Genomic DNA, 115,343 nt, shown 5'->3' with positions numbered 1-115,343 from the left:
TAGACCTTGTAGATCGCAACGAAAGTGGCAAACAACAGCGTGGCGAAGATGACGAAGAATGGCCGGCTGATTTCCGACAGCCGGCTGACCGAAACGGATTCGTCCTTGGCCGTCACCTTGAAGGTCGGCTTCGTCGGGTTGAGCAGCACCGAGATGACCGCCGGCAACAGATGCACGGTCTGGGCATATTCGTAGAGCTCGGAAATCCACGGCCAGCGGAACGAACCATAGAGGTAGTTCTGCATCATCAGGTTCACCAGCATGTAGGCGAGCGTATAGCCCAGAAACTCACCGCCCGACGCCGTGAAGATCTCCAGGTCGAACAGCAGGTAGAACAGCGGCGCGAAGAGAAAGATCGTCCGGGCGAAGGGAAACAGCCAGAACAGCGTCGACGACATGTAACAGAGACGCTGCGGCAGGGAGAGACCACACTTGAACAACGGGAAGCGGAAGCGCAGGATCTGCATCATGCCCTGGGCCCAGCGGCTGCGCTGGCCGATGAAGCTGGCAAAGGTCGCCGGCTGCAGCCCGGCAATCAGCGGCTTGTCGACATAGACGCTGTTCCAGCCCTGGCTATGCAGCGCCAGCGCGGTCTCGCAATCCTCGGTGATGCTGATGCCGTTGAAGCCCTTGGTGGTATCGAGCGCCCGGCGGCTGAGCACGGCGGCCGATCCGCAGAAAAACGAGGCGTTCCACTTGTCGAGCCCGCGCTGGATGATGCCGTAGAACATTTCGTTTTCGCCGGGCATGGTCTCGAAGGTCTTGAGATTGCGCTCCAGCGGATCCGGGTTCATGAAGAAATGCGGGGTCTGCACAAGGAAGAGCTTCGGGTCCTCGTCGAAATAGCCGACCGTGCTCTCGAGGAAGTCATGCGCTGGCGCATGGTCGGCATCGAAGACGGCGATCAGTTCGCCGGTGGAATGCGCCATGCCGTTGTTGAGATTGCCGGCCTTTGCGGACTCGTTGCGTTCGCGTGTCAAGTAACGCACGCCCAGCGTCTCGCAAAGCGCCTGCAATTCGCGCATCCGCGTTTCCGCCCGCTCCGCCTCGATCGGGTTTGCCGAATTGCGTTTCTGCAGGGTCGACCCGTCGTCGAGCAGCCAGACCTCCACCTTGTCGCGCGGATAGTCCATCGCCTTTGCCGCCGCCAGCGTGTTCGACAGCAGGACGGCGTCCTCGTTATAGGTCGGGATGAAGACGTCGACGGTCGGAAAGCGCTTGCCGTCGATCTTCGGCAGCCGGCGCGAGCCGAGCGGCATGGCGACGATGAACAGGCTGAGCGCCAGCATCACGACGCTGTACATTTCCGCCATATAGAGCAGCAGGCCGGGGATGAAGTTCGCCGGCTGATTAAGCGGCGGCAGGGTCTCGGTGGTGCGCCAGTAGACATAGCGCAGCACGATCGATGTGCCGAAGGCAAGCGCCACCAGCCGCCACCGGCCACCGGCGTCCAGAAGCTTGATCACCGCCATGAAAATGACCACCGACAGACTGCAGACGAGCTGCGTCTGCAGATTGACCGGCAGAGCGATCACGCCGATCATCAAAATGGCAATCAACGCCCACAGGGTGATGCTACGAAACATTTGCATCCAGTTGTCCTTCGGGAGGGTCCGCAAGCCTCATGCCGCGGATCCGGTCCCTGCATTCCGTTCAGTTCCACGCCGGCCGTCCAGGACGGTCAATTACAGGCCGGCGTCTTTGCGTTGGCGCCCATGCAGGCCGGTGATGGCACGGTGACCGTCGCCTGCGGCGGCGTCTGACCGCCGGCATCCTCGCCGCCCGCGGAGGCGGCAGACGGGGCGCCCGCCGACCCGGGAAGAGGCACGCGCGGCCCGGTGATCACCGCCGCATCCGCCTTGGCAGCCGTCGCCCGAGGCTTCGGCGCGGAGACGACGCGGACGCGCACCGGCGCTGGCGTGCGGTGGCCGTAGGAGATCGCAACCGTCTTCGGCGCGTCGGGATAGACGGGCTTGCCGACCGCCCCGATCGACGTGTCCACCGCCGAGGGCAGGCCATAGGGATTCCAGATCTTGCCGCCGAAACTGCCGGTGATGGTAAAGCCGTACATCACGTTCAGCAGTTCGCGTTCGCTGGCATCGGTGTCGCAAAGCCGGGCGCGCACCTGGATCATGCCGAGATCGCGGCCGATGCCACCGGAGCGCGAGCGGATCTGCTGCCAGGCATAGATGCAGGTGTCGCCACCCCTGCTGCGGCCGGAGGCGTAGGAAAACGGCCCATAGGCATTCTGCAGGAAGGTCGATGCGCGCCTCATGGCCACGCCCGGAGCGGCTCTTGCCATTTCGCGCGACATGCCTGTCTCCGTGAACCGCTGGAAACCGAGCGTTGGCGCACCGTCGGGACCACCGCCGCCGACAAAACGCACCTTCAGGTAGTTGTCACCCGGGACGGACGAGGCCGTGGCAAGCGAAACCGTCTGATCCACGCCATTGCTGTATTGTCGCTCGACCACTCCAACCATGGCGGGTCCTCCAGGCGGCGGCATGATGAAAGCCTCCGTGTTTTCGACCAGTTCGGGTCCGTTCGAGTGACGGACGCCGGAAGTGCTCGTACACGCCGAGATAGCAAGGCAGAGCAGCAGGACGGATGCGTTTTTCAACACTGAGCGTGATGCTCCCGGCACGATGAAGGCCAAACACAGTTGAACAAAAAGGCGAATCAAAGCCGCAACGCAGAATGAGGGGCTCGATAGTGCATAGTTTATTAATTATGGTTAATAAATATTTAATGGCCCGAAATACACGCTGGGCATGAATGAAAAGTGTGTAAAAAAGGATCAGGGCAAACATCGGTTGCCTTACAACCCTCCGGTTGTCCACAGGGTTGGAGGCAGAAGCCGGGGCCACGGATCGGCGTGCGGGGAGCGGGCCTTCAGCGGAAGCCGGCGAACCAGGTCGTCAGCGCATCGCTCATCGGCAGGTCCAGATTGACCCCGCTGCCGGGCAAGGGCTCGAGAAACCATTTGGCATAGAGGCTGGCGATCTGCGGGCTGCCATAGAGGTTGCGCAAGGCGTCGTCCACCGCATCCTCGAAGGGTTGATCGTCGCGCCGGATCATGAAGCCGTAAGGCTCTGGCGCACTCACCATGTCGGTCGACAGGTCGTAAAGCGACGGCTCGGTCGAGCCAGCGATCATCGTCTTCAACAGCACGTCGTCCATCGGGAAGGCGGCCACACGGTCGGTCGTCACCATGTCGAAGGCCTCCTGCAGGCTGTCTGCTACGACGAGGCTGAGATTGAGCTTCATCGACCGGTTGACCTTGGCGATCTGCGACACGTTGGTGGAGCCGGCCAGGACGCTGACACTGCGCCCCTTCAGATCGGCAAGCGTGTGAAAATCGTTCTTGGCGAGCGCCACATAGCGGGTGCCGACGAAGAAATGGCTGAGCGCGAAATGGACGCTTTTCTGCCGCTCGGCGGTGGCCGTGCTGGCATTGCACTCGATATCCATCGCACCGTCGCGCAGGAGCTGAACGCGGTTGCTTGCCGTGCGCGCCACATATCGGACCGACAGATCCTGCAAACCCAGACGCGTCTTCAGGCTTTCGGCGATCCGGTTGCAGATGTCGATCGAATAACCGACGATCCGGCCATCGGGCAACTGGTAGGAGAATGGCGGGGTGTGATCGCTGTAGCCGATGCGGATCTCATGGGCCTGGCGGATCCGCTCCAGCGTGCCCATGCCGCCTGCCGCCGACACGCTGCCCGCAAGGCAAAGCCAGCCGGCAAATGCCGCCGAGAGGACGAGCATCGGAAGACGACGGAGAAATTCTGTATGTGTCGACATGTTCGACCGCCTATTCGGAGTATTCCTGCGGATTGGCGAAGGCGGCCGCTAGATCGGGCGTCTCGGGCAGGTTCAGATTGCGGCCATCGGGCGGGATCGGTGAGAGGAACCACTTGGCATAGATCGTGTGGATCTCGCCGCTGGTATAGATCTCCTTCAACGCGGCATTGACCGTGTCCTTGAACACCGGATCGTCCTTGCGCATCAGGATTCCGTAGGGTTCGACCGGGCCGAAGGCTTCGTTGGAGATGGTGAAGTCTTCCGGATGGTCCGAGGACGCCACGAGGTCGGCAAGCAGGATGCCGTCCATGACGAAGGCGGAGGCACGGTTTTCGGCCACCATGCCGAAACCCTCCGCATGGCTCTTGGCCAGCATGACCGAAAGGTTGAGGTTTTCCGCGAGGTTCTTGGCATTGAGCTGGCCGATATTGACCGTGCCCGTGGTCGACGAAACGCTCTTGCCGCTGAGACTGGCGATCGTGTCAAGGTTGTCGCTCTTGCGCGAGACGAAGCGGGTGGCGGTGGTGAAATCCGGGTAGGAGAACGCCACCTGCTCGCGCCGCTGCGCGGTATTCGTGGTGGTCGTGCATTCCAGGTCCACCTTGCCGCTCTTGACCAGCACGAAGCGCGTCGCGGCGGTCGAGGGGACCTCCACGACATCGATGTGATCGAGGCCGAGGCGTTCGCCGATCTTGTCGATGACGCGGCGGCAGAGGTCGGTGGTATAGCCGATCACGTGGCCGGCCCCATCGACATAGGAAAACGGCGAGGCATCCATGCGGTAGCCGATGGAGACGGTCCCGGTGCTGGCGATCTTGTCGAGCGTCGGACTGTCTTCGGCTGCACCGGCGACGGCTGCACCGGTCACCAGGCCGAGAAGCGATAGGGCGAGCCCGAAGGCCGGACGCGGTGCCGACCGGGCGACGGTGGTGATCAGGGCATTCCGATGTCTCATAATCATACCTCTCGCATGTCCCCTCGCCGCGACCCGGTCAGCCTGCCTTCGACAGGTGCCTGATCCCGGCATTGGCCGACAACGGCCTGGGTTTACCCAGATGATAGCCTTGCGCGAAATTACATCCGCACATCTTGAGCAGGTTCAACTGCACCTCGTCCTCGACGCCCTCGGCCACGGTCTTCAGGTTGAGGCTGGTGGCCGTGTGCACGATGCCAGCGATCAGAGCGCGACACTCATGACGGTTCTCGAGATCGTGCACGAAGCTGCGATCGATCTTCAGCTTGTTGACCGGCAGCATGGTGAGATAGCTGAGCGACGAATAGCCCGTGCCGAAATCGTCGACCGAGATCGACAGGCCGAGCTTGCGCATCGCCTTCAGCACGGCGATGACTTCGGCCGAGGAAATGCCGGCGGTTTCGGTAATCTCGATCTCGATCCGCTTCGGCTCGAGCCCGTGTCTTTCGAGCGACCGGCGCAGGACATCGACGATCTCCATGCTTTTCAGCTGCAGCGGCGAGACGTTGATCGCGACCGACAATGCAGGCTCCATGGTGGCTGCATCGCGGCAGGCGCGCTCGATCACCCATTTTCCAAGTTCGAGGATCTGGCCGCATTCTTCGGCAAGCGGAATGAAATGATCGGGCGGGATCATGCCGCGTTCGGGATGTTTCCAGCGCAAAAGCGCCTCGTAGCCCGTCTGCCTATCGTCGGTCAGGCTGAAGATCGGCTGGTAGTGAAGCTCGAACTGTCCGCCGCCGATCGCCCCTTCCAGGTCCTTCATCAGGGCATAGGGATTGGTGTCCGCCATCACCATGCCTTCGCGGTAGAGCCGGAACCGGCCCCTGCCGGCCGCCTTGGCCCCATAGAGTGCAACGTCGGCATGCTTCATCAATTCGCTGAGGTCGGCGCCATGCAGGGGGGCGCAGGCAACGCCGACACTTGCGCCGATATCGACCGAATTGCCGCCGATGGCAAAGGGCGCGGAGAGGCTCTCGACGATCAGGCCGGCCAGACGGCTGGCCTCGAGCATCGGGTTTCGCTTGACCGGCTGCAGAAGCGCGAATTCATCGCCGCCGAAACGGGCAAGCGTGTCATGGCTGTCGAGCACCAGCGACAGGCGGGCGGTGACGGCATTCAGCAGCTCGTCCCCGACGGCATGACCGAGCCGATCGTTGACCGCCTTGAAGCGATCGAGATCGATCAGCATGATGTTGAAGCGGGCGCCGGAAGCCTTCAGCTTGGCCTGCGCCTGTTCTAGTTTCAGGTTGAACAAGGCCCGGTTGGGCAGGCCGGTCAGCGAATCGTGATGTGCCAGATGCTCCATCTCGCGGGCCACCTGCCGGACTTCCCGCAGGTTTTCGCGCTCGACGACGGCTTCGCGAAGGGTCTCGATCGCCTGCGCCAGGTCGCCGATTTCGTCCCTGCGATGCTGGTAGGGCGTTACCCGGCCCGTATCATCTGCCGCAATCCGCTTGAGCATGCTGATCAGCACCGGAACCGGGCCGAAGAATTTGCGCATGCCGATGGTCACGATGAAGCCGATCACCATCAGAACGGCGGCCAGCACCAGCAACGACCGCGTGATGACCTGGTCCTTCTGCGAAAAGATCTCATCGGCGGTGCCGATACTGCTGACCAGCAGGCCAAGCAATCGCCCGGAGCCGGTTTTCACCGGCAGAGAGGCGATGAAATGCTGCTGATCGCCGATCTGCGCCAGTCCGACATAGAATTTCGACGACGGCATGTTGTCGGGAAAGACGATCCTGAGATGATCGTTGGTCCCGTTCGAGCTCGCGATGCTGACAATCCGCCTTTCCGTCGAACGGGCGTCATCTTCCGCCGGAGCGAACAGCCAGACCGGGTTCTTCGTCTGGTTGGCGGCAAGCGCCAGAACGTCTGCCGGATTGAAACCGGTCGCGAGCACGGAGTCATCGTCGCCGATCGGGCTTTCGCTGACGATTCCCGTCACCTGGCCGGTCTGGTCTGCGGTAATGGCAATATCGGTATAGATGCTGCGGATGGTGAAGCTGGCAACCTGGGCATTCAGCCGGGCCTGACGCATCCAGCTGTCGGTCAGACTGCGCTCGACAAGCGTCCAACCCGCCAGGGCCCCCAACCCGTAGGCGACGACGATCCCGCAAAACAGAAAGAGGGATATCTTGCCGTATATCGAGCGATACCACCGTAGTCCCGCATGAGCAGCACCGCGTGACATCGACCGCATTATTTCCCGTGCCAAGGCTGCCTCAGTCCAGATGAGTTCATTTCATTCAGAGGCAGTATTAGTTCGGGGAAATTAAGAATTCATGATTATTTGAAAATAATCAGTATACTATATTAATGTGGAACAACAGCGCTCTACAGAGCCTCGCCAGATCGCCCACGCGATCGGCTGCGAAGGGGATGGGGCGTGGACTTGCTGAGACACGGCGCATTCCGGCTTCATGCAGCTTCCAGATTACCGCAAGCCATGTCGTCAGGGCAAAGAGGGCAAGCGCGGCCAGATGAATTTGCCCATGCGAGGCACAAGGGTTGTGACGACTTGAAGGCCGTGCGCGCTGCCTGGGGGAACCGCAGCGCGCACGGGGTGGAGGCTGATCGCTTAGCGATGCGCTCCGTATTCGAGGGCCCGGAAGGCGACATCCGCCTCGTTGAGCTCCTCATCGTTCAGATCGGCCTGGTTGACATTGGCGACCGGTGCCTTTGCCTCTTCGCCGTCCACCTCCTTGTGCTGGACCAGCGGGCGATTGCCGCCGAGCCGGCGCACGAGCACATAGAAGACCGGGGTCATGAAGATGCCGAAGAAGGTGACGCCGATCATGCCCGAGAACACCGCGATGCCCATGGCCGAGCGCATTTCCGCACCGGCCCCGGTCGAGACCACCAGCGGCACGACGCCCATGATGAAGGCCATGGAGGTCATCAGGATCGGGCGCAGGCGAAGGCGGCTCGCCTCGATCGCCGCTTCGAATGGCGTGCGTCCTTCGAACTCGAGTTCGCGGGCGAATTCGACGATCAGGATCGCGTTCTTCGCCGACAGCCCCACCAGCACCACCAGACCGATCTGGGTGAAGATGTTGTTGTCACCGCCGGTCAGCCAGACGCCGGTCAATGCGGCCAGCACCCCCATCGGGACGATCATGATGATCGCAAACGGCAGCAACAGGCTTTCATACTGCGCGGCCAGCACGAGATAGACGAGCAGCAGCGCCAGCGGGAACATCAGCACGCCGGAGCTGCCGGCCAGGATCTGCTGATAGGTCAGATCCGTCCATTCATAGCCGATGCCGGCCGGAAGGGTCTCTTCGGCAAGCTTTTCGACGGCAGCCTGCGCCTGACCGGACGAGAAGCCCGGAGCCGGACCGCCATTGATGTCGGCCGACAGGAAGCCGTTATAGCGGTTGGTGCGCTCCGGCCCGGTTGTCGCATCGACCTTCAGCAGCGCCGAAAGCGGGATCATCTGGCCGCTGGTCGAACGGACCTTCAGCTGGCCGATATCGTCGGCCCGGGCACGAAACTTCGCATCCGCCTGGGCCCGCACACTGTAGGTGCGGCCAAACGCGTTGAAGTCGTTGACGTAAAGCGAGCCGAGATAGATCTGCAGCGTCTCGAAGACGTCGGTGACCGAGACCCCGAGCTGCTCGGCCTTGGTGCGGTCGAGATCGGCATAGAGCTGCGGCACGTTGATCTGGTAGCTCGTGTAGATGCCGGCCAGTTCCGGCGTCTGATATGCCTTGGCGAGGAAGGCCTTGGTCGCATCGTCGAGCGTCTTGTAGCCGAGGCCGGCCCTGTCCTCGAGCTGCAGCTTGAAACCGCCGGTCGTGCCGAGACCCTGCACGGGCGGCGGCGGGAACATCGCGATAAAGGCATCCTGGATCGCGCCGAACTTCTGGTTCAGCTGCATGGCGACCGCCCCGCCCGAAAGATCGGGCGTCTTGCGCTTGTCGAAGTCGTCGAGCACGGCAAAGACGATGCCGGCATTCGACGAATTGGTGAAGCCGTTGATCGACAGGCCGGGGAAGGCGATCGCGTGGGAAACGCCCGGCTGCTCCATCATGATGTCGCTCATCCGCTTGATCACGTCTTCGGTACGGTCGAGCGTGGCGCCGTCCGGCAACTGGGCGAAGCCGACAAGATACTGCTTGTCCTGGGCCGGCACGAAGCCGCCGGGCACCGCGTTGAACATCGCATAGGTCGCACCGGCCAGTGCCAGATAGATGACCATGACGATGCTCTTGCGCGACAGCAGTCCACCGACGCCGCGGCCATAGGCGTTCGAGCCCGCACCGAAGGCCCGGTTGAAGCCACGGAAGAACCAGCCGAAGACCGCATCCATGGCCCGTGTCAGCCAATCCTTCTTGGCACCATGGCCCTTGAGCAGAAGGGCTGCAAGCGCCGGCGACAAGGTCAGCGAGTTGATCGCCGAGATCACGGTGGAAATCGCGATGGTCAGCGCGAACTGCCGGTAGAACTGGCCCGAAAGGCCGGTGATGAAGGCCAGCGGCACGAACACCGCGACCAGCACCAGCGCGATCGCGATGATCGGGCCGGACACTTCCGACATGGCCTGATAGGTCGCCCTGCGCGGACTGAGTCCGTTCTCGATATTGCGCTCGACGTTTTCGACCACCACGATCGCGTCATCGACCACGATGCCGATCGCCAGCACCAGGCCGAACAGGCTGAGCGCGTTGATCGAGAAGCCGAAGACATACATCACCGCAAAGGTGCCGATGATCGATACGGGAACCGCGATCAGCGGAATGATCGAGGCGCGCCAGGTCTGCAGGAAGAGAATCACGACGATGACCACGAGCCCGATCGCTTCCAGCAGCGTATCGACGACCTTCTCGATTGACGAGCGGACGAATTTGGTGGTGTCGTAGACGATCTCGTATTTCACCCCGTCCGGCATCGCCAGCTGCAGCTCGTCCATGGTCTTGTTGACCTCGTCGGAGATGGCAATGGCATTCGAGCCGGGAGCCTGGAAGACGGGAATGGCGACGGCGGACTTGCCGTCCAGCAGCGAGCGCAGCGAATAGTCCGACGCACCGAGCTCGACGCGCGCGACATCGCGCAGACGCGTCACCTGGCCGTTGTCGCCGGATTTGACGATGATGTTGCCGAACTGCTCGGGCGTCTGCAGGCGGCCTTGTGCGTTGACGTTCAGCTGCATGTCGATGCCCGGAACACTCGGCGAGGCGCCGATCGTGCCGGCGGCTGCCTGGACGTTCTGCTGGCGAATGGCATTGGTGATGTCGCTGGCTGCCAGATTATGCTCGGCGGCCTTTTGCGGATCGATCCACACGCGCATGGAATAGTCGCCGGAGCCGAAGACCTGGACCTGGCCGACACCCTGGATGCGGGCGAGCTGATCCTTGATGTTGAGCACCGCGTAATTGCGCAGATACGTGGTGTCGTAGCGGTTGTCGGGCGACAGCAAGTTGACCACCATCATCAGGTCGGGCGAGCTCTTGACCGTGGTGACGCCGAGGCTTTTCACCTCCTCGGGCAGACGCGGTTCGGCCTGCGACACGCGGTTCTGCACCAGCTGCTGGGCCTGATCGGGGTCGGTGCCGAGCTTGAAGGTGACCGTCAGCGTCATCACGCCGTCGGAGGTCGCCTGGCTAGACATGTAGAGCATGCCTTCAACGCCGTTGATCTGCTCTTCGAGCGGTGTGGCGACGGTCTCGGCGATGACGCGCGGATTGGCGCCGGGATAGGTGGCGCGCACGACGATCGACGGCGGGACAACATCGGGATATTCCGAGATCGGCAGGGAGCGCATGCCGATCAGGCCGGCGACGACGATGAGGATCGACAACACGCCGGCAAAGACCGGCCGGTCGACGAAAAAGCGGGAAATATTCATTTCGAAACCCCTCTCCGGGAGATATTCGGGACGTAGGAAGCCTGCCCGGCGGTCACGGGGACATCCGGCTGGCAAGCTTCTCTGAATGGATGACCGCGGGCGTGGCGGGTCGCCCGCGGCAGATCTGGCGGGGACTTAGTTGACGGCCGCCACGCTGTCTTCCATCTGCGGCTGGACGACGACACCGGGGCGGATCCGCTGCAGGCCGTTGACCACGATGGTTTCGCCGTCGGACAGGCCGTCCTCGATGATCCGGCCGCCGTCGACGGATGCACCCAGCGTCACCGGGCGGTAGCTCACCTTGTTGTCCTTGTCGACGACGTAGACGAACTTCTTGTCCTGGTCGGTGCCGATTGCACGATCGCTGACGAGCATGTGGTTGACAGGCTTCGGCTGACCCATGCGGATGCGCACGAACTGGCCGGGGATCAGCCGCCCTTCGGGGTTGTCGAACACGGCGCGCACCCCGATGGTGCCGCTTGCGGCATCCACCTGGTTGTCGATCAGCTGCAGCTTGCCCTTGAGCGGCGTCCCTTCATCGGCGAGCGTGCCGATCTCGACCGGGATTTCCCCCAGAGCAGGCAGTTCGCCGGAGGCCGAGGGCAGCTGGGCGAGCGCCTGGCTGACCAGTTCCTCGCTGGCGCTGAAGCTCGCATAGATCGGATCGATCGAGACGAGCGTGGTCAAGGCGGGGGCCGCCGAACCGGCAGCCACGAGATTGCCGACGGTGATCTCGATGCGGCCGACGCGACCGGCGACCGGCGCCTTGACCTTGGTATAGCCAAGCTCCAGCTCGGCCGACTTCAGTCCGGCCTCGGCCGTGCGCAGATTGGCCTCGGCCTCGGCGAGCGCATTCTGGCGGGTATCGAGTTCGCTCTGCGAAATCGTGCGGTTTTCCGAGAGCCTGCGACCGCGCTCGAGTTCCGTGCGGGCAAGCCCCATCTTGGCTTCGGCAGACGCCACCTGGCCCTGCGCCTGACTTACGGCTGCCTCGTAAGGCGCCGGATCGATGGTAAACAGCAGGTCGCCGGCCTTTACCAGCGCACCTTCGCGAAAGTCCACGGACTGGATCGCACCGGCGACGCGCGAGCGGATCTGCACCCGGTCGATGGCTTCCAGACGACCGGAGAATTCTTCCCAGGTGGTGACGTCGTGGCTCTTGGCAACCGCAACCGTGACCGGCACCGCCTGCGGGGCGGCCTGCGCATCCGCAGCCGTTGCGGGTGCGCTCATCGGCAGTTCGAAAAACAGGGCGGCGGCGGAAATGGACGCAGCAAGGCCCAGGCCGGTGCCCACAAGGGCCCAGCGCTTCATACGCGTATTCATGGCTATCTCTCCTTATGCGCCTGGCGGGGCGCGCATAATCACTTGGTCTTCAATTCACACCGCTGCGTGCGGACATCCGTTACGAAATCGTTGAACTCCTTGCGGACCGGGTCCTTCCAGCAACCTTGCCGGCAGTCCTGCCCGCCGTAAATCGATGTCCAGCCCAAGCCTTCGGGCAGGATCTTGCAGTGGACGTTGACACCGGCCGCTTCCAGCTTCTTGGCATAGACCTGTGTCTCGTCGAGCAGCGGATCGTCCGCTGCGGATATGGTCAGCGCCGCGGCAACACCGTTCAGCCGCGAACACATGCTGGGCGCGGCATAGGGATGACAGACACCCGCGCTCAGATATTCACTCCAGCCGGCAGCCCAGTGCTCACGCATGCCGATACCGTCGGCCTTCTGCATCGACGGCTGCCCCATGAAGGGATCGAGCAGCGGCGACATCAGCACCTGGCCGTCGAGTTCGTCGGCCAGATAGTCGCGGGCCTTCAATGCGATGGCGGTCGCGACATTGCCACCCGATTCCTCACCGCCGACAAGCAGAAGCGATTTTCGATCGCCGAACCCCGCCCGCTTCTTGGCGAAGTAGGAGAACAGCGCAAACCCGACTTCCAGGGGCTTCGGGAAAGCGCAGCCCAGCGGCGAATTATAGTCCGGCACCACGACGATCGCCCCGGTACCGGCCAGACATTCGGCAACGGCACTGTCCTGAAGTCCCGTCTTCAGAAAGGCGCCGCCGTGGAAATAGAGCAGGACCGGCGGGCCCTTGCCGTATTCCTCACCCTGATAGATGCGGGCCGAAACCGGCCCGATGGCCAGCTTGTCCAGCGTCATGTCCTTGATCAGCACGGTCACGGTCTCAGGATCACTTCACCCAGAGGACCGGAAGAACCAGGCCGAAAAAGAACAGGACCGGGCCTGGAAGATAACGGGGTGCGCGCATGTCGATCAGTCTCCTTGCGGCGTGGACCCTAGAACCTCAACCATGGCTGAGGTAAAGCCCCGCGGCAAAAAAATAATTGGGCAAGGCAGCTTTGGCAGATCGTGCTGCCAATTTCTGTCAGCAAGCATTCGCTTTTCCGGAATGCCACGACGCCGTCTCTTGCATTTCTGTTGATAATCTATTGTTATTCGCAATCAGGAACAAGTTGGCTAATTACGATCACACTATTCCAAATTTCGAACAATGCTGCACTGCATACTGACAGGATCGGACCTATGGATCAGCTATCTGCCATGCGAGCCTTCTTGCGAGTCGTCGAGACCGGCAATTTCACCCGCGCCGCCGAAGCCCTTCGCATGCCCAAGGCCACCGTCACCAATCTCATCCAGGGGCTGGAAGCGCATTTGCAGACCAAGCTTCTCAACCGTACCACCCGCAGGGTCATGGTGACGACCGACGGCGCACTCTACTACGAGCGCGCCGCCCAGATTGTCTCCGAAGTGGACGAACTCGATGGCAGCCTCTCCAATGCCCAGAGCAGTCCCGCCGGACGTCTCAGGGTGGAAATGGCCGGCGCCTTTGCCGACTGGATCGTCATTCCCCGGCTGATCGACTTCTACAAGCGCTATCCAGACATCCGCATCGATCTCGGCGTCGGCGATCGGCCGGTCGACTATCTTGCCGAGAATGTCGACTGCGCCCTGCGTGGCGGGCCGCCGGCCAACCAGTCGCTGATCACCCGGCGGGTCGCCGACATGGGCATGATCGCCTGCGCGGCGCCCCGCTATCTCGAAAAATTCGGCACGCCGCAGCATCCCGCAGACCTCGAAAAAGGCCATTACTGCGTGCGCTACTTCATGGCGCAGACCGGGCGGACCATTCCCTTCGAGTTTCACCGCGACGGCGAAACGGTCGTCGTCGACAGCCGCTACATCGTCTCGGTCAATGATGCCCGCAGCTTCGTCACGGCGGCGACGACCGGCCTCGGTGTCGTGCTCCTGCCCCGCTTCATGGTGATCGACTCGCTGGAGCGCGGCGAACTGGTCGAGATCCTGCACGCGTGGGACGCCGAGCCGATCCCGCTCTATATTGTCTATCCGCCCAACCGCCATCTCAGCAACAAGGTGCGCGTCTTCGTCGACTGGCTGGTAAAATTGCTGGGCGAGACGAATATGGCATCGCGCTGACTGTTCGGTCTTCGGCTGCCCTGCTACAGCATTTCCAGGAAACGTGTGGTCGCGGTTTTCCGTCCGGACATGCGTAGGAACAAAAAGCCAGAGCCCGTCCGGTGAGAGCATGTTTACCGGACGGGCTCCAGGGAGCTTGGGAGCGCCGGAAGCCTGCCAGGAAACCTGCGACCCGTCCGTGCGTTATGGGCAGCCAAATAGGAGTGCCGGCAGTATGCCGCAAATTGCGAAGTCTTGGTCTTTCCGTCTTTCCCTGCTTCTGGTCCTGCCGCTCATTCTTGCCTCCACCGCCCTGGCCGCCAATGCGCCGAAGGCCGAGGGCCCGTCCGAAGCGCTGTTCCTCATCCAGGTCATCATCCTCGTCGTCGTCGGGCGGCTGCTTGGCGAGGCCATGGTGCGCATCGGCCAGCCGTCGATCATGGGACAGATCATCGGCGGGATCCTGCTCGGTCCATCGGTATTCGGCCTGATCTGGCCCGACATGCAGCTCAGCCTGTTCCCGACGGATGTCGCGCAAAAGAGCATGACCAATGCGGTCGGCCAGCTCGGCATCCTCTTCCTCCTGCTGCTGGCCGGCATGGAAACCGATCTCGGCCTCGCCATCCGCCTGCGCAGGGCTGCCGCCGGCGTCTCGCTTACCGGCATCGCCATTCCCTTCGCGCTCGGCTTCACGCTCGGCGAACTGATCCCGGCCGACTATATCCCCGACCCCGACAAGCGGCTCGTCACCGCGCTGTTTCTCGGCACGGCGCTTTCCATCTCCTCGGTCAAGATCGTGGCGTCGGTGGTGCGCGAGATGGACTTCATGCGGCGCAATATCGGCCAGTTGATCGTCGCTTCGGCGATCATCGACGACACCGTCGGCTGGGTGATCATCGCCGTCACCTTCAGCCTGGCTGAAAAGGGTGCCGTCGATCTGCCGACGCTCGCCAGAAGCGTCATCGGCACGCTCGCCTTCATGGCCTTCAGCTTCACCATCGGCCGGCGGATTGTCTTCGAGATCATCCGCTGGACCAATGACCGGTTCAAGAGCGACCTGCCGGTGCTGAGCGCCATCATCGCCATCATGGGTGGCATGGCAATCATCACCGACCTGATCGGCGTGCACACCGTCCTCGGCGCCTTCGTCGCCGGCATCCTGGTCGGCGAATCGCCGATCCTGACACGACAGATCGACATGCAGCTGCGGGCACTGACCACAGCCCTGTTCATGCCGGTATTCTTCGGCCTCACCGGCCTGCAGACCGATCTCAGCGTGCTCTCCGACATGCCGACGCTGATCTTTGCCGGCGTGGTGATCCTGATCGCCAGCCTCGGCAAGTTCGGTGGCGCCTTTGCCGCCGCCAAGATCGGCGGCTATTCCCGCGCCGAGGCGCTGGCACTCGGCTGCGGCATGAATGCCCGCGGCTCGACCGAGGTCATCGTCGCCACCATCGGCCTGTCGGTCGGCGTGCTCGACGAGCGACTGTTCTCGGTGATCGTCGCCATGGCGGTGATCACCACCATGGCCATGCCGCCGACCCTGCGCTGGGCCTTGAAGCGCCTGCCGATGCGCGAAGACGAGAAGAGCCGGCTCGAACGGGAAAAGTTCGAGGAGACGAGCTACATGTCGCGCTTCGAGCGCATCCTGCTGGCCGGCGACCGGTCCGAAAGCAGCGACCTCGCCGCCCGCATCGCCGGCCATTTCGCCGCCCTGCGCAAGATGCCGATCTCGGTCCTTGATGTCACCGGTAATCCCGAAGACGAGGAACAGGTCGAAAAATCCGATGAGCGCGCAGCCAAGATGGTCGAAGCGGTCAACCGCGCGGCGACCCGCGTGGTCGAGAACGCCGAGGGCGAAGCGGACGTCAAGGCCGCCGACATTCATGTCACGGTGCGCTCGAAGGAAGGCAAGCTGATCGACCTTCTCGGCGAGGATTCCGAAAAGGGCCACGACCTGCTGTTTGCCGGTGTCGAACCGACGGCCGCCAGAGGCGGCGGTTTCGACAAGCGGCTGACGGAAATGTCGACAGCCTTTGCCGGCACCACGGCGATCATCTCGTCGCGCGGCACCATGCCGAAGGACGGCAAGGCGCTGAAGATCCTGGTGCCGATCTCCGGCACGACACGCTCGACGCGGGCGGCCGAATTCGCCGCCGTCCTCGCCAAGGCGGCCAATTGCGAGATCGCGGCGCTCTACATCACCGAGCCGCAGGCGGCCCGCTCGCGCCCGAGGCTCAGTGACGTGACCGACGTCCACCGCGAGGCCTTCAAGAAGATCGACGAGATCGCCGGCTTCTACGAACTCGAGATCGAGAAGATCGTCCAGAGCAGCGGCAGCCCGGAACTTTCCATCCTCAAGCGGGCGCGCCTCAAGGGCTTCAACCTGATCGTCATGGGGGTCAGTCGCCGCGAAGGCGACCGCCTGTCCTATGGCACGATCGCCGATACCTTGCTGGAATCCTCGGATCGCTCGATCGTCTTCATCGAAACCGAGTAAGGGACCGGTTCAAAGCCCGGCGGCCACGGCCTTTGCCGCCGCCGCCGCGCGCGACCCGACCTTCAGGCTGCGCAGCAGCGCCGAGACATGGATGCGCACGGTATAGGGCGAGATTTCGAGGATTCTAGCGATTTCCTTGTTCGACTTTCCCTCGGCGATCAGCTTCAGCACGTCGATCTGGCGCGCGGTGAGTTGGGCCAGTTCCGGCCCGTCGCCACTGACCGCCGGCAGAAACTCGCCGCTCGATTCGGTCTTCAACACGAATTCGCCGTTGCGGATGGCCTCCAGTGCCGCGACGATCTCGGCCGGCGACACGGTCTTCGATATGAAGCCGTCCGCGCCTTTCAGCACGACATCCTCGATCACCTCCATGTCGTCCATCATCGAGACCACGACAATCTGGGCGTCCGGAAATTCGGCCCGAAGGCCGGTGATCGACACGGGGATTTCAAGGCCGGGAAACAAGAGATCGAGCACGAACATCCGTGGCGGCATGTCGCTTCTGGCAATCGCCAGGACGTCGTCCATGCAGGCGGCTTCGGTGACCGCCGCCGCCGGCGCAACGCGCTGCACCAGCCGGCGCAATCCATCCCGGAATACCGGGTGATCGTCCCCGACGACGATCCGCTCGTTTTCCATGCAAATCGTCTTTCCGTCGCAATGCGAGGCCAACGCAAGAACCGGCACCCGGGACCCGACCGCCTTGCCGGTCGAGAACGGGCACTAAAAGCGTACGCATTATCATGTTATAAGCATAGTACGGTATAGCACATCCGTACTATTTCGCCGCTCTTGCCGTCTGTGGTGCAAAGCCTCCGGCTGCTGCCTTTGGCATGACTGCGGATGAACGTTCGGCACGGGGACCAGGAATTTGATGGCAGCAGATCTCAGCGGGTTCTTCCGGACGCGGCCCTTCGCGCGGGAGACCGAGCCCACCGCCCGGCTCGGCGAACGCAGCCAGGCCTTGATCCGGCTGTTCGTCGCTGCCGCCAACATCGCCTATGTCAGCGTCATAACGTCCAGTTACGTCCCGGTCGGACCGATCGCCGCGCATCACGCCACGGCAATCCTGATCTATCTCTGCGTCTATATTCTGGTGGCACTTGGCATTCTCACGGCCGTGATCCGCAGACCCGGGATCAATCATGCCCGGCGCATCCTTTCGATGTGCCACGACTATTCCGGCATGTGCCTGGCGATGAGCCTCGGCGGCGAAGCCATGCTGCCGGTCTTTGCCTCGCTATTGTGGGTGACGGTCGGCAACGGCCTCAGATTCGGCCCCCGTTATCTGTTGATCGCCACCGTGATGGCCATCATCACGCTCTGCATCACCACGGTCTTCTCGCCCTATTGGCAATCCAATCCCTTCATGGTGCTGACGCTGATCGTCACCTCGCTGATCGTGCCTGTCTATATCGCCAGCCTGCTGCGCGAAAACCGGAGGGTGACCGAGGAGGCTATCGAGGCCAATATCGCCAAGTCGCGTTTCCTGGCGCAGGCCAGTCACGACCTGCGCCAGCCGATCCATGCCATCAGCCTCTTTACCGCCTGCCTCCGGGATGCCGGCCTGCAGGCCGAGGAGCGCCAGATGGTCGACAATATCGATCGATCGCTGCAGAGCGTCTCCCGCCTTTTCCGCTCGCTGCTCGACATTTCCACCTTGGACAGCGGCAAGGTGGTGCCGTTGCGCGAACCGATCGCCCTGTCCGATGTGTTCGACGAGGTCATCGCGCAGAATGCCCAGGCGGCCGAATGGGCGAATGTGACGCTCCATGCGGTGCCGTCGAAGCTGCATGTCTTCGCCGACCCGACACTGCTCGGCACCATGCTGCAGAACATCGTCTCCAACGCGCTGAAATATGCGCCGGGGCGGCCTGTCCTGATCGGCTGTCGGCGGCGCGGAGGCCGGATTGCCATCGAGGTCCACGACCGTGGCGACGGCATCACGGCCGAGCATCTGCCGCATCTGTTCGAGGAATTCTACCAGATCCGGGAACGCGGCGACAAGGATGTCGAGGGCGTCGGCCTCGGCCTGTCGATCGTGCGCCGGCTCGCACGCCTGATGGAACTCGACGTGTCGATCCGCTCGAAGCCCGGGCGCGGCACCAGCGTCGTCATCGACGATCTCGTCGTCGCCTCGCCCAGAATTCGTCGCAAGGACCCCGCCCGCAAGTCGCCGCTCGACCAGATGAAAGGCTTGCGCGTGCTGCTGGTCGAGGACGACGAGGACGTGCTTCTGGCAACCGCGAGCCTGCTGGAGAAATGGGGGTGCAAGGTCGAAGCTGCCACCGCCGTGCCGGAGGCGGTGCCGGACTGCGACATGCTGATCACGGATTTCGATCTCGGCGCCAAGACCACCGGCACCGATTGCATTCTGGAGGTGCGCGCCGCTCTTGGCGGCGACATTCCGGCGATCGTGATGACCGGCCATGATGAAAACCGGGTGCGGGTCGACCTCGACGACGAGACCATCCCGATCCTCGCCAAACCGGTGCGCCCATCCGAATTACGCTCGACGATCTTTGCCCAGCTGATCCGCACGTCACGCGCGTCGGAACTGCAGTCCGCAGCTCGGTAATTTCATTAAAAATTGAGTGATACCGGACACTTATCATCCAATTGCGACTGAGACCAATAGCACATCTGCACTAATGGATTTCATCGCTTGCGCATGCAAATGCGTAGATCGCCGCCGGCTGATCGCCATGCGGCTTTGATCAGGAAGCAGCAGGTCCGCAACGCCCCCGCAGCCGGTGCCCTGCCTGCATAGAGGGATGATAATGATTAGCAAAATTCTCGCCGGGCTCTCATGCCTGGTGCTTCTGGGTGGCCTGACGTCATGCCAGAGCGCGCAGGAATCGGCAACCAGCGCCCAGATGACATGTAGCGCCCAGGGCCTAAAGCCAGGCACCAGCCGGTATGAAAAATGTGTCGGCGCGACCTATCAGAGCAATCGCCAGCAGTCGCAACAGGCCGAAAACGCAGCCGTGGCTGGCGCCGCTGTCGGCGTTATCGGTGGTGCCGTGCTCGGCGCCAGCCTTGACCGCCATCACCACTATTACCGCCGCTGCGGCCCCTGGGGCTGCTATTACTGACATCCGATCTCAGCGCCACGCCGGCGTGGCGCTGAGAATGAATTAAAGGGCGGGCATTTTATCCGAAAGGCAAGCGCCGGAAGAGCACCACCCAAACGCCAAAGCCGTTGTGCGACGCCGCCCTTCGCGCTTCCTAGACGATTCCACCGCCTGCACCGGATACCGCCGGTCTCTCCCCGGCAACCTTCGCCCTATATCCGGAGGCGCGAAACGCGCTTACAGGGTCGATCGCCGCCCCTTTTTCCAGCCGCGCCATGGCCAGGATCGGCTCGACATCGGTGCGGAAGGCCTTTTTCAGGGTACCCGTCGCCATCAATGCGTCATTCTCTTCCTGATAGCCCTTGAGCTTGGCCCGGTCGACGAGAAGCGCGCTGGCATAGGCCCGCTGCACTTCCATGGCAGACACCATCAGGCTTTCGATCGGATCGGTCACATTGTGCGACTGGTCGAGCATATGGGCGGGATCGAAGCCTTCGGCCGCACGCATTTCGGCATCCACCAGCTCGTTGAAGACCAGGAACAGGCGGTAAGGATCGATCGAGCCCGTATCGAGATCGTCATCGCCATATTTGCTGTCGTTGAAATGGAAGCCGCCGAGCTTGCCGAACTGCACCAGGCGGGCAACGATCATCTCGATATTGACGTTCGGCGCGTGGTGGCCGAGATCGACCAGGCAGAAGGCCTTCGGCCCGAGCTCCTTTGCGATCATGTAATTCGTGCCCCAGTCCTGCACGACGGTCGAATAGAAGGCAGGCTCGTACATCTTGTGCTCGGAAAAGATCCGCCAGTCCTCCGGCAGCGCCTTGTAGACGTCTTTCATCGCGTCGAGATAGCGCTCGAACTGGCGGGTGAAATTCGTCTGGCCGGGAAAGTTCGAGCCATCGCCGATCCAGACCGTCAGCGCCTTCGAACCGATCGCCCGGCCGATCTCGATACATTCGATATTGTGCTCGACCGCCTGCTGCCGCGTCGCCGCATCGGCATTGGACAGCGAGCCGAACTTGTAGGAAAGCGGCTGATCCGCCTGGTCCTGGAAGGTATTGGAGTTCATCGCATCGAAGGATAGGCCCGTCTCTTCCGCCTTCCCCTTCAGATCGGCCGGGTCGGCCTTGTCCCAGGGAATATGCAGCGACACGCTTGGCGTCGCCCCGGTCAGGTCGTGGATGACGGCGCAATCGTCGAGCTTGTCGAAGATGTTGCGCGGCTCGCCGGGACCGGGAAACCGGGCAAAGCGGGTGCCGCCGGTGCCGACGCCCCAGGAGGGCACGGCAACGCCGTAGCCCGCCACCTTGTGCTTGATGGCCCCGATGTCGATGCCGCGGCGATGCAGGTGTTCGCCGAGCGCATCATAGTCGCGGCGCAGGCCAGCCTCGGCCGCATCATTGGCCTTGGCAATTGCGGATTGATCGATCATGTCTCCTCCCGACATCTGCCGTCAGCGCGGTCGCCCGCACCCACAGATGCATGCTCCTCGTTTCATCTCAGCGCGTAAAGGCCTGCACATTGCCGGCATCGACATTGATGATGTTGCCGGTCGATTTGGAGGACGCTTCGCAGGCGAAGAAATAGGTCGCCTCGGCGATGTCTTCCGGCAGGACCGAACGCTTCAGCAGCGAGCGCTGGCGATACATTTCCTCCAGTCCGTCCTTGTCGGTCTTGTAGGTCGAGGCGCGCTGGTCGAGCCATTCGCCGGACCAGATCTTCGACCCACGCAGCACCGCGTCCGGGTTGACGACATTGACGCGGATGCCGTGCGGCGCACCTTCGAGTGCCAGGCAGCGGGCGAGATGGATCTCCGAGGCCTTGGCGGTGCAATAGGCCGAAGCGCCGGGCGAGGCGGCAAGCCCGTTCTTCGAGGCGATGAACACGATCGAGCCGCCGAGATCCTGTGCCTTCAGCATGCGGAAAGCGGCCCGCGAGACGAGGAAATAGCCGGTCGACAGGATCGACATGTTGCGGTTCCAGAGTTCCAGCGTCGTGTCTTCGACGGGCGCCGAAGACGCGATGCCGGCATTGGACACGACGATGTCGACGCCGCCGAATTCGACGGCCATGTCGGCATAGGCCTCATCGACGGCATTTTCGTCGGTGACGTTCATCGAGACGGTGCGCACGACATCCTTGGAATACCGCCCGGCGAAATTGCTCATCGTCTTGTCCAGGGCCTCGGCGTCGATGTCGGCGAGGACGACGCAGGCCCCCTCGCCCAGAAGCCGCTCGGCGGTCGCCGAACCGATGCCGCCGGCACCGCCGGTGACGATCGCCACCCGGCCGGCAAGGCTTTTCGGCTTCGGCATGCGCTGGAGCTTCGCTTCCTCGAGCAACCAGTATTCAATGTCGAAGGCTTCCTGTTCCGGCAGGCCGCAATAGGTCGATACCGTCGACGCCCCCCGCATGACATTGATCGCGTTGGTATAGAATTCGCCGGAAATCCGGGCCGTCGCCTTGTCCTTGGCGAAGGTCAGCATGCCGACCCCCGGCACCAGATAGACCACCGCATTCGGATCGCGGATCGCGGGACTGTCGGCATGGCGGCAGCGTTCATAATAGGCCGTGTAGTCCTCGCGATATTGCGCGACACTGCCGACCAGACTGTCGAGCGTGGCGGCGAGATCAGGACTTGCCGGATTGAAATCGACCACCAGCGGGCGGATCTTGGTGCGCAGGAAATGGTCCGGGCAGGAGGTGCCGAGTGCCGCCAGCGCCTCCATGTCCTTAGCGCAGACGAATTGCAGCACCGCATCGCTGTCATCGAAATGACCGACCATGTGCACCTGCTTGGAGATCATGCCGCGAATCGCCGGCATCAGCGCCGCTGCCACCTTGCGCCGTTCGGCAGGACCGAGCGGCCGGTGCTTCTCACCGCCGAACACGGTCTTACCGGCAGTCTCCGTCTCGAACCAGGCGATGGCGCGGTTGATGATCTCGATCGTCGTGTCGTAGCATTGCTCGGCCGTGTCGGCCCAGGTGAACAGGCCGTGGCTTTCCAGCACCACGCCCTTGGCATCAGGGTTCTTCAGGCAGAAGTCCTCGAGCCACAGGCCCAATTCATAGCCCGGCCGCTTCCACGGCAGCCAGCCGATCGCGTCGCCGAAGATCTGTTTCGTCAGGTCGCGGCTGTTGTCCGAGGCGGCGATCGCGATGATCGCGTCCGGATGCATGTGGTCGACATGCTTCTTCGGCACATAGGCGTGCAGCGGCGTGTCGATCGAGGCTGCCCGTGGGTTGAGGTTGAAGGTGCAATGCGGCAGGTAGCCGACCATCTCGTCTTCGAATTCCACACCGCGATATATGCCCTTCAGCGCGTTCAGCTTGTCCATGTAGAGAGTGGAGAAACCGTCCATTTTGATCGTGCCGACATCGCCGCCCGAGCCCTTGACCCAGAGCACCTCGACCATCTGACCGGTCAGCGGATCCTTTTCCATCACCTTGGCCGAGGTATTGCCGCCGCCGTAATTGGTCACCCGCTTGTCGGAGCCCAGAATGTTGGACCGATAGAGCAGCAATTCCGGCTCACTCATGCCGGCGGCGCGGTCCTTGTCCCACAGGTTCGCAAGCCGCGAACCGGCATCGATGTTCAGCATGAACGCTCCTCCAAAGGCATTTCGTCAAATGGACGTTTCGCCATATCGTTGCGCTCACCGACACCAAAGTCAATCACAAACGATCATAAATAGTCATATTGCGCCGCACAATGATTATTTATGATCGTTTGTGATTGACAATGCCGGGTTTCGGTGAAAATCTCGGATCTGGGAGAACGGTCGAATGCACGAGAAGGAACGCCATCGAATCATCTTGTCCGCGGTGCAGGAAAAACCTGTGGTCACCGTGACGGAGATGGTGGAACTGACGGAATCGTCGGAAGCGACGATCCGCCGGGACATCGCGACCCTGCATGTGCAAAAGAAGCTGCGCCGCGTGCGTGGCGGCGCAGAATCGATCAATCCGCCGCAATTCGTCGGTCTGGCCGGCCGCCCGTTCAGCGTCAACCAGACGCTCAACATCGCTCAGAAGCGCGCAATTGCGCTCCGGGCCGTCGAGCTGTGCGAGGATGGCGATCCGATCATCATCAATGGTGGCACGACCACCTTTCAGATGGTCCACCCGCTGGCGACCAAGCGCTGCCAGGTGTTCACCAATTCCTTTCCGATCGCCGAGCACCTGCTGAAGAACTCGAAGAATACCATCATGCTTTCGGGCGGAGTGATCTATCGGGAGCAGAACATCATTCTCAGCCCCTTCGACAACGACGTGACGCGCAATTTCTACGCAAAGCGCATGTTCATGGGCGCGCAGGGCCTCAGCCATCTCGGCCTGATGGAGGCGGATCCGCTGCTCATCCAGGCCGAGCAGAAACTGATCGACCAGGCCGACGAACTCGTCGTACTGGCCGATTCCTCGAAATTCCGCAAACGCTCGAGCCTCATTCTCTGCCGGCTGGAGCGGATCGCAACCGTCATCACGGACAACGGAATTCGCGACGAAGAACGGCAGATGCTGGAGGCGGAGGGCATCGCCGTGATCATAGCGGATAAGGCAGCAGCAGAGCGAACGTCCTCAGTGGCTTGAGCGCCGGGGGGAGGACATCAACATCAAAGGGAGGAACTTCACCATGAAACTGTTCAAGGCATTGGCGCTGACCACAGCGCTCGCGGCCGCAATGATGACGACCCAGGCCATGACCACGGACGCCATGGCGGCCGAGCGGGTCGCGCTGGTCGTCAAGTCGCTCGGCAACGGCTTCTTCGACGCCGCCAACAAGGGTGCACAGGATGCCGCAAAGGAAATCGGTGACGTGGAGGTCATCTACACCGGACCGACCTCGGCCACCGCCGAAGGCCAGATCGAGATCGTCAATTCGCTGATTGCCCAGCAGGTCGACGCGATCGCGATTTCGGCCAATGACCCGGATGCGCTGGTGCCGGTGCTGAAAAAGGCGATGGACCGCGGCATCAAGGTGATCTCCTGGGATTCCGGCGTGGCGCCCGAGGGTCGCATGCTGCACCTCAACCCGTCGGATACCAATCTGATCGGTGAAACCATCATCAAGCTTGCCGCCGACCACCTGCCCGATGGCGGCGATGTCGCGATCCTCTCGGCCTCGTCGACGGCCAACAACCAGAATGCCTGGATCGATGCGGCCAAGAAGATCCTGCCGGAGAAATTCCCGAAGATCAATCTGGTCGCGACCGTCTATGGCGACGACGACTCGGTCAAGTCGACCAACGAGGCCAAGGGCCTGATCTCCAGCTATCCGAATCTGAAGGCGATCATCGCACCGACCACTGTCGGCGTGGTTGCAGCCGCCCAGGTGGTCACCGACCAGAACCTGATCGGCAAGATCAACGTCACCGGTCTGGCGCTTCCGTCCGAGTTCAAGCAGTTCATCGACAATGGCGCGTCGCAGGCGGTGGCGCTCTGGAACCCGATCGATCTCGGCTATTCCGCGGTCTATCTGAGCCATGACCTGATCGGCGGCGCGGAGGCCAAGCCCGGCGCCAAGCTGTCGATCGGCAAGGTCGGCGAAATCACCCTCGACGACACGAATGCGGCGGCGATGGCAGCCCCGTTCACCTTCGACAAGTCGAATATCGAAGAGTTCTCGAAGATCTACTGATCCCTACCGGGACCGACCGGCGGCGCCTTGCCGCCGGTCGATGACCGCGCAGCAGCCGTTGCGGCCGCAGCGCCGATGCGCGCCTTTCCCGGACGCGTCGCGTGAGGCCGAAACCCGAACAGACGAAGCGCCGATGCCCATGACCCAGCAATCCATGCCGCAAACCGCGAGACGACCCCAACCGGTACCGCCGGCCGAAACGGCAGCGCTGACGCCGCGGATCGCGCTTGCCGGCATCACCAAGACATTTCCGGGCGTGCGCGCGCTGAACGCAGTGGCGCTCGAACTTTATCCGGGCCAGGTGACGGCACTGATCGGCGAAAATGGCGCCGGCAAGTCGACACTGGTCAAGACCATGACCGGCATCTACCAGCCCGACGCGGGCGAAATCCGGATCGACGGCAAGCCTGTTCATCTCGCCTCGCCGCATTCCGCCTTCAAGCTCGGCATTACCGCGATCCACCAGGAAACCGTTCTGTTCGACGAGCTGAGCGTGGCCGAAAACATCTTTCTCGGCCATGCGCCGAAGACCCGGTTCAGGACGATCGACTGGAAGACCATGCGCGACAAGGCCCGCACGCTGCTGGCCGAAATCGGCGCCGGTCACATCGACGCGGATACCCGGCTGAAGGATCTGTCGATCGCCAACAAGCATCTGGTCGCCGTCGCCCGCGCCCTTTCGATCGACGCCAATGTCGTCATCATGGACGAGCCGACGGCCGCCCTGTCGCACAAGGAGATCGGCGACCTGTTCCAGCTGATCGAACTGTTGAAGAAAAACGGCAAGGCGATCCTGTTCATCAGCCACAAGTTCGACGAAATCTACCGCATCGCCGACCGCTATACCGTGTTCCGCGACGGCGAACTGGTGGCAAGCGGGCTGCTCAAGGACACCAGCCAGAACGAGATCGTCAAGATGATGGTCGGCCGTTCTGTCGACAAGGTCTTCCCCAAGCAGCAGGTCGCGCTCGGCGACACCGTTCTCACCGTCTCCGGCTATTGCCACCCGACCGAATTCGCCGATATCGGCTTCACCCTCAGAAAAGGCGAGATCCTCGGCTTCTACGGCCTGGTGGGTGCCGGCCGCAGCGAGTTGATGCAGGCGCTGATCGGCGTGACGAAGCCGTCGAAGGGTGCCGTCAGGATCGAGGACGAGATCGCCGTCATCCGCAGCCCGGCCGAGGCGATCGCCAAAGGCATCGTCTATGTGCCGGAGGAGCGCGGCAAGCAGGGCGTGGTGGTCGACCTGCCGATCGTGCAGAACATCTCGCTGCCCTCGCTCGACCGCACCTCACGGAAAGGCTTTCTGAAGCTGGCGGAGGAATTCGCGCTCGCCCGGGAATATGCAACCCGGCTCGATTTGCGCGCCGCCTCGCTCAGCCAGAATGCCGGCACGCTGTCGGGCGGCAACCAGCAAAAGGTGGTGATCGCCAAATGGCTGGCGACCAGGCCGCGCGTCATCATTCTTGACGAGCCGACCAAGGGCATCGACATCGGCTCGAAGGCCGCCGTGCACGCCTTCATGAGCGAACTTGCCGCAACCGGCCTTGCCGTCATCATGGTCTCCTCGGAGCTGCCTGAGGTCATGGGCATGAGCGACAGGATCGTCGTCATGCGCGAGGGACGGATCGCAAGCGTGCTCGAAAATGGCCCCGAGCTGAAGGCGGAAACGCTGGTGCGCGCCGCAGCCGGCATAGAGGAGGACGCGGCATGAAGGCGTTATTGCGCACCCGCGAATTCTGGCTCGGCATGATCGTGCTCGGCATGATCGTCGGCACGGCCATCCGGGCGCCCGGCTTTGCCAGCCCCGGCCATCTGGCCGACATCTTCAACGACACCGCGATCCTGATGATCCTGGCGCTCGGCCAGATGGCCGTCATCCTGACCCGCTCGATCGATCTCTCGATGGCCTCGAACCTGGCGCTGACCGGCATGATCGCAGCCCTGATCAACGCGGCCATGCCCGGCATCCCGATCCCGCTGCTGATGGTTTTCTGTGTTCTCTGCGGTCTCGTTCTGGGCGCCGTCAACGGCATCCTGATCTGGCGGCTCGGCATTCCGGCGATCGTCGTCACGCTCGGCACCCTCACCATCTATCGCGGCATCATCTTCCTGATCGCCGGCGGCCAGTGGGTCAATGCCGACGCGATGAGCCCGGCCTTCGTACAGTATACCCGCATCGAATTCCTCGGCCTGCCGCTGCTCTCCTGGTATGTGATCGTCATCGCCGCCGCGTTCTTCGTGGTGATGACCAGGACATCGCTCGGCCGGGCAATCTATGCGATCGGCGTCAACCCGACGGCCTCCGTCTATGCCGGCATCGATGTCGGACGCACCACCTTTCATGCCTTCCTGCTGTCAGGGGCGCTATCCGGTTTCTGCGGCTATCTCTGGGTGTCGCGCTATGTCATCGGCTCGGTCGAAGTCGCCAAGGGCTACGAACTGACCATTGTCGCGGCCTGCGTCATCGGTGGCATCTCGATTGCCGGTGGCGTCGGCACGGTCGCCGGCGCCCTGCTCGGGGCTGCCTTCCTCGGCGTCATCAACATGGCACTGCCTGTCATCAACATCTCGCCCTTCTGGCAGATGGCCATATCGGGGGCCGCGATCATTCTGGCCGTCGCGCTCAATGCCCGCGGCGAAAAGCGCGGCAACCGTCTCATTCTTCGCCAAACGGAGGCCGCGTCATGACAGACATGCCGCATGATACCAGGTTTATTCCCGACCGGCTGGACAGCCGGCTGCGGGGCACCCTCCTCTCCTGGCCGAGCCTGCTGCTTGTCGTCGCCATCGCCCTCTTCGTCATAAATTCCTTCGCGTCACCCTATTTCCTGTCGCCCTGGTCGCTGTCGGATGCCACCTTCAACTTCACCGAAAAGGCGCTGATCGCGCTGGCCATGGCGCTGCTGATCATCTCGGGCGAGATCGACCTGTCCGTTGCCTCGATCATCGCGCTCGCCTCGACGATGATGGGCCTTGCCCTCGAGATCGGTGTCGGCGTGCCCGGCCTGGTGGCGATCGGCATTGCGACCGGTCTTGTCTGCGGCGCCTTCAACGGCTTTCTCGTCACCGGTCTCGGCCTGCCGTCGATCGTGGTGACCATCGGCACGATGAGTTTCTTTCGCGGCATTTCCTACATCATCCTCGGCGACCAGGCGTTCAAGGGTTACCCGGCGGGCTTCGCCTTTTTCGGCCAGGGCTATGTCTGGTGGGTCGTCTCTTTCGAATTCGCCCTCTTTCTCGTCTTTGCCGTGCTCTATTACGTGCTGTTGCACGCCACGAATTTCGGCCGGCATATCTTCGTTATCGGCAATAATGCGCTGGCCGCCCGGTTTTCCGGCGTGCGCGTCGAGCGGGTGAAATTCCTGCTCTTCTGCCTGACGGGCGTGATGTCCGGCATCGCCTCGGTGCTGCTCACCTCCAGGCTTGCCTCGACCCGCCCGTCGATCGCCGTCGGCTGGGAGCTGGACGTCGTCACCATGGTGGTGCTCGGCGGTGTCGCCATCACCGGCGGTTCCGGCACCATCCAGGGCGTCTTCATCGCCGCCTTCATCATGGGCCTGGTCACCTTCGGCTTCGGCCTGCTGAACGTGCCGGGCATCGTCATGTCGGTCTTCATCGGTGCCCTGCTGATCTTCGTCATCGCCCTGCCGATCCTGTTTCGCAAGCTGAAGGGCCTGCGCGCATGACAGACACGGAGCTGGAAAGACACGCCTTCAAGATGCATCTCAATCCGGGCATGGCCGCGGAGTACAGGCGCCGTCATGATGCGATCTGGCCCGAACTTGTCGATCTGCTGCACCAGGCCGGGGTCTCCGATTATTCGATTTTCCTCGACGAGGAGACCCACACGCTGTTCGGCGTGCTGACGCGACGCCGCGACCACGCCATGGCCGCCCTGCCCGAGCATCCGGTGATGCAGAAATGGTGGGCGCATATGGCCGACATCATGGCGACCAACGCGCAAAACGAGCCGCTGTCGACAGACCTCCAATCCGTCTTCCACATGGCGTGACGCGGATGGCAAACCCTCGCCATGTGGCCGTCATCGACATCGGCAAGACCAATGCCAAAGTGGCGCTGGTCGATCTCGACGCGCACGCGGAAATTGCCGTCTGCCGCCGCGCAAATGCCGTGCTCCCTGGCCCGCCCTATCCGCATTACGATACCGACGGCCTCTGGCAGTTCATCCTCGACAGCCTCGGCGCCTTGCACCGCACAGCGGCGATCGACGCGATCACGGTCACGACACACGGCGCCTCGGCCGCCCTTCTCGACGCGGACGGCAAGCTCGCAGCTCCGGTGCTCGACTACGAGCATGACGGCCCCGACAGCCTTGCCGCCGACTATGACGCGCTTCGCCCGGACTTTGCCGAGACAGGCTCGCCGCGGCTCCCGATGGGGCTCAATCTGGCCGCACAGCTGTTCTGGCAATTCCGCAGCTTCCCCGAGATCAGCGATGCCACGAAAACGATCCTCACCTACCCGCAATACTGGGTGTTCAGGCTGACGGGCCGTGCCGTCAGCGAAGTGACCTCGCTCGGCTGCCATACCGATCTCTGGTGCCCGACGAAGAACCGCTATTCCTCGCTGGTCGAACGGCAGGGATGGAGCGCACTCATGGCACCCGTGGCGCGGGCCACCGACCGCATCGGCCCTGTCCTGCCCGAGATCGCCGAGACCTGCGGCCTGTCACCGGATGTCCCTGTCTTTTGCGGCATCCACGATTCCAACGCCTCGCTCTATGCGCATCTCGCCACCCGCCCGGCGCCGTTTTCCGTCGTCTCCACCGGCACATGGGTGATCTCGATGGCGATCGGCGGCAAAGCCGTGACGCTCGATCCGGCGCGGGACACGCTGATCAACGTCAACGCGCTCGGCGACCCCGTACCCTCGGCCCGCTTCATGGGCGGTCGCGAATTCGAGCTGATGACCAGGGGGCATACCGGAAGCTTCGACGCAGCCGATATCGAGGCGGTTCTGGCCCGCGACATCCAGCTGATGCCGGCGGTGGAGACACGCTCAGGCCCGTTCCAGGGCCGCCGCCACAGCTGGAGCGTCGATGAGGCGAGCCTGACGGACGGCGCGCGTTTCGCAGCACTCTCCTATTATCTGGCACTGATGACGGCGACCGGGCTCGACATCGTCGGCGCCGCAGGCGAGGTGCTGGTCGAAGGCCCGTTCGGCGACAACTGCGCTTTTCTCGACATGCTGGCCTCGGCCACCGGCCGGCCGGTGCGCGCCGTCTCCGGCACCGGCACCAGCATCGGCGCCGCCCTGCTGACGGTTGCCGCGCGGCAAGGCGAGATCGATCCGCATGCCCGCGCGCGGACCGGCAGCCCGGCCCTTGCAGCCTATGCCACGCGTTGGCGCAACCGGGTTAAGTCGACAACGCCTGCCCGGCCGGGCTGATCGACAACACCTGCCGGCAGATGTCTTTGCGTCAGTTCGGCGCCTTCAGTGCCTCGAGCGCGCTCTCCGGCGATTGCCCTGCAGCAAAGCCGAAAAAGCTGGACGCCGGCAACGGTCCGGCGGTCATCAGCGAGAAGTCGAAATTGGTCTTGCGGTCGGCGTCCAGCACATATTGCCGATGCACGCGCAGCAGATCCCGCTTGACCTTGCGGTAACGCTCAGACGTCAGCATGGCTTTCAACCGGATGAAGACGATCCGCGCCTGTGGCGCGTCTTCATGCCCGCACAGCGCCACCACGCGCGCGCGATAGAAATTGACCGCGTCGGTCAGGCATTGCACATCCAGCCAGGCGATGTCGCGGGCGCGGGCGATGGTCCCGACCCGGGCACGCAAGCACCTGGCCGAGCGCAGAAGGGCGCATTGCAGCACCGCACCGCCAAGCGTTGCAAAGACAACGCGCTTGCCGGCAAACAGCTCCGGCTCCCGTTCCAGCAACATGCCGATCACATGTACGGCAGCGCTTGAGCCCATGCTGTGCGAGGTGATCAGGTATTCGTCGGCCTCTTCTTCGAGGGCATTACGGGCAGCCACGGCACACGCATCGAGCCAGGCATTGACCGAGGCGTCGTCGCCCCGCGCCACGGCGACCGCCATCTCCCAGTCGGAAAACAGATGCAGCACGTGATAGGTGTCCGACCAGCGAATGAAGACCCGGCAAAACAGCAGATAGGCGGCGATGACTGCGAGCGGGATCTGCCAGAGGGCAAGCCCCAGCCAGAGCGGGTAGCTCGAAAGCGCAAGGCTCGCGACCAGCGCGAGCAGAACGACGACAAACGGGACGGCGAAAAACAAACCGAAACGCCAGGCATGGCGGAAATAGCCAAAGCCCGCCCCTTCGACCACCACCCTGAAAGCGGCAAGAAAACCACAAGCGAGACGCTTGACGAGCGGTCGTCCATTCAGCCGGGCGACGATGTCGTCGTGGTCGAAGACATGCAGGCGGGTCACTGTCTGCCATCCCTCGCCCGACGTGCGCACGGCGAACCGGCTGCCACCGCCCTCGCTCTCAAGCCCGGCGACCTCCGCGCGGAAACCCCAGAGCGTCGCCGTCTTTTCCACCGACCGGCGATAGCGCTCGCGATGCCTTGCCGCATCCAGCGGCTCGAAACCCGGAAAGTGCAGCACAACGCGTTTACCGACAGACGCCGGAATAAAGGTCCCGTCCAAATGGATTCTCTTTCGCTCGACCGGTCACCCGCGTACCGGCCCAGCCAAGATCAAGGCGGGCAAGGGCGGGTTTTCGGCGACCCATAGACCTTTTGTGACGGTTTAAAAAGCTGGCCGAGCGGAGAAATCGGTGGAGCTGCGTGCAGCGCCGCCGATGTCAGGTCGATCTCAGGGCAGCGGTACGTTCAACAGCCAGCCGAAGCCGAGCTTTGCAATCACCGCCACGCCGACGACGACGGCAAGCGCGATCCACCAGCGCTGGCCGCGCTCGGCGATCAGCACGGCCGCACCGGCGGCAAGGGCGAGCGCCGCGGGAAGGCCGATATAGGTCATCGCCAGGACAGCGACGGCAAAGATCGCCAAGAGCACGACGCCGCGGGGGCTGACGGTGTCGTTTGTCCTGTCCGTCCCGCGATAGACGTTGAACAGATAGAAGGCGGCGATCGCCAGACCGCCGACGGCCACCAGAATCGGCATGAATCCGGTGCCGACATCGCCGCGCGAATGGGTTGGCGGCAGGGACAATGCCAGCCACAGCATGGCTGCGTTGAAGGCCAGCAGCAGAACGCCGGCCGCCGTTTTTTCGAGTCTCATAGCCACCTCCCCACGGGATCAAAGAGGAGCGGGGTGCCGCGTGGCACCCCGCCCGGATCGTCAGTTCGCCAGGCCTGCATCCTTCAGGAACTGCGTCTGTCCCTCCAGCTGCTTCTTGGCCAGCGCCGTGAACTCGGCTTCCTTCAGGTCGGGGCTTTCCTGCTTCTGATTGGTCTGGAAGTCTTTCCATTCCTGCGACGCCGTGACCTTGTCGAGGGCCGCCTGGATGTCGTTGACGACGTCATCGGATGTGCCGCCCTTGACCGCTACGCCGCGCCAGACGGAATCGACGATGTCATAGCCCTGTTCCTTGAAGGTGGGGACGTCGGGGAAATAGTCCGAGCGCTTGTCGGTGGTGATGCCGAGCAGCTTGATGTCGCCATTCATCACCTGTTCCAGCCCGCTCGACGGCGTCATCATGGCCGCGTCGATATGATGCCCGAGAATGGCGAGCGGAACCTTGCCGGAGGCATCGTGCGGGATCCAGCCGCTCTCGAAGCCGCCCATCTTCATCAGCTGGTAGAGCACATACTGGTGGAAGCCAGCCGGCGCATGGCCGCCGACGCGCAAGCCGTTCGGATGGTCCTTCATGTAATCGACGAAGTCCTTGACCGAATTGAGCTTGCTGTCCTTGGCAACGGCAAGCGACGACGGCTCGGCCTGCATGGCGCGCAGCAGGCGCAGGTCATCGATCTTGAACGGGATCAAGCCCTGGGCGATACCGAAGGTCAGCGTGCCGGTCAGAACCAGAATGTTGTAACCGTCGGCCGGCTGGGCCATCACGGTCGATACCCCGACGGCACCCGAGCCGCCCGGCCGGTTCTGGATGTTGACCGTCCAGCCCGTCTCCTTGTTCAGCAGTTCGCCGAGCTTGCGGCCATAGGTGTCGAGCGCACCGCCGGCCCCGGACCAGATGACCAGGTTGACCGGCTTGTCGGGAAAGCCCGCGGCCATGGCCTGCACGGAGCTCGTCAGCATGGCGGCGCCGGCTGCAGCGGCCAGGATGCCGCGGCGGGTGAAAGTCTTCAACATTATGTCTCTCCTCCTTAGACAGGGTTGATGGTTTTTGCCTTCTTCTCGCGGCGCTTGCGCCAGAGCGGAAGGACGATGCTGACCACGCTCAACACAAGAAACAGCGCGCTGACGGGGTCGGTGAAAAAGATCGAATAGCTGCCTTGCGACGTTACCAGCGCCGTGCGGAAATTGGTCTCGACCAGGTAGCCGAGCACCAGGGCGAGCACGACCGGCGCCACCGGAAATTGCAGCTTCTTCATCAGGTAGCCGATGAGGCCGAAGCCGAGGGTCAGCCAGATGTCGAAGGTCAGGTTGCGCAGCGCATAGGCACCGAGCACGGCAAATACCATGATACCGGCAGCCAGCACGGAATCGGGCAGCTGCACCACACGCGACAGCCAGGGGAGCGCAATCGAGCCGACGATATAGAGGGCAACGGCCGACAGCATGACGCCGAGCAGGATGGTGTAGACCAGCGCCGGCTGTTCGGCAAAGAGCTGCGGCCCGGGTCTGAGGCCATGCATTACAAGTGCGCCGACGATCACGGCCGTCGTCGGCGATCCCGGTACGCCGAGCGCCAGCAGCGGCACCATGGCGCCGCCGACGGTCGCATTATTGGCCGATTCCGGCGCTGCGACGCCGAGCGGCTCGCCCTTGCCGAATTCGACATCCGGATGGCGGCGCGTGGCAAAGTCGCGCGATACCCAGCAGGCGATATTGCCGCCGACGCCGGGCAGGATGCCGAGCAACGTGCCGATGATCGAGCCCGACAGCATGGTGCCGCCCAGCCGCTTCCAGTCGGCGAGCTTCAGGAACACATGGTTGACCTTGCCGCGCACCACGCCAGGCGCGCCGCCGGCGATGGATTCGGCCAGCAGCAGCGCCTCCGACACGGCAAACAGGCCGATCAGCGCTGCCAGCATCGGCACCCCTTCGAACAGCTGGTAGAAGCCGAAGGTGAAGCGCGGCGTGCCGGAAATCGGGTCGATGCCGATGAAGGCGAGCGACAGGCCGAAGGCAGCGCCCGCCAAACCCTTGACCAGCGATCCGCCGGACAGCGCCGCGACCGAAGTCAAGCCGAACAGCCCGACGGCGAAATAGCCGGCCGGACCGAATTGCAAGGCAAGCTTCGCCAGCGGTGCCGCCAGCACCAGAAGCGCCAGCCCACCGACCAGGCCGCCCACGGCCGAGGCGGACAGCGACACGCCGAGCGCCTCGTTGCCCCGGCCGTTCTGCGTCATTGCATAACCGTCGATCGCGGTCGCGGCAGCGGCCGCCGTACCCGGCGTCGACAGGAGGATGGCGCTGACGGACCCGCCATATTCGGCAGCCATATAGAGCGAGATCAGCAGGATCATCGAGACTTCGGGCGAAAGGTCATAGGTGAACGGGATCAACAGACTGATGCCGATCGACGGGCCGAGCCCCGGCAGAGCACCGACGACGATGCCAAGCGCCGTGCCGACTAAAAGCGAAGCAAGCCCCGGCACTGAAAACAGCACCGACAACGCGTCCATCACACCCTGCATGCCGGTCACTCCTTGCCCATCAGAAGGCGAGCCGCGTCCGGCAGGGGCGCGCTCGACCTGGAGCCAGCGCGATAAGATTTCGCGTAAATCATCATTTCTCCTCCTGCTTCAGACCGGGCCACTCGTTCCTCGCCCGGTGCGCCGCCCCTTCCTCAACACCGGCAAGGCAGCTGCAATCGATGGTATTTTGCCCATCGAGCTTGACTTACCCTGCCAGCGGGCTAAGCAAAAAGCTTATACAAGCCACGGTGCGGGTTATAAGTTTTGCAGAAAGACGATCTAAGGCTCCCAAATTTGAGGCATCTTCGGATGTTCCTGTCCGTGTGCGAAATGGGCAGCATAAACCTGGCTGCGAGCGCGATGAACGTCGCCCAGCCCGGCATTACCCAGGCGATTGCCAATCTGGAAAAGCGCTTCGACGCCAAGCTTCTGACGCGGCGCGCGGGGGGAAGTTTTCCGACCGAGGAAGGCGAGATCCTGCGCCGCCGCGTCGAGCGCTTCCTGCGGCAACTGACGGAGGCGGTCGCCGAGGCACCGAACCGCACCGCTCTCCCGGACAAATCGAAATACGAGGTCGTCGTCCACCGGATCACCGCCGTGCAATTGCGCGCGCTGGTCGCGGTGGCCCGCCATGGCAGCGTCAATGTCGCAGCCCAGAGCGAGGGCCTGTCGGTCTCCTCCATGCACCATGCGGCGCGCGATATCGAAAGCAATGTCGATTATGCGCTCTACATGAAGAACGCCACCGGTCTCAGCGTCAACCGGGCCGGCCGCGAACTGGCCCGCCGCGTGCAGCTGGCGATTTCCGAGCTCGCCCAGGCCGACGACGAGATCGCCAGCCATTCGGGCGGGGTGCGCGGCCGCGTGTTGATCGGCAGCCTGCCGATGATCCGCAGCGCGCTGCTTGGACTTGCGATCAACAAGACGCTTGCGCGCATGCCCGGCCTCCATTTCGAGGTCCTGGAAGGTGTCTATCCAAGCATGCTCGGCGCCCTTCGCCGGGGCGATGTCGATGTGCTAATCGGTGCATTGCGAAGCCCCGCGCCTGCCAATGACGTACGGGAGGAGTTTCTCTTCGAGGATCCTTATGCGGTGATCGTCAGGGCCGGGCACCCGCTGGCCGGCCAGACAGTCTCTCTGGATCAGCTTATGGCTGCCGAGTGGGTGACACAGAAGCCGGGCACACCGGTGCGCACCGCCCTCGACGCCATCTTTGCCGCGTCCGGCGCCACACCGCATGTCACCGTGGAGACGGCCTCCATGGTGCTGACGCGGTCCGTGCTTTTGACCAGCGACCGACTGACACTCCTGTCGCGCCGGCAGATTGCGGTGGAAATGCGGGCCGGGCTGCTGACTGCGCTGGACTATACCGTGCCGGCAGCAGGCCGGATGATCGGGGTGACCACCCGGACCGACTGGTTGCCGAGCCTCGGCCAGACGACCTTCCTGCAATGCCTGAACGAGACGATAGCAACCGAAATTCACGCCTCGGACGATTGATCGCGCAAAGACGTGTTTCGCTTCGACTTATAACCCGTCCGGCACTTATGATTTGCCCGACCGGGGCCCGGCAGGTCTTAATGCCGCAAAGACCGGACGCCTAGTTATACGGTGCCTTCTCCAAGGGCCCATGCGGCGAAGGGTCGATCGGGAGAGTGCTTCGACGCCTTGTCGCAAGCCGCCTTTTGGAATGCTGAGGAGAGCGACATGAAGATTGCATTTATCGGATTTGGCGAGGCGGCCCGCGCCTTCACCGACAGCCTGGCCGGCAAGGACGGCCTGTCGATCATCGCGGCCTATGACGTCAAGCAGGATGCGGCGATGATCAAGGCCTGCGAGGATCGCGGCCTCAGCTTCAAGACGACGCCGGGCGAGGCGATTGCGGAGGCAGACTGGATCGTTAGCGCGGTAACGGCCGACCAGAGCCTGATTGCAGCGCGCGCTGCCGTCGACGAACTGCGCCAGGGCCAGGTGTTCATCGACATCAACTCGGTCTCGCCGGACCGCAAGCGCGAGACCGCGGCCCTGGTCGAAGGTCGCGAAGCCCATTACCTCGACATGGCGGTGATGGCCCCGGTCCATCCGCGCGGCCATGCGACACCGGTGCTGCTGGCGGGCGAACCGGCGGAGCGACTGGCGCCGGAGCTTCAGGACCTCGGCTTCAAGCTCGAGGTAATCGGCCCTAAACCGGGTGCGGCAACGGCGATCAAGATGGTCCGTTCCCTGTTCGTCAAAGGCCTTGAGGCGCTGACCGTCGAGACCCTGCTCGCCGCCTCGGTATCGGGCTGTTTCGACCGCGTCTTGACCTCGCTGTCTTCAAGCTATCCCGGCCTTGGCTGGCCGGATGTGGCAAGCTACAACTTCGAGCGCACGCTGCATCACGGCGTGCGCCGCGCAGCCGAAATGCGCGAAAGTGCCGCCACGCTGACCGCCCTCGGCCTGACCGGCGAACTGGCCGACAGGATTGCCGATGTGCAGGCTGCCATGGGCGCGGTGCCGGCCAAGGCACTCGGCGACACGCCGCTTGAAGAGGCTGTCGCCGAGATTGCAAGACAGCGGCTGGAGAACCGCGAAGCCTGATATCGTGGGAGGACGACGATGGCGGACTACCAAGGCTTTCTTGCGGCCCTGAAACAGCATGGGTTCACCGGCGACGTCAGTCTTGCGGCGTCCGACCGCATGGTGCTGGCCACCGATAACTCGATCTACCAGACGCCGCCAGACGCCGTCGTCCATCCGCGCGAAACCGCCGATCTCCTCGTCATAGCCCGCCTGCTGGGACAGCCCGAATTTGCCGATATCGTCGTGCGCCCGCGTGGCGGCGGTACCGGCACCAATGGACAGTCGCTAGGCCATGGGCTGGTGGTCGACTGTTCACGCCACATGACCGGCATCCTTGAAATCAACGTTGCGGAAAAATGGGCGCGCGTGCAGCCCGGGGTGATCAAGGACCGTCTGAACGCGGCTCTTCAGGAACACGGCCTCTTCTTCGCGCCGGAACTGTCGACATCCTCGCGCGCCACCATTGGCGGGATGATCTCGACGGATGCCTGCGGCCAGGGATCGTGCCTTTATGGCAAGACCTCGGACCACGTTCTGGGGCTCACCGCCGTCCTTGCCGGCGGGGATGTGCTTCAGACCCGGCCGCACCGACCGGAGACGATAGAGACGCTGGACGGCCGCGAAGGCGCAATCGTCCGCACATTGCTGTCGATCGCCACCGAAGACGCAGAACTGATCGCGGCACGGTTCCCGAAGATGAACCGCAGCCTGACCGGCTACGATCTTGCCCATATGCGCCGCGCCGACGGCAGCATCGATCCGACCGCCGTGATCTGCGGCTCGGAGGGCACGCTCGCCTTCATCGCCGAGGCAAAGATCAACCTCGTCTCCATCCCGAAGCATTCCGGCCAGGTGAATGTCTTCTACGACGACTTCCAGGCGGCATTGCGCGATGCCCGGACGCTGGCAGCCCTTGGTGCGGCCGCCGTCGAGACGATCGACAGCCGCGTACTCGGCCTGGCCCGCGCCGATATCATCTGGAACGACGTCGCACCCTTTTTTCCCGACGAAGAGGCACAGGGCGTCAACCTGGTTGAATTTACCGGCGACGATATGGACGAGATCGAAGCGGTGCTCGCCCGCGTTGTCGACGTGATCGGCAAGCCTTTTCCCGGACGGCGCGGTCATTCCCTTGCCCGTGGCGCCGATGTCGGCCGGATCACCGAGATGCGCAAGAAGGCGGTCGGGCTGCTTGGTCGCACGCAGGGACCGAAGCGGCCCATGCCCTTCGTCGAGGATTGCGCCGTGCCGCCGGAAGAGCTGGAGCCGTTCATCGCGGAGTTCCGAGCGATCCTCGATGCCGAGGGGCTGACCTATGGCATGTTCGGCCATGTCGATGCCGGCGTGCTGCATGTCCGCCCGGCGCTTGACCTCACCGACGAAGCCCAGGAACCGCTGATCCGGCGGGTCACGGAAAAGGTCGAGGCACTGGCCCGCGCCCATGGCGGCCTGCTCTGGGGCGAGCATGGCAAAGGCGTGCGGTCCGAATTCGTGCCTGCCGTCTTCGGGCCGCTCTATCCGCGGCTGGAACAGATCAAGCGTGCCTTCGACCCGAACAACCAGATGAATCCCGGCAAGATCGCGGCGCCGGACGGCACGCCGCTGATGAAGATCGACGGCGTGCCCCTGCGCGGCCAGGCCGACCGGCAGATCCCGAAGCCGCTACGCGACGACTACACCGGCGCCGTCTCCTGCAACGGCAATGGCGCCTGCTTTGCCCAGTCGCCCGAGGACGTCATGTGTCCGTCCTACAAGGCGACCGGCGATCGCCGCCATTCGCCGAAGGGTCGCTCTGCCCTGGTGCGGGAATGGCTGCGCCAGGGGGGACCGCAGGGCAAGGCGGAGGCAGGCTTCGAGCGCGAGGTGAAGGAAGCACTCGACGGATGTCTCTCCTGCCGGGCCTGCGCCCGCGCCTGTCCTGTCCAGGTTGACGTTCCGGCCTTTCGGGCGAAGTTCCTGGAAAGCTGGCACACGCGACACGGACGCCCCCTAGCCGATCACGCGCTGAACCTGCTGGAACCGTTGCTGCCGCTCGCCGAGCGACTGCGCCCGTTTGCCAATCTGATGCTCGGCAAGCCAGGCGCAGCGCTATTGAAGGCTCTGGGCCTGCATCACCTGCCCCTGCTGCCGGCAACCGATGCGCGGCAGCGGTTCCGCCAGGCCGGTCTGCGCACGCTGGGCGCTGCGGATCACCCCGACCCGACACAGACGGTGGTCATCGTGCCGGATGCCTTCACCCGATTTTTCGAACCTGACCTCATCCTCGATTTCGCAGCCGTCGCGAGGGCGATTGGCTTTGAGCCCTGGCTCGCCCCCTATCGCCCCAGCGGCAAGCCGCTGCATGTGCTCGGCAGGCTTGCCGCCTTTCGGCGCACGGCGCTGATACAGGCGGAAAATCTCGGCAGCATCGCCGCGCGCAGTTACAGTCTTGTCGGTATCGAGCCCGCCGTAACGCTGACCTATGGCGAGGAATATCTGGAGGCTGTCGACCGCGAAGTGCCCGTCATGCTGGCGCAGGACTGGCTTGCCCGGCACATCGACCGGCTGGACGACGCAGCAAGTGCGACCGCGCCGCCGGGATCCGCAACCCTCTTCCTGCATTGCACCGAGCGGACCCTGCGGCCCGACGCCGGTGCGATCTGGATCAGGCTGTTCGCCCGCCTGAACATTGCGCTTTCCGTGCCGAAGGTCGGCTGCTGCGGCATGGCCGGCACCTGGGGCCACGAGACACGCAACGAGGCGACCTCCGCCCGCATCTTCGATCAGTCTTGGCGTGCTGCCCTGGCCGACGCCAAGGGCCCGATCACCGCCACCGGATTTTCCTGTCGCTGCCAGACGGCGATTCGCAGCAACCGGACGGCCGCCCATCCGCTCAGCCTGATGCGCACCGCCCTGACGGCAAAGGCTGTCGACAGCATCGCCTGATCGGACACCCGCACGGTAAAGCCAGCCCGGCGGCACGCCTCTGGGTCTTTCCGCGTGGGATATCGCTCCAAACGTCAAACGCTCAAATTTTTGTCATCGCGATTTTGTGCCTTGCAAATGGTCATTCGCCATGCCTGTATATACAGGTATAGACAAATGGCCCGGGTCTTCGGATCGAGGTCCAGCCGGCAAGGCGCAAGCATGACGACGAGAGCAAGACCCGCAGGGGCAGCCCCGCAATATCTGCTGATCAAGGAAAGCATTCTCGAGATGATCGAGGATGGACGCCTGGCTCCCGGTGACCGCGTGCATTCGGAAAGCGAACTGGTCGCCGCCTTCGGCGTTAGCCGGATGACCGCCAACCGGGCCCTGCGCGAACTGATGATCGAGGGCGTGCTGACGCGCTCGGCGGGACTTGGCACCTTCGTCGCCTCGCAGCGCCAGGACATCGACCTTCTGCAGATCCGCAATATCGCGCAGGAAATTGCCGATCGCGGCCATCGCCATGCGGCAAAGGTGCTGGTCGCACGCCGCATCCTTGCCGATGAGCATGTCGCCCAGTCGCTCGACCTCGAACCCGGCATCGAGGTCATGCACACCATGATCGTGCATCTGGAAGACGATCAGCCGATCCAGATCGAGAAGCGCTATGTCAATCCGAACGTCGCGCCCGACTATCTGTCGAAGGATTTCACCCGGATCACACCGAACGAATATCTGACGGAAGTCGCGCCGATCACGGCCTTCGAGCATTTCGTCGAGGCGGTGAACCCCGATCCGACCGTGCGCAAGCTGCTGGCCCTCGACAGCCACCAGCCCTGCCTGCGCGTCTGCCGCCGCACCTGGTCGAACGAGGCAGTCGTCACCTGCGCGCTTCTCTACTATCCCGGCAACCGATACCGGCTCGAGGCCCGCTCCGGCCGCGGCCCGGGCGGCCCGCTCAGCCTTCTGGGAGCTCGCGACGCATGAGCCATCGCAAAGATACCGTCACCTTTTCCGCTACGGCTCCCAGCATCGGCGACATCGTTCGTCTTGCCCGCGGCGAAGCGAAGCTCGTGATCTCCCCCGAGGTCGAGACCCGGATCAACGCAGCCCGCACGGTCGTTGAGCGTTATCTCGCAGACGAGAAGCCCGTTTACGGCCTGACCACCGGCCTCGGCGCCGGCGTCGATACGCGGCTTGAGGCGGATGACCTGATCGCCTTCCAGCGGCGTGTGCCGCAGGCGCGCGCCGTTGGCGTCGGTGCCGCCCTGCCGCGCGACACCGTTCGGGCAATGATGGCGACCCGGATCGCCGGCATGGCCGCCGGTGGCACCGGTGTCTCGCTGCCCGTGTTTGAAGGTCTCGTCGATGCGCTGAATGCAGGCGTCCATCCGGTTGTCCCCTCGCTCGGCTCGATCGGCGCGGCAGACCTTGCGCCGCTGTCGGATCTGGCCCGTGCCCTGCTCGGCGACGGCGAGGCCGAGTTTGGCGGCACCGTGATGCCGGCCGCACAGGCGCTTGAGAGGGCGGGGCTGGAGCCCTTGCCGCTGGCGCCGAAGGACGGTCATTGCCTGGTCGTTGCCAATTCGCTTTCGGTCGCGCGGGCCTGCCTGGCGCTCTCGGATCTCGACACTCTCGTCGACTGGTCGCTGTCGGCCATCGCGCTCGATTTCGAGGCTTTCCGCGCCAATGTCAGCGCCTTTGACGATCGCGCCCTTGCCGCTCGCCCTGCCTTCGAACAGCGCGAAACGGCCGCCCGGCTGCGGGACCTGCTTGCCGGCAGTTCGCTGGTGGGCGAAGGCGCCGCGCGCCGGCTGCAGGATCCGTTGAGCTATCGCTGCGCCCCCCAGGTCTGGGGCGCGCTCTCCCATGCCATCGCCGAGGCAAGGCTTGCCACCGAGATCGAACTCTCCAGCTCCGGCGACAATCCGGTCGTGCTGGCCTACGAAGGATTGATCCTGTCGAACGGCAATTTCGACATGACGGCCTTCACCCTCTCCTTCGAGCGCTTGTGCCAGGCCATGGCGCAATGTGCCGCGGCAACCGCCTACCGGACGATGAAGCTGATGTCGGCCGGCATGTCGGACCTGCCGCGCTTTCTCACGCCGCTCGGCCAGAGCCGGACAGGATTTGCCACGGTACAGAAGACGATCTCGGCGCTGGAGGCGGAAATCCGTCATCTTGCCATGCCGGTGTCGCTGACCCTGCTTCCGGCCGCCGACGGGATCGAGGACCATGCGACCCTCGCCCCTTCGGTACTCGACAAGACGCAGGAGATCATAGAGCGCCTGCGCTATCTCGTGGCGATCGAGCTCGTCGCATCCGCGCAAGCGGTCGACCTCCGCGGCGTGGAAAACGAACTGGGCGCCGGCACGGCAAAAGCCTACGCCTCCGTGCGCCGGCATGTGCCGCGGCTGGAGGAGGATCGGGCCCAGGGCCCCGATTTCGAAACCATTGCAGAGGTGATCCGCAGCCCCGTCTGACAGAGCAAGACCAGACCCTGCGCCGCTTCCAAGAACCAAGAGTCGGAAAGACCGGACAATCGCGTAAAGGCCCATATCCAACCAGAGGAATTCCGCATGACATCGTCCATCTTCGCTGCCCTGGCCGCCTCGCTGCTCGCCACCGTCAGCCTGACCACCGCCCATGCCGCCGAGACCATCAAGGTCGGCAGCAAGAACTTTACCGAACAGTATATTCTCGGCGAAATGTATGCCGCGCTGCTGGAGCATGCCGGCTACACGGTCGAACGCAAGATCAATCTCGGCGGCACGCTGATCGCCCACCAGGCGCTGGTCAACGGCGACATCGACCTCTACCCGGAATATACCGGCACGGCGCTGTCGGCCGTGGTCAAGGGCGAGATCTCGTCCGATCCCAAGACGGTCTACGACACCGTCAAGGACTTCTATTCCAAGGAACTCAAGCTGACCTGGCTGGAACCGACCGGCATCAATAACGGCTATGCCATGATCGTCAGCAAGGAAACCGCAGACGCCAACGGCCTGAAGACCCTTTCGGACCTCGGCAAGGTTGCAGGCAAGCTTGTCATGGGCGGCGGTCCGGAATTTCCCGACCGTCCCGACGGCCTGCCGGGCCTGAAGGCGACCTACGGCATCGAGTTCAAGGAATACAAGCAGTTCGCCAAACTCGGCCTACGCTATGACGCGCTGGACCAGAAGAGCATCGATGTGGCCAACGGCTATGCCACCGACTGGCAGATCGGCGCCAAGAACCTCGTGGCGCTCGACGACGACAAGGGTCTCTTCCCGCCCTATTACGTCGCGCCGGTCGTTCGTCAGCAGATCCTCGACAGCGATCCCAAGATCGCCGATGTCCTGAATGCGCTGGGTTCGCATCTCAACAATGACGTGATGCGCAAGCTGAACGCCAAGGTCGAGGTCGACCACGAAGAGCCTGCCGACGTGGCGGAAGAATTCCTGACGGCCGAAGGCCTGCTTTAATTCCTCAAATAAAGGTGACTGCAGTCTCGCGGCCGCCCGCATTGACTGAGAGGGCCGGCGCCCGGCGCCGGCCTACCACACGACATGACAGGGCCATGAACGGCCAAAGCCCCCTGGAGTACGGCAATGCAGGAAATCTGGATCGACTATCTGAACGCGCTTGATGCCAAGGCGCTCGCCCTCACCGACGAGGAAATTCTGGACGCGGTGGAAAAAGCGCTCGATGCGCAGGGACGCGGCGAGGTGGTCATCGAGCCGCGCGTCCATCTGGTGCCGGAAAGCTCCGACAAGGGCCATTTCAACATTCTGCGCGGCTATGTGAAATCGCTCGGCTATGCCGGCGTCAAGGTCGTCGGCGATTTCGTCGACAACTACAAGGTCGGCCTGCCCTCGGAAATGGCCGTCCTCAATCTCTTCGATCCCGAGACCGGCGTGCCGAAGGCCGTGATCGATGCCACGGCAATCACCGACATGCGGACCGGCGCCGTCACCGCGCTCGGCGCGAAATATCTGGCGCGCAAGAACAGCAAGATCCTCGGCCATATCGGGGCGCGCGGCACCTCCTACTGGAATGTCCGGCTGCTCGACCACATCTACGATTTCGACGAGATCCGCGTGCATTCGCGCCGACCGGAAAGCCGCAATGCCTTCGCCGAACGGCTGGAGCGCGACCTCGGCAAGAAGATCATCGTCACCGACAACTGGAAGGACTGCCTCGAGGGCGCCGATATCATGATCGAGGCCAGCCGCCTGCCGGAGCCGACGCCTCTCTTCAAGACGGAATGGGTCAAGAAGGGCGCTTTCGTCGTGCCCTATGGCACCATGAGCGCGCTCGAATTCGACCTGACCGACATCATGGACAAGGTGGTGGTCGATGACTGGGGCCAGTGCGGTCCGGGCAAGCCCTACGGCGCCCTTCGCCGCCATGTCGACGAGGGCAAGGTGACGGCGGAAAACCTGCACGCCGAAATCGGCCAGATCGTCTGCGGTCAGAAGCCGGGCCGCGAAAGCGACGACGAGACGATCCTGTTCTGGCATCGCGGCCTGTCGACCACCGACGTCGCGCTGGGTGCGGCCATGGTCGACAAGGCGCATGCGATGAATATCGGCCAGCGCATCCGGTTCGCGTGATCCCGATGACCGAGCCTCGCCCGCCATTGATCGCCTGCTCGCGGATGTACAATCTCAGTCCCCGCATCAAGGGACATTGGGATCGCTTCTTCGGCTGGCTGGCGCGCGAGGCCGGCGTCGCGCTCGATATCATCGCGCATGCACCGCCTGCGCCGCTGTCGGAACTCTGGGAGCGACCGGATCTCGGCGCCGCCTTCATGTGCGGTTATCCGTACTCGATGGTGGAGCCGGAGGCGCGACCGGTTGCGCTCGCCGCCCCGGTCCCAGCGGCCGAATGGGCGAATGGCAAGCCGGTCTATGCAAGCCATGTTATCGCCGCGCTCGGCTCACCCCTGGGCCCTAACGATCTGCCGAAGGCCCGTTGGGGCTGGACGGTGCGGGATTCGCAATCGGGCTACAATGCGCCGCGCGGCCTGCTCGTCGAACTCGGCGCTACGGCAAACCCGCCCGGCGCCGTCGGGCCGCTCCTCAATCCGCGCGGTATTCTCGATGCCGTCACCTCCGGTCGTGTCGAGGTCGGCGCGATCGACGCCTATGCCTGGCAGTTGCTTGCCCTGCACGAACCGGAAGCGTTGGCTACGGTCAGGATCGTGGCGACGACGCCCGCCGCGCCCTTCCCCCTGCTGATTGCGGCGCGCGCAACGGCAAAGGAGGCGGTCATTGCCCTGCGCAGCGCTCTTACCAATGCCGGTGACGGCGATGCCGGCCGAAGCGTCCTTCAGCCGCTCGGCCTGACGGGCTTCGCGGTGCCGGACCTTGCCGCCTACGACACCCTGCCGGACCGCGCCCGGGCCGCCGATCTCGCCTTGGGGGGACCATGGTAGCCCTCCGCCCACACACATCCCATTCCCCTGATCGAGGCATCTCATGAAGTGGGTCCCCAAGCATATCGATACGCTTTTGCAGGCGCTGGTCGAACATCTCTATCTGGTGTTTTCCTCGGTCGGCATTGCGCTCGTCATTTCGCTCGTCGTGGCGATCGCGACGGCCCGGCACCACAAGACCTACAACACCATCGTCATCGTTGCCGGCATGCTGTTTGCCATTCCAAGCCTTGCGCTCTTTGCCCTGTTCATCCCGCTGATGGGTATCGGCGCGGCCCCGGCGATCACCGGCCTGACGCTTTATTCGCTGATGATCCTGATCCGCAATATCTCGCTCGGCTTCCAGTCGATCCCGAGTGACGTGCTCGATGCGGCCAAGGGCATGGGATATGGCACGGTCAGGCGGATCTGGGAGGTGGAGCTGCCGCTCGCGCTTCCCTTCATCGTCGGCGGCGTGCGCATCGCCATGGTCACCGTGATCGGCATTGCGACAGTCGCCGCCTATATCAATGCCGGCGGCCTCGGCATGATCATCTTCCAGGGCATCGACCAGCGGTTCCCCGAAAAGATCATCGCCGGCGGTCTGATGACCGCGGCGCTTGCACTTTCGACCGACTATTTGCTGTCGTCGTTCGAGACCTATCTGCGGCGCCGCAGCGGGAGGATTGCCGCATGACCATTCTCCTCGAGGCGATCAGATGGATCATCGACAATCCCGGCAGTTTCTTCACCGCCTTCAACCAGCATATGCTGATGTGCGCCATCTCGCTCGGCATCGCGCTAGTGATCGCCATTCCGCTCGGCTTTGCGGTGGCGCGCAGGCCCGGTGCTGCCTTCGTCTCGGTCAATATCGCAGGCTCGCTGCGCTCGATCCCGAGCCTTGCCATCTTGGCCGCCGCCATGCCGCTGCTCGGCATCGGTCTCTGGCCCTCGGTGCTGGCGCTGATCGTGCTTGCCATTCCGCCGCTCCTGCTCAACACCATCGTCGGCATCCGCGAGATCGACCCCGCTCTTCTCGATGCCGCCCGCGGCATGGGCATGGGCAAGCGCGAGATCCTCTGGCAGATCGAGTTTCCGCTGGCCGTGCCCTCGATGATTGCCGGCATCCGCACCAGCGCCATCCAGGTGATCGGCGGCGCCGCGCTCGCCTCCTTCATCGGCGGCGGTGGCCTCGGCGACTTCATCAATGCCGGCATCGCCATCATGAACATGCCCCGCCTGATCGTCGGCGCCCTGCCGATCGCGCTTCTCGCCATCTTCGCCGAAGTCTTCTTCGGCTGGCTGGAGCGCACGCTGACCCTTAGACGCTGACCCTGGCGATGACCGACTGGAGAAATTGCAGATGATTACCCTCGATCACGTCACCAAGACCTATCCCGGCAGCGATCGCCATGCGGTCGATGCGCTTGACCTGACCATCGAAACGGGCACGACGGTCACCATGATCGGCCCATCCGGCTGCGGCAAGACGACGACCATGCGGATGATCAACCGGCTTGAAACGCCGACCGGCGGTCGCGTGCTCGTCGACGGCGAGGATGTGTCCAAGGTCGATGTACGCACTCTGCGCCGCCGCATCGGCTATGTCATCCAGCAGGTCGGCCTCTTCCCGCACATGACCATCGAGCGCAATGTCGCGACTGTGCCGAGGCTGCTTGGCTGGGAGAAGGCCAGGACCGACCGGCGGATCGACGAGCTGCTCGAGCTCGTCAGCCTCGATCCGTCAGTGATGCGCAAGCGCTTTCCGCATGAGCTTTCCGGTGGCCAGCGCCAGCGCGTCGGCTTTGCCCGGGCGCTCGCCGCCGACCCCGAGATCATGCTGATGGACGAACCCTTCGGCGCCATCGACCCGATCACCCGCGTCAAGCTGCAGGATGAATTCCGCCAGATCCTGAAGAAGGTGTCGAAGACCGTCGTCATCGTCACCCACGATCTCGATGAGGCGATCAAGATGGGCGACCGGATCGCCATCATGCGCGACGGAAAACTGCTGCAATACGATACGCCGGAAGCGATCCTTGCGCATCCGGTCGATGATTTCGTCGAGAGCTTCCTCGGTCCCGACCGGGCGATCAAGCGGCTGAGCCTGATCCCGGTCTTGAGCGCCATGGGCGCGGCAGGCGGCGAGATATCCGGGCCGTCGATCGGCCAGGCCGCCAGCCTGCATGATGCGCTGGCGCTGATGCTGGCCGACAATCTGCCGGGCGTCGGCGTAAAGGATGACGCGGGCATGCCCGTCGGCTATCTCTCCCGCGAGGCGGTTCTCGCCGCCCACGCCTGACGGCGACGACAGGATCGCGGAGTGGCCACCGGTCACTTGGATAAAGGGGGCGGCAGGCGCAAGCCCACCGCCCCCTTTCGATTCAGCCCAGCACTTCGCTCACGGCCTTCTTTGCGGCCGCGACCACCGTATCGGCCTCTGCCTGCGTGAGGCAAAGCGGGGGTGCGAAGCCGAGGATATCGCCCTGCGGCATGGCCCGGCCGATGACCCCCTGCTTCAGCAATGCTGCCGCCACCTGCGGACCGATCTTCCGGCCAGCATCGAAGAAGCGGCGGTCAGCCTTGTCCTCGACGAATTCGACGGCGCAGAGCATGCCTTCACCGCGGATCTCGCCGACATGGGCATGGTTGCCCAGCGCATCCTGCATCGCCTTGACGAAATAGGCGCCCGTCTTGCCGGCATTGTCGACGAGGCCGAGGCTGTCGATCAGCTTCAGATTGGCAACGCCGGCGGCCGCCCCGATAGGGTGCGCCGAATAGGTCCAGCCATGGCCGATGGCACCGTTCTCGTCTGTCCCCTTTTCAAGCACCTTCCAAACCTTGTCGGAGACGATCGAGCCGGAAAGCGGCGCATAGGCCGAAGTGAGGCCCTTGGCGATGGTGATGATATCCGCCTCGATGCCGTAGTGATCCGATCCGAACATGGTGCCGAGGCGCCCGAAGCCGGTCACCACCTCGTCGGCGATCAGCAGGATGTCGTGCTTCTTCAGCACGGCCTGGATCTTCTCCCAGTAGCCTGCAGGCGGCGGCACGATCCCGCCGGTTCCGAGCACCGGCTCGCCGATGAAGGCAGCGATCGTATCGGCGCCTTCCGTCTCGATCAGCTTTTCCAGTTCGGCCGCCAGGTGGGTGGAGAACTGTTCCTCGCTCATCGCCGCATCCGGACGACGGAAATAATAGGGCGCGTCGGTATGGATCACCTGGGACAGCGGCAGGTCGAACTTCTTGTGGAACAGTTCAAGCCCCGTCAGCGATCCGGTCATCAGACCAGACCCGTGATAGCCGCGCCAGCGCGAGATGATCTTCTTTTTTTCCGGCCGTCCGAGAATGTTGTTGTAGTACCAGACGAGCTTGATGTTGGTCTCGTTGGCATCCGAGCCGCCAAGGCCGAAATAGACTTTCGACATGTTCTTCGGGGCACGGTCGAGGATCATCTTCGCCAGCGTGATCGAGGCCTCGGTGCCATGGCCGACATAGGCGTGGTAATAGGCAAGCTCCTTGGCCTGCGCCGCGATCGCCTCGGCAATTTCCGGACGGCCATAGCCGACATTGACGCAGTAGAGCCCGGCAAAGGCATCGAGCAGCCGGCTGCCGTCGCGGTCCTCGATATGCACGCCCGAGCCGCCCGTGATCACCCGCGTCGGGGTTTCGCCGCGCGCATGCTGGGCAAGATGCGTCGAGGGGTGGAAAAAGGTCTCGCGGTCCCATTGCCCGAGTTGGTCATTGGTCAGCATTGTCTGGTCCTTTCGCTTTTAGTTCATGCCCAGTCGCGGCATATGTATTTGATGTCCATGAAGGCCTGCATGCCCTGCAGGGCCCCTTCCCGGCCGATGCCGGATTGCTTCATTCCGCCGAAGGGAATGGGCGCGCCGGTGACCTTGGTCCGGTTGACCGCCACCATGCCGAACTGCAGGGCCCGGCTTGCGCGGTAGATGCGGCGCGGATCGCTGGTGTGGAGATAGGCCACCAGCCCGTATTCGCTGTCGTTGGCCCGCGCGATCGCCTCCGCCTCGGTGTCGAAGGCCGCGATTGCCGCGACCGGGCCGAACGTCTCCTCGCGCATGACCAGCGCGTCGGCCGGCACATCCGCAAGCACGGTCGGCTCGAAGAAAAGTGGCCCGGCAGCATGGCGCCTTCCGCCGCAAAGCAGTCTTGCTCCGCGCGCCAGTGCATCCGCGACATGCTCCTCCTGCTTGGCGACCGCCTTTTCGTTCATCAGCGGGCCGATATCCGGGTCGTCGAAGCCGTTGCCAACTGTCAACTTTTGGGTCCGGTCGGCGAAGGCCTGGCAAAACCGGTCATAGGCGCGACGCTCCACCAGGAAGCGGTTGGCGCCGAGGCAATCCTGGCCGGAGGTGGCAAACTTCGCCTTTATCGCCTCGTCCACCGCCCGGTCTAGATCGGCATCGGCAAACAGCAGGAAGGGAGCGTGGCCGCCAAGCTCCAGCACCAGCCGCTTCACCGTGTCGGCCGACCGGCGGTAGAGATGCCTGCCGATCTCGGTGGACCCGGTAAACGACAGCGCCCGGACCCGCGGATCGGTCAGCCAGGGCTCGACGACGGTGGCGGCATCTCCGGTGACCAGGTTGAACACACCGGCCGGAAAGCCGGCCCGTTCGGCAAGCTCGGCAAGGGCCAGTGCCGAATAGGGTGTCTCATGGCTTGGATGGGCAACCACGGTGCAGCCGGCGGCAAGGGCCGCGGCCGCCTTGCGGGTCAGCATGGCAGAGGGAAAATTCCACGGCGTGATCAAGGCCGCCACCCCGACCGGCTCCAGCCAGGTCTCCATCTCGGCATCGGCCAGATGCGAGGTGACGCTGCCAATATTCGGTCGCTTGGCCTCTTCGGCGTAATATTCAACGAAGGCTGCGGCGTAGTCGATCTCGCCGCGCGCCTCGGATATCGGCTTGCCCTGTTCGAGCACCATCATGTGGGCCAGATCCTCGCGGTTCTCGATCATCAGGTCGAACCAGCGTCTGAGAATACGGCTGCGCTCCTGCGGCAGGCAGCCGGCCCAATCGGCAAAGGCACCTTCTGCGGCATCGACGGCCCGATGGCTCTCCAGCGCGGATAAACGGGCGACGTCGCCGAGCCAATCGCCGGTTGCCGGATCGTGGACGGCGAAGGTGGAATTGTCGGCAGATGAAATCCAGCGCCCGCCGACATAGGCGAACTGGCGGATCAGCCGCGGATCGGCAAGGCCTGAAAGAGACGATTTCGGAGCTTCAGCGGGCATTGGCATGGCGCACCTGCGATCTGTATTGAACCCGGTTGCCATTCTGCCGGGGAAGCAAAGCCGGTTGGTCTTTTGTCGGACCGAACGGCAGCGGTTTCCTCTTTGGTTTGACGGCGTGCTTGCGGTTTCGTCTGTCAGCCGCCCATCAGCGCATCGAAGGGCAGGATCCCCGTCTCCTTCACCGGCTTGGTGACGATGTAGGTGTAGTAGCGGGTCAGACCGAGCTTCTGCTCCAGCAGGCCGTCGATCAGCCGCTGATAGCTGTCGACGTCGCGGGTGACGATCTGCAGCAGGTAGTCGAAACCACCGCCGAGCGCCCAGCAGCCGGTGATCTCGTCGCTTGCCTTCACTGCGCGTTCGAAGGTCTGGAAGCTTTCCATCCGGTGGCGTTCGAGCTCGATGGTGACGAAGAAGGTGACATGCGGCAGCACCGAGCGCAGCGACACCTGGGCGCGGTAGCTGACGATGACACCGGCCTTTTCCAGCCGTTTCAGCCGCTCCCAGCAGGGGCTCGGACTGAGGTTGATGCGGGCCGCCAGGTCGACCTTGGAGATCCGCGCCTCCGAGGAGAGGATCTTCAGGATCTCGATATCCCGGCTGTCGAGGCTGAGCATGGTTCAGCCCTCACACCCTGCTCGGCGAAGACATCATCTTACGCCTCCATGACCGTGCCGACGCCGACCGTTGCAGAGGTCCGGCGGGCGAAGGTGGCGATTGCGGTGTCCTGGACGCCGGTACCGGTGAGGTCGCAGATCGTCACATCGCTCTCGCTCCTCCGGCCGACCGCGTGCCCGGCGATGACCGCGCCGAGTTCCGCCGGCATGTCGCGATCCCAGAGACCCTGAGCGATGGCACTTCGCAGCTCGCCGAGTTTTTCACACTGGCTGACGCGATCGCAGATATAGGCGTCCGCCTCGGCCAGCGCCCGCGGATCGATCTCGTTCTTCTCGCCCTGGTCCGAACCCATGGCGGTGATGTGCAATCCGGCATGCAGCCAGTCGGCTTTCAGGACTGGTTCGCGCGCCGGCGTGGTGGTGATCACCAGCTGGCTTTCGGCCACCAGACGCGCCGGCTCGCTTTCCACTGATGCCTCAATGCCAAGCTTGGCGGCGATATCGGCCGCGCAGGCGGCGGCCTTATCGGCATCGCGACCCCAGACAAGAACCTTCTCGAACGGCCGCACCAAATGGGCCGCCTCGATCTGCAGGCGGGCCTGGACACCGGTGCCCATCACGCCGGCGGTCCGCACATCCTTGGGTGCCAGATGCCGTGCAGCGACCGCCCCGGCGGCGGCCGTGCGGATATCCGTCAGATAGCCATTGTCGAGAAACAGCGCCTCGACCAGTCCGGTCTTCGCCGAAAACAGGATCATCAGCCCGTTGAGGCTGGGAAGTCCGAGCTTCGGATTGTCGAAGAAGCCGGGGCTGACCTTGATCGCAAAGCCGTCGAAGCCCGGGATATAGGCGGTCTTCACATCGACCTCGCCATTCGCCTCTGGGATCGCCATCGACAGGATCGGCGGCATGACGACCTTGCCGCTTGCGAGTTCCGCAAAGGCGCGTTCGACAACATCGACGACTTCGGACGAAAGACCGACCGATTTTCGCAGATCCGCCTCCGTCAGCATCATGATCTTATGCGGCATAGGGCACTCCCTTGACCGTCACGCCGTCGAGCGTGACGTCACGGCCTGAAATCACGTTCGTGAACTGGGCCATATCCGTGTTGCGCCCGGTGATCACGGTCCCGACCGGTCCCGATGGCAGCGTCACCTTGCCGAATAACACGGCGGCCAGCCCGACGACACCGGCGCCTTCCGCCACCATCCGGTCTTCGAAATAGAGCACCTGCATCGCCCGGTAGATCTCGTTCTCGGTGACCAGCACCACTTCGTCCAGTAGATCGCGGCAAAGCGCGAAACTCAGCCGGTTTTCCAGCCCGATGCCGCCGCCGAGCGAGTCGGCGAGACTTGCCACCTCCTCGACCTCGACCGGCCTACCGGCCCGGATCGAGGCGTCCATCGCCGCACCCCGGTCCATGGAGATGCCGATCAGGCGGATATCCGGCTTGATCGCCTTTGCCGCGAGCGCGATGCCGGCAGCAAGCCCGCCGCCCGAAAGCGGTACCAGCAGACACGTCAGATCCGGACGGTCTTCCAGCATTTCCAGCGCGATCGTCGCCTGCCCGACAATCACGTGAAAATCATCGAAGGGCGGGATCTCGACCAGCCCCTCATCCCGGCAGAGCCTGGAACTCTCGACCTGCGCATCGTCCTGGCTCCTGCCGACGATCTGCACCTCGGCCCCGAGCGCCTTGATACCCTCGACCTTGGCCTTCGAGACCAGCGCCGACATGCAGACGACCGCGCGCAGACCCCGAGCGGCGGCGGCATAGGCGACACCACGGCCGTGATTGCCGGTCGAGCAGCAGACGACGCCCCTTGTGTCAGGCGGCAGCCGCAGGATGGCATTGGCAGCACCGCGCAGCTTGAAGGCGCCGATCGGCTGGGTCGTCTCGAGCTTCAGCAGGAAGTCATGGCCCGTGCGGCGCGTCATGAAGGGCGACGGCACCATCGGTGTCCTCACCGCCGTGCCGGCAATCCGGCGACGGGCCTCGTAGACATCGGCAAGCCCCGGCCTGCCGATCGCGGCTGCTCCTCCCCGCACGGTCAATCGCCCTCCGTCACCGCGCTCAGGAACTGTTGAGTGCGCTCCTTCTGCGGATTGCCGAACAGCTCGTCGGGTGTGCCTTCCTCGTGGATCTTGCCCTTGTCGAAGAAGCAGACCCGGTCGGAAATCTCGCGGGCAAAGCGCATCTCGTGGGTGACCATCAGCATGGTCAGGTCGTGTTCGGAGGCGAGTGTGCGGATCACGTTCAGCACTTCGCCGACAAGCTCGGGATCGAGCGCCGAGGTGGGCTCGTCGAACAGCAGGATCTTCGGACGCATGGCAAGCGCGCGCGCGATACCGACGCGCTGCTGCTGGCCACCGGACAGCTGACCCGGAAATTTCTGCGCATGCTCGGAAAGTCCGACCAGCGCCAGAAGCTCCTCGGCGCGATCCTTCGCCTCGGCCTTCGACATGCCGAGCACCACGCGCGGCGCTTCGGTCAGGTTGCGCAGTACGGTCATATGGGGAAAGAGGTTGAACTGCTGGAACACCATGCCGAGCTGCGTGCGCATCTTGCGCAGATGCGCCTCTCCAGCTTTCACCAGCGTCCCGTTCTTGTTCTCGTGCCAGAGGGGATCACCGCCGACATAGACGACGCCGTCGGTGATCGTTTCCAGCGTCATCAGGATGCGCAGCACGGTCGACTTGCCGGACCCGGAGGGGCCGATGATGGTGACCTTTTCGCCCTGGTTGACGTGGAAATCGAGGTCCTGCAGGACGGTGAAGTTGCCATAGGCCTTCTTCACCTTGTCGAAGACAATGATTGGCTCGCTCATCGCAGCGGTATCCCCCTCTTCGGTAGGTTGACGTCGACATAGCGCACGATTGCCGACGCGATGATGGTGAGTATCAGATAGAGCCCGCCGACCATCGAAAGCGGGGTCAGGTAGTTGAAGGTCTGGTCGCCGATGATCTTCGAGACGTTGAGCATTTCCAGCACGGTGACGACCGACAGCACCGGCACGTCCTTCATGATCGAGACGAGATAATTGCCGAGGGCCGGGACGACGCGGGGCACCGCCTGCGGCAGGATGATGTGGGTGAAGGTGCGGTGCGGCGGCAGGTCCAGCGCCTTCGACGCCTCATGCTGACCGTGGTCGACGGCACCGATGCCGGCGCGGTAGACCTCGGAGGTATAGGCGCTGTACTGGATGCCGAGCGCCAGCGCGCCTGTCATGAAGGCCGGCAGCACGATGCCGTATTCCGGCAGCACATAATAGAGAAAGAAGAGCTGCACCAGAAGCGGCGTATCGCGGATGAACTCGGTGACGAAAGCCGCCGGCCAGGAGACGAGTTTCGACTTGGCTCCCTTGAGCACGGCGAGCACCAGGCCGAGCACCATCGCGACGAAGAAGCCGAGGATCGACGCCTCGATGGTAACGACCAGGCCGCGCAGCAGCATCGGCAGGATGGAGATCGCAAAGGCCAGTTCGCCATGCTGCGTGTCCCAGTGATATCCGAACAGCATGGGTCTACCTCCTTGCGCCGCGCCAGCGGCCGACGCTGTTTTCGAGGATCCGCATCAGCAGGGTCACCACCAGCGCCATGCCGAAATACATGAACAGGATGATCGTGTAGATCGTGGTGGAGTCCTGGTAGTAGTTGCGCAGCTGCTCTGCCTTGAAGGCGAGGTCGGACAGGCTGATCAGCGAGGCGAGCGCCGTGTCCTTCAGGTTCTGCACCGCGAGATTGGAGAAGCTCGGCATCATCTCCGGGATCGCCTGCGGCAGGGCGACGCGAAAGAGCGCCTGACGCGGCGTGAAGTTCAACGCGCGCGCTGCCTCATACTGATCACGGGTAACCGACTGGATCGCGCCGCGCACGACCTCCGCACCATAGGCGCCGATATTGAGCGCCAGCGCCAGCACGCCGGCCGTGACCGGCGGGAGGCGCAGGTCGATACCGATCGCGTCGCCGACGATCGGCAGCGCGAAGTAAAGCCAGAACAGCTGCACCAGCAGCGAGGTCCCGCGAAAGACCTCGATATAGACGATCGAGATCGTCTTGATCAGGTGATTGGGCGAGAGCTTGCCGATACCGAAAAGGAAGGAAAAGGCAGCGCCCAGGATTGTCGAATAGACGGCGAGCTGGATCGTGACCCATGCGCCCTGGGAAAGAGGTCCCAGATATTGTGTCCACTGCACCGCTGGCGTCCCCTTGTTTGATCACGCCGGGGACATGCGCCCGGCTATCGCTGAAGAGTTCCGGCCGAGACGGGCGAAGCCGCCCCAGCCGGAAACCTGACTGGTGGTTGCAATCCTGGAGCGGATTACATCTTGCAGAGTTCTTCCGTGCTCTTGGCGCTGGCGCCCTCGACGTCTGCTGGCGTGAAGCCGTAGCTGGTCAGGATCTTCTTCCAGTCATCGGTCTTCTTGAAGGCTTCCAGCTCCTTGTTGAAGGCGTCGCGGAAATCCTTCGAATCCATGTTGAAGTTGAAGCCGCCCCAGGAGCGCACTTCCTTGCCGTCGACCACCGGGTCGGTGAAGTCGTCGACGATCGCGACCTTGTCGCTCTTGCCCGCCAGTTCGCTCGCCGTCAGGCCGGTTGCGGCATAGGCATCCGCGCGACCGGTCGACACGGTGGAGATGGCGTCGGAATTGGAGGCGATGGTGACGATATTGCCTTCCGGTACCTTCAGCGACTGCAGCATGTGCAGCTGGTCGGCGCCGGCCATGATCGCGACCTTCATGCCTTCCTTGGCAAAGTCCTTGTAGGCATGCACGCCCTTCGGATTGCCGTCGGCAACGAGCAGGCCCTCGCCATAGGAGGTGTTCGGCTCGGAATAGGCAACCTTCTGGCAACGCTCGGGACGGATCGCCATTTCGGACGCCGTCATGTCGAAGCGGTTGGCCTGAAGGCCGGGGATCAGCGAGGAAAAGCTGGTGACCACCCACTGGATATTGTCGGCCTCGACGCCGAGCTTGAGAAGCACTGCGGTGGCGACATCGGGGCCTGCCCCCTTGGCTGACCCGCTCGGATCGACGAAGCCGTAGGGAATCTCGTTGGCGACCGCGATGCGGATATAGCCGCGGTCCTTGATTTCGTCGAGCGTTACGGCGCCTGCCGTGGTTGCACCCATGGCGGCAAGAATGACTGAAGCGGCCGCGGCCTTAAGCAGTGTGTTTTTCATCATATGCTCCCGGTTTGGTAGGTTCCAGATCGTTTTTGCTTGTTGTGCACAACATGACGGAGCAAACGACGATGTCAACAGCTTCTCAAGGGATTTTCTCTTTCCGACATCGAGAATGTGGGGTAGATGTACACAAATAGTGCACTTGCTTGATTTTGAAGCCATCCGGAGGATGCATGATCACCAAACGCCTTCCCTTCTCCCGCCCCGAGTTTGACCGCCGTATCGCAGAGACCCGCGCCGCCATGGCAGCCAGGGGTCTGGACGTGCTGTTCGTCGAGGATCCCTCCAACATGGCCTGGCTCACCGGCTATGACGGCTGGTCCTTCTACGTGCACCAGGGGGTGATCGTGTTCCCCGACGAGGACCCCATCTGGTGGGGCCGCCGGCAGGATGCCAATGGTGCCTACCGCACCGTCTGGATGGCCGACGACCGGGTTGCCTTCTATGCCGACAACTATGTGCAATCGACCGAACGCCATCCGATGCAGACGCTGGCCGCGATCCTGCGGGACAAGGGTTATGGCAACAAACGCGTGGGCCTCGAGCTCGACAATTACTATTTCTCCGCCAAGGCCTATCTGACGCTCAAGGACGAGCTGCCGGGCGCGGAGCTTGTCGACGCGACCGCGCTGGTCAACTGGCAGCGCACGGTCAAAAGCGACGAGGAAGTGGCCTTCATGCGCAAGGCGGCCAGGATCTCGGAGCGGATCATCGACGGCGTGACCGAACGGATGCGGCCGGGCCTGAAGAAGAACGAGCTGGTGGCCGACATTTACGGCGACGCGCTTCGCGGCCCCGACGGCGAATGGGGCGACTATGCCGCCATCGTTCCGCTGCTGCCCAGTGGATCCGATGCGGCAGCGCCGCATTTGACCTGGGATGGGCGTGAAATGGAGACGGGAACGGCAACCTTTTTCGAGATCGCCGGCTGCTATCGCCGTTATCACGCGCCGTTCTGCCGGACGGTCTTCCTCGGCAAGCCGCCGCAATTTTTGCTGGATGCAGAAAAGGCCCTGGTCGAGGGACTGGAAGCCGGGCTGGAGGCGGCAAAGGCGGGCAATCGCGCCTGCGATATCGCCAATGCGCTGGCAGCCCCGCTGGAGCGCGCCGGCATCGAGCGCGGCGCGCGCTGCGGCTATCCGGTCGGGCTCTCCTATCCGCCGGACTGGGGCGAGCGCACGATCTCCATCCGCGAAGAAGACCAGACCGTGCTCGAACCGGGCATGACCTTCCACTTCATGCCGGGCCTGTGGATGAAGGACTGGGGAATGGAGATCACCGAGACCATCCTGATCCGCGAGAGCGGCGCTGCCGAATGCCTCTGCGACCGGCCGCGCAAGCTGATCGTCAAGGATTGATCCGATGGAGCTCGCCGCGACCCGTGATATCCTGGCCGACCTGATCGGCTATCCCACCGTGTCCTTCGACGGCAATCTGGCGCTGATCGCCTATGCCGCCGGGCGGCTCAGCGATTGCGGCGCGCGCATTTCGATCATGCCGGACGAGACGGGGCAGAAGGCCAATCTGTTTGCCTCGCTCGGCCCGGAAATCGACGGCGGCATCGTGCTGTCGGGCCACACGGACGTGGTGCCGGCGGAGGAAAGCGAATGGCAGTCGAACCCGTTCGAGCTGCGCGAGGCGGATGACCTCCTTTTCGGCCGCGGCACCTGCGACATGAAAGGCTTCATTGCCGCGACCCTTGCCATGGCGCCGCATTACGCGGCGCTGGACCTGAAACGCCCCGTCCATTTCGCTTTCACCTTCGATGAAGAGGTCGGCTGTTTCGGCGCCCAGCAACTGGTCGCAGAACTGCAGCGGCAGGAAATCCGCCCCTCGGTCGCGATCATCGGCGAGCCGACCGAGATGCGGATCATCGAGGGTCACAAGGGCTGCTATGAATACACCACCGAGTTCACCGGCTTCGAGGGCCATGCCTCGACGCCCGATCTGGGCGTCAACGCCATCGAATATGCGGTGCGCTATGTCAGCCGCCTGCTCGAGATCGGCGCCGACCTCAAGCAGAATGCACCGGTCAACCGCTTCACACCGCCCTGGACCACCATCCAGACAGGCTGTTTCCACGGCGGCTCGGCGCGCAACGTGATTGCCGGCCATTGCGCCATCGACTGGGAGATGCGACCGGTGCGCCGCGCCGATGTCGATTACGTCAAGCGCACGATCCGCGCCTATTGCGAGGAGATCCTGTTGCCGGCCATGCAGGCGGTTTCGCCGGATGCCGGCATCGTCACCCATGTGGTGGGCGAGATCGAGGGCCTGGAGCCGACGGACGACAACGAGGCGCGGGCGATCGTCTCCGCCCTGACCGGCGCGACGGACGCCGATGTCGTTTCCTTCGGCACCGAGGCCGGCCTGTTCCAGCAGATCGGCATCTCTACGGTCGTCTGCGGTCCCGGATCGATCGCCCAGGCCCACAAGCCGGACGAATTCGTCAGCCTGCCGCAATTGCAGGCCTGCCTGGATATGCTAAGCGGACTGCAGGACAGACTGACCGCGTAAGGCGTGATGGCGAGGTGAAGCGATGAAGCGGCAAAAACCCGGCGTAAAGGACGAGCTGCTGCCGTCGAATGCCTCACGCGAGCGGTTCGCCCGCATCTATCACCTCTTGCGCACACGCATCTGCCTGCTCGACTATCCGCCCGGCACCCGGCTCAGCGAGGAGGCGCTGGCAGCCGAATTCGGCATCAGCCGCACGCCCCTGAGACGCGTGCTCGGCTGGCTGGAATCGCAAGGCCTGCTGCGCTCTGTCCACGGCGTCGGCACCATCGTTACCGATGTCGACATCGAGGCCTTCGGCCAGGTCTACCAGTTGCGCATGGAGCTTGCCGAACTGATCGGCAAGCTGTCGCCGGTCGCGCCGACCGCCGAAACCATCAGTCTTTTCCGCACGCTGGAGGCCCGCAGCCGGGCGCTGGTCGCAGCCCCGGATGCCCGCGATTTCGCCCAGCTGAACATCGACTTTTTTCATGCGCTGATGCGGCTTTCCGACAACGAGCCGCTGAAGGAGATTTCCGAACGGCTCTACTATCAGACCGCCCGCATCTGGCAGAAATCGATCAGCCGGATGGATCTTGCCGAGGAAGTCACGATGTTCGGGCGCGAAATCACCGAAGTGCGCGCCGCAGTCGAGATCGGCGACGTCAGCGCCGCTGCCTATATCCGCCGGTCGCATATCTCGATGAGCTTCGTTCGTCTCAGCGCCACGAAGGGCAAGACCGGGATCTAGCAGAAAGATCTGCGCGGGATAACCGATCGCGTCGACGGTCGGGCATATCCATGCGCGGATCCGCGATCAGTTTGACATCAAGCCCCTGACACCGGAGGAATAGGAATGCCGGAAGGCTGAAAATCGAAAGGCTGCAGAATAACGATGCCCACCTATTTCTCCAACGTCGGTGGTCTGCCACCGCAGACCCAGACCCTTTCCAGCAAGGCCGTCTTCAAGACCGCCTATGCGGTGATCCCGAAGACGGTGATGAGTGACATCGTCACCAGCGTCTTGCCCCATTGGGAGGCGACCCGCGCCTGGATCATCTCGCGCCCGTTGAGCGGCTTTGCCGAGACCTTCGCCCAATATATCATGGAGGTGGCCCCCGGAGGCGGCAGCGTGAGGCCGGAGCCGGACAGCCGCGCACAGGCAGCCATCTTCGTCGTCGAGGGCGAGGGCGTGATCACCTGCCTTGGAGAGGAGCATCCGCTGCGGGCCGGCTCCTTCGCCTATATTCCAGCCGGCATGGCCTGGACATTTCGAAACGACGGCCCCTCCGCCGTCCGCTTCCATTGGGTGCGCAAGAAGTTCAAGGTGGTGGAAGGGCTCGAGCCACCGCCGCCGGTCTTTACCCATGAGGATGACTGCGTCCTTCATCCCATGCCCGACACGGATGGGAAATGGGCAACCACCCGCTTCATCGATCCCGGCGACGTGCGCTACGACATGCACCTGAATATCGTGACCTTCGAGCCGGGCGCGATCATTCCGTTCATGGAAACGCATATCATGGAGCACGGCCTCTATGTGCTCGAGGGCAAGGCCGTCTACCGGCTGAACGAGGATTGGGTCGAGGTCGAAGCCGGCGACTACATGTGGCTTCGCGCCTACTGCCCGCAGGCCTGCTATGCCGGCGGCCCCGGACGCTTCCGATATCTGCTCTACAAGGACGTCAACCGCCATCCGGACCTCTGAGGCCGAAAGGACGAGAGGGCGCGACACCGTCTCCGGCACAAGGCGCAACACTTTCGCTTTGTGCCGGAGACGCCCCCCCTTGAAGGCCGCCGTCAGGGCTGCATGTCGAAGAGCAGCGCCGCCCCGTCCGTCATCCATTCGAGTTCCGGCACGTCGGGATCGGTGATCTCGAGCGCATCGCCGCCGCGCAGGGTTTCTGCACCGATCCGGGCAAGCCCCTCGATCAGATGCACGAAGATCCGACGGCCGGGTGTCTGCGGTACCTGCAATCGATCACCCTCGCGGGGATAGGCGATCGAGACGGTCGTATCCGACAACAGGCCAAGCGGCGCCGCGTCCGCCCCGCCGCCGGCAATCGGCGTCCAGTCACGGGCGCCGTCCGTCGTCGGCAGACGGGCCTGCTGGTAATGCGGGGCCCCGCCGCGCGTATTCGGAATGAGCCAGATCTGCAGGACATGCGCCGTCTCCGCATCCGAGGCGTTCATCTCGGAATGACGAAGACCGCTGCCCGCCGACATCAGCTGGATGTCGCCCGGCGTGATCACCGAGACATTGCCGAGCGTGTCGCGGTGCTCCAGCCTGCCCGACAGTACCAGCGTCAGGATGTCCATATTGTCGTGCGCATGCTCGGCAAAACCGGCGCCCGGAACGATCCAGTCTTCATTGATGACGCGCAGCAGACCGAAACCCATGCGGGTCGGATCGTGGAAGCCGCCAAAGGAGAAGGTGTGGCGGCTGTCGAGCCAACCCTGGTTGGTATGGCCTCGGTTCATGCTTTCGTGGATCATGTTCATGGCGACAACTCCTGATCGGGGCCGCTTCGGCGCCCTGCGCCGCAGAAGGATGCGGTCCGTTCCCAACGATCGCCCTGCGGCAACCTATAAGCGCTGTCGCAGGGCAGAAATGTTACCGGCTGAGGAAGGCGCCCAGCGCCTGAAGCTCGGTCTGGCGGATCTCGTGACCGCCCGGATGGATGCTGGTTTGAAGCCTGGCGCCCTGACGCTCGAAAAAGCCGGAGAGACGCTCGGTCAACGGCAGCGGGCAGATCGGATCATGCTCGCCGGCGGTTATCAGGATCTCGCGTCCCTTCAATCCGGCATTGTCGTCCGGCGCCCAGGGGATAAGCGGATGCAGCAAGGCTGCCCGGTCGAACAGATCCGGCCGCTGCATCAGCACGGAGGCCAGGATATTGGCGCCGTTCGAATAGCCGAGCCCATAGACCGGATGCCCCGGCCATTCTGCCTTCTTCTTCTCGATGAAGGCCGCCATCTTCTCCGTGCGGGCGGCAAGATCGTCCATGTCGTAGACGCCCTCGCCGGTGCGGCGGAAGAACCGCAGCGCGCCATGCTCCGACACGTCGCCGCGCGGCGAGACGATGCCGGCGCCGGGCAGGATCTGGACGATCAGCTCGGCGAACTGCATTTCGTTGCCGCCGGTGCCGTGAAAGGCGAAGACGACCGGCTGCCCGGCAGCCGGGGGCTTTTCATAGGTGTGATAGTCGAGGACTGTCATCGCATATACTCCGCAGCCTGGATCGCCAAGGGATCCCGCTGCACATTCAAACAATGTGGATGCCCTGCTCAGTCGGCGATGGCCGGCAACAGCTTTTCGATCTCGGCGCGGTGGCTCTCATACCGGGCCGGCAGTTTCAATGCCTGGCCCAGATGGGCGGTATCCTCGTCGCGGTCGAAACCGGGTTCGTTGGTGGCGATCTCGAACAGCACGCCACCCGGCGTGCGGAAATAGATTGCCCAGAAATAATCGCGGTCGATCACCGGCGTGACCTGGTAGCCGGTATCCAGAAGTGCCTTGCGGACATCCAGCTGGGCGGCACGGTTTTCAACGGCAAAGGCGATATGATGCACCGAGCCTGCGCCCTGACGGGCATGATCGGCACCGGGCAGGGTTTCGAGGTCGATGAAATCGGCACCGTTGCCGCCCTTGATGGCGAAGCGTGCCCATTCGTCCTTCTCGTTGACCTTTTCATAGCCCATGAACCCGAGCAGCTCACGGGTGGCGCCGGCATCCTTCAGCCGCATGGACGCACCATGAAAGCCCTTGATAGCCTCGGCCGCGCCGATATCGTCGTGCAGCCAGCCGTCGCGTGCATCCGTGTCGACCTCGACCAGGGAAAAGCCGTCGCGATCAGGACCGTCAAAGCGCAGGCGCTTTTCGCCGAAGACTTCGGTTTCCGCCAGATTGCCGACGCCGAGCTTTGCAAGCCGTTCACGCCAGAAACCGAGCGAACCCCTTGGAATTGCGAAATAGGTTTCGCCGACCTCGCCGACACCGGGACGACCGGCGGCGATGTGCGGGAAGGGGAAATAGGTCATCACCGATCCGGGGGTGCCGACTTCGTCGCCATAGTAGAGGTGATAGACTTCCGGCGCGTCGAAATTGACGGTCTTCTTGACCCGGCGCAGGCCGAGGGTCTTGGTGAAGAAGTCGCTGTTGACCTGCGCACTCGCAGCCATCGACGTGACATGGTGCAGGCCTTTGATCTGGGTAAGCATAGCCTTGTTCCTTCTGTTCGGACGCTGGTTTTCGTCCCTGTTGTGAGCAGAAGATGGCCCGTTACCGGCAGCTTTTGAATAGAAATAATATTGACAATATTATTGCAAAAAGTGAAATTATCTCGATGAGCGATCTCAATGACATCCGGGTTTTCCTGACGGTTGCCCGCGAGCACAGCTTCGTTGCAGCCGCGCGACAGCTGTCGATGACCGCGCCGACCGTCACCCGTGCCGTCAGCGCACTGGAGGACCGGCTGGGCGTGCAACTGCTTTTGAGGACCACGCGCCAGGTCTCACTCACCTCGGCCGGCGCCGTCTATGCCGCCCGCATCGCGCCGCTGCTCGACCAGTTCGAGGATGTGGCCGAGGCGGTGCGCGCCGAGGAGGGACATTCGGCCGGCCTGATCCGGCTCAACGTCCCGCTGTCTCTCGGCCAGCGGATCCTGCCCGACGTGATCTCGGCTATGCGGGCCGAGAACCCGGGCATCTCGGTTTCGCTGACGCTGACCGACCGCTTCATCGACATCGTCTCCGGCGATTTCGATCTCGCCATCCGGATCTCCGAGCCGCCGCGCGACAAGTCGACCATCTGGCGCAAGATCTGTCCGGTGACCCGCGTCCTGGTTGCCTCCCCCGGCTATCTCGCGGCCAATGGCACGCCGCAATCGCCCGACGATCTGAATGCCGGCGCCTGCATCGCCTATGACGAAGAGGCCTTGTCGGAGACCTGGGAGCTGACGAATGGGGCGAAGACGCGCAAGGTGCATGCCGGCCGGGGGCTTGCCGGCAACAATGGCGAGGTGATTGCCCGGCTTGCCGAAAACGGCGAGGGCGTCGCGCTGCTGCCGCAGTTCATCGTTGCCGACGCCATCGCGGCGGGCAGTCTCAAGCGCATTCTCGACGACTGGCGACCACCCGACCTCTGGCTCACCCTCTATTATCCGCCCTATGACAAGCTGCCGATGCGCGTCTCGACCTTTTCCGACGTGTTCGAGACCTATGTGACGGCCACGCGCCCGATCTAGCCGCCACACGCGCATGAAATCGCACCGGACAGGGCATGAACCGGCCGCGACTGCACCCACAGACAAGTTTCTGCACGTTTCGTCATTTACCGGTTGTCGACCCACCGGTATCCTTCGGCATTTAATGACTTTCATCCCGTTCGATACAGTCGCCGGCAGTCGGCTGACCGTTGCGAATTCAAAAGAAATTCCTGTCTGTGGAGACCGTATTGTCCGACACGTTGCAAAACCCGCCGAGCAAGGCCACGCCGATGCTGATCACCGTCGAGCGCTATCATGGAGCGGCCCGCATCCTGCACTGGATCGTTGCCGCCCTCGTGCTGGCCACCTGGCCGCTCGGCCTGATGATCGGCTTTGCCAAGAAGGAAGTCTCGCTCAACTTCTATCTGGTGCATGAGAGCCTCGGCTTTCTGATCCTCTGGGTCATGCTGGTCAGGATCGGCACCAAGCTGTTTGTCGCAGCCCCGGCGGCCGAAGAGGCGCCGGCAATCGAACGCTTCGCTGCGGCCGCCGTGCACGGTCTTCTCTATCTCTTCCTGATCATCATGCCAGTCAGCGGCTTTCTGGCCACCAATGCCCATGGCTTCCCGCTTGTCTGGTTCGGCCTGCTGCCGGTCTGGAGCCCGATCGGCAAGACGCCGGACATCGCCTGGACGCTGTCGGCTATCCACGGCTACAGCGCATGGATCCTTTTGGGCCTGTTCGCGTTGCATATCGGGGCAGTCGTGATGCACCATGTAATCAAGCGCGACCAGACCCTCTACCGGATCATCTAAGGACAATCGATGCGCAGGATCGAGATCACCGACAGGAACTGGGACCATCTTCTCTCCCTGCGCGGGGGAGCCGGCGGTTTCCTAGATCGCTCGGATCCGGTCCAGGCACTCTATGGCCCCGTGGCAGCTGCTGCGGGGTCCTTCGTCCTTGCCCAGGTCGGTCAATCGCTGGATGGCCGGATCGCCACACCGGCTGGCGACGCGCGCGACATTTCCGGTCCGGACGGCCTTGCCCATCTGCATCGCTGCCGGGCACTTGTCGATGCGGTCATCGTAGGCGTCGGCACCGTCAAGGCCGACGATCCCCGGCTGTCGGTGCGCATCGTCAAGGGCCCGGATCCGGTCCGCGTGGTCATCGACTGTCGCTCGGAGCTGACCGGCAGCGAGGGTATCTTCAACGATAGCGGCGCCCCGGTGATCGTCATCCAGAGCCGCGAGGCGCGCTGCCGCAATCTTCCCAATGCGGAGGTGATCAAGCTGCCGCTTTGCGACAGCGGCCTCGATCCGGACGCGATCCTGTCTGCCCTTGCCGAGCGGTCGCTGTCGCGCGTGCTGGTCGAGGGCGGCGCGCGCACGATCGCCCGCTTCATCGAGGCCGGCCGGATCGACCACCTGCATGTGGCGATTTCGCCGATCATCATCGGCTCGGGCCCGAGCGGCATCAGCCTGCCGCCGATCGAAAAGCTGACCGCGGCCAAGCGGCCGGCCGCCGAGGTCTACAGCCTCGGCAGCGACATCCTGTTCGATTGCTGCCTCAAGCCGGCAGGCTCAGACGTCAAGGCTGGCGAGAAGGTCCGTGTGACCGACCTCGCATAGGCTGCCCTCCGCCGTGATCGCCTGCTGGCGAAAGGCGAGCCAGGTATCAATCTCCGCCGATGACAGACTCCCGATCTCGGCAAGCGGCTGGCGCAGCCCATCGAGAAAGGCTGCCTGCAAATCGGCTTGGTCCGGCCTCATCCGCCACGGACTGTCGCCGAGGCTGATGCTGTAGCCTTCGTCTCGCAACTGCCGCGCCAGACAGTCCGTCGCATCCGGCCCGAGCGCCGGGCCGAAACCCTTGTCGGTGCGCTGATGCCGGTTGAAATCGGCAGCAACCACGTCATCGAGGGGATGAGACACCGACCAACGCATCACGCCATTGTAGTTCAGCGCCGCATAGAGGCTGCAACCGGCCTTCGCGATCCGTTTGACAAAACGGGCGCAAAAAGCCTGCGAGCAAAGATCGAACAGCGCCGAGGCGGTGACCGCCTGCACGCCGTCCAGCGGCAGGCCATCGAGATCGTTGAGATCGTGCCGGCGAAAGTCTATCCGGTCGCTCGATCCGATCCGGCGTTCGGCTTCTTCCAGCAGCAACGGATCGTAATCGAGCAAGAGCCACCGGGTGGCATCGGGCAGGATTTCCGAGAGACTGCGATAGGTGGAGCCGGTGCCGCAGCCGATGTCGAGAATCCGGGGCTTATCCCCTGCCCCCTCGAAGCGGGTTGCGAGCTCGCCCATCTGCGAGACGCTGCGCGCGGCACGGTCGGCCGGCTCTCTCAGGGCCAGCCAGTTCTTGTCGAAACCGCTCATGCCAAACTCTCCAGTCGGGTCGCGATGATCCTGGCCGTCACCGGCCAGCCCGGCAATGCGGCACCGGCCTTGCGCGATGCTTCGGCCCGGCGCTGCCGCTCGGCCATGTCGGTGAGCAACAGTCGGAGGGCATCGGCGAAGGCTTCGACATAGTCGACGTCGACCAGAATGCCGGCGTCTTCGGGCACCACGTCCGGCACTGCGCCCGCGTGGCAGGCAACGATCGGCAATCCGTGCGACAGGGCTTCGGCAAACACCATGCCATAGCCCTCGTAGCGGCTGGCAAGCGCGAAGATGTCGGCGCTGGCCATGACCGAGCGCACATCCGAGCATTCGCCGGCAAGCCGCAGCCGGGCGCCAAGCCCGAGCTGCCGGATCTGCGCCTCCAGTGCGGCGGTCACGGCCGGGTCCAGGTCGCGGCTGCCGATGATGACGGCCGTCCAGGCAAGATCTCTGACGCGGTCGAGGCTTTCGATCAGCACGTCGTGGCCCTTGCGGCCGATCAGCGAGCCGACCGACAGGATATGCGGGGTCCGGCTCTTAGCTGCCCGCATCGGAGCAGGGTCGGTTCCGGGCACCGCCGTGGTGATATCGTCAGCGGCAACGCCATAATTGGCGGAAAGCTCTCGCGCCGTCATCGGCGATGTCACGACGACGGCCGAGGCGAAGGACAGCGCCCGGCTCTCCGACTGGCGGAATGTCGCGGCCTGCTCGGCAGACAAGCCGCCTTCCAGTGCCAGCGGATGATGCACCAGGGCGACGATCGTATGGCGCAATGCTGCCTTTTCGGCCCAGTCGTCGAGGACGCCAAGGGCGAGGCCGTCAATCATCACCAGCGTCCCTTCCGCAAGGCTCGACAAGGCCTTTGTGGCAGCCGCCTTCACGGATGCCGATGGAAACGGAAACCCCTCCCCCAGCGCCAGCAGCTCGATCTCCCAGTCGAGCGCTTCGAGGCCGGCGATCACCCGCCGGTCATAGGCATAGCCGCCGGTGTTGAGATCCAGCCGGCCGGGATAGGCAAAGACGAGCCTGCGGCTCACAGATCGGCCTCGTACCAGCCGCGCGCCGCATGGCTTTCGTGCAGCGTCACCTTCAGCCGGCAGATGCGATGACTTCCCGGGCCGAGCCTCTTGTCGGCCACGGCCGCGGCCAGCTGGTCGAAGATGTGCTTGGCAATCACTTCCGTGGTCGACACTTTGCCGGAAAACATCTCGACCTCGTCGAGGTTCTTATAATTGAGCGGCTTCAATACGTCGGCGAGCACGGTGGTGGCAGCGCCGATATCGACGGCCAGACCATCCTCGTCCACATCCCTGGTGAAGAAGGCGGCATCGACCACGAAGGTTGCGCCATGCATGCCCTGGGCAGGGCCGAACACGGGACGCGGAAGGCTGTGGGCGATCATGATGTGGTCGCGGACTTCGACTGCAAACATCGGCAAGGCTCTCTTTCAATAGCGGATACGGTGACAAAGGGTGTGGGGATCGGACAGGATGTCCGGATAGCTGGTGGCAAGCGTGTCGAACGCCGTCTCGCCGGAGATCAGCGCGTCGAGCCGGTCGTCGCAGAGCAGGTCGAGCGCCTTGGCAAGGCGGCGCGCGAAGTCCCAGCGCGCACGACGGGCGGCCGGGATCGCGCCCACCTGCGAGCTGACGATCGACAGGCGTTTGGAATGGAAGGCGCCGCCGAGCGGAAGGCCCACGACACGGTCACCGTGCCAGCTCGCCTCGACGATACGCGCTTCCTGGCCGGCATGCTCGAGCGCATCGCCAAGGGCTGCCGCAGCGCCCGACGCATTGATCAGAATGTCGAATTCGCCATCGACCGCGTTGCTGTCGGCGAACGCCAGTCCGAGCGACGACGCCAGATCGCGCCGACCCGGATCACGGTCGATCAGCAGGGTCTCGGTGCCGACAATTTGCCGGGAAAGAAAAGCCACGAGCGACCCGACCACGCCGGCACCGAAGACCGCAACGCGGTCACCGGGCTGCACACCGGCATCCCAGACGATATTGAGCGCCGTTTCCATATTGGCAGCAAGCACCGCGCGACGGGCAGGCAGCGCTTCCGGCAGTGCCGTCACCATGCCCTTCGCCACGACGAAGCGATCCTGGTGCGGATGCAGACAAAACACGGACTTTCCCGAAAGTTCGTCGCATCCGTCCACGACCTCGCCGACGGCGGCATAGCCGTATTTGACCGGAAACGGAAAATCGCCCCCCATATGGGGCCCGCGCATCCGTTGCTCTTCGCTTACCGGCACCTTGCCATGGAAGACCAGCGCCTCCGTGCCTCGGCTGATCCCGCTATAGAGCATGCGGACCAGAACCTCGCCCTCGCCCGGCGCCGCAATCGCCTCGTCGCGGATTTCGCAGGCGCCGGCCTCGGGAAACCAGAGCGCACGCGCGCAGATCGGCGCAGCGTCGGCACCTCCGGTCAGGCTTGCGGTCATCAACGATCTCCTCGACGTGCATTTCGGATCAGCATATGGGGGACGAGCATGCGTTTTCTACCGTTGGAGCACAAGCAGGGCGAGACCTTGTCCGAGGACCGGCCTTGCGCCACTGGTGCGGCTTCGCCGGACTTGGTAACCGGAACCGAGACTGGCCAACTCCGGCCTCTACATCCGAATACGCCCTCGTCCGATGCCGATAGCATGGTCAACCGCCGGATATTGCAGATGACAACTGTCATTTTGTGCAAATCTTTTACCTGTCGGTGCAATTGCCCGCATCCGCCGTGGCAAAGCCGCATTGCTTCGGTCTAGAGGCCGACCCTTGCGCATGCCCTTGGTCTGCCTGTCCTCCACTTGGACCGCGACAAGCCATGCTGTTATCCAGAGAGGAGATGTCGTGATGCCCGAGACTTCAGCGCCCGGTTTTCAGCTTGCCACGCACGCCATGGTGGTGGAACGTGCGGTCGCCGAATTGCGTGCCGGCCGACCCGTCGTGCTGACGGAGGGGCCGCGCAAACTGGCGGTCCTGGCTCTCGATTGCGCGACGCCATCCGTCTACGACCAGTTGGCCGTGGTGACGGGGAAGCGACACAGCCTGCTGCTGACCGCACCACGCGCGGAACGCCTCGGCCTGAAGGCGGGCGGCGACGTGTCGGTTCCGCTCGACGGCGTTTCCTTCGCCGAGGCATCAGCGCTTGCCTGGACGCTTGGGGCAGACGCACCGGCAAGCTGGCAGCCGGCCGAGCCGCTGATGTCCGCATCGACCGAACTGGCGCGGCTGGCGCTTCTGCTGCCGGCCATGATCTGCGCCGATATCAGCGAGGACGACAGCCGCTTTTCCGCCTGCCTCACCCTCGAAAGGGCGAGCCTCTCCGGCGCCGACATGGCCCGGCAGACCTTCGAGACGGTGGTGCGCACGCCGGTCCCGCTGAAGGATCTCGGCAATGCCGATTTCGTCGTTTTTCGCGGCGGGCTTGCCCAGAAGGACCAGGTGGCCATTGTCGTCGGCAAACCCGATACCAGCCGCCCGGTCCCGATCCGCATCCACTCGTCCTGCCTGACCGGGGATCTGTGCGGCTCGCTGAAATGTGATTGCGGAGACCAGCTGAAGAACGGCCTTGCACTCTTGAAGCAGGCCGGCGGCGGCGTACTTCTCTATCTCGACCAGGAAGGTCGCGGCACCGGCATCGGCGCCAAGATGCGGGCCTATGGCTACCAGCATCTCGGTCTCGACACGATCGATGCGGATGCCGAGCTCGGCCTTGGATCAGACCACCGGCGCTATGAGGCGGCCGTCGCCATGCTGGGCCTGCTCGGCATTGCCAAGGTCATCGTCTACACAAATAATCCGGCGAAAATCGCCGGATTGCGGGCCGGCGGCATCGACGTTTCCGCCAGAAATGCAGTGACTGGAACTGTTACAAAAGAAAATAAGCATTACCTGCGAACCAAATTGCTGCGTGCAGGGCACATACTGGATATCGAAACTCTACTCGCAGCGGAGTGAATGCTCAATGTCTCGCGTTGAACCGGCGCACAACACCTCATCCAATCGGGCGGCAGATGGCCGCGGCCTGCGTGTGCCGCCAAGCCTCTGGAGCAGCACACTCGCCATTCTGGGCAGCGTGCTCGTGATCTCGATTGCCGCCTATCTGCTGGCGAGCCACCATCCGGCTCTCGGTCCCAAGGTGCTGATCGCCGCAACCGCGCTGCTGATGGCGATCTTCGGCATCGTGCTGGTCGAGCTGCCGCTGCACCGCCACAGCCGCTTCGGCTATGCCAATCTGATCACCGCGATCCGTGCGGCCATGGTCAGTGTCATCGGTGCGACGGTTTTTTTCGGCAAGGATCTCGTCCATGCCGAAGCGATCGTCTGGACGCTGATCGCGCTGGTCACCACCGTCCTGGCGCTCGACGGCCTGGATGGCAAGGTTGCGCGCCGTTACGCGCAGGAATCCGAATTCGGCGCCCGCTTCGACATGGAGATCGATGCGCTGCATATCCTGATCCTGTCGTCCGGCGCCTTGATCCTCGGCAAGGCCGGATGGTGGGTGCTGGCTATCGGCCTGATGCGCTATGCCTTCGTCGCGGCCGGATGGCTGATCCCGTCGCTGAACGGTTCGCTGCCGCCATCGCTTCGGCGCAAGACCGTCTGCGTCATCCAGGTCGCCGCCCTCTCGGTCATCCTCGTACCCTTCATCGTCCCACCGGTCTCGACCGTGATCGCCGCCTCCGCACTGGTGCTGCTCGTCTATTCCTTCGCGGTCGACAGCGTCTACCTCCTGAGCGTCGAGGACGCAGGTTCCGCCGCCATTGCAGGGACGGCAGACGAATGACCGCACCGACCCGCCTTTCGACGACGCTCGGGATGACCCGTTCGTTGCTGGTCTATTATGCCCAGCCCTGGCGCCGCCGTGCGCTGAAGCGCTTCTACCGCGACCTGGTAAGGCCGGGAGACCTCGCCTTCGACATCGGCGCTCATGTGGGGAGCCGCAGCCGCACGCTTCTGTCGCTCGGTGCCGACGTTGTCGCAGTCGAGCCGCAGCCGGCCTTTGCCGACTTCATCGAGCGCCACTTCGCCGGAAAGCTGAAGGCCTTCGAGCGCGTGGCCGTCGGTGCCGATGTCGGCGAGATCGATCTGCGCATCTCCAGCCGCCACCCGACGGTAACCAGCACATCCGGCCAGTTCATCGACCGGGTCGGCGCCACCGCCGGCTTCAGCGCCGTCACCTGGGATCACGCGATCACGGTGGCCATGACCACGCTCGACACGCTGATTGCCCGCCACGGCATGCCGGCCTTCTGCAAGATCGACGTCGAGGGGGCGGAGGCCGAGATCCTGAAGGGCTTGAGCCAGCCGCTGCCGCTGATCGCCTTCGAATATATCCCGGCCATGCCGTCCGTCGCAGTCGATGCCGTCGAGCGTCTGATCGAACTTGGCGACTACCGCTTCAACCGCGTCGTCGGCGAGCGGCACCGCTTCGTCACGCAGGACTGGGTGGATGGCGGAACGCTGCTGGCCGAACTGTCCGGGCTTGGAGCCGACAGCCCGTCGGGCGACATCTATGCAAGGCTGGACCGGTGATGCGCCCCCAGCTTCTATGCCCGCCCGATACGTCCGGTCAGGACCTGGTGGGCGATGACGACAAGACCGGGCAAGGCTGCACCGGCAAGCGACAGGCTGCCATAGAGCAGGCTTGCCGAGACGCCTTGCGCACTGGTGAAGCCGAACAGGGGCCAGAGGGCGGCAGCCGCCACCTCGCGTGTGCCCCAGCCGCCGATGCCGGCCGGAATCAGCATGGTCAGCAGGCAGAGCGGGACGGCCGTGAAGGCGCCGATCGGCGGCAGTGGCGCGCCCACGGCATGCGATGCGATCAGGAAGGTCGAGACATAGCCGGCCACGATAGAGGCGCTGAGCAGGACCTGCACCCAGCCCGCTCCGTCGCGCCAGAAGGCGGCAACGAGATCCGGCTTCAGCCGCTCGAAGCGGGCCGACAGTTTCGAGCGCCAGACGAAAATGCCGACGCCAAGGCCGCAGACGAGCAGCGCGAGGAAGGTCAGGGCAAGGCCGGCGAAACCCTCCGGCAGGCGATCTGCCAGGAACACCGGCCAGGCGATGAGCCCGAGGCCGGTCATCAGGAAGAAGGCAAGCTGGCCGGACAGGCGCTCCAGAAAGACGGCCGTCGCCGGCCGCTTCCAGCCACCCGGTTCTTCGGTCCGGTTGCGATAGGCCCGCACCGCATCGCCGGCCATGCCGCCGGGCAGCACCTGGTTGAGGACGCTGCTGACATAATATTCGCGTACCGCCAGCGACCGGGAAATCCGATGTCCGAGGCGTGCGGCGGTGAACTGCCAGCGCAAGGCGGACAGCACGATCTGCACCTGGACGATCAGCAGGGCGACGACCACAGAGCCCGCCGATACATCGCCGAAGGCAGCGATTACCTTGGCGGGATCGACCACGACGAACAGTCCGGCGAACAGTGCCAGGCAGATGACGATGGCAAGGATGCCGAGCTTTGGCACGGGCTGCGCTTTCACAAAGAGCTTTGCGCCGGTCAGACGAGACAGGCAGGGAGATGGACTTCATGAAGCGAAACGATCTGAACGGCAAGACGTTTGCCGGCCTGGACCGGAAGACGGTGGTCGCCGCATTCGTGTTCATCGTGGTCGGGTTCCTGGCCCTGACGCTGCCGGATCACCCGGGCGCCTTCCATCTGCGTGCCTTTCGGCAGTTTCCGCTGGAGATCCCGATTGCAGCCCTCGTGCTGCTCTTCCTGTCGCGGCGGCTGGCAACGCCGGTTGCCGCATTGCTGGCCCTTGCCGTCTTCACCCTGCTCTTTCTGAAGATCGCCGATACCGGTGTCGAGGCCGCCTTCCAGCGGCGCTTCAACCCCTATCTCGACATCAAGATGATGGTCGACGGCTGGAACCTGGTCTCCGGCACGTTCGGCACGGCAACGGCTGCTCTGGTGCTGACGCTGGTGTTCGCCACCTTCATCGCCGCGCTCGTCATCTTCTTCATTGCCGCACGGCACCTGGCGGCCATCGGGCAGGCCGGTCGGCGCACGATGATCAAGACCTTCGGCGTTGCCCTGACGGCCGGCGTCATACTCTTTGCCGCCGGTCCCTCCGTCGGCCTGCAGGGGGTCGCCAATCTGCGGGCGGGTTCCTATCTGGAGGCGCGGCTCAGCCTCGTGGCCCGTTCCGTCGCCGATATGAGCGTGTTCGAAAAGCAGCTAGCCGCCCCGGAAACGATACCGGCCGGCAGCGACCTGTTTGCGGCCATTCGCGGTCGCGACGTGGTGCTGATATTCGTCGAATCCTACGGCCGCAGTGCCGTCGAGGACCCGCGCTACAGCCCGATCATGAAGCCGCGCCTTGCAAGCGTCGAAAAGGAACTCGACGCTGCGGGCTTCGCCTCGGCCAGCGGCTGGAGCGTCTCGCCCACCGTCGGCGGCATCAGCTGGCTTGCCCACGGCACCTTTCTTTCCGGCCTCTGGATCGACAGCCAGGCGCGCTATGACCGCCTGATGATCAGCAAGCGCCCGAGCCTCAACCGCCTGTTTTCGCAGGCGGGCTGGCAGACGGCAGCGGTCATGCCGGCGATCACCATGCCTTGGCCGGAAGCCGATTATTTCGGCTATGACAAGGTCCTGGTGGCCAAGGATCTCGGCTATCGCGGCAAACCGTACAACTGGGTTACCATGCCTGACCAGTATACCCTCTCGGCGCTTGACCGTCTTGTGCGGCAGCCGGCAAGGGAAGCGGGCAAACCCGTGATGGTGGAAACCGCGCTGATCTCCAGCCATGCGCCCTGGACGCCGGTCGCCAAGCTGATCGACTGGGCCGATGTCAAGGACGGCACGGCGTTCAACGACCAGGCCACCAGCGGCGACAGCCCCTCCGTCGTCTGGTCCGATCCGGAACGGGTCCGGCAGCAATATATCGGGACGATCGACTACTCGCTGCAGACCGTCGGCGACTATATCGCCCATTTCGGCAAGGATGCCGTCTTCATCATCCTCGGCGACCACCAGCCGGCGGCAATCGTCACCGGCCAGGGGGCCTCCAGGGCCGTGCCGATCCACATCGTCAGCCGAGACAAGGCCCTGATCGACCGGTTCGAGGCCGAGGGTTACGCAGCCGGCATGACACCGGGACCCGATACCCCGGAACAACCGATGGACGGCATGCGCGACAGGCTCATCCGGGTTTTCGGGGCGGCTACGTCCTAGCCGACACAGACAGCATGACCGGGCTTGGCTTCAAGCCCAACGGACAATCATCAAGACCGGCGGCGATCTGCCACCGTTCAACGACCCTACGCGCCCAAGTGATGGACAACATGCTCTACCGCTTAAAAATACCACGATCGCCGCGACGAGCGGCAGGCCGCTTACCACGCCTGACACCACGTTCTCTTTCCACCTAAGCAGCAGGCACAGTGAATAAAATCTGGCCGGCACCGTCGGCGATATTGGGGAGCGACCATCTTGGGTGCGCTGAATTTTTCAACAAGCAACACGGCACTCCTGCGGGAAGACCGTTTTACCACGCTCGTCAAAGACCGGGCACAGCAATTTCCCTACTGGCGCGACTTCATCGCGCCGGTTGCCGACGCCGAACCGGGTGACCGGCCGAGCAAGGGCTTCCGCGCCGCCATCCGGGCGCGCGATCTGGGCAAGATGCAGATAGCATCCGTCCATGTCGATCCCATGACATACAGGCGCACGCCGCAGCATATCCGCCGCAGCGAGATCGACCACTGGCAACTCGTGCTGCGAACCAGCGGCGTCGATGTCGCCAACTGCAAACAGGGCTTTGTTCGCAGCACCGCCGGCAGCCTCAGCCTTCGTTCCTTTGCCGTGCCGAGCCACACGACAGCCAGCGCCGGGAGCCTCGTCTGCATCTGGATGAGCCGCGACAACTTTTCCCCGCTCGCCGAGGCGCTGGACCAGGCGATTCACAAGCCGATCGGCGGCACGATGAAACATGTGTTGAAGGAGTTCATCCTTTCGCTCAACCGCCACAAGTCATCGCTGAAGGTCGAGGACCTGCCGGTCATGGTCAGTTCGTTCAAGGCGCTGATCGGAGCCGCGATCCGTCCGACCAGCGACAGTCTGGCGGAGGCGCGCACGCCCATCGCCGCCGGCCTGTTCGAGCTTGCGCGCGCCTATGTCGACACCAATCTCGCCTGTCCGGAACTCGGCACGGAGATGCTGTGCCGCGAACTGAAGGTGTCGCGCCGCAAGCTCTATTACCTGTTCGACAAGCATGACGGCGTCGCCACCTTCATCCGTCGCCGCCGGCTTGCCGCCTGCCATGCGGCGCTGGAGGATCCGTCCGACGGGCGTCTTGTCAGCACGATTGCCTATGATTACGGCTTTGCCGATCCTGGCCAGCTGAGCCGCCACTTCCGTGCCCATTACGGCTACAGCCCCCGCGACGCTCGCGAGGCGCGCCCTGCCGGCGACATTGCCCGCAAGGACGAGCCGGCCAGCTTCGCCCAGTGGCTGCTGCGTGGCAGCAAGGTCTAGAAGGCGACCGCATCGTCTTGACGATCCGTGTCGGCTGCCCTTTGCACGCCCCGAAGATCGGCAGGCTCAGCGGCCGCGCTCCTCCAATTTGCGGATGACCAGGAACAGGGCCGGCACCACGAAGATCGAGAGCAGGGTCGAGACCAGCATGCCGCTGACGACCGAAATGCCGATCGACTTGCTGGCATTGGCGCCCGCACCCGTCGCCAGCACCAGCGGCACCATGCCGAGGATGAAGGCGATCGAGGTCATCAGGATCGGCCGGAAGCGCAACCGGCTTGCCGTCACGGCCGCCTCCATCAGCGACTTGCCCTCCTTGATCCTCAGATCCCGGGCGAATTCGACGATCAGGATCGCGTTCTTGGCTGCCAGCGCAATCAGCAGAACAAGGCCGATCTGGGTATAGAGGGTGTTCTGCAGCCCGAGGGCCAAGAGCACCGACACCGTCCCGAGCAGCGCCAGCGGCACCGACAGGATGACGGCGAGCGGCCCAAGCCAGCTTTCATATTGTCCGGCAAGCACGAAATAGACCAGGACCAGCGCCAGGCCGAAGGCAAGGTAGATCTGGTTGCCGGCAAGCTTCTCCTGGTAGGAGATCGCGGTCCATTCCGACGACGCCCCTTGCGGCAGGACCTCTGCTGCCACCTTTTCCATGAGCTGCATGGCCTGGCCGGTGCTGACACCCTGCGCCGGGCGGGCGGAAATCATCGCCGCCGGATGCAGGTTATAGAGCGAGATCAGGGCCGGGCCGATGTCCTGGCGCATGGTGAGCAGCACGTTCATCGGCACCAGATCGCCGTTCGCATTCGGCACCTTCAACCGTGAAATGCCCTCCGACAGGCTCCGATACGAGCCCTCTGCCTGGACATAGACCTGGAAGGTGTGACCGAAGCGGGTGAACTGGTTGACGAAGGCGGATCCCAGATAGCCCGACAGCGTATTGAACACGTCGCCGACCGAGACATCGAGCGCTGCCGCCTTGGTCCGGTCGATTGACACCTGCAGCTGGGGCGCTGTCACATCGGCACTGACCTTGGCCATCTGCAGGCGGCCATCCGTCAGGCTCTCGGTCGCGACCTTCCGGGCCAAGTCGGCAAGGCGGGCAAAGTCGTTGCTGCCATCGTTCAGTTCGACGACCATGGAGGCGCCACCGGTATTGCCGATACCCTGGATCGAAGGCGGCGGCACCACCAGGGCCGTGCCGTCATCGAGGTCGGAGAGCCTTTGCGAAATCGCCTTGTAGAGCGGCAGCAGGCTCTCCTCCCGACCGCGTTGGTCCCAGGGCTTCAGCACGATATAGGCAAGACCGCCATTGGCGAGCGGCGCATTGCCGTCGAGCACAGAGACGCCGGCGACGGTGATGACGTTGTCGACGCCCGGCACCGTGCGCAGCCGCTGCTCGACGTCCTTCAGGGTATTGTCTGTGCGCTCCAGCGAGGCGCCGCTCGGCAGCTCGATGGCCGCAATGAAATAGCCCTGGTCCTCGATGGGCAGGAAGCCGCTCGGTATGCGCGACAGCCCGGCAAAGGCCAGCACCACGGCGATGATCGTGCCGGCCGTGACCCAGTAGCGGTAGCGCAGCAACCGCGACAGCAGCGCGACATAACCGGCTTCCAGACGGTTGAAACCCTTGTCGAAGGCGCGGAAGACGATGTTGCGCTCGTCCACCGGCTTGATCGGCCGCATCCAGAGCGCGGCCTGCACCGGCTTCAGCGTCACGGCATTGATGGCGCTGATGACGGCAGTGGCCGCGATCACCAGGGCAAACTGCTGGTAAAGCCGACCGGTCAGGCCGGACAGGAAGGCCGCCGGCAGGAAGACCGAGATCAGCACCAGCGTGATGCCGATGATCGGGCCGAACAATTCGCGCATCGCCCGCTCGGCCGCCTCCGGCCCCTTGTGACCGTAGGACATCTGGCGCGCGGCCCCCTCGACGATGACGATCGCGTCGTCGACCACGATGCCGATCGCCAGCACCAGCGCAAACAGGGTCGACAGGTTGATGGTAAAACCGAGCACGCTCATCGCGGTAAAGGCGCCGATCAGGGTGACCGGCACGGTGGTGGCCGGCACCAGCATGGCCCGCCAGTCCTGCAGAAAGAGCAGGATCACGAGAAGGACGATGACACAGGCTTCGCCGAGCGTCTTGTAGACCTCGTCGACCGAAGCGTTGACGAAGGCGGTGGTGTCGAACGGCACGGAATAGCTGAGGCCCTGCGGGAAGGCCTTTGACAGACCGGCCATCTGGTCTCGGACCGCCTTGGCGACATCCAGGGCGTTGGCGTCCGGCAGTTGGCTGATCGCAAGCGCTGCCGAGGGCCGGCCGTTGACCCGGAAGACCTGGCTGTAGGAGCGGGCGCCCAGTTCAACGCGCGCGACATCCTTGACCCGCGTCACCCGGCCGCCGTCATCGCTCGCCGATTTGACGATCACGTCCTCGAACTGTTCAATCTGGTCGAGCCGGCCGGAGATGTCGATCGCCGTCTGGAAACCCTGGCCGGAATTGACCGGCGGCATGCCGATCTGGCCGCCCGGAACGGTCTGGCTCTGCGCCTGTATCGCGCTGACGACGTCGCCCGGCTTCAGGCCGCGAGCCTGCAGCCTGTCGGCATCAAGCCAGATGCGCATGGCATAATCGCCGGCGCCGAAGATCGAGACATTGCCGACGCCCGGCACCCGCGACAGCGCGTCCTGCAGGTTTATCTTGGCGTAATTGGCCAAATAGAGGCTGTCGAATGTGGGATCGGACGCGCTGAGCGTGACGAAGGCAAGGATCGAGGTCGAGCGCTTGCGCACGCTCACCCCTTGCGACTGCACCGAGCTCGGCAGCTGCGCATTGGCCGCATCGACGCGGTTCTGCACCAGGATCTGCGCGGTATCGGCATCCGTGCCGATGTCGAAGGTGACGGTCAGCGAATAGGTGCCGTCGCTGGCACTGGTCGATTGCATGTAGAGCATGCCGGGTACGCCGTTGACCTGTTGCTCGATCGGCAGGGCCACGGTGTCCATCAGCGTCCTGGCGCTGGCGCCGGGATAGCGGGCCTGCACCTGGATGGTGGGCGGCACCACGTCGGGATATTGCGATACCGGAAGATTGAGAAAGGCGATGGCGCCGATCAGTACCGTCAGCAAGGCAATGACGTTGGCAAGGACCGGCCGTTCGATGAAGAACCTGGAAAACATGAGCCGCCGTCCGATCAGTTGCCGGCAACGGATGGGGCATCCGCCTGCGACAGGTCTGCGCTGGAGGATGTCGGGGGGACCACCTCTTTCGGTTCGACCGTGTCACCGGGCTGCGGCCCGGCCAGCACGTTCTGCAGCACAAGGTCGCTCGCCGACACGTCGCCCTCGACCTCCTGCATCTCCCCCTGCCGGTCGAGGACCGTGATGGCATGGCGTGCCACCATGCCCTTGTCGTCGACCGCCAGCACATAGCGCCCCTGTTGATCGGTGCCGATCGATGCGGGCGGCACGAGCAGCGCGTCATCGACCTTTTCGACCGGAATGCGAATGCGCACGAATAGACCGGGCAACAGGGCGCGGTCGGCATTCTCGAACACGGCGCGGGCGGCAAGCGTGCCGGTGTCGGCGGCCGTCTGCGGGGCGGCATAATCGAGGTGCCCCTTGGTCGGATAGCCCTTGTCGATCTGCGTGCCGATCTCGACCGGGATAGTTCGCAGGTCCTTCGCCGTGCGGCCGTTTGCGCGGGCGCGCTTGCGAAGCGTCAGCATGTCACCGTCCGAAATCGAGAACGAGACGTGGATCGGATCGAGCTTGATGATCGTCGCCAGCGTTCCGCTATCGGCGCCGACCAGCGCGCCGACATCGGCCTGATGCGCGGTGACGAAGCCGTCGAACGGCGCCGTGACGGAGGTATAGCCGAGATTGAGCCTGGCCTGCGTCAACGCGGCCTTGGCCGAGGCCAGCTGCGCCTTCGATGTTGCAAGGGTCGTCTTGGCGTCGTCGACATTGCTCTCGGCGGTGGCGGAGGATTTCGAAAGCTGATCCTGCCGTTGCATCTGCCGCTCGGAATTATCGACATTCGCCTGCGCCTCGGCAACGCTTGCCTCGGCCTTTTCAACCTCGGCCTGATATTGTTCAGGCTCGATCAGGAACAGGCGCTGCCCGGCCTTGACCTCCGTGCCGTCCTTGTAGTCGATCGATTTCAGCGTGCCGGACACCCGTGCGACAAGGCTGACGGTGCTGACGGCTTGCGCCGTTCCGGTCTCCTGGAAATAGCGCGTCACGCTCGCCGTCTGCGGCCTGGCGACAAGCGCTGTCTTGCGCGACGGCTGGCCGTCATCGGCGTCCTTGCTGCAGCTGCCAAGGGCAAGCAGGAAGGCGGGAAAGAATGCCAGCGCTGCGGCGCGCACCGCGCCTGCAGGCAACCGGCGCTTCGTATTTCCAGAGAGTGAATTCTGCATGGCAAGACCGCCAGTTCTGGTTCGGGTATTACGAATGGGAAGAGAGAGCGTGTCGGCGGCGGGCGCATCCAACGCCAAGAGGCGGTGCGGGGATGCGCCCGCCGCTCTCGCCGGCACCAGGAGTGGATCGCCTGAGGGGGAGGCTTGATGCCGGCGGGTGGAGGAGTGGAGGTCACCCCTTCAGCTTGGCTGCCATTTTGGCCATGCTGTCGGCGCAAGGCTTGGACAGCTCGGCCTTCTTTTCCTTGACGCAGGCCATCACACGTCCCTCGCCGGGCGCAATACCGGCGCAGAGCGCCTTGATGTCCGCACCGCAATTGTTGCGCAGCTCGAGCTTGTCGGAGAGCGACAATTGCGCGGCAGAGGCTGCCGTGGAGACGAGGACGAAGAGCACTGTGAGATAACGGGTCATGGGTGAACGCTTTCTGGCCGGAGCCGATGTCGAGGAGGCGGATTAGTTGGAGATGGAGCCGTGCCGTATGCGCACATTGCCGGCCGGACCGCGCCGGACCGAGGTGCCGGTGCACACGCCATCGACGCAGTGACCGGTCGCCACATGGCCGGGACGCGCGGCGACACCGGCGCAGCCGCGATCGTTGCAGCCGGCAACGGCCCCACCGCGCGGCGGCGGACCGTAGGGGCCGGGGCGGTAGTAAACGTTCCAATTGCCATACCAGGGCCGGCCGACATAATGGCTGTTCCAGTAGGCCTGATTGAAGACCACCACCGTCAGGCCGAGGGCCGGTGCGACGGCCGGCGTCACCACCGTCAGGCGACCATCATAGGTGACCTGGATATAGCTTGCCGCGACCCAGCCGCGGTTTCCACCCCAGCTCACATCGCACCATGTGGTGCCGGCCGTGCAGCCATAAACGGTAAGGTCTGCATGTGCCGGCAAGGCGATGACAACAGGATACTGCGTGCTTGGACCGGCCCGCAGGTTGAGGCTGGTCACCGTGACCGCTAAGGATGCCGCCGAGGCCTGGCCGGCGGCAAGGCCGCCGATCGCCAGGATCAGCCCGAGAAACAGAGTCCGCGGCACGGTCTTGAAAAATGACATGAGACTAATCCCTTGATTTGAAAATGGATTGATCCGCTCAGCGTGAAACGGTGCCGCTGCGGGTTATGCTGCCGCCATTCGGGCCGGTCGTCGTGCGGGTGCCGGTGCAGCTGCCATAGGCACAGGAAACCGAACCCTGCCGAGTGGCGGTGTTGCCGTAAGGGCCGGTGCGTGTGACAGCGCGCGAGCAACTTCCGCCAGCGCAGCTGCCAGACGCATGAACGGAAGACGTCCCGCGCCAACCATAGACATGCGCGTCGCGGGTCCAGGCATTGGCCTGGGCAAACGTCATGACCGAGAGGGCCGAGCCCGTGAGGATGAGAATTGCGAACTTCTTCATGGTCGTGTCTTCCTTTTGTTGCCTTTCGGCCGTCGAGCCCGACTGCTCGATGAAAGCCATGACCCAGACGCTAGGCGGGTGACGTAAACCCGGTTTGAACGGTGCGTGTCCTTTTGTTTCAGTTTGTTAACGGCACGAAATGACATGTAAAAACCAGGCCATGCCGCTTGCGCGCGCATCGTTGCGGCGGCATGAATGGGCAGCATGGAAAACACCGGCGCAATGATCGTGATCGTGGAAGACGATGCCGAAATCAGGGGACTTGTGTCCGACCTGCTCGGCCGGGAAGGCTATGGCGTCAGGGCGGTCGACAACGCCGCCGCGCTCGACGCCTGCCTCAACGACATCACGCCGGATCTGCTGATCCTCGATCTGATGCTGCCGGGCGAGGACGGCCTGTCGATCTGCCGGCGGATGCGTGCCACCAGCAACCTGCCGATCCTGATGCTGACCGCCAAGGGCGACGAGATCGATAGGGTCGTCGGACTGGAAATGGGGGCGGACGACTATCTGGTCAAACCCTTTGGACCGCGTGAACTGCTGGCCCGCGTGCGGGCACTTTTACGCCGCGCCGAGGCGTCGACCGTACAACCGGTCAAGGCAGCGCGTCGCTATGCCTTCGACCGCTTCGTCGTCGACCTGGATTCCCGCCAGCTGACCGACAAGGAGGGCATCGCGCTGTCGCTGACCAGCGCGGAATTCGACATGCTGGCCTGCTTCGTCACCCGCCCGCGCCGGGTTCTCAGCCGCGACCAGATCCTGGACTGGATCCACGGCCGCAGCAGCGAGCCCTTCGATCGCACCGTCGACGTCCTGATCTCGCGGCTGCGCAAGAAGCTGGATTCGGCAAGTCCCGGCACCCCCCTGATCAGCACCGTCCGCAATGGCGGATATCTGTTTACCGCCACCGTCCAGCAGCAGGCCGGCTGATGCGATCGTTCACCCTTGCAAGCCGCCTCTCGGCCATTGTCATCGTCTCCGTGATCGCCGTCTGGCTGGGTGTGGTAATGAATTTCTACGCCGGCAATGGTTGGGAACAGGATGATGGCTGGCCCACCCCCGACCGCATGGACGCGATCATCTCCGTCGTCGAGCGCGCCGCCCCTGAAGACCTGCCGCGGCTTTTCGATGCCCTTGGATCACAGACGATGATCATCGGCATAGAAGACGGCGGCGAGAATGCCGATCCCGACCAGACCGACCGGCAGGTCAGCGAGGAACTGCACAGACGCTATGCCGAGGGGCTGGCGGGGCGGGCCTTCACCGTGGCGCATATCACCGTTCCGGCGCGGGGACCGGGCATATTGCGGGTCGGCAACAAGCAGCGTCATGCGCTCAATTTCCGCATCGGCCTGGAGGACGGGCGTACACTCGTCGTGCAGAGCATAGCGCCGCTGGTGCTGGCTGCCACAGGCCTGCCGGTCGGGCTCGTTGCCGGGGTGATGGCCGCGATCATCGCGCTCTTTGCCCTTTTCGTCATGTACCGCGAGGTCAAGCCGCTGCGCCAGCTTGCCCAGGCGGTCGACCGCATCGGCCTCGACGGCGAGATGGTGACGCTGCCGAATGTTCGCCGGCAAAGTTCCGAAATCCGGGCCCTGGTGACCGCCTTCGACCGGTTGCAGACACGGCTGCAGCAGCTGTTGCAGGGACGGCTTGCCATGCTCGGCGGCATATCACACGATGTGCGGACCTATGCGACCCGGCTGCGGCTGCGTGTCGATGCGATCCCCGACGATATCCAGCGCGAACGGGCAATCGAGAATATCAGCGACATGATCCAGCTGCTCGACGACGCCCTGCTGTCGGCCCGTGTTGGCGCCAGCGACGTTTCGGTCGAACTGCTGGACTTTGCCGAAATCGTTCGCGGCGAGGCCGAGGACCGGCACGCCGCGCCCCAGGACCTGGGATTGGCGATCCAGAAGCGCACCGAGTTTTCCGTGCTCGGCGACCGCATCGCCCTCAAGCGGATTGTCTCGAACCTGATCGACAATGCCGGCAAATACGGCAAGGCCGCCCGGATCAGCCTGACGGCCAGCGACGGTGACGTGCTGATGACGGTCGATGACGACGGCCCCGGCATTCCCCAGGAGATGATCGGCATCCTGATGGAACCCTTCGTGCGGGCCGAAGCCTCGCGCGGCCGCGCCACCGGCGGCGCCGGTCTCGGCCTTGCAATCGTGCGCACCCTTGTCGAGGCCCATGGCGGCACGGTGACGATCGAGAACCGACCGGAAGGCGGCCTGCGCGTCAGCGTCCGGCTGCCGCGCTTCGAAGGTTAAAGCACTTCCAGCGTTCTGCACTGCGAGAAGGACGCAAGATCAAGCCGTGAAGGTTTGCCGGCTTCGCCGCCAATGGCTCAGATGATGCCCCAGGCGCGAAACCGCCCACGCCCGGTCAGTTCGCGCAGGTTGAGTTCGCCGACAATCTTCAGCGCTCCTTGCGGCGTCACCTCGATCTCCTCGGCGATCATCCGCGCCGTGACCATCGGCCGGGAAAGCACCAGCTCGACCACCTGCGGCAGTTTCGATGACGAGCGGCGCCCGGCGAGCCGGTGCTCCATCTGCTGGCGGGCCAGAAGCAGTCGGTCATGCTCCTTCAGCCCCGTCTCCGCCGCGGCCGAAAGGCCCTCCAGGGCGGCGACCAGACGCTGGTCGCGGCTGCCGGCGGCGCGACGCTCGCGCGCGATCTGCTTCAGCCCGAGATTGACAGGCACAAGATAGGCTTGGGTGAGCCCAACCTGCCTCAGCAAAGCGGCAGCCAGCAGCCGTCCGAGCCAGGGTGCATGCTGCAGGACCCTCAGCTCGTTCCAGGCATCGACCAGCAGCACGGCCCGCAGAACCGGCGGAATATCCTCGGTCCGATGAAGGACCTCGCGCCATTCTTCCAGCCGCGCCTCCTCGTCCCAGTCCGGTTCGTAGAGAAAGGGATCGCGCGTCGGCGGCGCACGCGTCTCGATCACCGGCAGTTCCCCTGCAAGGACGGCATTGGTGCGCGCCAGCACGGCATCCATGGCCGCCAGGTGTGCCTCGAAGGGATCGGCATCGGCCATCGCGGTAGCGTGGAATGCCGTCTCGTCCTCGCCCTCCACGGCGCCGGCCTGCGCCATCTTGCGCTCCGGGGCCGATCGTTCGGTCTCTTCTGCGTCCAGCCCTGTCCCAGGCGCCCCGTCGCCCTGGCCGCGCAGCCGACCGAGCCCTTCGGCGCTCAGGGCCCAGCCAGGCGGTTGCGCCAGGATGCGGCGGCGCGTGCGCAGCACATCCTGCGCGATGCTCACCTCGTGGGTCGGGGTGCGCACACCCATGGCCGCGTCATGCAGCACCAGATCCTCCAGATGCACCAGTTCGCCATCGACCCAGAGCGACGCCACCGCATCGGCAAAATGCAGTCTTGCAACCAGGCCCGCCCCGACATCCGAACGCCCGATCCTCTCGTCCAGTCGCACCAGAACGGATGTCGCCGCCGTGACCGGAGCCAGCAGGGATTCGATCGGAAGATGGCCGAGATCATAGCGCATCCGGCAGTTATAGCCGGGGCGTGCGACGAAAGCGATGCGGCCGTTCGGTTTCGTTGTGGCAAAGTCCTGACCTCCGAGCCCTCCCGCGCGTCGGCACGGTCCCCGGCCATACCTTATCCTCGCCCTGCTCACTTGCTCGCTTGCCACCTGCGCACTTGCTGGAACTCCGTCTATGGACTCGAGTTTATGCTGCAGGCAGTGCATGGCGAGATCGCGCACATCGCTGCGGTTTCGATACTGGACACAGATCTCATGCCCGAACCGAAAGCACCGTCGACCACGCCGGATGGCCGGTATATCATCGTGCGTGGCCGACTCTGGCGGGCTTCGAATCCGGCGCTCCCGGGCAGCGAGCGACAGCGGCTGGTGGACGCCCTGATGGCGGCGAGGCGCGCGGTGAAGGAGGCAGGCGGAGACGAAAACCTCCTCCGTGCCGCGCGCGATCAAGTCGACACGGCCAAGCGTGCGCTTGGCGAACGCGGTCCGGTCTGGTGGAATGACGGTGCGGCGGATCTGAACCGACACAGAATTGAAAACACGCCTTACAGGGATTGGTATCACGACATGACCGACGGCAGCCGCGGGACTGACGGCAATTGACGTGGCGCAATCTGCTCATGGTATTGACGCTTGGCCTGCCGGCTCTTGCCGTGCCCGTGGCCCCGGCGACAGCCGCTGCGGATGACGGCCCGGATCGCGCGAACGGGCAGGCGCAAACCTGCCTTTACACGACGGCCATCAACGGCGAGACGCTCTGCATCCGCAAGGAGACTTTCAACACCGATCTCTGTCACGGGATAGACAGCGTCGCCACCGCCCACGACCTGCCACCCGCATTCTTCGCGCGGCTGATCTGGCGCGAAAGCCTGTTTCGGCCGGAAGCCATCAGTCCCAAGGGGGCGGAAGGCATTGCCCAGTTCATGCCCGGCACGGCGCGCGAACGCGGCCTTGCCAACAGTTTCGACGTGCTGGCAGCGCTCGATGCCTCGGCCGGTTACCTGGATGAACTTCGCAACCGCTTCGGCAATCTGGGACTTGCGGCAGCCGCCTATAATGCCGGCGAGCATGGGCTCGAGCGCTTTCTCTCAGGCGGCGGCCTGCCGATAGAAACGCGAGACTATGTCTTTGCCATTACCGGCCATCTGGTGGAGACCTGGCGCGATCGCCCGCCAAAGGCGGCAGCACCGGCCCTTGATGACGATCAACCGTTTCGAAAGGCTTGCGTGACCCTTGCCCGCACGCGGCAGATGCGCGAACCGGTGCTCACCGGCTCCGCAGACTGGGCACCCTGGGGCGTCCAACTGGCAGCCCATTACAATCCGGCGGTGGCCGAGCGCCTGTTCGAACGCTCGATCGGCCAACTGCCGTCCCCGCTGAACGACGAGCGCGCGCTCATCGTGCGCCAGCGGCGCGGCAATTTCGGCTCCCGTCCCCGCTATGCCGCCCGGATCGGCCGGGAAACGCGCGTCGAGGCCAACGCGCTCTGCGGAAAGATCATGGCCGCGGGCGTGGCCTGCACCGTCTTCCGCAACAGGTAGCGCGTCGGCAACGGAGCATTCCGCCACCGACAGGCATAAACAGTCACCCGGTCAGAGCGTCTCGGGCCAATAGAGACGCGTCGGATTGTCGACCAGCAGCCGCTTCAGCAGATCCGGCGTCGGCGCGATGATCTTCAGCAGGTCCACCAGGGCTCCATCGTCTGGCATGTTCTCGTAGATGTTCGGATGCGGCCAGTCGGTACCCCAGAGCACGCGATCGGGAAAACGCTCGACCAGCATCCGGCCGTACTCCGCCGCGTCCTCGAAGGGTGGACCTTGCCGCGACAGGCGCTCGGAACCGCTCACCTTCATCCAGCAGCGCTCGTCCTGCAGCAGGTCGATAAGGAGCTGGAAGGCGAGTTGCTCGGGTCCGGCAGCGACATCGATGCGGCCCATATGGTCGATCACCAGGGGCACATCGAGGCTTTTCAGGAAGGGCGCCAGCTCTTCCAGACGGAAGGCATCGAAATGCAGGACCGCATGCCAGCCGAAAGGCCGGATCTTGCCGACGATCTCGCGGATCGCGTCGTGGTCGGCCGGGGCGCCGAGATGGGTGACGAAGTTGAAGCGCACGCCGCGCACCCCGGCGTCATGCAACGCCTGCAGTTCACCGGCGTCGATATCGCGCTTGACCATGGCGATGCCGCGATAGGCGTCTCCGCCGGCGATCAGCGCATCGACCATGGCGCGGTTGTCGGTGCCGTGGCAGCTCGCCTGGACGATGACGGACCGCTCGAAGCCGAGGTGGCGATGCAGTTCGAACAGTTTTTCCTTCGGCGCGTCAACCGGCGTATAGGTGCTGGACGGGGCGAAGGGAAAGCGGGCGGCCGGCCCGAAGACGTGGCAATGGGCATCGCAGGCACCAGCCGGCAGCGTGATGTCCGGGATCTTCGGGGCGGGATGGAAGGGCAATGCGATTTTGCTCATATCGACACATCTTTCGGCAGTGACTTGAAAGGAAAGGGTTGGGCCGGCGCTGTCAGGAGGTGACGGACGACGCAGCCTGACCGCGCCCGCGCAGCAGGCGCAGCGCGATCGCAGTCAGGATGACGAAGCCCAGCAGGCGGGCACCGAGCGTCAGAACGTCGGTCGAGGCCACCGGCGCCGGCCAGGCGATCAGCACCGCCGAGGCAATGAGCCCGGCCCGCTCGAGCCGCGCCAGCCCCCGACCGAACCAGCCGGCAAAGGCAACGGTCATGGTGGACACGGCAATCGTCGCAAGCAGGGTGGCGATCACGATGTCGCCGGTGGTACCGATCATCAGGATTCCGGGCATGCCGACAAAGAGGAAAGGCACGAAGAGCTTGACGAAGCCGAGCCGCATGGCCTCGACCGCCGTTGCATTGGCATCGGCCCCGGAGATGCTGGCCGCCGCATAGGCGGCAAGCGCCACCGGCGGGGTGATCGCCGAGACCAGGCCGAAATAGAAGATGAACATATGGGCGGAGATCGCCGGCAGGCCAAGCTTGGTCAGAGCCGGGGCCACCAGCACCGCCAGCAGCAGATAGGCAGCCGAGGTCGGCAGGCCCATGCCGAGGACAAAGGAGGCACCTGCGGTCAGCAGCAGGATCGCCCAGACACTGGAACCGCCGAGATCGACGATGAGGCTGGAGAACATCAGGCCCATGCCGGTCAGGTTGAGCACGCCGATGACGATGCCGGCGGCAGCCACCGCCGCGACGATCGGCAGCGTCGAGGACAGGGTGTCGCGGCAGACGAGCCAGAGTCCTGCCGGACCGATGCGGGTTTCGCGGCGGAAGGGGCTGATGGCAAGACCGAAGATCAGGCAGTAGACCGCCGCCTTGGTCGGCGTCATGCCGGTCATCAACAGCGTGACGAGACCGATCAGCGGCAGCAGCAGATAGCCGCGCTTGACGATGGTTTCGCGCAGCAGCGCGAAGCCGCCTTCCATGTCGGGCGCCAGATTGAGCCGCCCCGCCTCGAGCCTGACCGAGATCATCAGCGCCAGCACGTAGAGCAGGCCCGGAATGAGCGCCGCAAGCGCGATCTGGCTATAGGGGACACCTATGATCTCCGCCATCAGGAAGGCCGCTGCCCCCATGATCGGCGGCAGGATCTGGCCCGCAGACGAGGCGGCCGCCTCGATGGCGCCAGCCAGTACCGGCGAATAGCCGACCCGTTTCATCAGCGGAATGGTGAACGTGCCGGTGGTCACGACATTGGCAACGGCACTGCCGTTGATCGTGCCGAGCAGCGCGCTCGAGAGCGCCGCCGACAGGCCGGGTCCGCCCTGGATGCGCCCTGTGAGCCCCCGGGCGATGTCGACGAAAACCTCGCCGGTGCCGATCTTCATCAGGAAGGTGCCGAGCAGGGCAAAGAGGAAGATGTATTCGACCGCGACCCCCATCGGCACGCCGTAGAAGCCTTCCGTGGAGAGCAGCAGCGTCGAGGTCAGGCGCGAGATGTCATAGCCGCCATGGCCGTATTTGCCGGGGATCAGATAGCCGAAATAGGCATAGGCGAGCGCCACCAGCGACAGCATCAGCAAGGCCCAGCCGAGCGAGAAACGCACCAGCACCAGCACGGCGATCAGCATGCCGACAAAGACATAGCGATCCATCGGCTCCGACATGGCGCCGCGCATGATGATGTCGAGATAGGAATGCCAGAGATAGGGGCCGGGGATCAGCGCGACGATCGCCAGCAGATAAAAGATGATCCGGCCAAGCGGCGCGCGGGTGCGCATGCCGAGGGCGGCAAGGCCGGCGGCCGTGACCGCCGACAGAAAGGCCGACCGGAGAAGCAAGGCCGTTATGCCGCCATAAAAGGCCCCGTAGATGACGAGCGCGGTCACCGCGATTGCCAGCAGACCATAGATCAGCGACACGACGGTCGCCTCGGTCTGCCCTGTCTGGGCATTGTTCAATCTAAGGCTTGCAAGCATGTTGGGCATTGTCTTCATCCGATCGGGACTTGGTCGTTACTTGCCGGCTTCGTCGAAGAAGCGCTTCGCACCGGGATGCAGCGGAACAGGCGTGTTGGGCGCCGTGTCCAGCTTGATCGCCTTGGCCTGCGGATGCACGCCGCCGAGCTCTTCCAGATTGCTGAAGATCGTCTTCTCGACATTGTAGATCAGGTCTTCCGGTGCTGCCTGGACGGTGAACAGCGTGGCCGGGTCGTTGATCGCCGCGACAACCTCGTCCTGGCCCTGATAGGTCCCGGCCGGAATGTCATAGACCTTGTAGAACGGATATTTCTCCAGCATGCCGGCGACCTTGTCCTTGTCGATCGACAGCAGGTGCATGGTCTTCTGCGCGCCGAGATCGATCAGGGCGGCGGTCGGTGCCCCGGCCAGCACGACGGTCGCATCGATGGTGCCGTTGACCAGCGCCGAGGTGCCTTCGGTATAGGACAGGAACTGCGCGTTGGACGGATCGAACACGCCATAGGCCTCCAGCAGGCGCTGGACGAGGACGGCGGAGTTGGAGCCGGGCGGGCCGAGATTGATCCGCTTGCCGGCGAGATCGGCCATGGTCTTAACGCCGGTGCCATCGATCGTCGCGATCTGCAGCACGGCCGGGTAGAGATAGGCCATCCCGGCGACGGGCAGCGCCTCCTTGAACGGCCCCTCCCCCTTGCTCGCCTCGTAGAGCGTCGAGGACGAGGAAAAGCCGAAGGTCATCTGGCCGGCAGCAACGCGGCGGATGTTTTCGACCGAGGCGCCGGTCACCTCGGCACGCGCCGTAGTGTCGGCCATGTGCTTGTTCAAGAGTTCGGCAACGCCCGCACCGATCACATAGAACAGGCCGCCGGTGCCGCCGGTGCCGATCGAGATCCGTTCGGCTGCGGAAACCGGGCCTGCGGCGAGTGCCGCAGCCAGACCGGCGGCGACAAGAAGTTTCGATAGTGTCATGGGGTTCCTCCTCCCGTTGTGTTGAACGTCATGTGGCCTTGAAGACGGGGACTCCCGACAAGGCGCGAAAGCTCGCATAGGTGGCGTTGACCAGATGCTCGACGGCCGCCGCGTGGTCGTTGCCATCGGCAAGACCGTTCGACAGGCGGGTGACGCGATCCGGGTTGATCAGCGCGTAATAGAGCGCGCCGAGCAGAAACTGGCTGCGCCAGACGAGGCCGTCGACCGGCGCACCCGGAAGGCAGCCGGAAATCGCCTCGATAAAGGCATGGCTGGTGGCATCGAAGGCATTGGCAATGATCGCCTGCGCGTCTGCATTGCCTTCGGCCGACAGGATGGCGCGCATGCGGGTGAATTCCGCGCCGCCGCCATCGCCCTCGGTCGAGGTGAGATAGGCCGGCACGACATAGGCGCGCAGGATGGCCAGCAGTCGCTCGCCGTCGTCGGAGATGCGGCGGGCCTCGCCGAGCAGTTCCAGGCGCCGGGCATTCATCGGCCGGGTGTGGCGCTCATAGACTTCCCGCAGCAGATTGGCCTTGGAGCCGAAATGATAGCTGAGACTGCCGACATTGGCGCCGGCCTCCTTGGCGATGTCACGCAGCGACACGGCGTTGTAACCGTTCTGCGAAAACAGCCGGATCGCGCTTTCCATCAATGCTTCTTTGAGACTGGCTCGCATCGTCGCCCAATTATCAATCGACCTGTTGATTTATACAACTGTACAAATTGAATGCGAGAGTCAATGGCGAGACGGGTTAAAACTTCTCGGAGAGATGAATTCTGCTCTGTCGGGGGAGGTGGCGGCAGACCGTCGAACCGAGGCGCCGGGTTCAGACCGCGGCCCTTTCCCAAGCCCGTCCTGCCCATCGGATCGATGGTTATGGTTGAGGCGTCGTCGCGCCCGCAATGCGCTGCATCTGCAGGCTTTGCGACGCCAGCGGGATGGCCTCGGCGAAGACAGGCAATAGCCCAGTCCGCTGCCAATCGGCGAACCGAAATCCTGATCGAAAGAGCGACACGTCCCCGGCCCACACCAGTCCGATGCAGCCCCCGAAAAAGGTCGTTCTGCTGATTACAGCACAGAGATCATACCGCCATCGGCGTAGATGATCTGCCCGTTGACGTAATTCGAGGCGTCGGACGCCAGGTAGATGGCGGTGCCCGCCAGCTCTTCGGGACGCCCCCATCGGCGCGCCGGCGTTCGGCTCTTGACCCAGGCGTCGAATTGCGGGTCGGCGATCAGCGCCTCGTTCATATCGGTGACCATGTAGCCCGGGCCGATCGCGTTGGCCTGGATGCCGTGCTCGCCCCATTCCGCCGCCATGGCCCTGGTCAGCATCTTGATGCCGCCCTTGGCCACCGTATAGGGCGCGACCGTGGCGCGGGCCAGCTCGGAGGTGAGCGATCCGATATTGATAATTTTTCCAGAGCCGCGCGGCACCATGCGTCTCGCCGCCTCGCGACCGACCCGGAAGGCCGAGGTCAGATTGGTGTCGATCACCCTTTGCCAGTCGGCGGTTGCCAGGTCCAGCATCGGCTTGCGAAACTGGATGCCGGCATTGTTGAGCAGGATATGGATTTCGATGCCATCGGCATCAAAGCGGTCAAAGGCGGCGATTACGGCGGCCTCGTCGGTCACGTCGAAGGCCGCGGTCAGCACATCGTGACCCGCGGCCCGCAGCGGATTCGCCGCTTCGGCGAGGCGGTCCGGATCGACGCCGTTCAGCACCACCCGCGCGCCGGCCTCCGCCAACCCCCTGGCGAAGGCGAACCCCAGTCCGCGCGAGGATCCTGTCACCAGCGCGGTCTTTCCGTGGAGATCGAAAAGCGTCATCCTCAGACTTTCGACAGGCGGCTCGTCAGATCCGGGCGATCGAAGAAGGAGGGCAGCAATTCCAGTCCGAGGCCCGGCGCCTCCGTCGGATAGACATAGCCGCCCTCGATCTTCGGCATTTCCGTCACCAGTTCCAGATACCAGCCCTTGTAGAAGGCGCGCACGCTTTCCTGGATCAGGGTATTGGGCTGGCTGAAGCTCATCTGGATCGCGGCGGCAAAACCGACCGGCCCGATGCAGTCATGCGGGGCGAAGGGCCGGTGATAGGTATCGGCCATGGCCGCGATCTTGCGCCCTTCGGTCAGCCCTCCGGTCCAGCAGAGATCGGCCATTACCACATGCGCCGCGTCGCGATCGAGATAGTCCTTGTAGGCAAAGCGCGAGCCCAGTGTTTCCGATGCGCAGGTCATCACCGATGTCGAGCGGGCGAATTCCGCCAGCGCCTGCGGCGAGTTCATCTTGATCGGATCCTCGTACCAGAGCGGCGCATAGTCCTCGACGGCGCGGGCGATCTTCATCGCCGCCGGCAGGTTCCACAGCGAATGCATTTCCAGCATGATGTCCATCCTGTCGCCGACCGCGCGACGGATCTCCTCGAACGGCTTCAGCGCCGTCTTCGTCGCCTCGGTACTGATATGCTGGCCCTTGAACTCGGCCGCATGCGGATCGAACGGCCAGATCTTCATGGCGGTAATGCCGTTTTCCAGCAGATCTTCCGCCAGTTGCGCCGGGCGATGCATGAAACCGTCGAGATCCTCGTAGGGGCTTTCGACGGTGCCGAGGTTCCAGTTCGACACCGGCTTGATATTGTTGGAACGCACATAGCGGGTGCCGGCGCAGGTGTTGTAGATGCGCATGCGATCCCAGCACTGGCCGCCGAGCATCCGGTGGACGGGCTGATTGCAGACCTTGCCGAACAGATCCCAGAGCGCGATGTCGATGGCAGAGGCCGCCCGGTATTCGACGCCGGTACTTGCCTGCGCCATCGGCAGCGAGACCATTTCCTTGTTCAGCAGTTCGATATTGCGCGGATCCTGGCCGAGCAGGCGCACCGACAAGGTATCATGGATATGCGCCTCCACCGCGCCGGCACCGTAGAATGTCTCACCAAGCCCGGTGATACCGGCATCGGTCTCGACATGGACCCAGAGCACATTGGCAAACTCCGCCGCACGATAGGTTCTGATGGCTGTGATTTTCACGTTGGTTCCGTCCGTTTCCTGGCCGTGGCTGCCTGCCACCTGATGATCGAAAGTCCATGGCTTCGCCGGCCACCTGGCCCAACGGGGCGACGCCGGCTGCCAACACGAATTCTGCGGGAGGATGCGAGACGCGCAGGCGTCATCGATTTTGCAACAGCCGGGGCTGCGTTCGAAACGGCCCCGGATGATGCCGCGCTGACGCCCCTTCTCCCATGGACTGCAGCGACATGCATGCCGGCTCTTCTCTTGAAGGCGCTGACAGGCTACTTTGCCCATACTGAAATCAGAGATACTGTATGTCAATATGAAAAAACCTGTCAGACAGCTTTCAGATCGAGACGATATGGCGAAGGTCGGACTGGTCGACCGCACGATTGCCGACATCCGCCTCTATATGCGCGAGAACCACCTGTTGCCTGGCGACGCCTTTCCGAGCGAGGCAAGCCTCAGCGAAACGCTCGGCGTTTCCCGGGCGGTGGCACGCGAAGCGTTGCGCGCCCTTGCAGCGCTCAATATCGTCGAGATCGGCAATGGCCGCCGCGCGCGGGTGGCAGCGCCCGATGCCACGGCCCTGAGCATGATCGTCGATCACACGGTCTACACCCGACAGCTGAGCATCCAGCAGGTGCTGGACGTCCGTCGCACGCTGGAAATCCGCACGGTCGGTCTCGCGGCGCTGCGCCGGACGGATCTGCAGGCGCAGGAACTGCAAGCCATCGTCGAGAAAATGTTCACCTGCATCGCGCGTCCCGACGACCTGATGGAACTCGATATTCTGTTCCACGAAGTGATCGCCCGGGCGTCCGGCAATTCGCTCTATTCGATCATCATCAACTCATTCCGGGTGATCACCCGGCAGACCTGGCACATCGGCTGGCGGAGCCGGGCAAGCGATGAAAACCGCCGCGAAAACATCCGCTGCCACGAACGCATCGCCATGGCAATCATTGCCCAGGATGCCGCGCGCGCCGAGGCGGCCATGGTGGAGCATTTCGATTCCGCCGCAGCCGTATTGATCCATGCCGGAGTGATCTGAAGGCCATTGCAGCTTTCCCCGGACAGTCGCGCCGCCCCGACAAGGTCATCCATGCCTTCGGCGATGGCCATGCCGGTGTCACCACAGCCGCCGTCACAAGCGACATCGTCGCAGCCCTTGCCGCGTGACGACCGCCGGCAATCGATCCGACTGCCCTTCGGCCGCAGCAAGATACGCTCCCGCTTCGGACCGATATCCGGCCTTTACGGTGCGGAGCAGGGTTGCGTTGCTACGGCGTTGCCGGCTCCTCGTCCTCGTGCACCACCTTGCGGCGGAGCCTGGAGATCGTCAGGAACAGGAGCGGGACGAAGAACACGCCAAGCACGGTCGCGCAGATCATGCCTCCCATGACTCCGATGCCGATGGCATTCTGGGCAGCCGAGCCGGCCCCGGTGGCGCGGGCAAGCGGCAGGACCCCGAGGATGAAGGCGAGCGAGGTCATGACGATCGGCCGCAGGCGCAGGCGCGCCGCCTCGATCACCGCGTCGAAGGCCGACTTGCCCTGATCGACCAGATCCTTGGCGAATTCGACGATCAGGATGGCGTTCTTTGCCGTCAACCCGATCGTGGTCAGCAGCCCCACCTTGAAATAGACGTCGTTCGACTGGCCGAACAGCTTGGCAAACAGCAGCGCCCCGAAGACGCCGACCGGCACGGCGAGGATGACCGAAAACGGAATGGCCCAGCTTTCGTAAAGCGCTGCAAGGCAGAGAAAGACGACGACCAGCGACACGGCATAGAGCATCGCCTCCTGCGAGCCGGCCAGCTGCTCCTGATAGGACAGCCCGGACCAGGCCGCGGTATAGCCATCGCCGAGCTTCGCGACGAGATTTTCAGCTTCTGTCATCGCGTCGCCGGAGCTTGCGCCGGAGGCCGCCTGTCCACTGATCGCCACCGCCGAGATACCGTTGAAGCGGGCAAGCGTCGGCGAGCCACTGACCCATGACGTCGAGACGAAGGCCGAGAGCGGGATCATGTCGCCGCTGCTGTTCTTGATCGCCCAGTGATTGATGTCGTCGGGCTGCATGCGAAACGGCGCGTCGGCCTGGACATAGACAGGCTTGATGTCGCCCTTGTAGACGAAGTCGTTGACGTCCTTGCCGGAAAACACCGTGCTGATCAGCGTGTTGAGGTCCGACAGACTGACACCGAGAGCACTTGCCTTTTCCTGGTCGATATCGATCTTCAACTGGGACTGCAGGGTCTTGGTATTGCCGCGAATATTGGTGACCACCGAATTGCCGTTGGCGCTGTCGGCCAGCGTGTTGCTGGCCGCATCAAGGGCCGTGCGTCCCTTGTTGCCGCTGTCTTCAAGGTACATCGAGAAGCCGCCGCTCTGGCCAAGCCCGCTGATCGCCGGCGGCGAGAGCACGAACACATTGGCATCGCGGATTCGGGAGAAATAGGTCGAGGCCCGCTGCTGCACGGCCGAGGCCGTCAGGCGGCTGTCGGTGCGTTGGTCGAAATCCTTGAGCCGGATGAAACCCATCGCGGTATTTTCATCACTGCCGCCGAAGCCGAAGCCGAGCGTTATGAACACGCTCTGGACGGCATCCTTCTCCTGGTTCAGGTAATAGTTCTGCACCATGTCGATGACCGCCTGGGTGCGAGCCGCATTGGCGCCTTCCGGCAGGGTGATCTGGGTGATCAGCACGCCCTGGTCCTCTTCCGGCAGGAAGGAGGACGGGATCTTGCTGTAGAGCCCGTAGGCGGCAAACAACAGCACGGCGAACAATGCGAACATGCGCAGCGGCCGCAGGATCAAGCTCGACACCCAGCTGCCATAGCGGTTGGTCAAACCGTCGAAGCCGCGATCGAACCAGCCGAGCCAGCGGGTCAGGATACCGCCATGGCTGGGTTTCAGCATCATCGCGCAGAGCGCCGGCGTCAGGATGATCGCCACCAGCACCGACAGGATCATCGCACTGGCGATGGTGACCGAAAACTGCCGGTAGATGACCCCGACCGAGCCGGAGAAGAAGGCCATCGGAATGAACACGGCCGTCAGCACCAGGGCGATCCCGATCAGGGCGCCGGTGATTTCCCCCATCGACTTTTCGGTTGCCTTGCGGGCGGAGAGCTTTTCCTCGCGCATGATGCGTTCGACATTCTCGACCACGACGATGGCGTCATCGACCAACAGGCCGATCGCCAGCACCATGGCGAACATCGTCAGCATGTTGATCGAATAGCCGAGCGCTGCGAGCACGCCGAAGGTGCCGAGCAGCACGACGGGCACGGCGATCATCGGGATCAGCGTGGCGCGGAAATTCTGCAGGAACAGCAGCAGCACGATGAAGACGAGGACGATCGCCTCGATCAGCGTGTGGATCACCTTTTCGATCGCCAGCTCGACGAAAGGCGTGGTCTCGTAGGAATAGGCGATCTCGACGCCCTCGGGCAGCGAGCTTGCAAGGCTGTCGAGTTCGGCATGAACCAGATTGGCCGTGGAGACGGCATTGGCGCCGGACGCGAGCTGGACACCGAAGCCGGCGGCCGGCATGCCGTTATAGGTCGAGCTCTGGCCGTAGCTTTCCAGCCCGATCTCGACCCGCGCCACATCGCCGAGCCGGACCACGGAACCATCGGAGCCGGTCTTCAGGATGATCCGCTTGAACTGATCGACCGAGGTCAGCTGCGTGCGGGCAATGATGCTCGCCTTCAGCTGCTGGCCCTTGACCGCCGGGCTGGCACCGATCGAGCCGGCCGCAAGCTGGATGTTCTGCGCACCGATCGCGTCCGAAACGTCGCTCGGATCGAGCTGGTATTTCTGCAGCAGGCCGGGATCGAGCCAGACCCGCATGGCATAGCCCGAACCGAAAGCCTGGATCGAGCCGACACCGTCGAGACGTTCGACCTGATCCTCGATCTGGCTGGAGACGATATCCGACAGCTGGTCGGAGGTATATCGGCCATCGCGCGAGATGATGTTGCCGATCATCAGGATGCTGGAGGTCGAGCGGTTGACCTGGATGCCGGCAGTCTGCACGGCGTCGGGCAGCTGGGATTCGACCCGCGACACCTTGTTCTGCACCTCCACCTGGGCGATATCCCCATCGGTATCGCTGGAGAAGGTCATCGACAGCGAGGCGGAACCGGAGCTCGACGTCGACTCCATGTAGAGCAGGCCGTCGAGGCCGGTCATGGCGCTCTCGATCTTCTTGGTCACCGAATTCTCGACGGCTTCGGCTGTCGCGCCGGTATAGGTGGCGCTGACGCGCACGGTCACCGGTGCCACTTCCGGATATTGCGAGATCGACAGGGAATAGATGCCCATCACCCCGCCAAGCGAGATGGCGATGGCCAGGACGATGGCAAAGACCGGTCGACCGATGAAGAAGCTGGCCAGCGCGTTGCGCGGATTGGGCGCGCTCATTGGCCGGCTTCCTTTTGGTCCGCGGATTTGGTGTCTGCCGTGCTGCCGGATGTCAGGCTCTGCTTGACCACACCGTTTTCGTCGATCTCGGCCACAACCGCCGTCACGGCTTTGCCGTCTTCCAATTTCTGAAAGCCGTCGACGATCAGCTTGTCGCCATTCTTCAACCCGTCGGTGACGATCCAGTCATTGCCGCTGGTGCCATTGGTGGTGACGCTTCTCTTCTTCGCCTTGCCGTCGTCGGACACGAGGTAGACGGTCGCCGTGCCGTCGTCGCTGCGGGTCAACGCCCTTTGCGGCACGAGGAACGCGTTGGTCAGATTGCCGAAATGCACCTTGGCGGTGACGAACATGCCCGGCACCAGGATACGCCTTTCATTGGGGAAAGTGGCACGCACGGTGAAGGTCCCGGTCTCTTCGCTGACAACCATGTCGGCGAAGGACACCTCGCCCTGTTCGTCATAGGCCTTGCCGTTCTCCAGCGTCAGGGTCGTTGTCGCCGGCCCGTCCCGCTCGCGGCCGAGCTGTCCGGCGTCGATCTCGCTTCTGACCCTCAGCATATTGGCGCTGGTATCGACCAGATCGACATGAATCGGCCGGATCTGGCGGATCGTTACCAGCGCGTCGGTCTGGTTTTCGGTGACCAGCGCGCCGACACTGACAGAGGAGGTGCCGATCATACCTCCGATCGGCGCCTTGATGGTGGCGTTGTCGAGGTCGATCTTGGCGGCATCGAGATCGGCACGTGCCGCTTCTTCGGACGCCTGGGCCTGCAGCAGGTTCGACTGCGCATCGTCCAGCGTCTGGGCACTGACGGCATTGGTCCTGGCCAGCGTCTTGTTGCGATCATAGGTGGCCTGGTAGCCCTGGCTTGCGGCCTCGGCCTTCTTCAATGCCGCTTCCGCCGAGGCGTAGGCTGCCTGAAATTTTCGCGGGTCGATCTCGTAGAGGGTATCGCCCTGCTTGACCTCCCTGCCCTCGGTAAAATCGATGCTGCGCACGATGCCGTCGACCTGCGGGCGCACCTCTGCCGTGGCATAGGCGACCACCCGGCCGCGCAGCTCCTCGAGTTGCGGGACCGATTGCGAGGTCAGCGAGACATAACCGACCTCGACTTTCTGGACGTCCGGCTTGTTTTCAGCGTCGTCCGCCGAGCAAGCCACCAGCAGCGCCAGGCTCATCAGGGTGGCGCGCTTGCCCGCCACGATGAAATAGTGTCTGCCCATGGTCATATGCTGCATCTCCCTGCGAAACAACCCGGACCCCGTGTAACACAGATCGGGCATTTGCGATAATTGGCATTACCCTTTATATTATGGCGAATGAATGTCAAGCATCAGCAATCGCTCATGAACAAAGACGATCCAGCCGCTGATCCCAGCCTCAAGGCACGTGCGGGCGCCGCCGGCGATCCCGCGCGCCCTCGTGGAAGGCCGAAGGTGGTGCCTGACCATGCCCAGCGGGACCTGATCGCCGAAACGGCATGGTCGCTGTTTCTCGAAAGCGGCTATGGCGGTACGGCGATGAGCGATGTGGCGGCCAAGGCCCATGTCTCGCTGCGCACCATTTATCGGCTGTTTCCCGGCAAGCCCGAACTGTTCGCGGCGGTGGTCGCAATCCATCGGCGCAGCATGCTGGCGCTGCCCGGCGACTATGACGCCCTGCCGGTTGCCGATGCTCTCGCCCGGATCTTCCAGACCGATCTCGCGCCGGAGGCGGAGCGGCAGCGCGACGCGCTGATGACGATGTTCATCGTCGAGTGCCGGCAATTTCCGGAACTCATGCCGATCCTGCACAAGGAAGGTCCGGAGTCCTCGCGCCGTCTTCTGGCCGACTGGCTTGAACGCCAGAGAAATCTCGGGCGGATCGGCTTCGAAGACGCGGACTTGGTGGCCGGCATGCTGATGGATGTGGTCTTCGGTGCGGTGGCGCTCAAGACATCGGACTTTCCCGCATGGCCGGGGGGACGCGACAGGTGGTCCTATCTGCGCTCCTGCTTCAGGATCATCGTCGAAGGTCTGACCACGCGCGCTTGAACATTGGTTTCGACGTTCACGTCGCACCACGCACTGACGTTCACCGCGAAGGCGCAGCGTCGGCGCGCGTCCGCCATCCCGGCGGGACAGAGCGTGCATTCCGGGCAAAAAAAAGGGCCGTCGGCAAAACCGCGGCCCATAAAGTGTGAAGGTCATGGACCTCCAGAGGGGAACAGCTGCTGCGCGGAACTGGGAGGCACCGCATATGCATCAGCTGTGCGCAACATGACGCTTTTTTGATCATTTGGAAAACATTATTTGTGCAGTGCAGCCATGCAGCCACCGCGCTGCTCGCAACCGCACAACAGACACGGTGGTCTCCGATCACCAGCCGGCGCTGAAAACATCTCTCAAAAGCTTCGCTCGTCGGCCCCGCCAGCGCCAAGACAGACGACGTTCGTCCTTGATGGCGACGCCCAGAAAAGCACGCGCCAGCCTCCCCAAGGCCGACCGCACGGCCTTGAGAGGCCCTTAGCGCTCGGCGCGTCCCGCCCGTCGATCCGAGGCCACGCCGATGACCGGCTTCCGTAAATCGCCCTGCTTGCCGTTTGCAGGTCATCGCGACAGGCCGGACATGCGCGAGCGCGGCGCGGCAAAGAGAGGGGTGGCATGCGAGCCAAATGAGAGGTGATGAAAAAAATCTTCCGCCGAAACGGTTCGACATGCGCGAACGGCCGGCGGACCGCCCGAAAACGAAAAAGCCTGCCGCGGGAGGAGGTGCGGCAGGCTTTCTCAAAAGAATCGAACAGCAGATCGGGAGGAGGAGGAGCTGCTGTTCCTGCAGACGCCTTTGGGAGGAGGAGGAGAGGCGTCCGCAACACGAAGCATCTGCGGGAGGAGGTGCATAGCTTCGATAGACACCGTTATAAACGGATCCGCCGGCATTGAAATCTATAATGTTGCAGTGCAGCTATGCGCCAATCGCACGACTGCGCCACAGCGATGCCCATGCCAAAGGCAAATCCGCCCGGCCGCGCCTTTATCCGGTGCCCAGAGATACCGATCCGGGAAGAGATTAGGTCCGGGCGTATCCGAGCCATTCCCAAGCCGCTGGCCCGACCGCGACGTATGGCAGACTTTTCCGCGATGCTCTCTCTGATCGCGTCGGCGCCTGAAGCCAGGGACATCGCCACATTATCTCCGGCGATATCGCAAGCCTTCGAGCAGCAGGCGGAACGCGGCACTGCGCAGCCTGCAGCCTTGAGGCCGCCCAGCGAGAGAGCGGCACACCGTTGGCACCGGCCTGCCGGTCACCCCTCCCCCTGCTCCCAGCCGAGGATTGCCCGCTTGCGGGTCAGCCCCCAGTGATAACCAGTCAGCGCGCCGGATTTGCCGACGGCCCGGTGGCAGGGCACGACGAAGGAGATCGGGTTGGCGCCGATCGCCGCCCCAACGGCCCGATTGGCCTTGGGCTTGCCGATATCATTGGCAACGTCGGAATAGGTGACGGCGCGACCAAAGGGGATTTTCAGCAGGCTCTGCCAGACGCTTACCTGAAAATCGGTGCCGATCAGCACGACATTGAGCGGCCGGTCGCGGGACCATTCGGCCCGGTTGAAGATCCGTCCCACATAAGGCCGCGTCGCTTCGCGATCCTCGATATATTCGGCATTGGGCCAGCGTCGGCGCATGTCCTCGAAACAGGCCGCCTCGCCGCCCTGATCGGCAAAGGCAAGGCCTGCCAGTCCGCGATCGGTCGCCATCACCAGCGCGAGACCGAAAGGCGAGGGATGGAAGGCATGGCGGATCGTCAGCCCCGCGCCCTTGGCCTTCCACTCGCCGGGGCTCATCGCCTCATGGGTCACGAAGAGGTCATGCAGGCGCCCAGGGCCCGAAAGCCCGACCTCGAAGGCCGTCTCCAGCAACGGCATGCCCTCGCGACCGAGAAGTCGCTTGGCATGATCGAGCGTGACCGCCTGCAGGAAGCCCTTGGGCGACAGGCCGGCCCAGCGGGTAAAGACCTTCTGCAACTGGGTCGGCGACTGGTCCAGTTCGGCGGCGATCGTCTCCAGCGATGGCTGATCGCGGTAGTCCAGCGTGATCAATTCGATCACCCGGCGCACGGTCTCGTAGTCGGAGCCCCGTGGTGTGACATTGACGGCGGCGTCCTGCGAAACGGCCTGGGCAAGTGTAAGAGGGGCGTTCATCTCGGCATCTCCTTCATGACGCGGAAGATGGCACCGCCAAGTCCCTGCCGCCACCCGTTTCTTGCACGCAGGCGCAGGCTGTGCCCCTGCCCCCGGGACGTTCGTCAGATCCGCTGCTTCACCGTCGCCAATGCGCCCTTGAACGCCCTTGCGAAGCTCTCGCGATCATCGGGATTGAGAAAGGCGCCGACCTCGGTTATCCGGCCCTGCGCGGCCACTGCCATCGACAGGATGCCGAATTCCTCGTGGCGGCGCACATGAAAGCGGGCCCAGAACGGATTGTAGCGGTGCTCGACCATCCGGCCGGAGGGCGCAAACTTGCGGATCGACAGATTGGTGCGCGACACCTCGACCTCTTCGCGCGCTTTGGCCGCCCGGTAGTTCATCCGGAAGGCGCCGTAAAGCAGCAGGAAATCGAGCCCGAAGAACAGGAATACCGGCCAGGCGCCTGTTGCCAGGAAGAACAGGCCGTAGCCGAGGCAGATCAGTCCCGACAGCGCCAGCATGACGCGAAAGCCGCGGCGCCCGAGAGACCGGTGCGGTACGAGTTCGGCCAGGAAGATCGGCCGTTCACCGCCATGTTCGAGATTGCTTTCCGTCATGATGCCCGACTATAGATTTTGACATGACCACGCCGAAGCCGAAATCCAGCACCCAAAATCCGCAAAAGTCAAATTCTGCCACAGCAACCGCCAAGGGGAGTGCGCGCCGCAAACCGACCGCGCGCAGCGTCTATTCGAAGGCGGAGATCGAGGAGATCTTCCGACGTTTCTCGATCCAGCGCCCGGAACCCAAGGGCGAGCTGGAGCACGTCAACCCGTTCACGCTGGTGGTCGCCGTGGCGCTCTCGGCCCAGGCAACCGATGCCGGCGTCAACAAGGCGACGCGGGCCCTGTTTGCGATCGCCGATACCCCGCAGAAAATGCTCGATCTCGGCGAAGACAAGGTTCGCGACCACATCAAGACCATCGGTCTCTACCGCAACAAGGCGAAGAACGTCATCGCCCTGTCGCGCATGCTGGTCGACGAGTTCGGCGGTGTCGTGCCGAACACCCGCGAGGAACTCGTCCGCCTGCCGGGCGTCGGGCGCAAGACCGCCAATGTCGTGATGTCCATGGCTTTCGGCATCGCCACCATTGCCGTCGATACTCATATCCTGCGGATCGCCAACCGCATCCGGCTTGCCCCCGGCAAGACGCCCGACGAGGTCGAGGCGAAGCTCGAGCGAATCATCCCGAAACACTATCTCTACCATGCCCATCACTGGCTGATCCTGCACGGGCGCTATACCTGCAAGGCGCGCCGGCCCGAATGCGAGCATTGCGTGATTGCCGATCTCTGCCGCTGTCCGGAAAAGACCGTCGACGTGGCGGCGCCGCTCGTCGAGCTGCCGGCCCAGGTCATCGGCCCTGTTACGGCCGCGCCGGCGTAAGTCGCGGATCGGCGCGTGCCTCCAGGAAAGGATCGCGGGCCGAAATCTTCTTGTGCAGATGCACCATCAGCGAGGCGGCAAACAGCGGCGTCAGCAGATTGAGGATCGGCACGGCCAGGAAGGCGGCGATCAGCAGCCCGGCAAGAAAGACCGTCGTCGAATGCTTGGCGCGGAACTGCCGCGCCTCGGCCGGTGACCTATAGCGCATGGCGGCGAATTCGAAGAATTCCCGACCGAGCAGGTAGCCATTGACCAGAAAGAAAGCGACGATGTTGATCCCCGGCACGAGCAGCATCATGAAGGCGAAGATATTGCCGATCACCACGATGCCGAAAAACTTGATCGACGACAGGATCGCTTCGCCCATCGGCATGGCCCGACCCATCGGCTGATCGGGATAGTCGCGGGCCTCGATCACCTCGGCAACATCGTCGAGAAACAGCCCGGCGATGATCGCGCTCACGGAGGACAATAGCAGCGCCAGCGCCAGTGCCAGGCCGATGCTTGCAAGGATACCGAAGACAAAGGTCAACCATCCCGCCCATTCCGGCAGGTCCGGAAAGAACCCCTGAAGCCAGGGAAGAGCAAAAGCGATAAACGTCTCGCGAAAAGCGATCCACAGCCCGACCAGGACCAGCGCCGTCAGCCCCAGGACCTTCCACAACACCTTGCGGGTTTCCGCAGCAGTCAGGTTTTTCAGAGCCAGGCTCGCAGCGTCGAAGATCATGGGCGCCTCTCGAATGAACAATCGGGTTCGCCGTTATGTGGGAAGGACAGGTGGCGAGGGCAAGATTGCGGGAACCAGACCAGAAGAAACCAGGATAGTGGTCGCCGCTTCTCAAGCCACAGGCAAATAAGCCGGGGCTCGCCAGCTTCCTGCTCGGCGACATGCCACACTTGAGCGAACGGCCCTTGGACAACATGGTTGGCCTTCCTTGCGGTCCAGAGGCAGGCGAGCCGAACTTCGAATAAGCGCCTGAGGAAGCAATGCCCATGGCATGCCGGAGAGACATATATCAGGCCAACCTGGTTTGTCAGTCCAGCGGCGCAGCCACCAAACCGAACTGAACTGAACCGCCGAGGCAGACCAAGCTTAGCGAGACTGGAACAATCATAGTTCGTTTTGCGACCCGTAATGGAAAGTCTTATGGGACTCTTGGTAAAATTGAACCGACAGTCAACGATACAAATCTGCAAGGCGGCACCGTCATCATTTTGATATATTGTCGCCTTGCACCTAGAAAGTGTTACAAAAAAAGCCACTCGCGCGACGAATAATGTAGTTGCCTCATATTTACTATCTCACTTATATCCATGAAATAAATTTCAAACATAGGGAGGCTATGTTGCTTGAGATTTTATTTCCCTGAATGCCGCGCCAGGTCGTTATCGAAAAACGTTTCGATCACTTCTCAAATTCGCTGAAAAGCATCAAACAATTCTCTTCTGAGTTTTCTACCGAATTGATCTACGATGAATATCGAGATTTCAGCGAAGATAGGTAAACGCATACCGTTGGTTGCCATACAGCAACAATCCGCTGCGCTGTTATCGGTCAATGAGCAAGATCCACGCTTTGCAGGTGTTTTTGCCACCCAGCACCGATGGCTGATGGGGCATGTCGGGTTATCGCTCTATTTCCAGCTTTGCAATCAGAACCGCCAGGATGAGTTCAATGCGGCAAACTTTCTCGAGGTCATACAGCAGCATCGCGTGACCAGCCGAAATACGGCGGCCGCATTTCTCGGCGAAATGCTGCAATACGGCATCCTCACCCAGAGACCGCACCGTCGCGACAAGCGCATCCGGGTGCTGGTACCCACGGCCTCGACGATCGAGGCTTTCCGGCTCTGGGTCGAGATCCATCTCGCGACCCTCGACAGGCTGGATGATGGTGGACGCTGCGCGCACAGCCGCGCGCATAACAGGCTGTCTCACTTTCAGCCCATGGTTGCGGAAGGCTTGCTACAGAGCGCGCTCATTCGCGAACCGGCCGCGCCGATCGCGCATTTCATGTCGATCAATAGCGGCTTTCTTATCATGGAGCGGCTCATCCTCTCGATCGATCGACACGACGAACGGCGCGCACGATATCACACCCGCCTGCGATCGATTCAGGAAGTGGTCACAGGCTTCCGGCTGTCGCGCTCCCACTCCGCCCGCAAGATCAGTGAGGGCGAAGCGTCCGGCATCCTGGGATGGGAAGGCGCCAAAGGACGTTCGACCATCTGGGTCTCGGCGGAATTCGTCGATGGCTTTATTGCCCAGCAGATGGAAAAGCTGGCCATTATCGACCGTGCCTTCGATCAGCAATGGCGCATTGCCGAGCAGAACTGACATTGTCCAGCACGGCCGCAGCAGGGTTTACAAGCAGTTAAATCATATATTCGCATTCTTCGCGCTTTTAAACATTTCGAATACCATCTTCAGTGACGTATATCTTAATCGCTGAATGGCATTGTTTCCCCACAACGGAACGGGGAGTACAACAATGTACAATAAAAATGCTGCTTACATCTCTTTTGCGGTCGGAATGTTCTTTGCTGCATCTGCCAGCGCCGGCCCCTCGGCAATGTCGCTTGCCTTTGTACCACAGGCATCGGGCACCGCTTCGGCCGCGATCAGCACTGCCGACATCTTTACACCATCGATGAAGGTCCTGGATGCCGCACGTCCGGCCGTCAACAGCAGTTCGCTGGTCGGCAATCTCTCGCTTGTCTATCAGAGCGGCGAGTTCAACACGGCGTCGATCGAGCAAACCGGCACAGGCAATGTCGGCTTCATCCAGCAGGTCGGCTACATGAATGCCGCCACCATCCAGCAGACGGGTGTCGGGCACCAGGCTTTCATCAGCCAGCAGGGCACGGGCAACGTGGCGATCATCCGCCAGCGTTGAGTGCATCTCTTCAGAGCTGCGAAGAAGGGGCTGTTAAACGGCCCCTTTTCCGTGAGCCGGCCGGATCAGCCGCCGGTGCTGGTGTCGACGTCCGGAAGGTCGGTGGGATCGGTCGCCGGCTGATCGACGCCGCCAAAGTCCGGGAAATCGATCGAGAAGCCGGAATCGCCGCTGGCACCCGCCCCCTGGGCGCTCGCCTGGGACAGCAGCCAGCTGCCGTTCAGCGGATCGCCGCCGAGCGACGGGTTGACAGGGCGGTAGACGAGTTCTGAGGCGAAGCTGCTGCCGGCAGCGGCAAAGAGAGCCGCGACGGCAAGCACGGTAATCATCAGTTTCATGGCGAAGATCCTCATTCAATTCTAGCGTTTGGGCAGGACATACATTCGGCCGGGCACCACGACGACAACCTTGTTGTCGAGGCCACGCAGCCCGGTCGGCATCATGTAGCTTCCACTTTGCGGCGTCTGGAACGCCAGCACGGTGGAATTGGTGGAGTCGCGCACATCGAGCGCGCCAGCCAGATTGTCGCCAACCTGTACATAGGCAACCTGGTTGTCGGAGCCGGACACGCCGACCAGCTGGAAATCATTATTGCCCTTGGCAGCCTGCACGACGGAATTGTTGCGCCCGCCTTGGGCAAGCAGCAGCGCCGAGCTGCTGCCCTCGATCGACTGGATCGCACGGTTGTTGTCGCCGGCCTGCTGTATCAGGGCGAGACTGCCATTGCCGGCGATATTGACCGCCGCGTTGTTGGCGCTTCCGAGCTGGATGATCGAAGTGGTCGACCCCTGGGCGCCTCCCAGAAAAGGCTGGATCGGCTGCATCAGCGCGCCGACGGCCGCCGCATCGGTCTGATAGTCCTGGACGAGCAGATCTTCAGCCTTGGCCGTCGTGGCGGCGGTCGTCGCTGCGGCAAGGGCGATGCCGACGGCCAGCCCATGCAGGGTACGGTATGTCTTGAATGCCGTCATGTTCGTCACTCCTGGTTTCTCAGATATCCGTGGCCTGCTTCCCGAGCGAAAGCTGATGCTCGAGAAGGCAAACCGTGGCGCCCTGTTCCGTCCAGACCTCAAGGGTCACACGAAGCCGGTCCGGGTGGTCGATGAACAGGTTGCTGGCTTTCAGCTCGCCTGCATCGATCCGGTTTTCCTGGCGCGTTTCCGCGACAGAGCCCGACGTCCACGTGATGACCATCAGGCGATAAGAGCCTTGCAGGTTGTCTGCCGCATCGAGAAAAGGCGAAAGGCGGGTGAGCGCCCCTTCGGCAATCTCGATGCCGCAGTCTTCAACCTGACTGCCCGATGGGATGCCGTAGATTCTTGTCGCATCCTGATCATCGGCCTCGGCCAGACCAGCATGGCCGGCTAGAGAGAAAGCGACAAGGAGCAACACGATCTGCGGCGCCATCGGATAGGCCCTTGTGTGGAAGGCGGGACGCGTGTTCAAGCGCCCCGCCCGTCCCTGTCACTTCTGAGCGACGAAGGCGACGTTGGCCCGGCCCTGCTGCACGACCAGAGAGTTCTGGCCGGCGCCGGACTGGCTGACGACCGCGTAGTTGCGGTCGGCATCGCTGGAGCCGGAGCCGTACTGGATGATCGCCGAGTTCGACGCGCTACCCGTCTGGCTGACCCAGGCGTTGGAGTAGGCGCCGGTCTGGACGACCGCCGAGCTGTTGCCGCTGCCGCCCTGGTCGATCAGCGCGATGCTGTGACTTGCGTGCTGCAGGATCGCCGAGGTGTTGCCTGACGAGTTGGACTGGTTGACCAGGGCCGCGTTGTAATCGCCGTCCTGGACGATCAGCGAAAGGTTGCCGAGGCTCGCCACCTGGGTGGTGCCGGCAAAGTTGCGGTCGCCGTTCTGGACTGTGGCGGCTGCCGAAGCGACCGCCAGCGTCTGGGTCGTTATCGCACCATTGTTGCTGCCGTTCTGCACGGTGCCGGCAAGGACACCGATCGTTCCGGTCTGGCTGTTGGACGAGAAGTTATGATCGCCGATCTGGACGGTTGCGGCGAGCGAGGCGGCAGCAACGGTCTGGAAGTTGAAGGCGGCATTCTCGTCGCCGACCTGAACAATGCCTGCTGCGGAGGCCACTGTCGGAATGGTGACTTCGCCGAGCGGGTTGGTCACGTCGGCGTCAAGAAGTGTGACGTCCGTTGAGCCTTGAGAGTAGGTGTAGGGGCTGTCAACAAAACGTCCGATCTTGATCCCAGCGCCACCTTCATACTTCGGCGCATAAACCGTTCCGGTCTGTGTCACGTGGACCACTTCCGGCACGATGAGCTGGCCGACCTGGCTGTTCACTGCGGCGTTGTCGTTACCGAACTGCGCGGCAACCGCAATGGAATCGACCGCCGGGGCAGAGCCCGTCCCGGACGCCAACCCTTCGTCGGCTATGAGGCCAGTCAGGAACGGACCAGTGGAGCCTGAGCCACCGATGAAGTATTTCGGCATCGAGATGTTGGTCGTCAGATTGTAGCCCGGCACCGCGCGGCTCACAGTCTGGCGCTCACCCTGCGTGTTGAGCGCGGTGTTGCCGGTGCCGACCTGCAAGATGGCGGCGGTAACGCCCGAGCTCTTCTCCTGCTGGATGTTGCCAGCCGTGTTGCCGGAACCGAACTGACCGATAAAGGCCGTGGTATCCATCACGCCGTTCTGCAGGTTGAAGGCATTGTTGCCGGTACCGCCCTGGACGATCAGACCAGTCAGGTCACTGCCGCTCTCCTGGGTGTTCAGCGCCATGTTGGCCGAGCCGAACTGGGCGATGCCGGCGTTCGAACCGATCACATCCGTCTGGGCGTTGGCAGCACCGTTGCCGGAGCCGATCTGCAGGATCCCGGCCGCGGTCGGGTCGACATCGACCTGGGTGTTGAGCGCGACGTTGCCGTTGCCGAACTGGGCGATCGCGGCGGTTGCATCAGAGCCCCCGGACTGAAGGTTGGCAGCGCCGTTGTCGGAGCCGAACTGGGCGATACCGGAAGCGTTTGCCACACCCTCCGCCTGAACGTTGAGCCCGGTGTTGCTGCTACCCAGCTGCAGAGCCGCTGCCGCATTGCCCTCACCGTTGGACTGCAGGTTGGTCGCCGTGTTGCCAACGCCGCCCTGGATGATGCGAGCCGTCTTGCGAAGCCCGCCCGTCTGGGCATTGGCGGCGATGTTGTCACTACCAAGCTGGAGGATGGCAGCGTCGCTTTCCGTCAGCCCTGCCTGTACGTTGGCAGCCTCGTTTCCGTCGCCCCCCTGAAGGATTGCAGCGGAGGCGTCACCGACGAGCGTCTGAGCGTTGGCTGCGCTGTTCTCCCTGCCGATCTGGCCGATAGCGGCCGAGGACTCGGCGACGAGACCCTGGACGTTGCCAGCGTTGTTCTTGTTGCCTGACTGAACGATCGCTGCCGACGAACCCTGGACAAGGGTCTGCGCATTGGCGGCATCATTGTTGTTGCCGGTCTGACCGATGACCGCCGAAGAACCGGCGACGAAGGTCTGCCCGTTGCCTGCTGTATTCTTGTTGCCGTCCTGAACCGTCGCCGTCGACGAACCGAAGACGAAAGCCTGCGCACTCGCCGCTTCGTTGTCGTTGCCGTCCTGGGCGATCGCCGCGGAAGAGTTCGCCACAAGGGTCTGCACGCTTGCGGCTTCGTTCTCGTTGCCTGTCTGGACCGTCGTTTCAGAAGCACCGGCTACGTTGGTCTGCGCGTTAATGGCATTGTTGTTCTTGCCATCCTGCAGGATGAGCGAGCTCGCATCGACGGAGGAAAGCTGGCCGCTGGCAGCGGTATTGCCCTTGCCGGTCTGGACGATGCCACTAGCGCTGTCCGCCACATTCGTCTGGCCGGTATAGGCGCCATTCCCGGTTCCGCTCTGAAGCGTGATGGCACGCGAGTCGGTGGCACCCGACTGCGCCGTGATCGCGCCATTTCCGGAGCCGACCTGCAGCGTGCCGGAAACCGCACCCTCGCTGGCCGTCTGGGTGCTGGCGGCGAAGTTGCCGGCTGCATTTTCGTCGGTGTTCAGCTGGACGATGCCCGTGTCGTTGGTGCCGCTGTCCTGAACGTTCTGCGCCAGGTTGTTGTAACCGCCCTGGAAGACGGCACCGCGGTTGGAGCCGGTCTGCAGAAAGCGGTTGACCACATTGTGCGTGCCGAACTGGCCGATGGCGCCGGTGTTGTTGCCGGACTGCAGGAAGTCGCCGCCGACGAAGTTTTCGGTGCCGAGCTGCTCTACGCCGAGAATGTTCGAGCCGCTCTGCGCATCGCCCGGTCCGCCATTGGCGATAGGCAGGAAGACGTTGCGCTGTCCGTACTGGTAGATGAAGCCGTCATTGCTGCCGTCCTGAGACAGGTAGGCGAAGTTGCTGCGGTCACGTTGACCGATATAGCCGGTGTTTGCTTCCTGCGCGACGGCGGTGCCGGCGATCGCCGACAGGGCGACCCCTGCTAGAAGCGTCATTTTTCTGCTCGGAAATGCCATGACTTTACCCTCCTTGGGACTGCACGCTCTACGGGTGCCAATCCTGAATTTCATTCTTAACGAATGCTTAAATGCCACCGCCGCTGTAGCCAAGCAAGACATCCTTATAGATTTATTAAGTAAAGGTTAATTGACAAACGCATATATACCCAAAAATGGGACTGTACTTTGAATATAAAATGCAGAAAGGCCGACATCATCGACGCCGACCCTGCATTTTTACATAATTTATCTATTCAAGCGACGTCAGAACCGAGGAACTTGCTTCCCACTATAGGATGTCTCGAAATCACTGACGAAACCCGACTCGCTCGATGGGTCTTTCAGATGCCACAGACCCTGCTTCACGCCCTGCACCGCCAGCGAATAGACCGCGAGCTCGATCCCTTCCCGCACGGCAAGCGAGGTCGGGTCGTTGCGCGACTGGCCGAGTTCGATCTCCAGCAGCGAATCGGAGTCGATGAACTTGTAGGCTCCCCCGCGAACCTGGACCGAATAGATCTGCTTGGTGGTGGTGGTCGAGGCCAGCACTTCGCCTGTCTGCACGCTGACGGCACGCAGATTGACGGTCACCACATCGGAGCGATACTGGACGTCGCCGCCGATGCCGAGATATTTGGCGCCAGCCCCGCCGGTTACTTCATTGGAGTCGTAGCCGATAATGCCGCCTTCCAGCAGCAATCCGGCAAAGCGCACAGGCGGCAGGCCACTCGCACGGCCGTAGGAGCGCTGGGTGTTCTCGATCAGGGTACGCTCCTGCACAAGATTCTTCAGCCCGCCACGCTCGACCACGCGGAACCACTGCCCGTTGCCGGTTCGCTTGAGCACGTCGATCAGGATGGCGCTACCGCCTTGCGTGACGGCGCGGCTGTATTCGGCAAAACTCTCGTTCGGCTTTGCCTGGCCCGTAAGGTCCGGAAAATCATAGACGGCGACATCGATAGGTATCTGCGGCGAGGGCATCTGGCGAACCTTGGCCGTTGTCTTTGTCGGCGCAGATAGCGTGGCCGCAGGCGTATCAAGTTGCTGCCCGCTTTGACAGCTCGCAAGAGCTGTACTAAGCGTCAGAAGTAACGCAATCTTCAAATTCATCTTGCCCCCGAGTCACACCACCGCCCAATATTCTTTCACAAGAAGAACAGGGTTTAGCTTCGCCTGGAGAGGCTTTCTCCATGCGGTGGCATACTTGAAATATGTAATTCCTGCCCGAACGATATTTCCCTATTATTTCCTACGGGCGAGAAACCACTAGCATCAAGTTTTAGGGAATGAGCAGTCTCATTTTTGGGGCGATCTGTAGTTTTGATATTTAAAGAGGCGGATTCCGGTCTATTGGTTAATTCTGACAGGTCTTGTGGCTATCTCGTCACAGTTCCGCGGCCGACCGTCGGCCAATCGGGCGATGTCGGACGCACTATCGCGGTCGAGCCGGTCCCGACGGAGGGGTAAATATGTGCAAGCGAAGGCTTACCGCTCGCGGGGAGCACGGCCGGACGCTCGGCCGTCGCCTGCGTTTTCGGCCGGATAACCTGCCGACGCGGAGCCATGGGCTTGGCGCCCGGCGGCACCTGCTGCAGGTAAGCCGGGTTGTAGGAGGCGGTCGGTGCTGCCTGGTTGACATAAGCCTGGGCGAAAGCCTCGAAAGGCAATGCCGTGAGGAGGAATGAAGTTATGGCGGCGGCCATCAGGTGTCGTGCAGGCTTTTTCATTCCATCATCCTCGCTCATGCAGGTAATGTGGAAGTAAACGAATTTTCAAATTTTATGCAATCAGGAAAATGCGCTACGCTATATAAAAATTGTGGTCGCGCGCTTCTAGCCAAATCGGGGAAATACAATGAACGATACGACAAAGGCTGCAGGTTTTGCAGCCCTTCTCTGCGCGACTATTCTTGTCCCAAACACCTGGGCGCTGGCGCAATCGACCGCCCCCCTGTTTTCAACACCGGCTTCGCGCTCGACCACCGGAGCGCCGATCTTGAGCGATCCGACCACCGACCAGAATGGCATTATTCCGTCTACCGGCGGTGGAACGCGGTCCGCTCCAAAGCCGGCCGAGACGGAGGCACCGGCCCAGGCGGCCAAGCCTGCCGATGACAAGGTGAAGGCAGCGACAGACAGTGCCTGGGAGATGTCCTGCGAGACCGTAGCGGGAAACCGGATGTGCCAGATCTCGGCCAGCACCATAACCGGCGACAAGAGCCAGGTTATTCTCGTGATGAGCCTCGCGCCGGCGGCAACCAAGGGAATCGCCATGCAGATGGCCGTGCCGCTCGGCATCGCCGTTCAGGACAAGGTAGAACTGACGATCGAGGACGCTTACCGGACAGATCTGAGCGTTGATCGCTGCACCCAGCAGGGCTGCCTGATCGAAGAGACGGTCGAGCCGGGAATGATCGCGGCCATGAAGGAAAAGGCAAAGGCCCAGGTGATCGTCACCACGCCCGAGGGCAACAAGGTGCCGATCGACTTGTCGCTGAGCGGTTTTTCCAAGGCGCTTGAAGCCATGGAAAAACAGGTGGGCGCCACCCAGTAACGACGAGGCCGCGGAGAAGCCCGCCCGGCCAATCCCGTTGGACCGTCTGTCGCGATCCTGCCTAGCCAATGTCAATGCCGGCTGCAGGGCTCGGCGATGGATAGCGCGTCACCAGCCGGTTAAGACGAACGACGGCGGGACGCTCTACTCCACCTGCACCAGGTGCCCTTCCGAAACCTCACGATACTGTCGCTGCGGCGGGACATAGCCGGCGGGGCGCACGGGACTGAGGATTTCGTCGGTCATCAGGTCGCGACGCAGGCTGCGGCGCGCCGGGTCCGGTACGGGCACGGCCGACATCAGCTTTTTCGTATAGGGATGCTGCGGGTTTTCAAACACCGCTTGGCGCGGGCCGATCTCGACGATCTCGCCCAGATACATCACCGCGACCCGGTGACTGACCCGCTCGACCACGGCCATGTCATGGGAAATGAACAGGTAAGCGAGGTTGAAATCCTTCTGCAGGTCGAGCAGCAGGTTGCACACCTGCGCCTTGATCGACACGTCGAGCGCCGACACCGCCTCGTCGGCGATGATCACCTTCGGGTCGAGCATCAGCGAGCGGGCGATCGCGATGCGCTGGCGCTGGCCGCCGGAGAATTCGTGCGGATAGCGGTCCATCATCTCGGCCGAAAGGCCGACGCGCTCGAACAGGTCGGCGGCCTTGTCGCGCGCCCTGGCCGTGCTGCCGAGCTTGTGCTCGATGAACGGTTCCATCACCGCGCGGCCCGCCGTCATGCGCGGGTCGAGGCTGGCAAAGGGGTCCTGGAACACCATCTGGATGGTGCGCCGCATCTTGCGCAGCGTCGCGGGATCGAGCTGGCGCACATTATAGCCGTCCACCTCGATAGTGCCCGATGTCGGCTCGACCAGGCGGGTGATCGAGCGCCCGGTGGTCGACTTGCCGCAGCCGCTCTCGCCCACCAGCGACAGCGTTTCCCCCGGCTTCACCGAAAACGACACGTTCTCCACCGCGTGGACGGCCCCGGTCCGGCGTGAAAACAGGCCGGAGCGGATATCGAACCGGGTCACAAGGTTCTGCACCGACAGTACCGGCTGGT

At 63.4% G+C, this 115,343-nt stretch carries 99 protein-coding genes and 1 pseudogene (2 of these 100 running past the window's edge); 44 read left to right on the top strand and 56 right to left on the bottom strand.

The genetic code is table 11. The features are described from left to right. The 8 genes and pseudogenes from bcsA to J2Z17_RS04765 form a co-directional block, all read right to left on the bottom strand. Positions 1-1,592, bottom strand: the 5' portion of a protein-coding gene (gene bcsA / locus J2Z17_RS04800) for a UDP-forming cellulose synthase catalytic subunit (RefSeq protein WP_209942702.1). Its footprint begins 571 nt before the window's first position; 1,592 of the gene's 2,163 nt are visible here — the first part of the coding sequence; its start codon is at positions 1,590-1,592; the stop codon falls past the left edge of the window. A gap of 89 nt (positions 1,593-1,681) precedes the next feature. Beyond that, positions 1,682-2,623, bottom strand: coding sequence for a cellulose biosynthesis protein BcsN (gene bcsN, locus J2Z17_RS04795; RefSeq protein WP_342454369.1), 942 nt, complete (start codon positions 2,621-2,623; stop codon positions 1,682-1,684). Between the two features lie 269 nt (positions 2,624-2,892). Then, positions 2,893-3,807 carry an amino acid ABC transporter substrate-binding protein gene (locus tag J2Z17_RS04790; protein WP_209942699.1) on the bottom strand — a complete coding sequence of 305 codons (915 nt, stop codon included), beginning with the start codon at positions 3,805-3,807 and terminating at the stop codon, positions 2,893-2,895. Between the two features lie 10 nt (positions 3,808-3,817). Continuing rightward, complete coding sequence (locus J2Z17_RS04785; RefSeq protein ID WP_209942697.1) at positions 3,818-4,762, bottom strand: amino acid ABC transporter substrate-binding protein; 945 nt, start codon at positions 4,760-4,762, stop codon at positions 3,818-3,820. Between the two features lie 37 nt (positions 4,763-4,799). Next, positions 4,800-6,980, bottom strand: a complete 2,181-nt coding sequence (locus tag J2Z17_RS04780; RefSeq protein WP_209942695.1) for an EAL domain-containing protein — start codon at positions 6,978-6,980, stop codon at positions 4,800-4,802. Positions 6,981-7,496: 516 nt separating this feature from the next. Then, a pseudogene (locus J2Z17_RS04775) lies at positions 7,497-10,637 on the bottom strand (efflux RND transporter permease subunit); the annotation flags it as partial. A gap of 135 nt (positions 10,638-10,772) precedes the next feature. Then, the gene (locus tag J2Z17_RS04770) at positions 10,773-11,963 is read right to left on the bottom strand and encodes an efflux RND transporter periplasmic adaptor subunit (protein WP_209942693.1); all 1,191 of its coding nucleotides are present in this window, start codon (positions 11,961-11,963) and stop codon (positions 10,773-10,775) included. Positions 11,964-12,001: 38 nt separating this feature from the next. Then, complete coding sequence (locus J2Z17_RS04765) at positions 12,002-12,820, bottom strand: alpha/beta hydrolase fold domain-containing protein (protein WP_209942691.1); 819 nt, start codon at positions 12,818-12,820, stop codon at positions 12,002-12,004. Between the two features lie 363 nt (positions 12,821-13,183). Between J2Z17_RS04765 and J2Z17_RS04760 the strand changes: the two genes are divergently transcribed. Continuing rightward, positions 13,184-14,095 (top strand): LysR family transcriptional regulator, encoded by a 912-nt coding sequence (locus J2Z17_RS04760; protein WP_209942689.1) that lies wholly within the window; start codon positions 13,184-13,186, stop codon positions 14,093-14,095. 214 nt (positions 14,096-14,309) lie between these two features. Continuing rightward, positions 14,310-16,574 carry a cation:proton antiporter domain-containing protein gene (locus tag J2Z17_RS04755; RefSeq protein WP_209942687.1) on the top strand — a complete coding sequence of 755 codons (2,265 nt, stop codon included), beginning with the start codon at positions 14,310-14,312 and terminating at the stop codon, positions 16,572-16,574. A 9-nt stretch (positions 16,575-16,583) separates the two neighbouring features. Here the strand turns inward: J2Z17_RS04755 and J2Z17_RS04750 are convergent, their stop codons facing one another. Then, the gene (locus J2Z17_RS04750; protein ID WP_209942685.1) at positions 16,584-17,213 is read right to left on the bottom strand and encodes a LuxR C-terminal-related transcriptional regulator; all 630 of its coding nucleotides are present in this window, start codon (positions 17,211-17,213) and stop codon (positions 16,584-16,586) included. A 235-nt stretch (positions 17,214-17,448) separates the two neighbouring features. Between J2Z17_RS04750 and J2Z17_RS04745 the strand changes: the two genes are divergently transcribed. Continuing rightward, positions 17,449-19,152: an ATP-binding response regulator gene (locus J2Z17_RS04745; protein WP_209942683.1), complete on the top strand. Its 1,704-nt coding sequence runs from the start codon at positions 17,449-17,451 to the stop codon at positions 19,150-19,152. A 202-nt stretch (positions 19,153-19,354) separates the two neighbouring features. Beyond that, positions 19,355-19,669 (top strand): hypothetical protein, encoded by a 315-nt coding sequence (locus J2Z17_RS04740; protein WP_209942681.1) that lies wholly within the window; start codon positions 19,355-19,357, stop codon positions 19,667-19,669. A gap of 133 nt (positions 19,670-19,802) precedes the next feature. On the opposite strand, the gene rhaI is transcribed toward J2Z17_RS04740, so the two are convergent. Beyond that, a complete protein-coding gene (rhaI, locus tag J2Z17_RS04735) occupies positions 19,803-21,083 on the bottom strand; it encodes an L-rhamnose catabolism isomerase (RefSeq protein WP_209942680.1) in 1,281 nt (426 codons plus the stop codon). A gap of 67 nt (positions 21,084-21,150) precedes the next feature. Further along, positions 21,151-23,253 (bottom strand): bifunctional rhamnulose-1-phosphate aldolase/short-chain dehydrogenase, encoded by a 2,103-nt coding sequence (locus J2Z17_RS04730; RefSeq protein WP_209942679.1) that lies wholly within the window; start codon positions 23,251-23,253, stop codon positions 21,151-21,153. Between the two features lie 184 nt (positions 23,254-23,437). On the opposite strand from J2Z17_RS04730, the gene J2Z17_RS04725 reads away from it, so the two are divergent. The 7 genes from J2Z17_RS04725 (at position 23,438) to J2Z17_RS04695 (ending at position 30,701) form a co-directional block, all read left to right on the top strand. Continuing rightward, positions 23,438-24,241, top strand: a complete 804-nt coding sequence (locus J2Z17_RS04725) for a DeoR/GlpR family DNA-binding transcription regulator (RefSeq protein WP_209942678.1) — start codon at positions 23,438-23,440, stop codon at positions 24,239-24,241. 43 nt (positions 24,242-24,284) lie between these two features. After that, positions 24,285-25,289 carry a rhamnose ABC transporter substrate-binding protein gene (rhaS, locus tag J2Z17_RS04720; protein WP_209942677.1) on the top strand — a complete coding sequence of 335 codons (1,005 nt, stop codon included), beginning with the start codon at positions 24,285-24,287 and terminating at the stop codon, positions 25,287-25,289. Positions 25,290-25,443: 154 nt separating this feature from the next. Further along, positions 25,444-27,003 (top strand): sugar ABC transporter ATP-binding protein, encoded by a 1,560-nt coding sequence (locus tag J2Z17_RS04715; protein WP_209942969.1) that lies wholly within the window; start codon positions 25,444-25,446, stop codon positions 27,001-27,003. Then, positions 27,000-27,980 (top strand): ABC transporter permease, encoded by a 981-nt coding sequence (locus tag J2Z17_RS04710; RefSeq protein WP_209942676.1) that lies wholly within the window; start codon positions 27,000-27,002, stop codon positions 27,978-27,980. The genes J2Z17_RS04715 and J2Z17_RS04710 overlap by 4 nt, the downstream gene beginning before the upstream one ends. Next, positions 27,977-28,978, top strand: a complete 1,002-nt coding sequence (locus tag J2Z17_RS04705; RefSeq protein WP_209942675.1) for an ABC transporter permease — start codon at positions 27,977-27,979, stop codon at positions 28,976-28,978. Before J2Z17_RS04710 ends, J2Z17_RS04705 begins: the two co-directional genes overlap by 4 nt. Continuing rightward, positions 28,975-29,304 carry an L-rhamnose mutarotase gene (rhaM, locus tag J2Z17_RS04700; protein ID WP_209942673.1) on the top strand — a complete coding sequence of 110 codons (330 nt, stop codon included), beginning with the start codon at positions 28,975-28,977 and terminating at the stop codon, positions 29,302-29,304. The genes J2Z17_RS04705 and rhaM overlap by 4 nt, the downstream gene beginning before the upstream one ends. Positions 29,305-29,309: 5 nt before the next feature. Beyond that, positions 29,310-30,701, top strand: a complete 1,392-nt coding sequence (locus tag J2Z17_RS04695) for an FGGY-family carbohydrate kinase (protein WP_209942671.1) — start codon at positions 29,310-29,312, stop codon at positions 30,699-30,701. A gap of 31 nt (positions 30,702-30,732) precedes the next feature. Here the strand turns inward: J2Z17_RS04695 and J2Z17_RS04690 are convergent, their stop codons facing one another. From J2Z17_RS04690 to J2Z17_RS04675, 4 genes are all read right to left on the bottom strand, one after another. Continuing rightward, positions 30,733-31,929 (bottom strand): hypothetical protein, encoded by a 1,197-nt coding sequence (locus tag J2Z17_RS04690; protein WP_245223866.1) that lies wholly within the window; start codon positions 31,927-31,929, stop codon positions 30,733-30,735. Positions 31,930-32,097: 168 nt separating this feature from the next. Continuing rightward, complete coding sequence (locus J2Z17_RS04685) at positions 32,098-32,523, bottom strand: tripartite tricarboxylate transporter TctB family protein (RefSeq protein WP_209942669.1); 426 nt, start codon at positions 32,521-32,523, stop codon at positions 32,098-32,100. A gap of 60 nt (positions 32,524-32,583) precedes the next feature. Continuing rightward, positions 32,584-33,501: a tripartite tricarboxylate transporter substrate binding protein gene (locus J2Z17_RS04680; RefSeq protein WP_377300002.1), complete on the bottom strand. Its 918-nt coding sequence runs from the start codon at positions 33,499-33,501 to the stop codon at positions 32,584-32,586. A 68-nt stretch (positions 33,502-33,569) separates the two neighbouring features. After that, positions 33,570-35,066: a tripartite tricarboxylate transporter permease gene (locus tag J2Z17_RS04675; protein ID WP_209942664.1), complete on the bottom strand. Its 1,497-nt coding sequence runs from the start codon at positions 35,064-35,066 to the stop codon at positions 33,570-33,572. 264 nt (positions 35,067-35,330) lie between these two features. Here J2Z17_RS04675 and J2Z17_RS04670 point away from each other — a divergent pair, with 264 nt between their 5' ends. From J2Z17_RS04670 to J2Z17_RS04620, 11 genes are all read left to right on the top strand, one after another. Beyond that, on the top strand, positions 35,331-36,566 hold the full coding sequence (locus J2Z17_RS04670; protein ID WP_342454368.1) for a LysR substrate-binding domain-containing protein: 1,236 nt from the start codon (positions 35,331-35,333) through the stop codon (positions 36,564-36,566). A gap of 207 nt (positions 36,567-36,773) precedes the next feature. Further along, positions 36,774-37,646: an NAD(P)-dependent oxidoreductase gene (locus J2Z17_RS04665; protein ID WP_209942660.1), complete on the top strand. Its 873-nt coding sequence runs from the start codon at positions 36,774-36,776 to the stop codon at positions 37,644-37,646. 18 nt (positions 37,647-37,664) lie between these two features. Next, complete coding sequence (locus tag J2Z17_RS04660; RefSeq protein ID WP_209942658.1) at positions 37,665-40,553, top strand: FAD-binding and (Fe-S)-binding domain-containing protein; 2,889 nt, start codon at positions 37,665-37,667, stop codon at positions 40,551-40,553. A 201-nt stretch (positions 40,554-40,754) separates the two neighbouring features. Then, positions 40,755-41,522: a histidine utilization transcriptional repressor HutC gene (gene hutC / locus J2Z17_RS04655; protein ID WP_209942656.1), complete on the top strand. Its 768-nt coding sequence runs from the start codon at positions 40,755-40,757 to the stop codon at positions 41,520-41,522. Beyond that, complete coding sequence (locus J2Z17_RS04650) at positions 41,519-43,018, top strand: HAL/PAL/TAL family ammonia-lyase (protein WP_209942654.1); 1,500 nt, start codon at positions 41,519-41,521, stop codon at positions 43,016-43,018. The genes hutC and J2Z17_RS04650 overlap by 4 nt, the downstream gene beginning before the upstream one ends. A 96-nt stretch (positions 43,019-43,114) precedes the next feature. Beyond that, on the top strand, positions 43,115-43,999 hold the full coding sequence (locus tag J2Z17_RS04645) for a glycine betaine ABC transporter substrate-binding protein (protein ID WP_209942652.1): 885 nt from the start codon (positions 43,115-43,117) through the stop codon (positions 43,997-43,999). A gap of 126 nt (positions 44,000-44,125) precedes the next feature. Further along, a complete protein-coding gene (locus tag J2Z17_RS04640; RefSeq protein WP_209942650.1) occupies positions 44,126-45,130 on the top strand; it encodes an ornithine cyclodeaminase family protein in 1,005 nt (334 codons plus the stop codon). Positions 45,131-45,135: 5 nt separating this feature from the next. Then, positions 45,136-45,954 (top strand): phosphate/phosphite/phosphonate ABC transporter substrate-binding protein, encoded by an 819-nt coding sequence (locus J2Z17_RS04635; RefSeq protein WP_209942648.1) that lies wholly within the window; start codon positions 45,136-45,138, stop codon positions 45,952-45,954. A 43-nt stretch (positions 45,955-45,997) separates the two neighbouring features. Further along, positions 45,998-46,630 (top strand): ABC transporter permease, encoded by a 633-nt coding sequence (locus J2Z17_RS04630; protein ID WP_209942646.1) that lies wholly within the window; start codon positions 45,998-46,000, stop codon positions 46,628-46,630. Then, positions 46,627-47,265, top strand: coding sequence for an ABC transporter permease (locus tag J2Z17_RS04625; protein ID WP_209942644.1), 639 nt, complete (start codon positions 46,627-46,629; stop codon positions 47,263-47,265). The genes J2Z17_RS04630 and J2Z17_RS04625 overlap by 4 nt, the downstream gene beginning before the upstream one ends. Positions 47,266-47,296: 31 nt before the next feature. Continuing rightward, positions 47,297-48,235, top strand: coding sequence for an ABC transporter ATP-binding protein (locus tag J2Z17_RS04620; RefSeq protein WP_209942642.1), 939 nt, complete (start codon positions 47,297-47,299; stop codon positions 48,233-48,235). Positions 48,236-48,317: 82 nt separating this feature from the next. Here J2Z17_RS04620 and J2Z17_RS04615 read toward each other — a convergent pair whose 3' ends face one another. From J2Z17_RS04615 to ehuB, 9 genes are all read right to left on the bottom strand, one after another. Then, a complete protein-coding gene (locus J2Z17_RS04615) occupies positions 48,318-49,688 on the bottom strand; it encodes an aspartate aminotransferase family protein (protein ID WP_209942640.1) in 1,371 nt (456 codons plus the stop codon). A gap of 23 nt (positions 49,689-49,711) precedes the next feature. Next, positions 49,712-51,190 (bottom strand): NAD-dependent succinate-semialdehyde dehydrogenase, encoded by a 1,479-nt coding sequence (locus tag J2Z17_RS04610; RefSeq protein WP_245223865.1) that lies wholly within the window; start codon positions 51,188-51,190, stop codon positions 49,712-49,714. A 134-nt stretch (positions 51,191-51,324) separates the two neighbouring features. Continuing rightward, positions 51,325-51,804 carry an Lrp/AsnC family transcriptional regulator gene (locus tag J2Z17_RS04605; protein WP_209942637.1) on the bottom strand — a complete coding sequence of 160 codons (480 nt, stop codon included), beginning with the start codon at positions 51,802-51,804 and terminating at the stop codon, positions 51,325-51,327. A gap of 38 nt (positions 51,805-51,842) precedes the next feature. After that, complete coding sequence (locus tag J2Z17_RS04600) at positions 51,843-52,835, bottom strand: cyclodeaminase (protein ID WP_209942634.1); 993 nt, start codon at positions 52,833-52,835, stop codon at positions 51,843-51,845. Next, the gene (gene eutB / locus J2Z17_RS04595; protein ID WP_245223864.1) at positions 52,825-53,862 is read right to left on the bottom strand and encodes a hydroxyectoine utilization dehydratase EutB; all 1,038 of its coding nucleotides are present in this window, start codon (positions 53,860-53,862) and stop codon (positions 52,825-52,827) included. Before eutB ends, J2Z17_RS04600 begins: the two co-directional genes overlap by 11 nt. Continuing rightward, positions 53,859-54,635 (bottom strand): ectoine/hydroxyectoine ABC transporter ATP-binding protein EhuA, encoded by a 777-nt coding sequence (ehuA, locus tag J2Z17_RS04590; protein WP_209942632.1) that lies wholly within the window; start codon positions 54,633-54,635, stop codon positions 53,859-53,861. Before ehuA ends, eutB begins: the two co-directional genes overlap by 4 nt. Continuing rightward, positions 54,632-55,327 carry an ectoine/hydroxyectoine ABC transporter permease subunit EhuD gene (gene ehuD, locus J2Z17_RS04585; RefSeq protein WP_209942630.1) on the bottom strand — a complete coding sequence of 232 codons (696 nt, stop codon included), beginning with the start codon at positions 55,325-55,327 and terminating at the stop codon, positions 54,632-54,634. The genes ehuA and ehuD overlap by 4 nt, the downstream gene beginning before the upstream one ends. A 4-nt stretch (positions 55,328-55,331) precedes the next feature. Then, positions 55,332-56,003: an ectoine/hydroxyectoine ABC transporter permease subunit EhuC gene (gene ehuC, locus J2Z17_RS04580; RefSeq protein ID WP_209942628.1), complete on the bottom strand. Its 672-nt coding sequence runs from the start codon at positions 56,001-56,003 to the stop codon at positions 55,332-55,334. A 125-nt stretch (positions 56,004-56,128) separates the two neighbouring features. Continuing rightward, positions 56,129-56,989 (bottom strand): ectoine/hydroxyectoine ABC transporter substrate-binding protein EhuB, encoded by an 861-nt coding sequence (gene ehuB, locus J2Z17_RS04575; protein ID WP_209942626.1) that lies wholly within the window; start codon positions 56,987-56,989, stop codon positions 56,129-56,131. Positions 56,990-57,165: 176 nt separating this feature from the next. Here ehuB and J2Z17_RS04570 point away from each other — a divergent pair, with 176 nt between their 5' ends. The 4 genes from J2Z17_RS04570 (at position 57,166) to J2Z17_RS04555 (ending at position 61,193) form a co-directional block, all read left to right on the top strand. Then, entirely contained in the window at positions 57,166-58,350 is a 1,185-nt protein-coding gene (locus J2Z17_RS04570; protein WP_209942624.1) for a M24 family metallopeptidase, read from the top strand. Positions 58,351-58,354: 4 nt separating this feature from the next. Continuing rightward, complete coding sequence (gene argE, locus J2Z17_RS04565) at positions 58,355-59,509, top strand: acetylornithine deacetylase (RefSeq protein ID WP_209942623.1); 1,155 nt, start codon at positions 58,355-58,357, stop codon at positions 59,507-59,509. 22 nt (positions 59,510-59,531) lie between these two features. Then, a complete protein-coding gene (locus J2Z17_RS04560) occupies positions 59,532-60,236 on the top strand; it encodes a GntR family transcriptional regulator (RefSeq protein ID WP_209942622.1) in 705 nt (234 codons plus the stop codon). Between the two features lie 144 nt (positions 60,237-60,380). Next, positions 60,381-61,193, top strand: coding sequence for a bifunctional allantoicase/(S)-ureidoglycine aminohydrolase (locus tag J2Z17_RS04555; protein WP_209942621.1), 813 nt, complete (start codon positions 60,381-60,383; stop codon positions 61,191-61,193). Between the two features lie 92 nt (positions 61,194-61,285). On the opposite strand, the gene J2Z17_RS04550 is transcribed toward J2Z17_RS04555, so the two are convergent. From J2Z17_RS04550 to J2Z17_RS04540, 3 genes are all read right to left on the bottom strand, one after another. Beyond that, entirely contained in the window at positions 61,286-61,987 is a 702-nt protein-coding gene (locus tag J2Z17_RS04550) for a pirin family protein (RefSeq protein ID WP_209942619.1), read from the bottom strand. A gap of 112 nt (positions 61,988-62,099) precedes the next feature. Further along, complete coding sequence (locus J2Z17_RS04545; RefSeq protein WP_209942617.1) at positions 62,100-62,705, bottom strand: alpha/beta hydrolase; 606 nt, start codon at positions 62,703-62,705, stop codon at positions 62,100-62,102. Positions 62,706-62,773: 68 nt separating this feature from the next. Further along, positions 62,774-63,706: a VOC family protein gene (locus J2Z17_RS04540; protein ID WP_209942615.1), complete on the bottom strand. Its 933-nt coding sequence runs from the start codon at positions 63,704-63,706 to the stop codon at positions 62,774-62,776. 125 nt (positions 63,707-63,831) lie between these two features. Between J2Z17_RS04540 and J2Z17_RS04535 the strand changes: the two genes are divergently transcribed. The 3 genes from J2Z17_RS04535 to J2Z17_RS04525 all read left to right on the top strand — a co-directional run bounded on the left by J2Z17_RS04535 (position 63,832) and on the right by J2Z17_RS04525 (position 66,323). Then, a complete protein-coding gene (locus tag J2Z17_RS04535) occupies positions 63,832-64,731 on the top strand; it encodes a LysR family transcriptional regulator (protein WP_209942613.1) in 900 nt (299 codons plus the stop codon). 251 nt (positions 64,732-64,982) lie between these two features. Continuing rightward, positions 64,983-65,507 (top strand): cytochrome b, encoded by a 525-nt coding sequence (locus tag J2Z17_RS04530; RefSeq protein ID WP_209942963.1) that lies wholly within the window; start codon positions 64,983-64,985, stop codon positions 65,505-65,507. A 9-nt stretch (positions 65,508-65,516) separates the two neighbouring features. Next, positions 65,517-66,323 carry a RibD family protein gene (locus J2Z17_RS04525; RefSeq protein ID WP_209942611.1) on the top strand — a complete coding sequence of 269 codons (807 nt, stop codon included), beginning with the start codon at positions 65,517-65,519 and terminating at the stop codon, positions 66,321-66,323. Here the strand turns inward: J2Z17_RS04525 and J2Z17_RS04520 are convergent. The 4 genes from J2Z17_RS04520 to J2Z17_RS04505 are packed head-to-tail and all read right to left on the bottom strand — an operon-like array spanning position 66,276 to position 69,528. Then, entirely contained in the window at positions 66,276-67,076 is an 801-nt protein-coding gene (locus J2Z17_RS04520) for a class I SAM-dependent methyltransferase (protein WP_209942609.1), read from the bottom strand. The genes J2Z17_RS04525 and J2Z17_RS04520 overlap by 48 nt on opposite strands. Continuing rightward, positions 67,073-68,116, bottom strand: a complete 1,044-nt coding sequence (locus J2Z17_RS04515; RefSeq protein ID WP_209942607.1) for a glycosyltransferase family 4 protein — start codon at positions 68,114-68,116, stop codon at positions 67,073-67,075. The genes J2Z17_RS04520 and J2Z17_RS04515 overlap by 4 nt, the downstream gene beginning before the upstream one ends. Continuing rightward, positions 68,113-68,511 (bottom strand): 6-pyruvoyl trahydropterin synthase family protein, encoded by a 399-nt coding sequence (locus J2Z17_RS04510; protein ID WP_209942606.1) that lies wholly within the window; start codon positions 68,509-68,511, stop codon positions 68,113-68,115. The genes J2Z17_RS04515 and J2Z17_RS04510 overlap by 4 nt, the downstream gene beginning before the upstream one ends. 15 nt (positions 68,512-68,526) lie before the next feature. Next, positions 68,527-69,528: a zinc-dependent alcohol dehydrogenase gene (locus tag J2Z17_RS04505; RefSeq protein WP_209942604.1), complete on the bottom strand. Its 1,002-nt coding sequence runs from the start codon at positions 69,526-69,528 to the stop codon at positions 68,527-68,529. Between the two features lie 403 nt (positions 69,529-69,931). Here J2Z17_RS04505 and ribA point away from each other — a divergent pair, with 403 nt between their 5' ends. From ribA to J2Z17_RS04490, 3 genes are read left to right on the top strand one after another with little or no spacing between them, the layout of a single operon-like run. Continuing rightward, a complete protein-coding gene (ribA, locus tag J2Z17_RS04500; protein ID WP_209942603.1) occupies positions 69,932-71,038 on the top strand; it encodes a GTP cyclohydrolase II RibA in 1,107 nt (368 codons plus the stop codon). Between the two features lie 7 nt (positions 71,039-71,045). Next, positions 71,046-71,867: a CDP-alcohol phosphatidyltransferase family protein gene (locus J2Z17_RS04495; RefSeq protein ID WP_209942602.1), complete on the top strand. Its 822-nt coding sequence runs from the start codon at positions 71,046-71,048 to the stop codon at positions 71,865-71,867. Next, positions 71,864-72,616 (top strand): FkbM family methyltransferase, encoded by a 753-nt coding sequence (locus tag J2Z17_RS04490; RefSeq protein WP_209942601.1) that lies wholly within the window; start codon positions 71,864-71,866, stop codon positions 72,614-72,616. The genes J2Z17_RS04495 and J2Z17_RS04490 overlap by 4 nt, the downstream gene beginning before the upstream one ends. A gap of 14 nt (positions 72,617-72,630) precedes the next feature. On the opposite strand, the gene J2Z17_RS04485 is transcribed toward J2Z17_RS04490, so the two are convergent. Beyond that, a complete protein-coding gene (locus J2Z17_RS04485) occupies positions 72,631-73,557 on the bottom strand; it encodes a lysylphosphatidylglycerol synthase transmembrane domain-containing protein (protein WP_209942600.1) in 927 nt (308 codons plus the stop codon). Positions 73,558-73,619: 62 nt separating this feature from the next. Here J2Z17_RS04485 and J2Z17_RS04480 point away from each other — a divergent pair, with 62 nt between their 5' ends. Both J2Z17_RS04480 and J2Z17_RS04475 read left to right on the top strand, forming a co-directional pair. Further along, a complete protein-coding gene (locus J2Z17_RS04480) occupies positions 73,620-75,269 on the top strand; it encodes a sulfatase-like hydrolase/transferase (RefSeq protein ID WP_209942599.1) in 1,650 nt (549 codons plus the stop codon). 258 nt (positions 75,270-75,527) lie between these two features. Beyond that, a complete protein-coding gene (locus J2Z17_RS04475; RefSeq protein WP_209942598.1) occupies positions 75,528-76,571 on the top strand; it encodes a helix-turn-helix domain-containing protein in 1,044 nt (347 codons plus the stop codon). 66 nt (positions 76,572-76,637) lie between these two features. On the opposite strand, the gene J2Z17_RS04470 is transcribed toward J2Z17_RS04475, so the two are convergent. The 5 genes from J2Z17_RS04470 to J2Z17_RS04450 all read right to left on the bottom strand — a co-directional run bounded on the left by J2Z17_RS04470 (position 76,638) and on the right by J2Z17_RS04450 (position 82,395). After that, positions 76,638-79,754, bottom strand: coding sequence for an efflux RND transporter permease subunit (locus tag J2Z17_RS04470; protein WP_209942596.1), 3,117 nt, complete (start codon positions 79,752-79,754; stop codon positions 76,638-76,640). 14 nt (positions 79,755-79,768) lie between these two features. Further along, on the bottom strand, positions 79,769-80,995 hold the full coding sequence (locus J2Z17_RS04465) for an efflux RND transporter periplasmic adaptor subunit (protein WP_209942594.1): 1,227 nt from the start codon (positions 80,993-80,995) through the stop codon (positions 79,769-79,771). Between the two features lie 172 nt (positions 80,996-81,167). Beyond that, on the bottom strand, positions 81,168-81,407 hold the full coding sequence (locus tag J2Z17_RS04460; protein ID WP_209942592.1) for a cysteine rich repeat-containing protein: 240 nt from the start codon (positions 81,405-81,407) through the stop codon (positions 81,168-81,170). A 42-nt stretch (positions 81,408-81,449) separates the two neighbouring features. Continuing rightward, positions 81,450-82,055 (bottom strand): SH3 domain-containing protein, encoded by a 606-nt coding sequence (locus tag J2Z17_RS04455; protein WP_209942590.1) that lies wholly within the window; start codon positions 82,053-82,055, stop codon positions 81,450-81,452. Positions 82,056-82,092: 37 nt separating this feature from the next. After that, positions 82,093-82,395, bottom strand: a complete 303-nt coding sequence (locus J2Z17_RS04450; RefSeq protein WP_209942588.1) for a hypothetical protein — start codon at positions 82,393-82,395, stop codon at positions 82,093-82,095. A gap of 204 nt (positions 82,396-82,599) precedes the next feature. On the opposite strand from J2Z17_RS04450, the gene J2Z17_RS04445 reads away from it, so the two are divergent. Both J2Z17_RS04445 and J2Z17_RS04440 read left to right on the top strand, forming a co-directional pair. Then, positions 82,600-83,325 (top strand): response regulator, encoded by a 726-nt coding sequence (locus tag J2Z17_RS04445; protein ID WP_209942586.1) that lies wholly within the window; start codon positions 82,600-82,602, stop codon positions 83,323-83,325. Then, positions 83,325-84,674: a sensor histidine kinase gene (locus tag J2Z17_RS04440; protein WP_209942584.1), complete on the top strand. Its 1,350-nt coding sequence runs from the start codon at positions 83,325-83,327 to the stop codon at positions 84,672-84,674. Before J2Z17_RS04445 ends, J2Z17_RS04440 begins: the two co-directional genes overlap by 1 nt. A 77-nt stretch (positions 84,675-84,751) precedes the next feature. Here the strand turns inward: J2Z17_RS04440 and J2Z17_RS04435 are convergent, their stop codons facing one another. Further along, positions 84,752-85,909 (bottom strand): RHE_PE00001 family protein, encoded by a 1,158-nt coding sequence (locus J2Z17_RS04435; RefSeq protein WP_209942582.1) that lies wholly within the window; start codon positions 85,907-85,909, stop codon positions 84,752-84,754. 186 nt (positions 85,910-86,095) lie between these two features. On the opposite strand from J2Z17_RS04435, the gene J2Z17_RS04430 reads away from it, so the two are divergent. Together J2Z17_RS04430 and J2Z17_RS04425 are read left to right on the top strand one after the other, a co-directional pair. Next, the gene (locus J2Z17_RS04430) at positions 86,096-86,509 is read left to right on the top strand and encodes a hypothetical protein (RefSeq protein ID WP_342454367.1); all 414 of its coding nucleotides are present in this window, start codon (positions 86,096-86,098) and stop codon (positions 86,507-86,509) included. 17 nt (positions 86,510-86,526) lie between these two features. Continuing rightward, complete coding sequence (locus J2Z17_RS04425; protein WP_209942580.1) at positions 86,527-87,447, top strand: lytic transglycosylase domain-containing protein; 921 nt, start codon at positions 86,527-86,529, stop codon at positions 87,445-87,447. A 51-nt stretch (positions 87,448-87,498) separates the two neighbouring features. Here the strand turns inward: J2Z17_RS04425 and J2Z17_RS04420 are convergent, their stop codons facing one another. The 6 genes from J2Z17_RS04420 to J2Z17_RS04395 all read right to left on the bottom strand — a co-directional run bounded on the left by J2Z17_RS04420 (position 87,499) and on the right by J2Z17_RS04395 (position 94,357). Continuing rightward, positions 87,499-88,374 (bottom strand): amidohydrolase family protein, encoded by an 876-nt coding sequence (locus J2Z17_RS04420; protein ID WP_209942578.1) that lies wholly within the window; start codon positions 88,372-88,374, stop codon positions 87,499-87,501. 52 nt (positions 88,375-88,426) lie between these two features. Next, positions 88,427-90,361, bottom strand: coding sequence for a TRAP transporter permease (locus tag J2Z17_RS04415; protein ID WP_209942576.1), 1,935 nt, complete (start codon positions 90,359-90,361; stop codon positions 88,427-88,429). Between the two features lie 27 nt (positions 90,362-90,388). Next, entirely contained in the window at positions 90,389-91,321 is a 933-nt protein-coding gene (locus J2Z17_RS04410; protein ID WP_209942574.1) for a TAXI family TRAP transporter solute-binding subunit, read from the bottom strand. Positions 91,322-91,349: 28 nt separating this feature from the next. Continuing rightward, complete coding sequence (locus tag J2Z17_RS04405; RefSeq protein ID WP_245223863.1) at positions 91,350-91,973, bottom strand: TetR/AcrR family transcriptional regulator; 624 nt, start codon at positions 91,971-91,973, stop codon at positions 91,350-91,352. Between the two features lie 420 nt (positions 91,974-92,393). After that, positions 92,394-93,161: an SDR family oxidoreductase gene (locus J2Z17_RS04400; protein WP_209942959.1), complete on the bottom strand. Its 768-nt coding sequence runs from the start codon at positions 93,159-93,161 to the stop codon at positions 92,394-92,396. Beyond that, entirely contained in the window at positions 93,158-94,357 is a 1,200-nt protein-coding gene (locus J2Z17_RS04395; RefSeq protein WP_209942570.1) for a mandelate racemase/muconate lactonizing enzyme family protein, read from the bottom strand. Before J2Z17_RS04395 ends, J2Z17_RS04400 begins: the two co-directional genes overlap by 4 nt. Before the next feature lie 343 nt (positions 94,358-94,700). On the opposite strand from J2Z17_RS04395, the gene J2Z17_RS04390 reads away from it, so the two are divergent. Further along, entirely contained in the window at positions 94,701-95,393 is a 693-nt protein-coding gene (locus J2Z17_RS04390; RefSeq protein WP_245223862.1) for a FadR/GntR family transcriptional regulator, read from the top strand. A 229-nt stretch (positions 95,394-95,622) separates the two neighbouring features. On the opposite strand, the gene J2Z17_RS04385 is transcribed toward J2Z17_RS04390, so the two are convergent. Continuing rightward, positions 95,623-98,742, bottom strand: coding sequence for an efflux RND transporter permease subunit (locus J2Z17_RS04385; RefSeq protein WP_209942955.1), 3,120 nt, complete (start codon positions 98,740-98,742; stop codon positions 95,623-95,625). Positions 98,743-98,765: 23 nt separating this feature from the next. Beyond that, positions 98,766-100,001 (bottom strand): efflux RND transporter periplasmic adaptor subunit, encoded by a 1,236-nt coding sequence (locus J2Z17_RS04380; protein WP_209942568.1) that lies wholly within the window; start codon positions 99,999-100,001, stop codon positions 98,766-98,768. Positions 100,002-100,208: 207 nt separating this feature from the next. On the opposite strand from J2Z17_RS04380, the gene J2Z17_RS04375 reads away from it, so the two are divergent. Next, positions 100,209-100,805, top strand: a complete 597-nt coding sequence (locus tag J2Z17_RS04375) for a TetR/AcrR family transcriptional regulator (RefSeq protein ID WP_342454366.1) — start codon at positions 100,209-100,211, stop codon at positions 100,803-100,805. A 1,250-nt stretch (positions 100,806-102,055) separates the two neighbouring features. Here J2Z17_RS04375 and J2Z17_RS04370 read toward each other — a convergent pair. Both J2Z17_RS04370 and J2Z17_RS04365 read right to left on the bottom strand, forming a co-directional pair. Continuing rightward, positions 102,056-102,952, bottom strand: coding sequence for a methylated-DNA--[protein]-cysteine S-methyltransferase (locus J2Z17_RS04370; protein ID WP_209942564.1), 897 nt, complete (start codon positions 102,950-102,952; stop codon positions 102,056-102,058). Positions 102,953-103,056: 104 nt separating this feature from the next. Next, positions 103,057-103,554 carry a DUF2244 domain-containing protein gene (locus J2Z17_RS04365; protein WP_209942561.1) on the bottom strand — a complete coding sequence of 166 codons (498 nt, stop codon included), beginning with the start codon at positions 103,552-103,554 and terminating at the stop codon, positions 103,057-103,059. A gap of 23 nt (positions 103,555-103,577) precedes the next feature. On the opposite strand from J2Z17_RS04365, the gene nth reads away from it, so the two are divergent. After that, entirely contained in the window at positions 103,578-104,384 is an 807-nt protein-coding gene (gene nth / locus J2Z17_RS04360; protein WP_209942559.1) for an endonuclease III, read from the top strand. Here the strand turns inward: nth and J2Z17_RS04355 are convergent. Then, a complete protein-coding gene (locus J2Z17_RS04355; RefSeq protein ID WP_209942557.1) occupies positions 104,365-105,111 on the bottom strand; it encodes a sulfate transporter family protein in 747 nt (248 codons plus the stop codon). The genes nth and J2Z17_RS04355 overlap by 20 nt on opposite strands. Positions 105,112-105,857: 746 nt before the next feature. Here J2Z17_RS04355 and J2Z17_RS04350 point away from each other — a divergent pair. Together J2Z17_RS04350 and J2Z17_RS04345 are read left to right on the top strand one after the other, a co-directional pair. Then, on the top strand, positions 105,858-106,721 hold the full coding sequence (locus J2Z17_RS04350) for a hypothetical protein (RefSeq protein WP_209942555.1): 864 nt from the start codon (positions 105,858-105,860) through the stop codon (positions 106,719-106,721). 115 nt (positions 106,722-106,836) lie between these two features. Next, positions 106,837-107,280 (top strand): hypothetical protein, encoded by a 444-nt coding sequence (locus J2Z17_RS04345; protein WP_209942552.1) that lies wholly within the window; start codon positions 106,837-106,839, stop codon positions 107,278-107,280. Between the two features lie 65 nt (positions 107,281-107,345). Here the strand turns inward: J2Z17_RS04345 and J2Z17_RS04340 are convergent, their stop codons facing one another. From J2Z17_RS04340 to J2Z17_RS04315, 6 genes are all read right to left on the bottom strand, one after another. Beyond that, a complete protein-coding gene (locus J2Z17_RS04340; protein ID WP_209942550.1) occupies positions 107,346-107,618 on the bottom strand; it encodes a curli assembly protein CsgF in 273 nt (90 codons plus the stop codon). 21 nt (positions 107,619-107,639) lie between these two features. Continuing rightward, positions 107,640-108,251, bottom strand: coding sequence for a hypothetical protein (locus tag J2Z17_RS04335; RefSeq protein WP_209942548.1), 612 nt, complete (start codon positions 108,249-108,251; stop codon positions 107,640-107,642). A gap of 19 nt (positions 108,252-108,270) precedes the next feature. Beyond that, a complete protein-coding gene (csgH, locus tag J2Z17_RS04330; RefSeq protein WP_209942546.1) occupies positions 108,271-108,687 on the bottom strand; it encodes a curli-like amyloid fiber formation chaperone CsgH in 417 nt (138 codons plus the stop codon). Positions 108,688-108,744: 57 nt separating this feature from the next. Continuing rightward, positions 108,745-111,801, bottom strand: a complete 3,057-nt coding sequence (locus J2Z17_RS04325; RefSeq protein ID WP_209942544.1) for a beta strand repeat-containing protein — start codon at positions 111,799-111,801, stop codon at positions 108,745-108,747. A 192-nt stretch (positions 111,802-111,993) separates the two neighbouring features. Next, positions 111,994-112,710 carry a CsgG/HfaB family protein gene (locus tag J2Z17_RS04320; RefSeq protein ID WP_342454365.1) on the bottom strand — a complete coding sequence of 239 codons (717 nt, stop codon included), beginning with the start codon at positions 112,708-112,710 and terminating at the stop codon, positions 111,994-111,996. A 395-nt stretch (positions 112,711-113,105) separates the two neighbouring features. Further along, positions 113,106-113,456, bottom strand: a complete 351-nt coding sequence (locus J2Z17_RS04315) for a hypothetical protein (RefSeq protein WP_209942540.1) — start codon at positions 113,454-113,456, stop codon at positions 113,106-113,108. Between the two features lie 127 nt (positions 113,457-113,583). Here J2Z17_RS04315 and J2Z17_RS04310 point away from each other — a divergent pair, with 127 nt between their 5' ends. Next, positions 113,584-114,282, top strand: coding sequence for an invasion associated locus B family protein (locus J2Z17_RS04310; RefSeq protein WP_209942538.1), 699 nt, complete (start codon positions 113,584-113,586; stop codon positions 114,280-114,282). A 144-nt stretch (positions 114,283-114,426) separates the two neighbouring features. Here J2Z17_RS04310 and J2Z17_RS04305 read toward each other — a convergent pair whose 3' ends face one another. After that, a protein-coding gene (locus J2Z17_RS04305; protein ID WP_209942536.1) for an ABC transporter ATP-binding protein crosses the window boundary here: on the bottom strand, positions 114,427-115,343 show its 3' end. It continues 931 nt past the right edge of the window; only the last 917 of its 1,848 coding nucleotides appear in the window; its start codon lies off the right edge, out of view; it ends in the stop codon at positions 114,427-114,429.

This window comes from Heterorhizobium halophytocola (assembly GCF_017873095.1).
In the GTDB taxonomy this organism is placed as follows: Bacteria; Pseudomonadota; Alphaproteobacteria; order Rhizobiales; family Rhizobiaceae; genus Allorhizobium; species Allorhizobium halophytocola.
This window is presented reverse-complemented; position numbering and strand designations above follow the sequence as displayed.

Bases quoted from the DNA above. Each gene is read 5' to 3' on its own strand.
- J2Z17_RS04785 (WP_209942697.1), bottom strand. From the start codon at position 4,762: ATGAGACATCGGAATGCCCTGATCACCACCGTCGCCCGGTCGGCACCG.
- ehuD (WP_209942630.1), bottom strand. From the start codon at position 55,327: ATGCTGTTCGGATATCACTGGGACACGCAGCATGGCGAACTGGCCTTT.
- J2Z17_RS04495 (WP_209942602.1), top strand. From the start codon at position 71,046: ATGTCTCGCGTTGAACCGGCGCACAACACCTCATCCAATCGGGCGGCA.
- J2Z17_RS04780 (WP_209942695.1), bottom strand. From the start codon at position 6,980: ATGTCACGCGGTGCTGCTCATGCGGGACTACGGTGGTATCGCTCGATA.
- J2Z17_RS04470 (WP_209942596.1), bottom strand. From the start codon at position 79,754: ATGTTTTCCAGGTTCTTCATCGAACGGCCGGTCCTTGCCAACGTCATT.
- J2Z17_RS04405 (WP_245223863.1), bottom strand. From the start codon at position 91,973: ATGGAAAGCGCGATCCGGCTGTTTTCGCAGAACGGTTACAACGCCGTG.
- J2Z17_RS04620 (WP_209942642.1), top strand. From the start codon at position 47,297: ATGATTACCCTCGATCACGTCACCAAGACCTATCCCGGCAGCGATCGC.
- J2Z17_RS04660 (WP_209942658.1), top strand. From the start codon at position 37,665: ATGGCGGACTACCAAGGCTTTCTTGCGGCCCTGAAACAGCATGGGTTC.
- J2Z17_RS04430 (WP_342454367.1), top strand. From the start codon at position 86,096: ATGCTGCAGGCAGTGCATGGCGAGATCGCGCACATCGCTGCGGTTTCG.
- J2Z17_RS04445 (WP_209942586.1), top strand. From the start codon at position 82,600: ATGGAAAACACCGGCGCAATGATCGTGATCGTGGAAGACGATGCCGAA.
- J2Z17_RS04605 (WP_209942637.1), bottom strand. From the start codon at position 51,804: ATGCTCAGCCTCGACAGCCGGGATATCGAGATCCTGAAGATCCTCTCC.
- J2Z17_RS04770 (WP_209942693.1), bottom strand. From the start codon at position 11,963: ATGAATACGCGTATGAAGCGCTGGGCCCTTGTGGGCACCGGCCTGGGC.
- J2Z17_RS04695 (WP_209942671.1), top strand. From the start codon at position 29,310: ATGGCAAACCCTCGCCATGTGGCCGTCATCGACATCGGCAAGACCAAT.
- J2Z17_RS04340 (WP_209942550.1), bottom strand. From the start codon at position 107,618: ATGAAACTGATGATTACCGTGCTTGCCGTCGCGGCTCTCTTTGCCGCT.
- J2Z17_RS04490 (WP_209942601.1), top strand. From the start codon at position 71,864: ATGACCGCACCGACCCGCCTTTCGACGACGCTCGGGATGACCCGTTCG.
- J2Z17_RS04560 (WP_209942622.1), top strand. From the start codon at position 59,532: ATGAAGCGGCAAAAACCCGGCGTAAAGGACGAGCTGCTGCCGTCGAAT.
- J2Z17_RS04380 (WP_209942568.1), bottom strand. From the start codon at position 100,001: ATGACCATGGGCAGACACTATTTCATCGTGGCGGGCAAGCGCGCCACC.
- J2Z17_RS04525 (WP_209942611.1), top strand. From the start codon at position 65,517: ATGCGCAGGATCGAGATCACCGACAGGAACTGGGACCATCTTCTCTCC.
- J2Z17_RS04625 (WP_209942644.1), top strand. From the start codon at position 46,627: ATGACCATTCTCCTCGAGGCGATCAGATGGATCATCGACAATCCCGGC.
- rhaM (WP_209942673.1), top strand. From the start codon at position 28,975: ATGACAGACACGGAGCTGGAAAGACACGCCTTCAAGATGCATCTCAAT.
- nth (WP_209942559.1), top strand. From the start codon at position 103,578: ATGACCACGCCGAAGCCGAAATCCAGCACCCAAAATCCGCAAAAGTCA.
- csgH (WP_209942546.1), bottom strand. From the start codon at position 108,687: ATGGCGCCGCAGATCGTGTTGCTCCTTGTCGCTTTCTCTCTAGCCGGC.
- J2Z17_RS04350 (WP_209942555.1), top strand. From the start codon at position 105,858: ATGAATATCGAGATTTCAGCGAAGATAGGTAAACGCATACCGTTGGTT.
- J2Z17_RS04425 (WP_209942580.1), top strand. From the start codon at position 86,527: ATGGTATTGACGCTTGGCCTGCCGGCTCTTGCCGTGCCCGTGGCCCCG.
- J2Z17_RS04450 (WP_209942588.1), bottom strand. From the start codon at position 82,395: ATGAAGAAGTTCGCAATTCTCATCCTCACGGGCTCGGCCCTCTCGGTC.
- J2Z17_RS04325 (WP_209942544.1), bottom strand. From the start codon at position 111,801: ATGAAATTCAGGATTGGCACCCGTAGAGCGTGCAGTCCCAAGGAGGGT.
- J2Z17_RS04410 (WP_209942574.1), bottom strand. From the start codon at position 91,321: ATGACACTATCGAAACTTCTTGTCGCCGCCGGTCTGGCTGCGGCACTC.
- J2Z17_RS04415 (WP_209942576.1), bottom strand. From the start codon at position 90,361: ATGCCCAACATGCTTGCAAGCCTTAGATTGAACAATGCCCAGACAGGG.
- J2Z17_RS04365 (WP_209942561.1), bottom strand. From the start codon at position 103,554: ATGACGGAAAGCAATCTCGAACATGGCGGTGAACGGCCGATCTTCCTG.
- J2Z17_RS04545 (WP_209942617.1), bottom strand. From the start codon at position 62,705: ATGACAGTCCTCGACTATCACACCTATGAAAAGCCCCCGGCTGCCGGG.
- J2Z17_RS04675 (WP_209942664.1), bottom strand. From the start codon at position 35,066: ATGCAGGGTGTGATGGACGCGTTGTCGGTGCTGTTTTCAGTGCCGGGG.
- J2Z17_RS04610 (WP_245223865.1), bottom strand. From the start codon at position 51,190: ATGCCCGCTGAAGCTCCGAAATCGTCTCTTTCAGGCCTTGCCGATCCG.
- J2Z17_RS04665 (WP_209942660.1), top strand. From the start codon at position 36,774: ATGAAGATTGCATTTATCGGATTTGGCGAGGCGGCCCGCGCCTTCACC.
- J2Z17_RS04750 (WP_209942685.1), bottom strand. From the start codon at position 17,213: ATGGAAAACGAGCGGATCGTCGTCGGGGACGATCACCCGGTATTCCGG.
- J2Z17_RS04420 (WP_209942578.1), bottom strand. From the start codon at position 88,374: ATGAGCAAAATCGCATTGCCCTTCCATCCCGCCCCGAAGATCCCGGAC.
- J2Z17_RS04355 (WP_209942557.1), bottom strand. From the start codon at position 105,111: ATGATCTTCGACGCTGCGAGCCTGGCTCTGAAAAACCTGACTGCTGCG.
- J2Z17_RS04715 (WP_209942969.1), top strand. From the start codon at position 25,444: ATGCCGCAAACCGCGAGACGACCCCAACCGGTACCGCCGGCCGAAACG.
- rhaS (WP_209942677.1), top strand. From the start codon at position 24,285: ATGAAACTGTTCAAGGCATTGGCGCTGACCACAGCGCTCGCGGCCGCA.
- J2Z17_RS04505 (WP_209942604.1), bottom strand. From the start codon at position 69,528: ATGACCGCAAGCCTGACCGGAGGTGCCGACGCTGCGCCGATCTGCGCG.
- J2Z17_RS04550 (WP_209942619.1), bottom strand. From the start codon at position 61,987: ATGAACATGATCCACGAAAGCATGAACCGAGGCCATACCAACCAGGGT.
- J2Z17_RS04790 (WP_209942699.1), bottom strand. From the start codon at position 3,807: ATGTCGACACATACAGAATTTCTCCGTCGTCTTCCGATGCTCGTCCTC.
- J2Z17_RS04570 (WP_209942624.1), top strand. From the start codon at position 57,166: ATGATCACCAAACGCCTTCCCTTCTCCCGCCCCGAGTTTGACCGCCGT.
- J2Z17_RS04650 (WP_209942654.1), top strand. From the start codon at position 41,519: ATGAGCCATCGCAAAGATACCGTCACCTTTTCCGCTACGGCTCCCAGC.
- ehuA (WP_209942632.1), bottom strand. From the start codon at position 54,635: ATGAGCGAGCCAATCATTGTCTTCGACAAGGTGAAGAAGGCCTATGGC.
- J2Z17_RS04320 (WP_342454365.1), bottom strand. From the start codon at position 112,710: ATGCCCTCGCCGCAGATACCTATCGATGTCGCCGTCTATGATTTTCCG.
- J2Z17_RS04615 (WP_209942640.1), bottom strand. From the start codon at position 49,688: ATGCTGACCAATGACCAACTCGGGCAATGGGACCGCGAGACCTTTTTC.
- J2Z17_RS04460 (WP_209942592.1), bottom strand. From the start codon at position 81,407: ATGACCCGTTATCTCACAGTGCTCTTCGTCCTCGTCTCCACGGCAGCC.
- J2Z17_RS04530 (WP_209942963.1), top strand. From the start codon at position 64,983: ATGCTGATCACCGTCGAGCGCTATCATGGAGCGGCCCGCATCCTGCAC.
- J2Z17_RS04755 (WP_209942687.1), top strand. From the start codon at position 14,310: ATGCCGCAAATTGCGAAGTCTTGGTCTTTCCGTCTTTCCCTGCTTCTG.
- ribA (WP_209942603.1), top strand. From the start codon at position 69,932: ATGCCCGAGACTTCAGCGCCCGGTTTTCAGCTTGCCACGCACGCCATG.
- J2Z17_RS04645 (WP_209942652.1), top strand. From the start codon at position 43,115: ATGACATCGTCCATCTTCGCTGCCCTGGCCGCCTCGCTGCTCGCCACC.
- J2Z17_RS04630 (WP_209942646.1), top strand. From the start codon at position 45,998: ATGAAGTGGGTCCCCAAGCATATCGATACGCTTTTGCAGGCGCTGGTC.
- J2Z17_RS04745 (WP_209942683.1), top strand. From the start codon at position 17,449: ATGGCAGCAGATCTCAGCGGGTTCTTCCGGACGCGGCCCTTCGCGCGG.
- J2Z17_RS04335 (WP_209942548.1), bottom strand. From the start codon at position 108,251: ATGACGGCATTCAAGACATACCGTACCCTGCATGGGCTGGCCGTCGGC.
- J2Z17_RS04480 (WP_209942599.1), top strand. From the start codon at position 73,620: ATGAAGCGAAACGATCTGAACGGCAAGACGTTTGCCGGCCTGGACCGG.
- J2Z17_RS04435 (WP_209942582.1), bottom strand. From the start codon at position 85,909: ATGCGCTATGATCTCGGCCATCTTCCGATCGAATCCCTGCTGGCTCCG.
- hutC (WP_209942656.1), top strand. From the start codon at position 40,755: ATGACGACGAGAGCAAGACCCGCAGGGGCAGCCCCGCAATATCTGCTG.
- J2Z17_RS04440 (WP_209942584.1), top strand. From the start codon at position 83,325: ATGCGATCGTTCACCCTTGCAAGCCGCCTCTCGGCCATTGTCATCGTC.
- argE (WP_209942623.1), top strand. From the start codon at position 58,355: ATGGAGCTCGCCGCGACCCGTGATATCCTGGCCGACCTGATCGGCTAT.
- J2Z17_RS04635 (WP_209942648.1), top strand. From the start codon at position 45,136: ATGACCGAGCCTCGCCCGCCATTGATCGCCTGCTCGCGGATGTACAAT.
- J2Z17_RS04315 (WP_209942540.1), bottom strand. From the start codon at position 113,456: ATGAAAAAGCCTGCACGACACCTGATGGCCGCCGCCATAACTTCATTC.
- J2Z17_RS04685 (WP_209942669.1), bottom strand. From the start codon at position 32,523: ATGAGACTCGAAAAAACGGCGGCCGGCGTTCTGCTGCTGGCCTTCAAC.
- J2Z17_RS04725 (WP_209942678.1), top strand. From the start codon at position 23,438: ATGCACGAGAAGGAACGCCATCGAATCATCTTGTCCGCGGTGCAGGAA.
- J2Z17_RS04705 (WP_209942675.1), top strand. From the start codon at position 27,977: ATGACAGACATGCCGCATGATACCAGGTTTATTCCCGACCGGCTGGAC.
- J2Z17_RS04730 (WP_209942679.1), bottom strand. From the start codon at position 23,253: ATGCTGAACATCGATGCCGGTTCGCGGCTTGCGAACCTGTGGGACAAG.
- rhaI (WP_209942680.1), bottom strand. From the start codon at position 21,083: ATGATCGATCAATCCGCAATTGCCAAGGCCAATGATGCGGCCGAGGCT.
- J2Z17_RS04465 (WP_209942594.1), bottom strand. From the start codon at position 80,995: ATGCAGAATTCACTCTCTGGAAATACGAAGCGCCGGTTGCCTGCAGGC.
- J2Z17_RS04555 (WP_209942621.1), top strand. From the start codon at position 60,381: ATGCCCACCTATTTCTCCAACGTCGGTGGTCTGCCACCGCAGACCCAG.
- J2Z17_RS04540 (WP_209942615.1), bottom strand. From the start codon at position 63,706: ATGCTTACCCAGATCAAAGGCCTGCACCATGTCACGTCGATGGCTGCG.
- J2Z17_RS04680 (WP_377300002.1), bottom strand. From the start codon at position 33,501: ATGCTGACGAGCTCCGTGCAGGCCATGGCCGCGGGCTTTCCCGACAAG.
- J2Z17_RS04310 (WP_209942538.1), top strand. From the start codon at position 113,584: ATGAACGATACGACAAAGGCTGCAGGTTTTGCAGCCCTTCTCTGCGCG.
- J2Z17_RS04510 (WP_209942606.1), bottom strand. From the start codon at position 68,511: ATGTTTGCAGTCGAAGTCCGCGACCACATCATGATCGCCCACAGCCTT.
- ehuB (WP_209942626.1), bottom strand. From the start codon at position 56,989: ATGAAAAACACACTGCTTAAGGCCGCGGCCGCTTCAGTCATTCTTGCC.
- J2Z17_RS04455 (WP_209942590.1), bottom strand. From the start codon at position 82,055: ATGTCATTTTTCAAGACCGTGCCGCGGACTCTGTTTCTCGGGCTGATC.
- J2Z17_RS04345 (WP_209942552.1), top strand. From the start codon at position 106,837: ATGGCATTGTTTCCCCACAACGGAACGGGGAGTACAACAATGTACAAT.
- J2Z17_RS04740 (WP_209942681.1), top strand. From the start codon at position 19,355: ATGATTAGCAAAATTCTCGCCGGGCTCTCATGCCTGGTGCTTCTGGGT.
- J2Z17_RS04520 (WP_209942609.1), bottom strand. From the start codon at position 67,076: ATGAGCGGTTTCGACAAGAACTGGCTGGCCCTGAGAGAGCCGGCCGAC.
- J2Z17_RS04760 (WP_209942689.1), top strand. From the start codon at position 13,184: ATGGATCAGCTATCTGCCATGCGAGCCTTCTTGCGAGTCGTCGAGACC.
- J2Z17_RS04535 (WP_209942613.1), top strand. From the start codon at position 63,832: ATGAGCGATCTCAATGACATCCGGGTTTTCCTGACGGTTGCCCGCGAG.
- J2Z17_RS04710 (WP_209942676.1), top strand. From the start codon at position 27,000: ATGAAGGCGTTATTGCGCACCCGCGAATTCTGGCTCGGCATGATCGTG.
- J2Z17_RS04370 (WP_209942564.1), bottom strand. From the start codon at position 102,952: ATGAACGCCCCTCTTACACTTGCCCAGGCCGTTTCGCAGGACGCCGCC.
- J2Z17_RS04600 (WP_209942634.1), bottom strand. From the start codon at position 52,835: ATGCCGCATAAGATCATGATGCTGACGGAGGCGGATCTGCGAAAATCG.
- J2Z17_RS04390 (WP_245223862.1), top strand. From the start codon at position 94,701: ATGGCGAAGGTCGGACTGGTCGACCGCACGATTGCCGACATCCGCCTC.
- J2Z17_RS04640 (WP_209942650.1), top strand. From the start codon at position 44,126: ATGCAGGAAATCTGGATCGACTATCTGAACGCGCTTGATGCCAAGGCG.